Here is a 115,343-nt window from a genome sequence, read left to right on the forward strand (position 1 = left end):
TCGGATCGTTGACGAACACGATGCTGTCGACGGCGGTCCTGGCGGTCGTATCGGTCGACACCCAGCGCACGCCGGCGCTCGCGAACCATGCATCGCCCCGGAAGTTCGCATTCAAGTACAGCGCGATCGTTTCCTCTTCCACGTCGTACGACTGGACAGGATTGAACGCCGCCGCGGTACGCGAGGCATCGTAGACTTCGCCGGTCGGATCGCCGTGCTCATCGAGAATCGGCTGCCCGTCGAGCGCTCGCAGCGCATTCAGATAGGCGTTCGCGTCGAATGAAACGAAGCGACGTGGAAAGTTGCCACCGGCATTGCGCATGAAGTTCGGCAGCGACACGGGGCGAACCACGTTGGCGCCGAGGCTTTCGAAAGTCGTGTCGTACATGTTGCAGTACTGGCACGAGCCGCCGTTGGTGTCGTTCTCGAAAGTATTGCGCACCTTGGTGCGCTCGGTGCCGGCGGCGCCGAACTGCAGCGATTGCAGAGTCGCGAAGTCGAGCTGCATGTCACCGGCCACGGAGAAACCGGTGACTTCGTCGGTCACATCCGTACCCGACAGTCCGATGTAATGCAGACCGTAATCGGCGTTGCCGAGCGCGCCGGCGCCCAGGGCCGTCGCAAGGTCACGCCCGTCTTCGAGCGTGACGCTGATGTTCGGCATGCCGCCGCGATTCATATCGACGCGGCCGGTATGACTGCCCGCGATGCCCGAGACCATCCAGGTGTTCTTGCCGCCGGAATCCCGCTCCGCTTTCGAACGGTACGCATCGAACGTGAACTTCAAGCTGTCGGTCGTCTCCCAGACCGCATTCCAGCCGATCTGCGTGGTGTCCACCACACGATGCTCGCTGATCGTGGAAATCTCCGGCACCAGCTCCGCGATGCTCATGCCCGTAACCCAGTGATCGCGAATGCTTACGTCGCTCCAGCGATGCAACCCCGCATCCTCATCGAGGATGGAATCCTCGACGTAGTACGACTGGTGATAGCCGATCGTCGGCGCGTCGAGGCGCGTCAACATGCCGTCCACCGCCATCTGGAAGCTGTCGTTGACCTGCCATTGCCACACGGCGGTGACGCCGCTGCGCTTTCTGTCCTGGATGCGCGTGCCGAAACTGGTACAGCACAGTCCCAGCAGCTCGGTCTCGGTATCGGAAATCACGCCGTCGCCGTTGGCGTCGAACTCGCCCGGCGAGTCCGACGTGATATAGAACTCGTGCACGGCGTCCGAGCGCACCTCGGTGTCCTGATACACGGCGGTGAGCATGACGCCCATGGTGTCCTCGGCGAAGGTGTCGCTGAGAACGGCGCTGACTTTGTAGCCTGTATTTTCGGAAAGATCGTTGTAGTCGCCTTCGACGGACAGCGACGTGCGCAGGCCAGGCCGATCCAGCGGCCGCGCCGAGCTCAGATTGATCAAGCCGCCAATGCTGCCTTCGAGGTTCACGGCGTTGGCCGACTTGAAAACATCCGCGCCGGAGATCACCTCGGACGGCAACACGTCGAACGCAAACTCTCGTCCATCGCCATCGGTCGCGAGGATGCGGCCGTTCAACGTCACGATGCTGAACTCGGGACCGAGACCGCGGACGTTGACGTACTGCCCTTCACCACCGCGGGTTCGTTGCAGCGTGATGCCGGTGATGTGAGACAGAGAGTCGGCGACGTTGTCGTCCGGAAATCTTCCCAGATCCTCGGCGACGATCGAGTCCTGCACGACTTGTGCTTCACGCTTGCGACCGAGGGACTGAGCGAGCGCAGCTCGCGTTCCGGTCACCACGATCTCTTCGAGCTGCCCTGTCGAGGGCTCCTCGTTCGTATCTTGAGCCAGCGCCGAAGCGCCGAGCGTGACGCCGAGGACGGCAAGAGAGACGGCTTTATATGTGTAAGACATTGGACATCCCCGCAGGCTTTTTGGCCAGGCGCGGTCATCCTATGCGACGGAAATCGAAAGTACAAGAAACTTTCGTTTACTTTCGTTTTCGATTGGAACGCAAGAATAGATGGGTTATGCTTTCACTCGGATTGAAACGAAAGTAGAACCGCAACCATGGCCAAGCTCAAAAACAGCCCTCGCGCCGGCCACGGCGCAGTGTCGATGGAAGAGCGCCGGCGACGCATTCGCTCGCTCATCGAAACCAATACCCAAGGAACTGTGGCCGAGCTCGCCGAGAATTTCGGCGTTTCCGCTGTCACCATTCGTACGGATCTGTCGGCGCTCGAACAGATGGGCGTCGTCGTGCGCACGCATGGCGGCGCATTGCCACGGGGCGACAGCGACGAGCTGCCGATCAACGTCAAACAGACATTGCATCGCGCGGAGAAAGTGAGAATCGCCGCGGCGGCGGCTGAAATGATTCGCGATGGCGAAACCGTGATCCTGGACTCCGGCACCACCACCGCCGAAATCGCCAAGCAGATCCGGACGCTGAAACTCGCATCCATCAACGTCATCACGAACGCGCTCAACATCGCCGTGCTGCTCGCGAACTCATCGCACGTGAACGTGATCATTCCCGGCGGCGTACTGCGCCAGAAGTCTTTTTCTCTTTCGGGCCCGCAAGCCGAGCAGGCGCTGAGCACGTTGCACGCGGACGTATTGTTTCTAGGCGTGGACAGCCTCGATCCGCAGATCGGCTTGATGACGCCGTACGTGCTGGAAGCTCAGTTGAACGCGCAGATGATCCGCATCTCGCAGCGCGTCGTCGCCGTCACGGATTCGTCCAAGCTGTTGCGACGGAATCTGTCGGTGATTGCGCCGGTGGATCAGATGGATGTATTGATCACTGACAGCGCCGCGGATCCTGCGTGCATCGAGGCCATCCGAGCGCAAGGCGTCGACGTACGCCTGGTGTGATCGAATCAGGTCCGATCAAAACAGCTGCACGATCCCAAACACGATCAGCACTGGGATCGCGATCATCAGTGCCACCAGCAGCGCCAGCAGCAGGAAGAAGCCCACCACGAACAGGCGACTACCGCGTCGACTGCCGACCGGATCCAACTGATATCGCGCCAGCAGCGCCAGATTGCGGCTGTTCGCTTTGAAAGCGGCGTCGAACAGATCGCCCGCGAACGGAATGGCGCCGATGAGCGTCTCGATCATCACATTGCTCATCATGCGGATCAGGACGCTGCGCGGCGCGCCCATGCTCCGCGCTTCATTGATGATGTAAGCGGAGATCAGCGCACCCACCGCGTCACCGACGCCAGGCACGAGACCGATGAGCGCGTCGATGCCGATGCGAAACCCGCCGGGCAGCGGGATGGAGTTGTCCATCAGCCAGGCGATCGTGCGCAGACGGCGGGTACGCTCGGCGCTGTCGGCGCTGCCGTTGGGATGGATCACGGTGCCGGTGACGGTTCTCATCCCTGTTGGAACGCGCTCCGCTTGTCTTGGTTCCGAGCCCGGCTAAGCCGCCGCGGCATCATCCTTCGTTTCGGGCGCGGCCGGCGCGAGCGACAGCGCTTCGGTTGGCTGCACGCGGCCGTTGAGCTTGATGTTCAGGCGCAGCTCGTTCGCGGAATCGGCGTTCTTGATGGCTTCGTCGAAGGTGATCGCCCCTTCGTTGTACAGCTCGAACAGCGAGGCGTCGAAGGTGCGCATGCCCAGTTCCTGAGACTTGGCCATGATGGCTTTGATCTCGTGGAATTCGCCTTTGAGCAGTTTGTCCGAGACGATCGGCGTGTTCAGCAGAATCTCCACCGCCGCGCGACGCCCCTTGCCATCGGCGGTGCGCACCAGGCGCTGAGAAATGATCGCCCGCAGATTGCTGGAAAGATCCATCAGCAGTTGTTTGCGCCGGTCCTCGGAGAAGAAGTTGATGATGCGATCGAGCGTCTGATTGGCGCTGTTCGAGTGCAGCGTGCCGAGGCACAGATGCCCGGTCTCCGCGAACGTGATGGCGTGCTCCATCGTTTCCGTATCGCGGATTTCGCCGATCAGAATCACGTCCGGCGCCTGCCGCAGCGTGTTCTTGAGCGCGTTGTGCCAGGAGTGCGTATCGATGCCGACTTCGCGATGCGTAATCAGCGACTGCCGCGACTGATGCACGAACTCCACCGGATCTTCGACCGTGACGATGTGGCCGGCGGAGGTGCGATTGCGATGATCGATCATCGCCGCAAGCGACGTGGACTTGCCCGAGCCCGTCGCGCCCACCACCAGCACCAGGCCGCGCTTGGTCATGATGATGTCCTTGAGCGTGTCGGGCAGGCCGAGCTTGGCCAGATCAGGAATGTCGTTGGCGATGGTGCGGATCACCATGCCCACGTTCTGCTGTTGAACGAATACGTTGACGCGAAAGCGAGCCACGCCAGGCACGGAGATGGCGAAGTTGCATTCCAGATCGCGGGCGAACTCTTCGCGCTGGCGCTCGTTCATCAACGAGTGCGCCAGGGCCCGCGTCACTTCGCCGGTGAGCTTCTGCTGCGTCATGGGCTTCATCGCGCCCTGCAGCTTCATGGACGGCGGAAAGTCCTTGGAGACGAACAGATCCGAGCCGCCCGCCTGGCTCATGGCCGTCAACAGCTTGACGATGTACGACTTGGCTTGTTCTTCCGTCAGCGCGCCCATCGGTCTTTCCTGCCTGCATCCTTCGCAAACGCCGGATGCTAGCCAACTGGCGCGGAAAAAGATGACGGATGGTTCTCGTTATCCGGCCGCGAGGGGCGCCCTCGCGGCCGGCAATCTCGAATGAGATGCGACGGGACGATTACGACGGCTTGGCTTGCGAGGGCTGAGCGCCGCCGCGCGCGCGAGTCAGCGAGCCGAGCAGGCCCCAGTTGTGCAACGACTGCAGATGGAAATGCAGCAACGGCAGCCAGCCGCGTTTGTGCAGCTCGAGCACCTGCGAGTCTTCCAGCACGCGCAGGCGCTCCGGATTGATCAGCCGGAATCCACGCAAGGTGAACGTCTGACCGGCGCCGAGATCGGCGCGAGCCATGCGATCTTCCAGCATGTTGTTCTTGTCCAGCCACTCGCCGAAACGGCGCGTGTCCACATAGTGCTGCTGGAAGGTCTCGTTGAACTGCAGCGCGCGCTGCAAGGCTTCAGTCGGCTTGCCGTCGGCGAACAGCGGTCGCGAGGACGTGGCTTCGTAACAGTCCGCGCCCTCGTCGATGCACAACACCAGGCGCTGAGTCTCCGGCACCTCGGAGAAGATGAACGGATAACGACGAACATACGCCGGGATATAGCAGTCCTCACGCCAGGCGCCCTGCGCGTCCACGAACAGATTCTCGTGTTCACGCAAACCCACGACAGCGAACGGCACGGTCGGCGTGCTAGTCGAGAACACGATCGGATAGGTGCGCGCGGCATACGCCATCTCGGTCGACGTGAGCGGCAGCGCATTGGTGCCGGCGGCAAAAAGGAAATCGCTCTGCGGCTTCAGCCCGGCTGCCGCATGACGCTGCGGCTCGAGGGGCATCGGGTTCTTATAGAACATCGGCAGAGGAGCAGGCCCGGCGGCGGGCGCGGCAGCGGCGTCAGTCATGTGCGTTCCGTTTCGTTGAAGGCGCGCGATTTTGTCACCGCAACCCCGCGCGCGGCAACGCTAAATTGTTGACGGTGGCGTCGTCGTTCCAGCCACGCCGGAACTGTGCTCCACGTCATGGACACGCGCTTCTGAAGCGAGCCTCCGCCCATCGGGAGTCGCGAACTGCCGATATTCATAGTCTCGCGCTGTCATGGCCGAGAAATTGTCAGACATGAAACCCGGCTCGCGTCGAAGCCCGGTAAATTCAGGCTATGACAACGTTGCAATGAGGAGTTGCAAACTGCCGCGGACTGGATCATCTTATGGCGAAGAATGATAGCGTTATCAGGTGGGGGACCGATCGTGTCGTACAGGATGGAACGACTCAACAAGCACCGCGAATTGACAGCGATGTCAGGACTGGTCGTCGTCGTCTCCTGCCCTACCTCTTATCAGGGCCCATATCGGGGCCCATGCAATCGTGCCGATATTTTCCGGTCGACCGACGCGTTCGGTCGACCCGCAGCCAGCTGTCGCTTCCGCGCCAGTCCTCATCGCAGCCACTGAGGACAGGCATCGTGGGCGCAGCTACATACGGCGATGGTAGCGGTATCGGCCGCGCTCGCCCGCGTAGAACTTTGGAGCAGCTTTTAGCAGTGCATTGATCGACGTCCGCTAATCAGGGGGAATCGTGATGATGAGACAGAACAGGCTCGCGGTAGCTATTGCCGCGGCGCTGGCCTCGGTTGCGCCTTTGCAAGGGGCAAACGCTCAAGCCGCCGCCGCAGAGCAATCCTCCACCACGCCAGGACAGGCCGAACTGGAAGAAGTGGTGGTGACCGGCATGAGGGCCAGCTTGGAATCGGCCATGGACATCAAGCGCGACGCCATCGGCGTGGTCGACGCCATCAGCGCCGAAGACATCGGTAAGTTTCCAGACAGCAACCTTTCCGAATCGTTACAACGCATCACCGGCATTTCCATCGATCGCCGCAACGGTGAAGGCGCGCTGGTGACCGCGCGCGGCTTCGGCGCTCAATACAACATGGTGACCCTGAACGGTCGCACCATGCCGGCCGCGGATGCTTATGGCGGTGGCGGATCGGGCGACGGCGGCATCGCCGGCCAGACCCGCGCGTTCAACTTCGCGAACCTCGCGAGCGAAAGCATCAGCGCCATCGAGGTCTACAAGACCGGCCGCGCGGACATCACCACCGGCGGCATCGGCGCCACGCTGAACGTCAAGACCGCTCGTCCGCTGGACGGCAACGGCGAGCCTGTCGTGAACGTCGGCGTCAAGGCAGTCAACGACACGACCAATCGCACCGGCGACGATTTCACGCCGGAAGTCTCTGGCATCTTCAGCTGGGCCAACGACGACAAGAACTTCGGCGTCGGCCTGTCCGCAAGCTATCAGAAGCGCGACAGCGGCTCCTCCAGCTCGACCGTCAACGATTGGAACATTCGTCGGTGGACGCCTGGCGCACAGACCACCCAGTTCGCGGACAACGCCACCATCATCAATGCGCCGGCGGTCGGCTCGCTGTATGCGATCCCGAATGACATTCGATATCACTTCTCGGATCGAGAACGCGAGCGCACCAATGCGCAGCTGACGATGCAGTTCGCTCCTACCGATACGCTGACCCTGACCGCCGACTACACCTATGCGGAGATGGAGCTGATCGAAGACCGCGGCGACCAGACGCTGTGGATGAACGCGAACCGCTACCACTTCGTGGAATTCGACACCGGCCGCGCGGTGGCGACTCCGATGGTGCTGGCCGAAGACGAAGGCGTCACCAAGGATTTCGGCTTCGAGCAACAGCATCGCGAGCAGACCAACGAGCTGAATTCCATTGGCTTCAACGCCGAGTGGCAGGTCACCGACCGCTTCTCGCTGGCTCTGGACGTGCACGATTCCAAGGCCGAGAGCTTGCCGAGCGATCCGGTCACGGGTGGCGGCGAAACGCTGTTCAGCTTCGCGGCGCGCGTGCCCAGCACGTGCGATGCAGTGAACGAAAACCTTTGCACCAATCGTTTCCTGCAAACGTTCTATTTCAATGACGGCCTGCCGCGGGCGACGCGAACGTTGTTTACCGCGCCGACGACTGGAATCCCGGCCTCCGGCGGCGATCCGAACTTTGCTTTCACGCCGGATCACCTGGGCAGCCAGTACCTGCGTATCAACTATCAGGAACAGGTCAGCGACATCACCCAGGCGCGCCTCGACGGCAAGCTGGAGTTCAACGACGACAATCGCGTGCAGTTCGGCATCGAGACGCGCGCGATGGAGTCGCGTCAGCGCGCTTCGAACGCGCAGATGACTCTGGGCGACTGGGGCGTCTCCTCCCCCGGCGAATTGCCGCGGGATCTGCTGCAGCCGTTCAGCCTGATCAACCAGTTCGAGGATTTCAGCGCGCCAGGCGTGCCGGCTTCCGGCTGGAAAGGCGATGCGAACGCGCTCGCGCAGTGGGCGGTCGCAAACTACGGCACCTGGCGTGACGCGACCAACACCAACGGCGTGTTGTCCTATAACCCGGCCTTCGATCAGAACCACACCGTGTCCGAAGACACCGTGGCCGCCTACTTCCAGTACGGCTTGCGTACCGAACTGTTCTCCAGACCTACCAACGTGCTGCTGGGCCTGCGATATGAGAAGACGGATGTCGAAGCGGTCTCCAACCAACTCCTGCCTCGCGGCCTGATCTGGCAGGACAACAACGACTTCTCGGAATGGCAGGGGATCACCAACGTGACCCTGGAGGAGGAGACCGACTACGATCACTTCCTGCCCAACTTCGACATCGACATGGAGGTCGTGGAGAACGTCAAAGCGCGCTTCTCCTACAGCAAGACCATTGCTCGGGCGCAATACAATCAGCTGCGCGCGGCCATCGATGTCGGCGGCTCGCAGGGTTCGACCATCAACGGCCAGTTCCCCACCGCCAACGAGTCGAATACGGACCTGGAGCCGCTGGAGTCGAATAACTACGATCTGTCCGTGGAATGGTATTTCGCCGACGCCAGCTATCTGTCCGCCGGCTACTTCCGCAAGGACGTGAAGAACTTCATCGGCCAGGAAGTGAACCAGAGGGGCCTGTTCGGCATCACCGATCAGACGAGCGGCCCGCGCGCGCAGGCGGCCCTCGCCGCATTACAGGCGGGCGGCTGGCGCACGGACGACACGAATCTGTTCGTGATGATGGCGATGATGGAGCATCCGGATGAGGAGTTCGTGCACAACGGCGTGACCTGGAGAGGCGGCGCCGAGAACTTCAACCAGACCGAGGCCCAGCACCTGGCCTTCGCCACCCAGTACGACCTGTTGCCGACCCCGGAGGACCCCGAGTACCAGTTCAACGTCACGCGCCCGATCAACAACGCAGACGCGACCATCGACGGCTGGGAGCTCGGCGGTCAGCACTTCTTCGGCAGCACCGGGTTCGGCATCCAGGCCAACTACACCTTCGTGAACGGCGACGTAGGCTTCAACGACGCCGGCGACCCGAACATCAACCAGTTCGCGCTGCTGGGTCTGAGCGACTCGGCCAACGTGATCCTGATGTACGAGAACTACGGCTTCCAGGTGCGTCTCGCCTACAACTGGCGCGATGAGTTCCTGCAGAACACCAACCGCGGCAATTTCCGCAACCCCGAGTACGTGGAGGAGTACTACCAGGTCGATTTGAGCGTGGGCTACGACGTGAACGAGAACCTGTCGCTATCGCTGGAAGGCATCAACCTCACGGAAGAGGACGTGCGATGGCACGGGCGCTCGGTCATGCAACCCTGGTATGTTGAGGACCAGGGAGCGCGCTACGCTTTCGGAGCGCGTTACAAGTTCTAGCGGCATCTACAACGATCCCCGGGTACAGGGACGTACCCCGCCGACGCAGGCGGCGGGCGAGCAGCAAAAGTCACGCCTTTTGCTGCTCGCCCGAGGGTCGTGGCAGGATGCCCGATCCCGAGGTGAAAAATTGGCACGGCACGTGATGCTCAACAACATCGCCCACAAGGATTTGCGGGTGATCACTCGCCATGGCGCCGAATTCGGCGACAACGTCGGCACCGTACTCACCTTCCCCACCGAGTACGGCGACGTGCAACGCGAGTATCCGATTTTCTTCCGCAAGGACGCGCAAACCGGGGAGTTTCAATCCATCGCCCTGCTCGGCTTCCAGCAGGACGAAAACCTGTTCCTCGACGAGCACGGCTGGAATGCCGCCTACATCCCCGGCATCGTGGCCCGCGGACCGTTCCTGATCGGCTTTCAAAACCAAGACATAGACGGCGAGTTGCGCAGGGAACCCGTCATCCACGTCGATCTCGACAGTCCGCGGATCAGCCACACCGAAGGCGAGCCCGTGTTTCTTCCTCAAGGCGGCAACAGCCGTTATCTGGATCGCATCGGAACCATCCTGCAGGGCATCCATCAAGGGCTCGCGCTCAGCAAGGCCATGTTCGACGCCTTCACCGCGGCGAGCTTGATCGAGCCGGTGAACGTGGAAATCAAATTCAGCAACGAGGAGCAGTTCAATCTGCGCGGGCTGTACACCATCAGCGAGGAACGGCTGCGCGGACTCGACGGCGACACGCTGTACAAATTGAACAGCGCGGGCTTTTTACAAGGCGCCTTCCTCGTGATCGCCTCGCTAAACAACGTGAAAAAGCTCATCGACATGAAACATCGGCGGCGACGCCAGCACGCGGAGGTGGCAGCGGCATCATGACCGGCGTAACCAAGCGAACGCGCGAGCTCGAGGGCTACACCGTCGAGACCTTGCCGCTTCCGGAGCTGCTGGCGGGCGACGAGCCGGTCGTCCTCAAAGGCTTGGTTTCACAATGGCCGCTGGTGCAAGCCGGTTTGCGCTCGCGGCACGAGGCGATGAATTACCTGCGATCGTTCTATAACGGCAAGACGGTCGGCACGTCGCGGGGCGATCCGCACATCAAAGGTCGGCTGTTCTACAACGCCGACTATACGCAGCTGAATTTCCTCAGCCAGCGCGCGCCGCTCGATCACGTGCTGATGGACATCGAAAAGCACATCGAGGACGACCGCCCGCCGACCAACTACATCGGCTCCACCACCATCGACGCTTGTCTGCCGGGCTTTCGCCGCGACAACGATGTGCCGTTCGCCAGCCACGGCTTCGAGCCGCTCGCGAGCATCTGGATCGGCAATCGCACCATTGCGTCCTGTCATTACGACGCACCCAACAACCTCGCCTGCGTCGCCGTCGGCCAGCGACGCTTCACGATGTTTCCACCGGAGCAGATCGTCAATCTCTATCCGGGCCCGCTGGAGCCGACGCCCGGCGGTCAGGCCGTGAGCCTGGTGGATTTCTCGAACCCCGACTTCGAGCGCTTCCCGCGCTTTCGGGAAGCTCTCGCCGCCGGGCAAGTCGCGGAAGTCGAACCGGGCGACGCCGTTTTCATCCCGAGCTTGTGGTGGCATCACGTCGAGGCGTTGAGCCCGTTCAACACCTTGATCAACTATTGGTGGAGCACGTCGCCGAAGTTCATTCCCTCGCCGATGAACGCGTTGTATCACGCGCTTTGGACGTTGCGGGATCGTCCCGAGCGCGAGAAGCGCGCGTGGAAAGAAATATTCGAGTACTACGTGTTCGGTCCCGCCGACCGCGCCGGCGAGCATCTGCCCGAACAGGCGCGCGGCGCACTCGGGCCGATCGATGACAGCAGCGCACGCCGCATCCGCGCGATGCTGCTCAACAATTTGAATCGTTGATCCGCGGAGCAAGAATGAGCCCCACGCCCGTCAAGAGAGTCGTCATCGCCGGCGGCGGCACCGCCGGTTGGATCGCCGCCGCCGCCCTCGCCAAACAGCTCGGCCCGTTACTCGATATCACATTGGTCGAATCGGAGGAAATCGGCACGATCGGCGTGGGCGAGTCGACGGTGCCGCCCATCCGCGTGTTTCATCAACTGCTCGGCATCGACGAGCAGGAGTTCATGCGCAGTGTCTCTGCCTCGTTCAAGCTCGGCATCTGGTTCGAGAACTGGGGCCAGATCGGCGATCGTTACATCCACCCCTTCGGCCGGCATGGCAAACCCACGTGGCTGTGCGAGTTTCATCACTTCTGGCTGCACGGCCTGCGCCACGGGCTGAATTCGGAGCTCGGCGAATACTGCGTCGAATGGCTCGCGGCGAAGCAAGGCCGCTTCGGCACGTCGCCCCAATCCGATATCAATTACGCCTATCACGTCGACGCGACTGCCTACGCGCGCTTCCTGCGGCGCTTCGCCGAGAATCTTGGGGTCAAGCGCGTCGAAGGCAAGATCAAATCCGTCCAGCAGCACGCCACGACGGGTTTCGTCGAATCGCTCACGCTGGAGTCGGAGCGAGTCGTCCCCGGCGATCTGTTCATCGATTGCACCGGCTTCCGAGCCCTGCTGATCGAGCAGACGCTGCACACCGGTTTCGAAGATTGGTCGCACTGGCTGCCTTGTGACAGCGCGGTCGCCGTGCAGACCGAAATCACTGGCGCGCCCAATCCATACACCGTTGCTATCGCTCACGAGGCCGGCTGGCGCTGGTTGATTCCACTGCAACATCGCATGGGCAACGGCTTCGTGTTTTGCAGCCGCTATCTGTCCGATGACGACGCAAAACAGAAGCTCATGCAGGCGGTCAGCGGCAATCCCGTGCGGCCGCCGTTCGTACTGAAGTTCAAACCGGGGCGCCGGCGTCAGACCTGGAACAAGAACGTCGTGGCCATGGGGCTGGCCAGCGGCTTCGTCGAGCCTCTGGAGTCCACCGCCATCCACGTGATCATCACAGGCGTGACGCGGCTGATGCAGATGTTTCCTTTCAACGGCGTGCACCAGACGTTCATCGATCAATTCAACGACGAGTCGCGGGTCGAGATGGAGAAGATCCGCGACTTCATCATCCTGCACTATCACACCACCGAGCGGGACGACTCGCCGTTCTGGAGCTACTGCAGGAACATGGACATCCCGGCGTCGCTGTCCCGGCGCATCGAAATGTTCAAGGAAGGCGGCCACGCCTTCCAAGCCGACGGGGAACTGTTCCGCGTGGACTCATGGGTGCAGGTGCTGCTCGGTCAAGGCATCGTTCCCAAGCACTACCACCCCTCACCGCGCGGCATGCAGGAGCAGGATCTCGCGCGGGCTCTCAACAGCATGAAGGCCAGCGTCGCCCAGACGGTCGCCAAGCTTCCTCGGCATCAGGACTTCATCAACAGCTACTGCCGGACGACGGCGTAACCTTTAGCGCGGCTGCCGGGGTTGGTGCAAAATAGCGGCTTCCAACGAAGCCGTGTGCGCCCCAATGCCCGTCAAATCCGCCAAATCCAAGTCGCCTGCGAGCAAGAGCCGCCCCGCCCCCGAGCGTGACGTTGCGCCGGCCAAGGTCGTGAAGATCGGCAAGCGGCTCGAAGCGGTCGCCCGCGAGATCAAGGACGCCGACGAGTTCGTCGAGCACGTGGCTGGCCTCGCAAAGCGCTATCGTCGGGAGCAGGCACTTCGGGTGGGCGATGCTCAGGCTGAGCTGCGGCAGTCGCTGCGTACCTTCCAGAAGCACGCCAGCGCTCTCGCCGAGTGGCTGCAACAGGCCAACAGCGGCAAAGCGAATGCGATCGAGCGCAAGGCGTTCGATGCGCTGGGCACCAAGCTCTTCGGCTCTCCGGTGCTCGCCCGCCCGCAGAGCACCCAAACGCTCGACTGGCTCACCCGCGCCGCACAGGCGGCAGACGAAACAATTGGCGAAATGAAGCAAGGCGGTCCGGAGGACGCGCTTCGAATCGCTGCCGAGGGTCTGCGCGCAACGTTCGAGCACCACAAGCTGAAACTCGCCACCGGCAGCGACAAGAAGCCCGGCGACGCTGTGCGCCTGCTGTGTGCCATCGCTCGCGAAGCCGGCGAAACCATCGAACCGCCCGCCGCCAAAGCAGCGCTGCGCGATGGCCATCGTCCTGCTGCGGCAGCCTAAGTCGCGTCGTGGAAGATCACCCCGAGCGTGTGCCGCCGCCCTGATCGCAGGCGGCTCACGCCGTGGCGCATGTTCACTCGATAGATCCCTCGCGTTCCTTGCGCCGGCCGATGATGGACGGCGAATACCACCGCATCCCCCTGCTCCAGCGGCACCACCTCCGCCCGCGACTGCATTCGCGGCCGCTGCTCCGTCAGTACGAATTCTCCGCCTGTGAAATCACGGCCGGGTTGCGATAGCAGGACCGCTGTCTGTAACGGAAACACCTGCTCGCCGTACAGATCCTGATGGAGGCAGTTGTAATCGCCGGCTTCGTACTGAAGCAGCAGCGGCGTTGGCCTCAGCTGACCGGCTTCATGGCATCGCTGGATGAATTCCTTGTGCGTGTCCGGAAACCGCACGTCGCTTTTCATAAGCTCGTTCCATCGATTCGCGATGGGCGCAAGGTGCGGATACAGCGAGGTCCGCAGCGACGCCACCAACTCGGGCAGAGGATATTTGAAGTACTGATACTCGCCCTGCCCAAAGCCATGCCGCTTCATGACGACCCGGCTCCGAAACCGATCCTCATCCGCGTACAAGCCGACCAGCTCTGCGCACTGCTCGGGCTCGATCAAACCCCGGATGATGGCGTGGCCTTGCACACCCAACTCGTCGGAAATGCGCTGCCAATCGAGCGCGCCGATCCGATCAGAACTCTTCTTCGACACCGATACACCCCAACCAAAACGATGTGGTTAGGGTAAGCAGACTCCAGAGCGCTGACACTCCGGGTCTTGCGAGACTCAGAAGTTTTACAATGGAAAGACAAACGCAGCCTCAACTCACCAAACGACGTGTCGGCACGTCGCTGAGGTGGGGTACCTTCTTCCGGCAGCGTCGAAAAAGAGGGAACCTTTTCGTCACAGTGCGCCCAGGGACGGGACCCAGCGGCACGCGCGATAGCGCGGGCAAGGGGGAGCACGGTGCCGGAAGGAGGTACCCCACCTCGGCGGCGTGCGAGAGCCGACGCCTCTTGGCTTGTCAGGCCGAGTGAACCAAGCGCAGCTGGGGGTGCGTCCGAGTGATTCGGCTCAGGGACTCGACCGACTCCGGGGTCGCGATGTAGATGCCCTGCGCGTATTCCACGCCGATGTCGGCGAGGCATTTGAGGACCTCGGCGCTTTCGACGCGTTCGGCGATGGTTTTCAGGCCCATGGCGCGACCGATCTGGGTGATGGCTTCGACCATGCTGCGGTCGACGTGGTCGGTGGTGACGTTCTGGATGAACGAGCCGTCGATCTTCAGGAAATCGACGGGCAGGTTCTTCAAGTACATGAACGACGACAAGCCGCTGCCGAAGTCATCCAGCGAGAACAAACATCCTCGCGTGCGGAACTCGCGCATGAAGTGGACGACATTGGCGAGGTTGTAGATGGCCGCCGTCTCGGTGATTTCGAAACAGACCGCGCCCGGACTCAAATCGTAGGCCTGCAGCTCATTGATCAGGAACTCCAGGAACCGATCGTCGTTCAACGACGTGCCCGAGAGATTGATGGACAACGTGTAACCCAATCTCGGATCACCGTCGCCGCGATAGTGTGCGAGTGCGCCGAGGGCCTGGCTCACGACCCAACGATCGATCATCGGCATCACGTTGTAGCGCTCCGCCGCCGGAATGAACTCCGCCGGCTGCACCAGCTCGCCCTGCTCGTTACGCATGCGAAGGAGCAATTCGTAATGCCCGCGCGTATCGCGCGTAGCTCCGATGGGAACGATCGGCTGGTAATAAAGCTCGAGCCGATTCTCCTCGCAGGCTCGCGTCAGTCTCGACACCCACTGCATCTCGCGATGCCGCTCCGGCGCCGAGCTGTATTGATACATATGAACGCGATTGCGCCCCGAATCCTTGGCCGCATAACAGGCCACGTCGGCCGCCGCCATCACGCTCGCGATGCTCTCGCTGGCGCTATTGATCTCGACGATGCCGATGCTGACGCCGACGTTCATCGCGCCATCCTGCCACTCGAAGCGATACTCACGAATCGCCTGTCGCAAACTGTCGGCGATCTTGGCCGCGCGATCGGCCGTGCAATCCTGCAGCAGCACGCCAAACTCATCGCCACCCAAACGCGCGATCGTATCGCTCGTCCGGATGCGCGTCTGAAGCAGCCCCGTGATCTGCTTCAGCAGACGATCGCCCGCCTGATGCCCGCACGTGTCGTTCACGAGCTTGAACTGATCCAGGTCCAGATACATCAGCGCGTGCGTCGTGCCCTCGTCCGAGCGCGCCGTCAGCAGCGCTTCAGTCAAACGATTCTCGAACTCGCGTCGGTTGATGAGGCCCGTCAACGCATCGTGGCTGGCCTGATAGGCAAGCGCGCGTCGCAGACGACGTTCCTTGCTCACGTCATGGAACACCATGACCGCGCCGATGATCTTTCCAGAACGATCGCGAATCGGCGCCGCCGAATCCTGAATGGCGATCTCCTGACCGCGGCGATTCACCAGCACGGTGTGATCGGCCACCGCGATCACCCGCCCCTCGCGCAACGCTCGCGTCACTGGATCGTCCAGCCGCTCGCGCGTCGCTTCATTCAGGATATTGAAAACTTCGTGCAGCTTCTTGCCGCGCGCTTCGCTCGATTCCCAGCCGGTGAGATTCTCGGCCACGGGATTCAACGTTTCGATGCAACCGTTGGCATCGGTGGTAATGACGCCGTCACCGATGGACTGCAATGTGACCTGCGCTTTTTCCTTTTCCTCGAAGACCGCAGTCTCGGCGCGCTTGCGCTCGCTGATATCCGAGATCGTGCCCTCGTAGCCGATCATCTGCCCGTGTTTGTCTCGAACGGCGCGTGCGCTCTCGATCACCGTGAGGATGGTGCCGTCCACGCGTCGCATCTGGAACTCGGCATTGCGAACCTCGCCATCCTTCTCAATGGCGGCGATGATGGCCGCACGCTCGGCGGGATCGTGATACATGCTGGCGGGCGGGAGCGCCAAGAGTTCCGTCGGCGTCGAATAGCCAATCATTCGCGCCAACGCCGGATTCACGGACACGAAGCGACCATCGTAGGTGGAGCTGTACACGCCTTCCATCACGTTATCGAACAACCGACGATAGCGGGCCTCGCTATCGCGCAAGGCGTTCTCGGCGAAGCGTCGCTCGATCGCGATGCCGGCGAGCTGCGTCATGCGCGCCATCAACTCGAAATCCCGACGCAACGGACTCTTCGGCGTGCGGAAGTACAACGCCAACGTGCCTAAGATGCGGCCGTCGGATGAATGAATCAGTGTGGACCAGCAGCTGCGCAGTCCCGCGGCGAGCACGGCATCGCGCGTGTTCTCCCACAGCGCATCGCGAGCGATATCCGCCACGATCACCTGCCGCTGCAGATACACCGCCGCCGCGCACGAGCCGTTACGAGCAGCGACCGCGATGCCCTCCATCGCCTGCGCGTAGACCGCCGGCAACCGCGGGCCCGAGCACAACGTCAAATGTTTGCCTTCGTCATCGAGCATGCGGATCGCGCAGACGCAATCCGGTGCGACACGCTCGACCACATCGGTGATGGCCTGCAACGTTATGCGCAGATCGACGTTCGCCGCGAGGCGCTCGAACACGCGACGCTCGCCGGCAGCGAGCAACTCGGAGCGCTTACGTTCGGTGATGTCCGTGATGCTGCCGCGAACGAGCCGCTGGCCGTGAGACTGCAATCGCACCCAACGAACTTCACAAGGAATGTCGTTACCGAAGCTGTCCCGGAACACCCATTCGAGCACGGGCGCCTCGCCCGCCAGCGTGCGATCGAACTGAGTGCGATTGGCGTGCGAGGACAGCGAGCCATCCGGCTGATGCGGCGGACACAGGGTGTCCGGGCTGCTCTTGAGCAGAGACTCGCGATCCATCTTGAAAAAACGAACCGCGTTTTCGTTCACATCGACCAGGCGATTCTCGTCGAGGTCGACCACGACGATGATTTCCGGCGCATGCTCGACGAGCGTGCGATAGCGCGCCTCGCTGTCTTTTAGAGCAGCCTCGGCCATCTTTCGATCGCTGGTATCGCGCAGACAGACGACGAACACGTCGCGTCGATTCATGCGCGTCTTGCTGACCGCGATCTCGGCGGAGAACTGGGTGCCGTCGCTGCGCTGGCCGAGCGTCTCGTGCGGAGCCAGATCGACTTGCGTGTCGTCGAGCCGCGCGGCGAGTTGCTCCAATTCGGCGGTGATGGATTGTTTTGCCGTGACCTGCGGCAGCAGGAAGCTCAAGGGTCGACCGATCGCGTCAGCTTCGGCGTGACCGAACACGCGCTGACCGGTGGCGTTGATCGAGGCGATGTGGCCGGCGTCGTCGACAGTCATGATCACGTCCTTCACGTGATCGAGCACCGCCTGCAGCTGGCTCGCCGTGCTCTCCCGCAACTCGCGAGTGAGCTGCGTGGCCTCATCGGACATGAGCTGCATGGAACGCACGATGCCACGGCGTTCCTCGTCGGTTTTCGTATAACAATTGCCGACCGCGGCAAGCAGCTTGCCGAGGTCCAGCTCACCGCCGGATTGCGTCGCTTCCCTGATCTGCTGTTCTAGCAGTCGATGCATGTCGTCTTCCCGACGGGCACGGCGCGCGGTCAGCGCCGATATCGTCCCCACTCTGAGTTGTGAAGCAAATTACCGAGCATCGTAAGGTGTTGACGCTCAAGGAGGTGTGAAACAGCTCCCGGATTTATGTGAAAGCAAGGTAAACGACTAACGCAGAATTGCCGTTATGTCTGAGATTGCAGACAGCATTGCTGCCTTGCGGGCGGGTCCGGCATTGCACCGGACCGCCCGTTCGAATCGGCAAAAATTATTCGTCGGCGTCTTCCGAGGACGACTTGTAACCCGCCCGCTTACGGTCGTTTTCCTTCAGCAAACGCTTGCGAATGCGAATGTTCGACGGCGTCACTTCGACCAGCTCGTCGTCGGCGATGAATTCCATCGCCTGTTCCAACGTGTAGCGGATCGGCGGGACGAGGATGATGTTCTCGTCGCGGCCGGCGGCGCGCATGTTGGTGAGCTTCTTGGCCTTGAGCGGGTTCACGACCAGGTCGTTGTCGCGGCTGTGAATGCCGATGATCTGGCCTTCGTACACTTCGTCGCCGTGCGAGCTCATGAGTTTGCCGCGCTCTTGCAGGCTGAACAGCGCATAGGCGAGCGCCTTGCCCTGGCCGTTGGAGATCAGCACGCCGTTCTGGCGCTGGCCCACTTCCTTGTCCAGCACCGGACCGAAGTGATCGAAGATGTGATGCATCAGGCCGAGGCCCGAGGTCATGGTGCGGAACTCGGTCTGGAAGCCGATGAGACCGCGCGAAGGGATCTTGTAATCCAGACGCACGCGACCCTTGCCGTCCGGGACCATGTTGGTGAGCTGGCCGCCGCGCTCGCCGAGCGCCTGCATGACGGCGCCTTGTGAGCCTTCGTCCAGATCCACGGCCAAGGTTTCCCACGGCTCGCACATCACGCCATCGATTTCTTTCTGCACGACGCGGGGACGGGAAACCGCGAGCTCGTAGCCTTCGCGACGCATGTTTTCGAGCAACACGCCGAGGTGCAACTCGCCGCGGCCATAGACCTGGAATTTATCCGGATCGTTGGTGTCTTCCACGCGCAGCGCCACGTTATGGCGCACTTCACGCTGCAGACGTTCGCGAATCTGACGGCTGGTCACGAACTTGCCTTCGCGACCGCAGAACGGCGACGTATTCACTTCGAACGTCATGCTGATGGTCGGCTCATCGACGACCAGCGCCGGCAGCGCCTCGGGCTTGGCCGGATCGCAGACGGTATCGGAGATCTGCGGGTGCTCGATGCCGGCGAAGGCGACGATGTCGCCCGCGCTCGCCTCGTCCACTTCGACGCGATCCAGGCCCAGGAAGCCCAACACCTGCATGATGCGCTCGTTGCGCACCTTGCCGTCCTTGTCGACGACCGCGACCGGACTGTTCTTGCGGATCTTGCCGCGCTTGATCCGGCCGATGCCGATCGCGCCGACGTAGCTCGAATAATCGAGCTGGCTGACCTGCAGCTGCAGCGGACCCTGTTCGTTCACATCGGGCGGCGGGCAGTGCTTGACGATGGCTTCATAGAGCGCCGTCATGTCCGTGCCCATCTGGTCCGGCGCGTTGCCGGCGATGCCGCGCAACGCCGAGGCGTACACGACCGGGAAGTCGAGCTGCGATTCGGACGCGCCGAGCTTGTCGAACAGATCGAATGTTTGATCCAGCACCCAGCTCGGACGCGCCTCGTCGCGGTCGATCTTGTTGATCACGACGATGGGGTGCAGACCGTGCGAGAACGCCTTCTGCGTGACGAAGCGGGTCTGCGGCATCGGGCCGTCGACGGCGTCGACCAGCAGCAGCACCGAGTCGACCATCGACAGCACACGCTCCACCTCGCCGCCGAAGTCGGCGTGGCCCGGGGTGTCGACGATGTTGATGCGGTAGTCGCGCCAGCGGATCGCGGTGTTCTTGGCGAGAATGGTGATGCCACGCTCTTTTTCCAGCGCGTTGGAATCCATCACGCGCTCGGGCACGGCCTTGCGTGCATCGAGCGTACCCGATTGGGTCAGGAGCTTATCGACCAGGGTGGTCTTGCCATGATCGACGTGGGCGATGATGGCGATGTTACGAAGCTGTGAAGTGGACACGCGGGGACCGGTGGGGGGTGGGAGGGGCAAAAGAGCCGCGCATTGTAGAGGGACGGCGCAGTTCCGGCCACCTTCCGACTCGATTATTTGTGTGAATCCCGCCGCCTGGGCGGCCCCTACGCGATAACCGGAAGGCGTCTGCCTACGAAACCTGCGCTTTCTGTAAAGCTCCTGACACATCAGGGGCTTGGAGCCGATCCGGGGCGCACCAAGTCAGCGCAGATGGGCCGAGCGCTGGAACTCCGCGGGTGTTCGTCCGTAGGCCTGTCGGAAGGCCGCCGTGAAATGGCTGTGGCTGGAGAAGCCCAGTTCCAGGCCGAGCGACGAAAGATCGTCATAGGTGGCCAGCAGGTCGAGTGCGCGGGCGAGGCGCAACCGCAGTTGATATCTGTACAGAGGCACGCCTTCGACCTGCGCGAAGGTCTGTGTCAGATACACCGGTGACACGCCCACCTCCCCTGCGATGTCCACGAGCGTCCAACGTCGCGAAAGCTCCGAGGACAGCACCAGCTTGGCCCGATCTACGAGCTTCAGCCGACCGTGAGTCGCGCGCGTCAAATGTGAGGTCCGCTCGCCCAAGGCGCGCCGGATGAGCGTCAACGTCAGCGTCTCCGCTTCCAGCGGCTCGATCGATTTATTCGAGAGGCTGTGGCGCAATTGGGCCGCGAGCACCTGCGTCCGCGGATCGATGTTCATGCGCTGCCTGCGAAACATCACGGCCTCGCCTTCCTGGAAATGCTCTCGGGACACCAATTCCAGAAGCAAATCGTCGCGCACCCAGATCGACAGGCACGCATCGCCACCACGCAGCGGATGACTGATGCGATAACTTTCCGATCGGTTGAAGAACAGCACCTGATTGGCTTCGGCGACCGCATCGCTGCGGCCGAGGTGCCGCACATAGACGCCGCGATAGGGAAACACGAGATAGGTCGAGCCCGGACATTCCTCCGGGCTTTTGTGACGACAGCCGCCGTCGCAGTGGACGTTGCGAATCGCCACGGCCTGCGTGGTCAGCAAATCGTCGATGGCGAGCTCGGTCATGGCGCGTGTGCGGTCCGTTCGGAAACGAAGCCGAAGCTCAGACTCGAAAAAGTGGTTTCGAAGTCTACCTCGGCGGAGGCCGCCGCGGGTTTGGTCCACACGACATTGAGCAGCCAGGCTCCCCTGCCCCGCGCCGAAAAGCTGGCTCGGCCGGATGAATCCGTCCGACGCATCTCCACCGGCGCAGCGTCGTGTTCGAGCTGCGTGAGCTTGACGAGTGCGCCTGCCAGGGGCTGGCCTTCGAAGAAGACGCGCACGGGCAGCTCACCTGCCAGCGGCTCCGCATAAGGGCTGCGTTCCGGAACGATTTCCAAAGGTAATCCGAGCGGAGTCGTGACGTGGGCCTGGCGATTCATCTCCACGGCGCCCACCTGCACGATGGCCTTGCTCACACGGCGATAGCTTTCGGCCGCTTGCGATGACATCTGGCCAGTGCGCTCGCGCTGCTCGAGAGCACCCGTCAGCCCCTCCGCTCTCGCGTATTCATTGAAACGGTGCGCCGGCAACGCGCTGCGTCCGCGATCGTCCGTTTGCAGAACCACCAGGTAGGTGCCTGGCACGCTGAAGTGCAAATGACCGTCATCCTGCAGGCCACGCAAACGCAAGCTCGCTCGCATGTCTTCCATTGTTCCGTCGGGCGCGACCGCGAACAAACTCGCGATGCGATTCGAGCGAATCTGCGAGCGTTGCCGCTCCGAGCCGTGTCCGACTTGCAGCGTGATCGGGATCGCGGCGTCCGGCTGCGACCAGTATTGCTGTGGCTGGATCCAGAAATCATGCGCGGCCGCCGGCAAGGCACAGCCCATCGCCATCAGGAGCGCGAAAACCTTGTGCTTGTTCATGGCGCCGCCAGGAAGGGAAATTCACTGGAGGAGTGCTGACGTTCGTCGCGGTCGACGCCATCGTCGATGCCCTTCGCCTTGCCCATCGACAACAGCGACCGATACACATCGATGGCGTCGTCGTTTGGAGTTCTGCCGCCGCAGAAGATCATCATGGAATCATCATGCGCCACGGCCGCAAGCTCGACCGAGAAGAACTCGCCGCACAGCGACGCTTCGCTGTTGATCCACAGCCGGTCGTCAGCGAGCAAAGTGGCGAGTGCGCGATAGCGCGACGGCGACTGGGTCTTCCCATCGGCGAGCAGTTGATCGCCACAATGACCGTCGAACCCATCGTAGATGGCCAATGTTTTCTGCATCTCCGGAATGAACTCGGCGCCAGTCGCAGGCGTCGCGCTGTTATAGCGCTCCTTCAGCCGATCGCTCACCTCCTCGTCCGAGAACGAGCCCAGCAACGCATTGCCAGTCAGCGGACGACCCATGCGGTCGATCTGCGTTTGGCCGCGAGCGGTAGTCGCCCATACTGCAAGCATGGTTCCGCCTTTGTTGACGGCCTGCAGATCCACGGACACCACCAATGACGCTGGCGTCCAGCCGGCCAGAAAGTTTTTCGCCGGACCACCGTCGGTGTGACGCCACTTCTCCAGAATCGAGGCGACCTCCGAAGCGCCGAACGCGGGACATCCTGCGGCATCGACGGCGGAGCCGCTGATCATCGCCGCGGCCGCGACACCATAAGCGTCTCGCGTGCCCTTCACGTTGTTATAAAAGGGATCGTCGCGGAGCCCGGCGAAAACACGGAAGCGTTTGTCGCGACTCTCGAGACCCTTGGCGTTGCTGGCATCGCCCTTGGCGACGTCGATGTCACCCGCTTTGCAATCGACCGCTTGGGATTTATCCACCCGGCACACGATCGAAGTCGTGGCCACGGTCTGCCCGAAGCGCTTGCCGCTGTCGATGTGAAATGTGTATTCGAGCTGATCCGAGAAAGTGTGTCCGACCAGCGTCATCGCCAGGTGGAGCCTGCGACCGTCGTACGAGGTCCAGGCAAACAGGTCGCCGATGTCGGCGCGCGGATCTGCGATCACGCTGGGCGTGTCGAGATGATCTGCTGCGAACGTGGGATGGGTGGCGACCAGGATGGTTGCCGTCAACATCGCGGGCCGAAAGCTTCGGCCGCGATCTGTGAATTTCTGCATCATGCGTTACGTGTCCATCGTGTGTGACGATGGACGTAACGTTATGCGGGGATCCCCTCGCGGGCTGTCGAAATCTTTAGCGACTTGGAACAGCGGGTCGCCATCGAGGGCTGCTTCCCAATTATTTCTTCGGCTCGCTGTTCTCTTCCGCCTGCATCGACTCGATCGGCTCGCCCTTGTCATCTGTCGCGGGCGCGGCCTTCTGCTGTGCGACCGGCTGACCGACCACGAACGGAATAGAGAAGGTGCGACCCAAGCTCGAACCGGCGATCTGCGTGTTCACCGAGACGGTAATGTAGTACACGCCGGTGCGATCCGGCAGCACCGACAGCTTGTGGCGATACGCCTTGCCCGATTCAACCGAGTTGAAGCTCGCGGTCTGCGGACCGGCCAGGGTGATGCCGTCCATGCCGCTCAGGGTCGCTTCCAGCGAATCGACGCCGGCGCTCGGAATGAACGCCACGTCGAGCTCGGTGGGCGTGCCGATCGCGGGCTTGCCGCTGAACTCGTAGCGGATCGTCACCGCCGCGCCCGGCTTGCCATCGCCCACCGCTTTGGCGAACGATTTGGTTTCGTCCTCGGAGGTCTTCGCGACCACGGGCTTGGTTTGCGCCGGCGCCGGAGCAGGCGCCGCGGCGGCGGGCTCGGGCTCGGAACTGCAGGCCCCCAGCAACGCCAGAGTGGCCATCGGAACACAAAGCAGCAACTGCCGGAGTGAAAGCTTCATCCTGATCATGCCTCTATTATGACGCGCTTCGGGTGGTGACCCGCTATAGCCTCGTTACCTGCTCAATTGGTGCCGCTGATGCTCAGCGACATGCAACGAGGCGTCGTGACGCTCTGCCTCGGATCGATCACTTCCCAGGCGTACACCTCGAGCACGTACGTGCCGGCGGCCAGTTGCACCTGCGAAATCACTTCCGAGCCGGGGGCGCTGCTCTGGCCGATGGGCTCGTCGTCGACATTCGTGCCGAAATCCAGCACCTGCCCGCCCGAATGAACCAGGATGTCCGGATCGGCCGCCGCCTGCGAGCCCGACACGCCGGCCGAGGCGACCCCGTTCGCCGTGATCGTGACCAATCCCGACGTGTTCTTCACGAAACGCAGGAAGCGACGATTGCCGAGCTTGTTGCCGTCGATGTTGCCGCTGGCGTCGGAGGTGCTGCACAGGCCCGTGACCGGCGTTCCCACCGCAACGTTGGTGTAAACCGCCGTGAAGCCGGGGTCGGCGCCGTCGTTGTCCTCGCCCGCGCCGAACTCGTCGTTGCCGTTGATGTCCTCGTTGTTCAACAACGTGCCGATGCCGCCGGAGGAGCCGATCGCTTCGGCGAACGAGAAAATGCTGGTCAGCGCCGGCGTGTCGACCTGCTCGTCGGTCATCACTTGATAGATCGGCGCGAAGCCCAACCCAACGCTGTCGCCCGACTCGGCGGGCGTGTTGGTATCGAAAATGTCCCAAAGGATTTCGCCCACCGAGGCTTCCGAATACCAGCCGTCGTTGGCCGAGTCGGCCTCCAGATTGAAGCCGAAGTCCCGAGAGATGCCCTCGAACGAATCCCGATACTGCGGGTCACCCAGCGACATGGCGCCGAACGCGTTGCCCCAGCCTTCGCCGAAGGCGACGCGCAGATCGAGCTGATCGCCGCCGCCGTGCTCGCCGCCGATGGAATCTGAGCGGCTGAAACGATCCTCGAAGTAGTGGCCGAACTCGTGCGCGATCACGTGCGCGTCGAACTCGTCGGTGTCGCCGTCACCGCCCTGGAAATCGCCCAGGATGTAAATGCCGGCAGGCAACACCGAGGGTTGAGCGCAGTTATCGGTGGTGGTGTTGCTCGGGTCGCGGAAATAGAACGACGTGCCGATGTCGCCAGTGTCCGGACAGAACCCGTCGACCGTGGTTCGGTTGCTGGTGCTCCAATACAGATTCAGCGGTTCGAAACTCGCAGTGGAGTCCGCGCCGAGAATCATCTGCTTGGCGCGATAGACCGTATCGAGAATCGCGAACGGAGCCGCTGCCCGAGTGCCGGTGTAGCTGCTGCCGCTGAAGCCCGTAGTCGCGCGCAGATCGCGCGTCACATTGGCGGTGCCGCTATTGAAGCTGGCGCCGTCCAGCACGTACTCCGCATCGGAATTGGCGTTGTTACGAACGACGAAAGTCCATGTCGGCGCGCTACCCGACTTCTCCATGCGCGCTCGCGCACGAATGAACATGTTGGTGTTCGCCGCCACGGTGAGAGAGTAATTACCGTTGGCGTCCGTCGTCGTGGTGGCAAGCGCGTTGCTGCCGGACACGGCCTGAACCACCACTTCACGGGCCGGCATCTCGACCGGAGCGTTCCCAGCCAAACCGCCGGTGGATTGGAACATCAGTCGATCGAACGTGATCCGGCCGCTCACCGTGACGTTGCCGCTGCCGGGCGGAGGGTTGCCCCCGGGAGGAGGGTTGCCTCCAGGAGGAGGATCGCCGCCGCCGAGCGAGCCGCCACCGCCGCCACCGCAAGCGGCAAGCACCGTGAAGCCGGCCATGGCAATGAACAAGCGAGCGAAACGGGAGAATTCCTGCGGCATTTGTTCAGTACTCGAGCGCCCCACCCAGGGCGAATGTTTGCGTTGCTTCGATGTCCGTACCGGCGACTAGGTCAGTGTCCTTTAAACACACGCGCTGCCGATTGGCGCGGCACGCTATCACAGCGGCTACCGCGCAAAAAGTCGATGCGGTCGCATTCCCGATTGACGCCGCGTTGCGCCTGTGGCGGAAAACGCGGCATTCAGTATGCGTTCAGCGCAGCTCCAAAGGACCTTCCCCGATCGCGGCCAACTGTTCGCGTAACGACAGCACCTGGTTTTCCCAGTAGCGCGGCTCGACGAACCATGGGAATGCTGCCGGAAACGCCGGATCGGCCCAGCGGCGCGCCAGCCACGCCGAATAATGAATCATGCGCAGCGTGCGCAGGCTTTCCACCAGCGCCAGCTCGCGATAGTCGAAATCGGCGAATTGCGAATAGCCTTCCAGCAATTGTGACAACTGCTCGGCCATGTCGCGCCGGCTCCCCGACAGCAACATCCACAGGTCCTGAATCGCCGGGCCCGTCACGCAGTCGTCGAGATCGACGAAGTGCGGTCCCTCGTCGGTCCAAAGCACGTTGCCGCGGTGGCAATCGCCATGCAGGCGCAGCTCGGCCACGCCGCGCGCGCTGTCGAAAGTTTCGCGGATCGCATCGATCAGATCGCGCGTCAGCGACTCGTAAGCGGCCTCGAGATGCGCCGGGATCCAGCCCTCGGCGAGCAGAAACTCACGCGACTGTTCGCCCATGCGACCGATGTCGATGCGTTCGCGATAACGGAATCGCTGCCGGCGGCCGATCATATGAATGCGTCCGAGAAAGCGGCCCATCCACTCCCGCTCGGTGGCCGAGCCGAGCTCGGGCCAGCGACCGCCGCGACGCTCGAACAAGGCGAAGCGAAAGCCTTCGTATTCGAACAACGTGCGCCCGTCGCGCACCAGCGGCGGCACCACCGGGACTTCGGCCGCCGCGAGCTCCAGCGCAAAGCCGTGCTCCTCGTGGATGGCCGCATCGCTCCAGCGGCCGGGCCGATAGAACTTCACGATCAGCGGCGCGCCCTGCTCCATGCCGACCTGATACACGCGGTTCTCGTAACTGCTCAGGGCAAGAATGCGCCGATCGGAATCGCGGCCCAGCGATTCCACGGCGGCAATGATCACGTCGGGAGTCAAGCGGTCGTACGGATGGGGATCAGGGCGCGTCATCGATTTGGGCATGGACAATGAAAACTGGAACTGGCAACTGCTAATGGTGACCGGCGGGAACGATCCGCGTCTATCGCTGATTGTGTCGGCGGCGCCTGTCTGGATGCAGCGACGTGACGACGGCTTGCCCGTGGATGAACTACTCTGCGGACCGCAGCTGCTAGAATCGGGCGCAGCAATCTTTTCAACGGACCAGATCACAAACTATGACCATCCTCGTCACCGGCGGCGCCGGCTATATCGGCAGTCACGTTGTTCGGCAGCTCGGCGAGCGCCAGGAAAAGGTGGTGGTGCTGGACAATCTGTCCACCGGCTTCCGCTCGGCGGTGTTGCACGGTGAGCTGGTGGTCGGCGACACGGGCGATCGCGAGCTGGTGAGTCGCCTGCTCCGCGAGCATCGCATCGACACGGTGATGCACTTCGCCGCGAACACCATCGTTCCTGAATCGGTGTCGAACCCGCTCAAGTACTACAGCAACAACACCTGTTCGACCCGCAACCTGTTGCAGGGCTGCCAGGAAGCCGGCGTCAAACATTTCGTGTTCTCCTCCACCGCCGCGGTGTATGGCGTTCCCGAAGGCGGCGTGGCCGCCGAGGACAGCCCGACTCAGCCCATCAATCCGTATGGCACCTCGAAGTTGATGAGCGAGTGGATGCTGCGCGACCTCGCCGCCGCGAGCTCATTGCGCTACGTGGTGCTGCGTTACTTCAACGTCGCCGGTTGCGACCCGGGTCAGCGCATCGGTCAGTCGACTCTGAAAGCCACCCTGCTCACCAAGGTGGCGGCCGAGACGGCGGTGGGCAAACGTCCGCACATCTCGATTTTCGGCACCGACTATCCGACGCCCGACGGCACCGGTGTGCGCGATTACATCCACGTCGAAGATCTGGCGAGCGCGCATTTGAAGGCGCTCGACTACCTGCGCGCCAACGGCGTGTCGGTCACGTTGAACTGTGGTTACGGGCATGGTTACAGCGTGCGCGAGCTGATCTCGACCGTGAACCGCGTGAACGGCCAGCCGCTGAAGACGATCGAAGAACCCCGGCGCGCGGGCGATCCGCCCTCGCTCGTCGCCAAAGCCCAGCGCGTCCGCGAATTGCTGGGCTGGGTTCCGCAGCATGACGACCTCGAAGCCATCGTCCGCTCGCAGCTGGCGTGGGAGCGCCGCCTGCAGCAGGAACCCGGGTTGCAAAAGAACTAACCGTCCCAGGCCCCGCCAAGGACGGCACTGAATCCAGCATGAGACCGACTCGCAGTGGGTGCGTGAGGTTGTCCCTGGCTGCCCCGGCAGGCCAGCGCCCTTTAGAAGCTACGAGCGCGCAATGCAGCCACTCCGAGCGCTAGAATCCGCCCCCATGCGTTTGCCTCGCCCGAGCTCTCTGAACAGCCTGATGCTGACCGGTTTCGCGCTGGTTTCCATCCCGCTGCTGCTGGGCGTGGTGATTGCCGCAACCAAGGTCCGCAATCTTTCCGAAGAAAGCGCGACCCTGGTTCGCAGCGGCGTGCAGACCACGCATTACACCCAGCAGCTGTTTCAGCAGATCGCGCCCATCGAGCGCAGCGCCAAGCTCTATCAGGTGCTGAACGATCCCGGCCTGCTCGATGTCTATAGCGACAGCCGCGAGCGGCTGCTGGCGACGCTGGAAAGCATCGAAACGGTCGCCGTCGATCCGGAGCATGGCGCGCAGCTGCGAGCGCTGCGCAGCTCGCTGCGGCGGATCGACGCCGCCCTGCTCTCGCCCGCGCCGGCCTCGCCGGAAGTGATTCGCGACGCGGTCGAGGCCATCCAGCCCATGTGGCAGGCGGCATTCGCGCTGTCGGCGGTGACCGGCGAACAGGTCGAGACCGGATTGTCACGTCTGCAGCAATCGACGGCCGACACGCAGAAATATCTGTTCTGGCAGTCCTCGGTGCTGATCCTGCTCACGGCGATCCTGGTGGCGGTGTTTACGTTTCTGCTGATGCGGCCGATCCGGCAGATCGACATGGCGATCAGCCAGCTCGGCAAGGGCACGTTCTCGCGCTCGATCGCGGTGCGCGGCCCCACCGACCTGGTGAACCTGGGCCGGCAGCTCGAATGGCTGCGTGTGCGGCTGCTGGAGCTGGCGCAGGAGCGCAATCGATTCCTGCGACATATGTCGCATGAGTTGAAGACGCCGCTTGCCAGTATTCGCGAAGGCACGGAACTGCTGATGGACGGCGCGGTCGGTGAACTGGACAGCGCGCAGCGCGAGGTGACCACGATTCTGCGCGACAACGGCATCAAGCTGCAGCAGCTGATCGAGAACCTGCTGGAGTTCAGCGCCTGGCAGGCGCGGCACTCGGGCCTCGAGATCTCCGAGTTCCGGCTGCGGCCGCTGATCAAGTCGGCGCTGGAAACGCATCAGCTGACTTTGCTGGCGCAGCGGGTGCACCTGGATTTGAAAGTACAAGACATCGAGCTGCACGCCGACCGCGCCAAGCTCAAGTTGATTCTGGATAACCTGCTGTCGAACGCGCTCAAATACAGCCCCCGGGGCGGGACCATCTTCATTCATGCCAAAGCCGATAAGGATCACCTGGTGCTCGATGTCGCCGATACCGGCCCAGGCATCTCCAAGGACGAGCGCGAAGCGATCTTCGATGCGTTTTATTCCGGCCGTGCGCCGGTCTCCGGTCATCTCAAAGGCACGGGCATCGGCCTGTCGGTGGTCTCCGAATTCGTGCAGGCCCACGGCGGCTCGATCGAGATCCTCGACGGCATGTTTCCGGGCGCTCACTTCCGCCTGCGGCTGCCTCTGGCGCCCGCGCTCGAAAACGAGCCGGCATAGCAGTCAATGATGAAGCTCAACCGCACCATCGGCCTGCTGTCGGTCTGCCTCGTGGCGCTGCTGTCGCAGGGCTGCGCGCTCACCGAACGTCTGCGCAGAGAAGCGCAGGCGAACGCGGCTGCCGAGAACGCGCCGGCGGCTGTCACCCCTTCGGGAAGTGGCAATGCGCCCGCTTATCTGGACGTAATGAACAATCTGAGCACGCCCGATCCGGCGCGCCAGGCCGATTTGTTTTATGAGGTCGAGCGCGAATACACCCGCGCGCCGACCACGGCGAGCACGTTACGTTATGCCGTTGCGCTGGTAACTCCCGGCCATCCTGCGAGTAGTCCCTCGGAGGGCAAACGTTTGCTGGAAACGCTGCTGGCCACGCCGGAGCGGCTCACGCAGGATGAGCGAACGCTTGCCGCCGTATTGCTGCACGAAACCGATGTTAGATTGAAGCTCGAGGCTGAAAATCGTCGGTTGCTTGCGACACTCGACGACCGTAGTCGGACGCAGGCAAACTCGGACAAGCGCATTCAGGCGCAGATCGAAGAGAACGCACGTCTGCGCCGTGCCCTCGCCGAAGCCCAGCAGAAGCTGGACGCGATCAAAGAAATCGAGAGGTCTATCATTGAACGCAGTCCCACGCCCCCTGGCAATCGCGATGCCGCCCCAAGTGAAACGCAAAGCCCGTCTGCTAGTCGTTGATGACGATCCGGGGCTGCTCCGGCTGCTCACGATTCGTCTGCGTGCCGAAAATTACGAGGTCGACGCTGTCGAAAGCGCCGCCGCGGCACTGGCTGCCCTGGCCCGCGTCCGTCCGGATCTGGTGATCACCGATCTGCGCATGGACCAGATGGACGGCATCGGCTTGTTGAAAGAGATCCAGAGCCGTGCCCCCGGCCTGCGCGTCATCATCCTGACCGCTCACGGCACGATTCCGGACGCCGTCCAGGCGACCCAGAGCGGCGCTTTCGCGTTCCTCACCAAACCGGTCGACAAGCAGGAACTGCTCGACCAGGTGCAGAAGGCGCTCAAGGTCTCCGGCTTCGCCGACACCACCGAAGACTGGCGCAGCGAGATCATCACTCGCAGCGCGGTGATGGAAGAGCGCATGGCCCAGGCCCACATGGTGGCCGGCACCGACGCGCGCGTCATGATCACCGGCGAGAGCGGCACCGGCAAAGAGCTACTGGCTCGCGCCATCCACAAGGCCAGCCCGCGTCGCAATCGGCCGTTCGTGGCCATCAATTGCAGCGCCATGGCGGAGAATCTGCTCGAAAGCGAGCTGTTCGGTCACGTGAAGGGCGCGTTCACCGGCGCCATTCGCGAGCATCGCGGTCTGTTCCAGGCGGCCGACGGCGGCACCCTGCTGCTGGATGAGATCGGCGACATGCCGATGCGCCTGCAAGTGAAGCTGCTGCGCGTGCTGCAGGAAAATCAGGTGCGCCCGGTGGGCAGCACCGATGCGACCACGGTCAACGTCCGCATCATCTCGGCGACCCATCGCGATCTGAAGCAGCTCATCATGGGCGGCCATTTCCGCGAGGATCTGTATTACCGCCTGAACGTCGTGCACATCGAAATGCCTTCGCTCGCCAAGCGTCGCGAAGACGTGCCGCTGCTGGTGTCGCACTTCCTCGAGAAGGTCGCCCAGGAGACCGGCGAGCAACGTCACATCTACGCGCCCGAAGCGGTCGAGCTGCTGGTCAGCGCCGAATGGCCGGGCAACGTGCGGCAGCTGGAAAACGTGGTGCGTCAGAACGTGGCGCTCGCCACCAGCCCCATCATCAGCGCCGAGCTGGTGCAGGCGGCGCTGGGCGGTGGGCCGACCCGCCTGCCCTCGTTCGACGAGGCCCGCGATGAGTTCACCCGCAACTATCTGTCGCAGATCCTGCAGATCACCGGCGGCAACGTGAGTCAGGCGGCGCGCCTGGCCAAGCGCAACCGCACGGACTTCTACAAGCTGCTCGCGCGTCACCAGCTGACGCCGGAAGACTTCAAGCAGCGTTGATGCTCACGCCCGCGCCGCCGCGCGGGCGTCGCCCCCTCCTCCCGCCTGCACCGACGTGATCGGCGCGACCCGCACTCGCTTCTTCGGCGCGCCGATCAGCTTGTCGAAATATTCGACCGTCCGCGCCAGGCCCTCTTTCAACGGCACCTTGGGCGTCCAGCCGAGCAGCTGATGCGCCTTTTCGATGTCCGGCCGTCGCTGCCTCGGATCGTCGACCGGCAACGGCTGCATCACGATCTTCGATTTCGACCCGGTTATATCGAGCACCGCCTCGGCCAGCTCCAGCATGGTGAACTCGCCGGGATTGCCGATATTCATCGGACCGGTGACGTGATCGGGACTGTCCATGAGCAGCAGGAACGCCTCGATCATGTCGTCGACGTAACAAAACGCGCGCGTCTGACTGCCGTCGCCGTAGATGGTGATGGGCTGACCCTGCAGTGCCTGCACGATGAAGTTCGACACGACGCGCCCGTCGTTGGGATGCATGCGCGGACCGTACGTGTTGAAGATGCGCGCGACCTTGATGCGTAGCCGGTGCTGCCGGTAGTAATCGAAGAACAGCGTTTCGGCGCAGCGTTTGCCTTCGTCGTAACAGGAGCGCAGGCCGATCGGATTGACGTTCCCCCAATACTCTTCCACCTGCGGATGCACGGACGGATCGCCATACACTTCCGAGGTCGAGGCCTGCAGGATCTTGGCTCCGACGCGCTTGGCGAGCCCCAGCATATTGATCGCGCCGTGCACGCTGGTCTTGGTGGTCTGAACCGGATCGTGCTGGTAATGAATGGGAGAAGCCGGACAGGCCATGTTGTAGATCTCGTCCACCTCGACATACAGCGGAAAGGTCACATCGTGGCGCATCAACTCGAAGCCGGGGCGATCGATGAGCTGCTTGATATTGACCTTGGAGCCGGTGAAAAAGTTGTCGACGCACAGCACGTCGTGACCGTCCGCCACCAGCCGGTCGCATAAATGCGAGCCGAGAAATCCCGCCCCGCCGGTGACCAGAACACGTTTGTTGTCGAACTGTTTCATGACTTGGGTTCCCGCTGAAGACGGACGTGATGTACGTTCCGAGCACGGGCACAACCTTCCGCCGCGAAAAACGGTTCCTTCGAACAACGTTTGTACCCTGCTGCGCGCCCGAACGGGACTTCATTTCTTATCCTGTAGCAACTCTTGCAGACGCTGAGCGACGCCGCGCAGGCATCGTAAGTACTCTGCTGGCAGCGTCCGCACGAGCTCAAGAAGCGGCGCGGTCGATCCGCAGCAGCCGTCCCTTCGGACTGTCCGTCAGCACGTACAAACATCCATCCGGCCCCTGCCGCACGTCACGAATGCGTTCCTTGAGTTCCGTCAGCAAACGTTCCTCCCGCACGACTTTCTCGCCGCCGAGCTCGAGCCGGATCAGCATCCCGTAAAGCCCGCCCACAAATACGTTTCCCCGCCACGGCGCGAGGCGATCGCCGGTGTAGAACGTGAGACCGGTGGTTGCGATGGAAGGCACCCAGTATTTCACTGCTTTCGCGATGCCTTCGCGCTCGGTGGCTACGCCGAGCGGTTCTCCGGAATAAGCGATGCCGTGAGTCACGAGTGGCCAGCCGTAGTTCGCGCCGGCCCTGGCGACATTCAGTTCATCGCCCCCCTTGGGTCCGTGCTCCACCGTCCACAGCTCGCCGGTCCGCGGGTGCAAGGCGGCGCCCTGCACGTTGCGGTGACCGTACGACCAGATCTCAGGCTGCGCTCCGGGCACGCGCAGGAATGGATTGTCCGGTAATGCTCTGCCGTCACGATCCACCCGAACGATCTTGCCGAAGTGAGTTTCCAGATCCTGCGCACGTACGGCGAAGTGTCGCGCCTGCCGCTCGCCCAACGTGACGAACAGAGCGCCATCGCGCGCGAACACCAGGCGTGAGCCAAAGTGTCCATTGCTCTGCACCGCGGGCGACTGGCGAAATATCACTTTCACATCTTCGAAGCCGTCGCGGATCAGCCGACCGCGCGCGACGCTCGTGCCACTGCCATCCGCCCGCTGTTCTGCATACGACCAGAACACTTGCTGCGATTCGGCGAAATCTGGCGCGAGCACGACATCCAGCAATCCACCCTGCCCTCGCGCGGCAACCGGGGGCAATCCCTTCAACGGCGCGGATACTTCGCCCGCGCTAGTCACGAGGCGCATTCGTCCGGCACGCTCGGTGACGAGCATTCGGCCGTCGGGCAGAAAGGCGACGGACCAGGGATGCTCGAGGCCATCGGCCACCGTCTCGACCTGCAACGGAATGAGCTCGCTCGCAACGCGCTCCTGCGCGAGCGCTGCGCCTGCACGCATCAGCAAACATCCAAGCGCCGCCACTTCGATTATCCGCAGCAGCTGTCTCGCGATCCGTTTGTGTAGCATCGAAACTCCGCTATCGATTCACTAAATCATAGGGAGACTGCGTTGAGCGAGATAGTCCTGCCATCGGGCGCGGCGTATCTGTTATTCGTTCTGGGTCTGCTCGCAAGTATGTGGGGCAAGACACGACGCGCCTCCTGGTGGCTGCTCGCGGCCTCCGGGGCGCTGGCGTTCGTCTTCTCATCGGGCATGACGGCCTCCTCGCTGATGCGCCCGCTCGAATATGCCTATCCCACCGTGCATGACGGACGACAGTTTCCCGAGGCGCGGCACATCGTCGTGCTGACCGGATGGGCCGCCGAGGACCCGAACATGCCGCTGAGCGGCCGGCTCAGCGCGTCGGCCGCCTATCGCGTTCTGCTGGCGCTGGAGCTGTTCCACGATCGGCCCGATTGCAGAGTCATCGTGTCGGGCGACGCCCCGACGGCGCGCACCATGGGCGCCGTGCTGGCCAAGCTCGGCGTTCCTGCCGACCAGCTCGTGCTCGAAGAAGGCTCGCTCACCACCGCCGAGAGCGCCGTCAATCTGCGCCCGCTGGTGCGGGACGAACCGTTCTTCCTGGTCACCTCCGCGGGCCATCTGCCCCGCGCCATGGGCGCGATCGAACGACAGCAATTGCGAGCCATTCCAGCGCCGACCGATCATCAGTTGCCGAATCAAATATGGCGCGCCGAGCCCCGCCCCTCGCCCAACTCGCTGGCCGTGTCGGATCTGGCGATTCACGAATATCTGGGCCGCCTGTACTACCGACTTAGGGGCCGCGCATGAAGGCATTTCTCCCGCTAAGCTGCGCGGTTCGTAGCCTCGGTATCAACGTGTGGGTCAGGTCCCACCCGGGGGCCGGGCCCGGCGGGTAAACTCACCGCCCTTTTCGCATCGGCGAGGTGTCATGAGCAAGGAACTTCGGGTCGCAATTCTGGGTGGCGGCAAGATGGCCCAGAAGCACGGAACAGCCATCCGGCTCCAGCCGGGTGCCCGCTTCGTGGCCGTCGGCGACCCGTTCCTTACGCCCGCGGACATCAAGGAGCGCTTTGGCGCGGACATTTTGGCCTTTGCCGATCCTGCCCAGCTGCTGCAGGAGGTGAAGCCGGACATCGTCCACATCGTCACTCCGCCGCACACCCATTTCGAGCTCGCCAGGCAGTGCCTGCTGGCCGGCGCGAGTGTTTATGTCGAAAAGCCGTTTGCGCTGAACCGGCGCGAAGCGACTGAGATTCTGGATCTCGCCGAAAGCCGCGGCCTCCGCGCCTGCGCTGCCCACCAAGTGCTGTTTCAGCGCGCCGGGCAGCTGTATCAGCAGCACCTGCCGATGATCGGCGACATCATCCACGTCGAGAGTTATTTCTCTTTCAAGCCGGTGCGCCGGCGGCCCGATGGCGGCGCGCCGCTGTCGGCAGTCGATCAGTTGATCGACATCCTGCCGCATCCGGTCTATCTGCTGCTCAGCGCCCTGGAGCACGAGCCAGGCGCCGCGCCGCAGCTCGCCTCGTTTGAAGTTGCACCCGAAGGCGAAGTGCGCGCCGTGATCCGCAGCGGCAAAACGCTGGCCACGCTGATCGTCACGCTGCGCGGACGACCGGTGGAATCTTATCTGCGCGTCGTCGGCACGAACGGTTCGGTCACCGCCGACTTCATTCTCGGCGACATCGTCAAATCGTTCGGTCCCGGCGCCTCCGCTCCTGCAGTGGTGTTCAAGCCTTTCAGCACGTCGTCACAAAAGTTCTGGGGCAGTGTCGGCGGCGTCGGTCGCCTGCTGTTCCGTCGGCAGAAGAGCTATCCCGGCTTGGGCGAACTGTTGGAACGCTTGTACAACAGCGTGCGCTCGCCTTCGGCGCCGTTGCCGATGGAGCGCGCGTCGATCATGAACACGGTGCAGATCTGCGAGGAAATCTCACAGCGCCTGCATGCGGTGGACGCGCGAGCCGAGGAAGAAGCTCGTCGCAGCCTGGAAGAGCGCACCGCTCGCCTGCCCCGCGTCGATCATTCCCGCGGTGTGGTGCTGGTCACGGGTGGATCGGGCTTCCTGGGTCGTCCGACGCTGCGTGAGCTGCGGCAACGGGGCTGGCCCGTGCGCGCGCTGGTGCGACGGAAACCGTCGGCGCGGCAACAGGTCCCTGGCATCGAATATATCGAAGGCGATCTCGGCCGCGAAGTGCCGGCCGATGCGATGAAAGATGTTTCTGTCGTCGCCCACCTCGCCGCCGAAACAGCCGGCAATCAGGCGGCGCACGAGCGCAACTCCATCGTCGCCACTCGCAATCTGCTGGACGCCATGCAGCGCGCCGGCGTGCGTCGGCTGATCAACATCAGCAGCGTCGCCGTGATGAAGCCGGGCCCGAGTGTGTTGAAGGAAGATTCGCCGGTGGATCGCGGCAATCTGTCCCGCGGACCGTACGTGTGGGCCAAGGCCGAAGCGGAAGCCATCGCCATCGAGCGAGCCGCGACCGGGGTCGTCGATGTTCGTACGATTCGCCTCGGACCGCTGGTCGATTTCGAGGATTTCACGCCGCCGGGCCGGCTGGGTCGCGACGTGGTGCGTCTGTTCGTCGGCATGGGTGGGCCGTCCAAGCCGCTGAGCGTTTGTGACGTGCACACCGCCGCCAAGGTCATTCGCTCGTATGCCGAATCGTTCGACGCCGCCCCGGCGATGGTGAATCTGGTGGAAGTGCCGCCGACCACTCGCGGCGATCTGGCGAACCGCCTGCGCAAGACCCGGCCTGAGCTCAAATTCTTCTGGATGCCGTTCCCGGTGCTGAAGATGCTGAGCGGTCTGGCGGTGCTGCTGCAGAAGGCGCTGCGCCCCGGTAAGCCCGCGCTGAATCTGTACGCCGCGTTCAAATCGGAAAACTATCACCCGGCCATTTCTCAGCAGGTGATCGCCGCGGCCAACACCGCGCCGCCTGCCCCGATCGAGCAGCGATCGGAGAGCGCCGCCTAGGCGCTCTTTCCTTTACCCCAAAAGAAAAACGCCACCGCACGCGGTGGCGTTTTTTTATGAAGCGCCTGTCGAGGCTCAGGCTTTGCGACGGCGGGCCATGCCCATGCCGACCAGACCCAGACCGAGCAGCGCCAGCGTGGCCGGCTCCGGCACGTTGGTCGGATTAGTGCCGACGACGCCGGTCGCCACTTCGAGGTTGTCGATGGCGACGCCGCCGCTGTAGCCCAGGCCGTCACGCCAGGTCGTGCGCATGCCTTCGAACACGATCGACACCACGTTGGTGAAGATCGCGGGCAGCGTGAAGTGCTCGAAGTCCACCACGCCATTGGTGCCGTCGGCGGCGATGCCGTCGAGGAACAGATCGAGGCTCGCGGTGGTGCCGTCGAGCCAGGTGCCCACGATGCGCAGGAACTCCGCGTTCGGACGATCGCCGCCGCTGTTCGGGTAGAACTCGGACGCATCCAGCGACAACAGCGAGAACTCGCCGCCGTCCTGACGGGTCATGGTGATCGGCGCGCCGCGGCCGGACTCATAGCCCAGGTGCGTGGTGCCGTTGGAGGCGACCAGGTCCCAGTGACCGCAGCCGTAGGTGTGCATGTGGTTGGAGGTGAAGTGATAGCCCCCTGAATCCACGGCAGTGGTGATCGCCTCGGCGGACGGGACTTCGTCGAACGTGATCACGTCGGCGTTGGCCAGCCCGCAGACCGAAAGCAGCGAGGTGATGAACAGGGGCCGTAACATGTCTTCTCCTGATGTTGAACCTTGATTCGGAAGGGTTAACCCACGGGTCAACCTTGCTGCCCCATAGCAAAGCAAGTCGCATACCAAACCCTAAGCACTTGCCCTTTTGTCCGTGCAAATCGGGCAAAAACGGCAGAAATTTGCGGACTCCATCACGAAATACACCGGCAAAACGCCCGCTGCCTGGAGGTTTCGGCAGCCTGTCGTCCAGCAGTTGTAAAAATCCTCGACGGGATTATTGGCTGGCGGCGGGCGTGGCCACGACGCCGACTGACGAGGTGTACGCGATCGCATAGTTGCGAGCGATCGCGTCGTTGACGGGCTGTGGCAGGCGGAAAGAGCCCAGGGACTGCGGCCGGATGAACTGCAGGGCTGCGTAGTTGCGGCCATCGACCTGCTGAATGAAGCCCTCTCGGGCCTCGGTGTCGAGCGCAATCCGCTGTCCGAAGTTGAAGAAGTCGAACGGGACGTGTTTGTCGGCCCAGAAACACAACAGCAGCTGCTCGCAGGCCACCGGCCCTTTCACTTGCGAGAGCGCCTCGACCGCTTCGGCCGTGTCCCGGCGTCGCTGATCGAGTGCGCCCAGCTCTTCCAGAGCGACGCCGACGCGCTGATACGCTCCGAGACAGATAAACATTCCGACAGCCGCCAGCACGACGTGCGGCACGAACAGTGTGCCCAGCAATCGGGACTGCGAGCGCAGCATGCGCTCCAACGCCAGCCCGACCACGAGACACGACGCGATGATGGGCTCGAACAATGCATTGATGGAGATGCCGTCGCCAAACATCATCGCCGCCGTCCAGCCGATCGCCGCGAGCAGGTACCAGAGCGCAAACCTATCTTGCGGAATGCGGCGCTCGGCTCGAAAGAACTCCCACAACGCGAGGCCGATGAGCACCGCGAGCACGATCAGGATATTGCGCCAGCCGGTGAGATTCGCTGCCGCCACGGCCGTCGACCATACGCGCGGCGTTTTGAATACGCCTTCGACGAAACCATCGCCATACAGCCAGACGCAAAGCGCGAGCCCCATTACTCCGGTGACGATCGCGCCAGCCAACCAGGCCATCAGACCGCGTCGGTTGTAGATCATCAACCAGATGAAGGTCGCTGTCGGAACGGCGAGGACCACGGGCTTTGCAAACCCGGCGATCGCCATCACGGCAGCGGCTAATGCCAGCGCCTTCGGCGACTCGGAATGACGCCACACGATCCACGCGCCGAGCAGCGACAGCACCTGCGCGAGCCATTGCGGATCGTTCATCGCAATGTACACGCGAGCCCAGGTGCCCACGAAGCAATAGAACGCGAGCGCCACCGCTGCCGCGACCCATCGTCTTGTGCCCGCGGCAATGAGCATCGAATACAACAGCGCCACCGTACCCAGCAGCGCGGCGAGCGCGACGAACCGGCCAGCAACGACGATGTCCTGTCCTGGCATGAGGCTGGCGACGCCGGCCACGACTAGAAACGACAGCGGCGGATAGTTGTTGGCGATCTCGGTGGCGCTCACCGGATAAAGCGGCGTCCCTTCCAGCACGCGCAAGGCGTGATAGGCGTTCCAGCCCTCGTTATAAGCGCGGCTGAGCGGGATGTGCTGGACGGCTTCGATCAGGGGCTGGATCGACAGCACCAGGGCGACCAGAGCGAACAGCGCCACGGCGAGCATCGCCGGCCCGTCCTCGGCCAGAAAGATGCGCCCGAGCGTTCGCTGCAGGAATCCTGCTGACGGCGGCGAGCCGCTGGCCTTCATGTCTCGATGACTCCCGCGCTGAGCTCAGCGCCGTTCGAATCTTTGTTGTCAGCTGAGCGCCGGCACCGATTTACGCAGGCCCAGCTTGCGCAACACCAGTTGCCGTTCGGAGCCCGTCAGTCCGATCGCATAGACGCATGGAGCGTACAGCACCAACAACAGCGCGACCGCCAGCCCGAACTCGATCAGATTGCTCAGTTGCACGTTGTGCCTGACCCACCACGCGCCCAGCGCAAATGGCACGGCGGCGATCACCGGGCGCATGTACACCCCGGCGATGTAACTCCACACCGGCAGCCCGAGAATGGAGCGCAACAGGTACGGCAACACGATCACGACCAGAATCACGTGAGGTATGGCTTGGCCGAGCGCCACGCCCATGAGGCCATACGACCTCGCGAGCACGAGGCTCAGCGCGACCATGATCGCGGCCTCACCCAATCGCAGCCACGCGAGCGCCGCGTGACGACTGATGCCGTAGAGAATGTTTACTACCACGTTGTGTGGCGAAGACAGGATCTGCGTGACCGCCAGGATCGGCAGCACGATTTCGATCGGCGCCGTGAAGGACGGGCCCATCCACAAGCCGACGAACTGCGTGCCGAGAATGGCAAGCGTCAGCGCGATGGGCATGGCGATGAGCACGTTGAGCTTGGCGCCCGCGAGGAACAGTTTGCTGAGCTCGCCCGAGCGCCCGCTCGCCTGCATCTCGCTCGCGACGGGCAGGAAGACTTTGGCGCTGGTGCCGACCAGCGTCTTCAGATACTGCGTCAGCGTCGCGGCGATCGAATAGAACGTCACCGACTGCACTGCCATCATCATGCCGACGATCAGCACGTCCGAAGAGAACACGATCTTCTGCGCGATGCTGTGGACGAAGGAATAAAAGCCGTAGCCGACGATGCGCCGGGTCATCGCCGGCAGCCGCTTGCCCTTAGGTAACGATGGACGCAGCTTCACGCCGCGCTGCTTCAGCAAGCGGATGGCGATGACCATGACGATCATGCCCGTGAGCAACGCCGCGCCGAATTGAATCGCCGACAGCGCCACCAGCCCGAAGCCCATCGACAACAGCGCGACGATGGCGGCCACGCGAAACACCTGCATGCCCATTTCCAGGCCGTTCGCCAGATCGTAGCGACGCAGGCCTTGCAGCACGCCGAGGAAAATATTGAAGAAGAAAGATTGGGTGATCGTCAGGCCGGTGAACAGCACCGCCCAGCGAGTCTCCTCGTAGTACGCCGGCTCGATGTTGAACGGACCCGGCACCGCCCACACGGCTATGCCAGTGATCAACAAACAAAACAGGATGATGGGCAGATAAGTGAGCGCAGCGGTGGTCAGCACCGCGTTGAGCTGCCCCGGCTGATTGCGCGCGCAGTACTTCGCCGTGTAGCGAACCACCGATTCGCGCACGCCGAAATCCAGCAGGTGCAGGTAGCTGGTGAACTGCAGCGTCAACGCCCAGATGCCGTAATAGACACTGCCGAGCTTGTTGACGACGAACGGCGAGAGAAAGAACGAAATGACGATGCTCAGGCCGAGCGCCGCCCAGTTCGAGACTATCCCTCGGACAATACTTTGACCGCCACTCATGAGGAATCAGGGCGCGCGCCGGAGCGCGCGCGCTATTACTTCGGCTTGCCCCACGTGTAGATCTGGGTGATCGCGTAGTTCCACACCGCGCCGACCAGCACGCCGGACAGCGCGGCCAGCAGCCACTGCGTTTTGTTCTCGAACAGATAGGACGCGATGCCCACGTTCGCCAGCGCACCGACGCTACACGCCAGCATGAAGCTGACCAGGCCCTTCAGCCAGCGCCAGCCCTTCAGCTGACGATCGCGGTACGTGAGGAAGTTGTTGACCCAGAAGTTGAACACCATCGCACCGATGGTGGCGGACGCCTGGCTGGTCGTGAACGGCAGCCCGACGGCGTTGAGCAGTAGGGACAGGATGGCGACGTGCACACCCACGCCCGCGCCGCCGACGGCGGCGAACGACAAGAAACGAACCGGCACATACTTGCCCACCAGTTTGTCGGCGAGCAGCATGCCGAACTCCCACAGCACCGCGTTGTCCAGCTTGCTCTCGCCGGCAAAACGATTACGGAAGGTGTAAGGCACTTCGGCGATGCGCAGCTTGCCGCTGGAGGACGCGATCATGTCCAGCAGGATCTTGAAACCGAGGCTCGACAGCGAGCGCACGCTGTTATCCAGCACTTCCCGCTTGAGCATGAAGAAGCCGCTCATCGGATCGCTCACGTCCTGCTTGAACACCAGCCGGCTCAGGCGCGTGGCGAAGCGGCTCATGGAAGCGCGCATGGCGTTCCAGTCGCCGATACCGCCGCCGCCGACGTAACGCGAACCGACGACGAGCTCGGCCTGGTCGCTCTTCAGCAGTTCCAGCATGCGAGGCAGGATGGTCTCGTCGTGCTGCAGGTCGGCGTCCATCACCGCGAGGTATGGCGCAGGCGATGCCAGCATTCCTTCGACACAAGCGCTCGACAGGCCGCGGCGGCCGAGCCGCTGGATGCAACGAACGCGACGATCGCCGCGCGCGACCTGCCGGGCGCGGTCGGCCGTTTTGTCGGGCGAATCATCGTCAACGAAGATCATTTCCCAGCTGACGCCGACCAGCGTCTTGCGCACGCGCGAGACGAGCTCTTCGACGTTACCGATCTCGTTGAAGGTGGGAATGATGATGGACAGCTCGATGTCGCCGGCGGCGGCATCGGCGGGTCGCACGGGGCTGCGCTCCGGGGCGGGAGCCCGGTCGGCCAAGGCAGCCAGCGATACTGAACTCATGTCATTTGTCATAGCGTGTCCCGCGGAGCTTGATTGCCGGTTGCCCGATAGATCCGCCGCCCATCGACCTCATGGACCAGCCGGTAATGTTGTTGCAACGTCTGCTCGAGGATCTGTTCCTGCGCGGGCAGAAGATACCAGACCTTTTCTTGCTTCACGATGAAATCCGGATGTGTCCCTAGGACCGCGCGCATCTCCGCCTCGGGCGTCGGCGCGGCCCCGATCTCCGCTTGCAACAGCGAGGGCTTGGAGATGTTCGAGGGGTGGGTCACGATCTTTCGAGGTGGATAAACATTCAGCAGCGTGTAGGCCAGGTGATCTTCCAGCAGATAGAGCTTGCAGCTGCTGTTGGCGCACGACGCTTTGAGATAGTCCGCCACGTCGTAGGCCGGCCCGTGCATCAGGCCCTTGTCGCTGCCGACCCGCTGCCAGGCGGTTTTATATTCGGCCGCCACCGGCGCCAGCATCACCACCGCGCACACGGCGATGGTCGCGACCGCGGCGACGAGCAGGCGTCGCTCGGCAAGGTACGCGTAGGCGATGCCGGCCAACAATGTCATAAAGGGCAGCATGCCGATCAGGTAGTGCATCGGCGCCACGCCGCTCACCACGATCGACAGGCCCGTTGCAATCACGAAAGCGAGCACGCTGATCAATGTCATGCGCTGCTCGCGATCGCGGCCCATCGCCGCTTTGATAGCAAGGCCAGCGCCCGCCACGCCCACCACCCATGCGGCCACGCCGACCGCGAACTGCGGAGGATTGAATCCCCAGCGAACGCCCATGGCGTTGAAGGCGTGTTGCACGAAATTCGCGAGCGGCCCGCTCTGTGTGGTCGCGTATGCGAAGGGGGCCTCGAACACCGAATACCAGAACAACGGAAACGACCCGCTCAAAGCATACGGCGCCATGAACGCCAGCAGTACGGCGATGCCGCCGATGCCGTAAGCGATCAGCGCTTTGACGCATTCCTTTGCCCCGCGCTCCCACTGATAAACTGCGATCAGCGGCGCGCAGGCAATCACGACGAACGCAAGATTGAGCCTGACCAGCGTCGCAAACGAGAGCAGCGCGCCGATCGCGACATACCACAGCGCGTTGTCACGTCGTGCGACCAGGATCCACAGCGCCACGAGCACCGGCAGCGTCGAGATGAGCTCGGACGTCGTCGCCTGCCCCGACACGGTCGCGCTCATGCTGAGGATGTAGACGACCGCGCCAAACACGCCGGCACGATGCGAATGCAGGCGCTGCGCCAGCGCGTACACCACCGCAGCAGTTGCGAATACCAGCAACGCGCCGAAGATCCGCACCACCAGCACGTCGTTGCCGAGACTGATGATTCCAGCAAACAAAAAGAAAATCGCCGGGGGCTTGTTGTCCCAGATGTAGGTGTAAGGCAGGAAGCCGTTCAGCAGCGAGTGCCCCATCAGGATGAAGGTGCTTTCATCCCAATCGATCACGTCGACGAAAAAGAACGGCAGGCGCGTCACCAGAGTGAGCACCGCGAGCGAGATCCACAGCGCTGGCGATTTGGCGTTGAGCATTACGCGTGAGCGTCTGTCAGGTCGCGATAGATCTGCTCGTAACGAGCAGACAGAGCGCGCAGTGAATAGGATTTTTCGACGAACCGGCGCGCCTGTTCGCCGACGCGCTGGGCGAGCTCGGGATTGCGCAGCAGCTCGATCAGAGTGCTCGCGAAAGCAGGCTCGTCCTGCAGAGCAAACATGAAGCCATTGCTCCCCTGCTCGATCAGATCCTCGGTGCCGCTGATCTTCGAGGCCACGCTCGGCAGGCCCGAGGACATCGCTTCGAGCAACGCGTTCGGCATGCCTTCCTGCTTGGACGGAAACAAAAAGACATCCGAGGCGCGCAAATAGCTCGCCGCGGTCGGCTGCAGGCCCGTGAAGATCACGGAATCCTTCAATCCTTCGCGCTCCACATATTGGAGCAGCTCCTCGTAGTAGCGCCAGGCGCCTGCATCGCTGCGCTCGGGCAGCGGCCCGACGAGCACGAGCTGCGCATCGATCTGCGCTCGGCGCACCTCGCGAAAGGCGCGCACGGCGAGATCGACGTTCTTACGAGAAATGATGATGCCGACGAAACAAACCGTCGGACGGTCCGGCAAGCCCAACGACGCGCGCAGCTGGGATTTTTCGGCGCGAGACGCGCACGGCCGAAAGGTGTCGGTGTCCACGCCGTTCGGCATGAGGTGCACGCGGCCGTTGGCGAACGAGTGCTGGCGGAATTCCTCTTGAATGATGCGGCTGGTGGCGATGTAACGATCGAACCGGCTCACCAGGTAGCGATTCGCACGGCCCCACAGCCTGCCCTGCCCTTTGAAATCGATGTCACTGTGAGCCATCGCGACCTTCAGCAACGCGCCCTTGCCAAGCAGGCGCGCCACCAGCGAGGCGATGGTGTGCTGTAACGTGCCATGCGCATGGATCACGTCGTACGTGTTGCGACGGCGGATCAGAAACATCGCCAGCCGGAGCATGAACGACAGCACCTGCAGCGACGGCGTCTTCACCACCGGCAAGCGATACACGGGGATGCTCTCGACCAGCTCGTACTCGGCGCTGCCGGTCAGGTTGGCGCTGACCACGAACAGCTCCACACCGCGCGTTTGCAGATGATGGCTCAGATTTCGAGCCTGGATCGCCGAGCCGCTGTAATGAGGCGCGTAGTAGTAACTCAGCATGCAGACGCGGACCGGCCGGCCCGCGTCACGTCTGCTATCCGTTGTGTTGCCCGCAGTCATGCAGCATCACGTGCGCTTGGCCAGCACCATTTCCGGACGTCGCGTGAGCAGCGCGATGGCGCGGCGAATGAACACGTCAAAGTCCGCGCGCCGCGCCGGATCGAACACCTGCAACGGATCGAACGAGCAGCCGCGCATGTCGATGCCCTTACGGTGCACGTTGTTATAAAAATCGATATTGATCGGCGCGGGCCGATGCGCGGCGAGCAGCAGCCGGCCCCAGCGCGGCAGCGTCTCGAAAATGACATCGGTCACTTCGGCTTTGCCGCTCAGATCGATGGCCACCAGGCCGACGCTGTCGGCGAGACGACCTTTCAATTCATTCAGCAAGGTCTCGCCGACGGCGAGCACTTCCACTGCGCCGGGGGCTCGATAATTCGACACGGCGCCGAGCTGAATCACCGGCAGCGCGCCGCGCAGGATGGCGGTCTCGCCCAGGAAATGCTCGAACGGCGACTCCGCCGTGTACACGGCAGACTCGCCGATTTCGAGCTGCATCTGTTCCCAGGCCCACAGCGACAACGCCAGGGCTGGCACATGCAACGCCACTTCCGCGCTCAGAGTGCCGTCGATCGGAATGCACTGAGTGCTCTCGACCTCGAGCGTCCCGACATCGGGCGACGGCAGCAACGCGAGCACTCGTCCGGTCGCATTGTCCTCGGCAGTTGCCACACCATACGTCTGAAGCGTGCCGCGTGCGGCGACCGGCGGCTGCACGCGCTCCACCGTCAGTTTGAACTGCGCTGCGTCGTTGATCATTGCGGCCACGATGGATTACCTGACCGTTTCGAACTTCGGCACTTCGAGCGCCGCGCCGCGCTCGAGCGAGGCATAGGCGCTGCGGATGAAGGCCAGATTTTCCCAGCCCTCGCGGAACGAGACTTCGGGCTGGCCATCCGCCTTGCGCACGGCGGCGGCGAACTGCCGCACCCACTCCGCCGTCCAGCTGAACGTCGGGAATTTCTTGATGTGGTACAGCTGACCGGGCCGCTTGCCGTCGATGGGCCGCGTCGAATAGAACGAGATGCCCTCGCCGTTCAGGATCAGACTGCCATTAGTGCCCCAGATGCGCTCTTCGGATTGTTCCGTACCGCGCATGATGGAGCTGGCGCTGATCGAGCCGATCGCGCCGTTATCCAGTCGATAGGAGATCGAGATGATGTCTTCGACTTCGGCCGGGGAGCCGAGCGTGCCGTATTCGCTGTAGATGCGCGAGGCCTTCAGGCCGGTGAGAAAGTAGATGTAATCGATGATGTGGCAGACGTTCATGATCAGATAGCCGCCGCCGCACTTCTCACGCGATGCCCGCCAGTTGTCGGGCGAGTTGCTGCGCGCCCCGGTCCAGTAACCCGGATCCTTGAACTGATGGGAAACGATCTGCACGCCGGTGATGGTGCCGAGCAGACCCGAGTCGATCAGCTCCTTCGCTTTGCGGATCTTCGGCAGATAGCGAAAGCTGTAATTCACGCTGAGCTTGACGTTGTTCTCGCGGCAGGCGCGGATCATCTCCTCCGCTTCCTCGAGATTGTTGGCCATCGGCTTTTCCACCAGCACGTGCTTGCCGGCATTCGCGGCCTGCACGGTCTGCGGCCGGTGCAAGTGATGCGGGGTCGAGAGCAGCACCGCTTCCACTTCCTGGCTGCGCAGCAGATCTTCGTAGGTGGGAAAGAACGGAGCCTTGAGCGCGCTGGCCATGTCGCGCGCGACCTTCTGATTGACATCGAACACGCCGACGATCTTCGCAGCGCCGGAAGTCGCGGCCTCGCGCGCATTTCGTTGCGCGATCGCGCCAGCGCCTGCAATACCAATTCTCAACGGTTCCACCGATGTCACCTCTTCAAGAAACTTTTATTCGATTACGCGCGCGGCGCAGCTGAGTTAGTGGGCGGCCTGCCAGTTGAAACTGATGGCGACCTGGTCGGCGCCGCCCTTGGCCAGCACTTCGAATACGGCATTGCATTCGTTCGGCGCGGCGTGCCACGTGATCAGATCGGCGACCTGCAGGCGGCCGGCGTGCAGCAGGTCCAGGAACAGCTTGCCTTCCTGCCGATAGCTCCAGCGCGTGAGGCTCGCGTCGCGTTCGGGAATCGCGCTGATGTGCGCGCCGATGATCGTGAGATTACGTTGCTGGGTGGTGGACCAAACATCCACATCGCGGCTCAAGCCCCGGGAGCTGCCGAGCAGCACGACTTTGCCGCCGTCGCGGGCGCACTGCATCGCCGTGGTGACGGCGTCGGGCGTACCCACTGCCTCGATCACGACGTCGGCCTGGATCTCATCCAGCACCTGATTGCCCTTCTCCAGGGAAATGAACTCATCGGCGCCGGCGCCCGACAGCGCGGTCTTGGCTCGACGGCGGCTCGGCGCGACGGCGATGACGGTCGAAGCACCGACCGCGCGAGCCAGCCGGTTGGCCAGCTGACCGATCAGGCCCTGGCCCACGACCGCCACGCGATCGCCAGCGGAAATGCGAGCCTTGCGGATGCCCTGCAAGGTGATGATGCCGAGCTCGATGAAGCTCGCCGACTCCGGACCGACGCCCGGCGGCACCCGAAACAACAGCGCGGCAGGCACGGTCTCGTTGCTGGAATGATGCACGCGGCCCGCGACCTGATCGCCGACCGAAATGCCTTTCACGTTCTTACCGACAGCCACGACCTCGCCTGCGGCCGAGTAACCGGGAACATACGGAAACGGTCGACGCGCACCCGGCAGACCGCACAGCACGGCGCGCTCGGTGCCAGGGCTCACTGTTGTACGTGCAACGCGAACCTGCACTTCGTTCGGGGCAGGCGAGAGAAATTCGTACGGCTCGAGGTGAGCGATTTCGAAGTCGAGGAACTCGACGTGCTTGCCCTGCTGCACGCGGCGGCCCGAAGTCAGCCCCTGGATCCGGATCAGGCCCCACAGGAACACCCGCTTCAGCGGCGGACGGATCGCCACCGGCAGCTTGGAATAGACGGATCCGAGCAGGTTGATGAGCCAGGTAGGCATTCTTGATTCTCAAACGGGCCTTCGGCCCCAAATTCTCGAGGGTGACTTTGCAGCCCGCTAGTGGACACCACCGGGGCAGCGCCTGCACTAGGTCAAAGGGACAGGAGCGATGCTCGCGATCCGTGCATCATGGCGCATGCCGTCGGCGCGGGTCTGCGATGCAATGCTCACATTGCAGTGACGCATTTTTTAACGGGATTTGACGGCCTTTTTTACACCTATTGGCGAATTTGCGCCCGGGCATAATTCGTCAAGGCGGCGTAACCGTCGGCGCTGATGTGCGTGCCGTCCTCGCTCGAATATTCGAGCTTGCGGAAACCTTCGCCATCGTCGAACACCTTCTCGAAATCCCACAAGCGCAGCCTCTGCTCACGGGCATAAGTCCGTAACCAGGCGTTCACATCGCGGACGTGCTCGTTGACCCAGGCGTTGTAGTTCTGCTTGCCACGCAGGTTGTTGATGAAAGCCACGAGCCGATTCGCGAGGCCCACGGCCTCGCTGACGGTGACCTCGGTCGCGAGGATCACCTCGATGCCGTTTTCACGGCCCAGGCGCACCATTTCGCGGTAGTCCGCCTTGGCTTTTTCCTTGGCGGCCTCGATGCCGCCGGGCGGGGCCCGGTGCACGTTGTTGATGTGGCCCCAGATCAGCACCGCCTGCGGTTTAGCGGCAATCACGTCCCGCTCGAAGCGTGCCAGCACCTGATGGGTCTCCTCGCCGCCAGCGCCGCGATTGATCACGCGATAGCCCGGCAGCTCCGGCTCTTTCCAGCCGCCTACATACGATGCGCCGGCCAGCACAAGGGTGGCCGTGGACGAGACCTGCTTCACTGGGTCCATAACTGGGGGGGAATCTCCGACCTGCGAGGACTGCGAACCTGCGGCGCCGGCATATAGCAGCAGCCATGGCAGCAGCCAATAGAACTGTCGTCTGTACATGGAACCGTCCGCGGCGAGCGATGATAAGACCTGTCGGCAAGGACAACACTTGCGCCCCACCGACCGCCAACTAAGTCACACGGATCCCGCTACTCTGCAGATATCATTCGCGGTTCCTGACCTGCTGACCGGTACCCGCGTGACCGAGCTGCCAAGAATACACGACAATCGAGTGACTACCGACGCTTCCCCAGCACACGGGGCGCTCGCCGCGAGCCGCTCGAAGGCCGCCGCCGCACGCAAGCGCCGCGTCTTGATCGTGGCTTCGACGCTGCACGTCGGCGGCGCCGAGCGCGTCATGGCTTGTCTGGCAAAGAACATCGACCGGCGACGTTTCGATGTCAGCGTCTGTTACCTGAAAGAAAACGGCGTGGTCGGCCACGAAATGCAGCGCGAGGGCGTCGAGCTGCTGCCGCTGCCCGGCCGGGAATATGGCAAGCTGGATCGGCTCACCTTCATCAAGCTGCGCCGGCTGATCCGGCAGCGTGATTTCCACCTCATCCATACGCACGACATGCACGGCTTCATGGACGGCTCGGCGTGCCGGCTGCTGACGCCAGGAATCCGGCACATTCATACCTTTCATTTCGGCAACTACCCGCATCGCGAGCCGCATTTCAAACGGATCGAGCGATTGCTCTGGCGGGTGCCCGATACGCTGGTCGCGGTGGGTCACGCACAGGCCCATTCCATCCGCACGCTGTATGGCATTCCCGAACAGCGGATGCGCGTTCTGTGGAACGGAGTGAATGCGCCGTCGCCGCGCATTTCGCCCAGCGTGCAGGCGGCGATCGAAGGCTGCACCGATCCCATCATCGCGAGCATCAGCACGCTGATTCCCCAGAAGGGTCTGCATCATCTGCTCGAAGCCGCGGTGAAACTGAAAAACGGCGGCGCCCGTTTCCGCTTGCTGATCGTGGGCGGCGGACCGCTGCAAACCCAGTTGCAGGAATTGGCCGTGCAACTCGGGCTCGACCAGCAGCACGTGCGTTTTCTCGGCTGGATTCCGGAAGCCTCCGATTGCGCGCTGCCGGTGTGCGATATCTTCGTGCAATCTTCGCTTTGGGAGGCGATGTCGGTGGTCGTGCTCGAAGCGATGGCTGACGCACGCCCCATGGTAGTGACCAGCGTCGGTGAAAATCCCCACGTGATCGAGCACGGCAAAACCGGCTTGATCGTGCCGCCCGGCGACCCGAGCGCACTGGCCGACGCCTTGCACCGCCTGCTGCAAGATCCGGCCCTCGGCAAACGTCTCGGCGAAGCCGCCCGCGCCCGCCATGCGGAGCGATTCCAGGTTCGCAACATGGTCGCGGATTACGAAGCGTTGTACGACGAAATTCTCGGCAATCCGCCGACCGGCACTCACTGATGCGCATTACCTTCGTCACGCAGATCGTTCCGTATCCGCCGCATGGAGGCGTGTTGCAGCGTGGCTTCAATTTGCTACGCGAGCTCGGGCGCAAGCACGAGGTGCAACTGCTCGCGTTCCATCATCCCGATGAATTGCCGCACGGCGAGCCGCTGGCTCGCAGTCGTGAAGAGCTTGGAAAGTTCTGCGCCGAGCTGGAGTATTTTCCGTTGTGGCCCAAGCAGTCCCCGCTGCACAAGCTCGTCGCCTTCGCCGCGGGCGCGGTCTATCCCAAGCCTTTCAGCGTGCTTGCTCACAAGAGCACCGCGCTGGCCGAGCGTATCGAGGAGATCTGTAAGAGCCGCAAGCCCGATATCCTGCATCTGGATACGATCGCGCTTGCGCCGTTCCGGCATTACAGCGCGAACGTGCCCACTGTGCTCGCTCATCACAACATCGAATCGCAGCTGATGAAGCGACGCGCCGATCATGAAGCGGGCGCGGCCGCTCGCATGTATGTACGCGCCCAGACTGAGCGTCTGATCCGCTTCGAGCAGGAGCAGGCCGACAAGTTCGCGCTCAACATCACTGTTTCCAATGCCGATGCGAAGATGTTGAAACAAATCTGCCCCGGCGCGAAAACGGCAGTCGTACCCAACGGCGTCGACACTGATTACTTCGCACCTCGCCCGGGCGAGGAAACTCCCGCGCTCATCTATACCGGCGGCATGAACATGTTCGCCAACCGGGACGCGGTGGAATGGTTCATCGAGTCGATCTGGCCGCGGATCAAGGCCGCTGTACCGGAAGTTCGTTTCTATGCCATCGGTCAACGACCGAGCGCTCGCATCCTCGCGGCAGCAGCCAGCGATCCTGCGATCCAAGCGCCGGGCTTCGTCGATGACGTGCGACCGTGGGTCGCAAAATCCGCCGTGTATGTCGTGCCTCTGCGCGTCGGCGGCGGCACGCGGCTCAAGATGGTCGATGCAATGGCGCAGGGCAAGCCGATCGTCGCCACCACCGTCGGCGCCGAAGGTATCGATGGCGAGAACGGCAAGCACTTCCTGCTCGCCGATGACGCCGAAGCCTTCGCACGCACCGTGATCGATCTGTTGCGCGATCAGACTCGTCGCCAGCAACTCGGCGCATCGGCCCGCGAGCGAGCCGAGCAACGCTACGCCTGGCCCATGCTCAGCGAAGACCTCGCTCGTCACTACGCCCGCGTCGTCGAGGAGGCGAAGCGATGAATCCGCTGCTCAAGCGCATCTATGATCTCGCGCCCGCCTCGGTGCAGAGCGCGCTGGTCAGCGCGTTCAGCGCACGACTCGAGCGTCAGCGCTACGGCGGACGTTTCGAAGAGTTCCGCGCGCTGCTCGAAGAGAGCCAGTGGTGGGATGCGCAGAAGATGCGCGAATGGCAGGACGAGAGGCTGCGCGCCGTGGTTCGTCACGCCGACGAGCATGTGCCCTACTACCATGAGCTCTTTCGTCATCACGGCATCGATGCGAACAAGTTTCGCGGCCAGGAAGATCTGCCGCGCATTCCGGTGCTCACGCGCGAAACGATCAAGCGCCGCACCGAGGATTTGAAGTCCAAGCGCCCCGAGGATCGTCGCCTGACCGAAGGTCACACCAGCGGCACGACCGGATCGCCGCTGCAGATCTACTACAGCGAAGAGATGATCACGATGAACTATGCCGTGATGGATCGTCAGTATCGCTGGGCCGGCGCCCGTCTGCAGCGAGATGGCGACCGCGCCGCCGTGGTTCGCGGCAATGTGATCGTGCCGCTCTCGCAGAAGCGCCCTCCTTTCTGGCGCCACAACCACAGCCTGAATCAGCTGCTGATGTCGAGTTTCCATCTGACGCCGGAGAATCTCGTCAGCTATTTCGAAGTGTTGCGCGAGTTCAAGCCGACGGTGATGGACGGCTATCCCTCCTCGCTGTACGTGCTTGCGAAAGTGCTGCTCAACCGCGGCGAGCGGCTGCCGGTGAAAGCAGTGATCACTTCTTCCGAAACGCTGTATGACTTCCAGCGCGAGGCCATCGAAGCTGCGTTCCAGTGTCGCGTGTTCGATTACTACGCGGCTGCCGAGCGCGTGGTGTTCGCCGTCGAATGCGACAAGCACGAAGGGCATCACTTGTGCGAGGAATATGGCATCACCGAGATCTGCGATGACGACGGCCAGCCATTGCGCGCCGGGCAGGAAGGGATCATGGTAGGCACGTCGTTGCACAACATCGGCATGCCCATGCTGCGTTATCGCACCACGGACCGTACTGCACTCAAAACCCACGTGTGCAGCTGCGGCCGTCCCCTGCGATTGATGGAAGATGTGACCACCAAGGCCGAGGATCTGCTGCGGCTGAAGGACGGGCGACTGATTCCACCGTCCGTGCTCACCCATCCGTTCAAGCCGCTGGATTCGATCGAAGCCTCACAGTTGGTGCAAACTGATCTGGACCGGCTGGTGGTGCGCTTGATTCCCCGGCCGGAATACAGTCAGAAGGATGCCGACCACCTGGTGCGGGAGCTCAAGGCGCGCCTCGGTGCGGACATGCGCGTCGACATCGAGCAGGTCGAGCGCCTCGAGCGCACCTCCCGCGGCAAGTTCAAGTGGGTTATTTCTAAAGTGGATCTGGGTCTGTAACCATGTGCGGTCTGGTCGGTGTGTTTTATCGGGATCAGGCTTGCGATCCCGCCCGTCTCAAGGCGATGCGCGACATCATCTCGCATCGAGGACCGGACGATGCCGGCGATTTCATCGAGGGCCCGCTCGGTCTCGGTCATCGACGGTTGAGCATCATCGACCTGAGCCCCGCCGGGCATCAGCCGATGTTCACGGCCGACGGTCGCTACGTGATCGTTTATAACGGCGAGATCTACAACTACAACGAACTGAAGCAGGAGCTCGCGGCGCAGGGAGCGCAGTTCCGCAGCACCTCGGATACCGAAGTCATCCTGGCGCTGCATGCGCGCCTGGGCGATGCCGCCGTCGCCAAGTTGAATGGCATCTTCGCGTACGCGCTATGGGACAAGGTCGAAAAGCGTCTGTTGCTGGCGCGCGATCGGGCTGGCATCAAGCCGCTTTACTACGCAGCCACCCCTCGTGGCGTCGTGTTCGGCTCGGAAATCAAGACTCTGTTCCAGTCGGAGCTGGTGACGCCGCGTCTGAACGAAAAGCGCGTGGCGGAATATTTGCTGTTCCGGCAAGTGGCCGGCTCGGAGAATTTGTTCGCCGACGTGCACGTGGTCCCGCCCGGGCACACCATGGAAATCGTCGCTGGCGTCGCCTCGCCGCCGCGCGAGTATTGGTCGGTGCGCACTCCTCCCGCGCCCTTCAAGGGCAGCTACAACGAGGCCGTTGACGAGCTCGATCACGTGCTGAATCGCTCGGTCGCGCGACAGCTGATGTCGGATGTGCCGCTCGGCACCTTCTGCAGCGGTGGTATCGATTCGAGTCTCACGACCGCGATTGCCGCACGCCACGCTGGACGCGCGATCAACACATTCTCGGTCGGCTTTCATGAAGCCGCTTATGACGAAAGCGAGTATGCGCGCATGGCCGCCCAAGCCTGCGGCACGAATCATCACGAGCTACGCATCGACGAGCGTGACTTCGCCGGCCTGTTGCCGAAGCTGGTCTGGCACCATGACCTGCCGCTCAACTATGCCAACTCCGTGCACATCTACGCGATCAGCGAGCTGGCGCGTAAGCACGTGACGGTGGTGCTGACGGGCGAAGGGGCCGATGAGTTGTTTGGCGGCTATCCGCGTTATTACATTCCGCGCCTGTTGCAGACCATCAATCGCGTTCCCGCGCTGTTGCGCACGCCGGCCGTCGCGATGCTCGCCCGCTCCGGGGATCATCGGTTGCGCAAGCTCGCGGATTTCGCTCGCCGTCCGGTGCACGACGCGATGATTTATAACACCACCGGCACCGATCCTTCGATGGTTCGCAAGGTCGCACGCGCCAACGGCGCGATACCGCTCGAATTCAGAGAAGAGCGGCTGGCGGACGCTCATACGCGTGGCCTGGACGTGGTAACCGCGCTCGCCACGCTCGACTTCCAGACCTATCTGGTGTCCATCTTGAACCGGCAGGACAAGATGAGCATGGCGACCAGCATCGAGTCACGCGTGCCGTTTCTCGACAACGAGATGATCGATTTCGCGCGCAGCCTGCCGCTGCCCTACAAACAAACATTGAAACATCGCAAGCGCGTGCTGAAGGACGTGGCGCTTCGCTACCTGCCCGGGCCGATTATCCATCGACGCAAGTCGGGCTTCGGCGTGCCGCTGCAACCGTGGTTCGCGAGCAATGGACCGGTGGGCAAGCTGCTGGAAGAGGCGCTGCACAGCCCGGCCATTGAGTCCGCGCTCGATGCGCGCCTGCTCACCGATCTGCTGAGCCAGCATCGCAGCGGCGCTGCCGACCACAGCGAGCTGCTGTGGGGCGTGCTCAACCTGTCGCTGTGGCGAGAGGCTTATCGGGTCTAGTGGACGTCTGCGGCGGCGATTCGCAGCGGTACAGCTCGTGAAACACCACATCGCCGATGGTTGCGATCGGCCGATGGCAGAAGCCCGATAGCAACTGCTGAATCTTCTGCCGCGGCCAGCCCATTTCCGCGAGCGCATACCACGGCATCAGGTCGTGATCCTTGTCGTACACCCGCGCCACGAGCACGCGACCGCCGCTATTCAATTGCGCCTCGATCAATTCCGGCACGCGCGAGATGTGCTGGGGCGCATCTTCCTTGGCAAGCGCCATGTTCATCAGCACGAGCTTGCGCACGCCCGGCGCATCTTCACTGAGCTGCATCCACTTGCGCTGATCCCAACCCGGAATGATCTCGAGATCGCCGGCGCGCACCAGCGAATCGTGTTGTTGGCGCTTGACCAGGAATGCGCGATCCGACATCGGCTCGACGACGGTGACGGTATTGACGATCAGCAGCGCTGGCACGAAGGCCATCAGCGCGTACCGCCGCCAATCCCTGCTTCCCCACGACGGCGCGGCCAGATCGTTCGCGAATGTCACCTGTGGCATCACGCCCTGCCCCATCATCGCGAGCAGCCACACGGCCGGCAGGATCTGGCCCCAGAAGATGTCATCGCCCGCCACCCACAGGAAATTGAAGGCCAGGTACATCACGATCCACGCGAGCAGAAAGCGCGCCAGAGGCTCACTGACCACCCGACGCAACGCGAACCACGCGACGCCGACGACGAACACGATCACCGCCGGCGCGAGCACTAGGCTCAGTCCGATCGTGCCGAAATTGGGAATGAACTCGAATGGCTCGGAGAACGCCAGCACTTTGAGCACCGTGCCGAGCCCCGCGGTGGCAAGCGTCGCGCCGAGCAGCGTATTGAAGCCGACCAAGGCGGTGGCCTCCGTTACTCCCGCCACGGTCCAGTCGAGTCCATACAATTCATTCAAGCGGCTCGATGAGTCGCCCTGGTAGGCCGTGAGCCAGGTAAGAAAGGAAGCCTCGGTGCCGGATAAGAGATAGCCCGCGACGAACAGCGGAAATCCCAGCGCCGCGGCGGCCGCCCACAACTTGAGGGTGTAGCGAGGCTGCCATCGACCCAATCCGGGGCCGCTGAATCCCACGACCACGCCGGCGATGATGGCGAGCGGCAGATTGTTGAACATCACGGCCGCCGCACCGGCGAGCAGCAGCCCCATGTAGTACAGATTGCGTTCCTCGGCGCGACCGGCGCGCATGGACGCCAGGAAGTCGATATAGCAATAGATCACGCCCATCAGCAGCGGCATCTGCACCATCACGTAGTACTGATTCACCGCGAGCGTGAGGAATGTGTGCGAGGCGAACAGCCCGGCAACGCACAGCAGACGAGTTGCCGGGCTCGCGACACCCGCGCGCAGCAGCGCCGCATGAAAGATCAGCAGCGCAATTACCGTCGCCACGCCGCTCAGGATTTCGAACGCGGTGAGCGGGTCGATCGTCACGCCCAGCTGCGTCAGCAACACCGAGAAGTAATAACCGAAAGGATCGAGCAGCAGATGATTGGGATTCCAGATCAGATCCGACGCGGCGATCTGCTGCACGATGCGCTGCGCATCGCCATGCGGCCAGGTGCGGTTGAACAAAATGACGTACGCCGCGACGAACGCGACGAGGGCAATGCGCTCTCCGATGGTCCGGGGAGCGGAAGACGCCGTAGTGGACATGGTCTGTGAACGAACCTTATGTCTGCACGCGTGGGCGGTAGGTCCACAGTCGATGCAGCGTATACGTTACCGGCGTAACGAATACGGGTACGCAAATGATCCCGACGATGTAGTGCCCGCCGAGCCAGTCGACGGTCCCGGACACAGCGGCGGCCAGCACCACCCCCAGTAGTTGTACTGTGACGAAGCGGGCCAGGGTCCGCCCGTCGATGGAGCTGCCAAAGCTCCATAGCGTATTGATCACATATGAGAAGGCCGTGGCAACCGTAAAAGCCACCGCGTTGGCGATGGCCGGCTCGGCATGCGCCGTTTCGATCATGGCCAGTGCGACCGCAAAATGCACAGCCGTTGCGAGCACGCCGGACAGCAGGAACCGGCGCACCTGGACACTCAACACCACAACTCGCCTCGCTTACTTACTCAGTGCCCTGTCGATGACATTTGCGCACCAGGTAGGTCGGGCGCTGCTTGCTTTCGAGATACATGCGACCGATGTACTCGCCGAGCAGTCCGATGCTGATGAGCTGCAGACTGCCGAAGAACAGGATCGCCACCAGCACGGACGCGTAGCCGGGGACGTCGATACCGTAAATCAAGGTTCGGATCACGATGTACGCGGCATAGGTCAGCGTCAGCAGCGCGCAGATCGTGCCCACATAGGTCCAGACCTTCAGCGGCGCGGTGCTGAAGCTCGTGATGCCTTCCAGTGCGAAATTCCAGAGCTTCCAGCCGGAGAACTTGGTCTTGCCGGCGGCGCGGGGCTGACGGGCGTAATCCACCGTCACCGCTTTGAACCCGACCCAGGCGAACAAGCCCTTCATGAAGCGCTGGCGCTCCGGAAGCCGCTTCAACGCCGCGACCACCACTTTGTCCATCAGCCGGAAGTCGCCGACGTTAGCGGGAATCGCCACCGTGGACAGCTTGTTGTGCAGCCGATAGAAGCCTTCGGCCGTCTTGCGCTTGAGGAACGTATCGGTGCTGCGATCGGTGCGCCGGGCGAGCACGACTTCGGCGCCCTTGCGCCATTCCTCGATCATCTTCGGGATGAGCGTCGGGGGGTCCTGCAAATCGGCGTCGATGGGCACCACGGCGTCGCCGCACGCGGTGTCGATGCCGGCCGTCAACGCGGCCTCTTTGCCGAAGTTGCGCGACAGCTCGACCACCACGAAACGAGGGTCGAGGCGATTGGCGGCCAACAGATGCACCAGCGTGTCGTCGCGACTGCCGTCGTCGACACAGATGAATTCGAAGCGGACGTCGGGGACCGTGCTGGCCATGGCGCGCAGCGCTTCGTAGAAGATCCAGACGCCTTCGCTCTCGTTGTAAAACGGAGCGACGATCGAGACGAGCTTGCCCCCGACGCCGATCGCCGTCGGCGCCAAATTCTCGTTCGATGCCACCGTCCCGCTCGCCACGGGACTGGCTGACTCAGACGTCACGGACAAGTTTTTCCCTCATCGGCGGCGGTGGGATGACCGCGTCCAGCTGCCTATCTAATCACGAAAGCAGCGCCTACGGGAAAAACCAGCACTTTTGGGCGGATGCGCCAGGACAGCGATCCAGGAGGGACTGCAGCGCGCCGGGTATCCGGGTGGGGCCCGGCGCGCTGCCGATGCTAAGCGTGTCTGATGACACGCCTGTTACTCAGGACCGAGCGATTACTGGGGCAATGCGGACTGCGAGCTCGCGATTGCAAAGTCATCGATGTACACGGTCGAGCTGCCAAAGCCGTTGACCGTCGTCGGCGCGCGGAACATGGTGTGGCCGCGGCGCTGATCCGTCGGGATCGGCCAGTAGAAGTTCGCGGTCTGACCGCCACGCCAGTCGGAGTACTTGGTCCAGGTCGACTGGCCGCGCTGACGCACCCACGCCTCATACGTGCCCTGCGCACCGCTGGTGTCGAAGTGCAGACGGACCTGATACCACTGCCCGCCGGCCAGCGGCGTCGAGACCAGGTTCTGCTTCAGCTTGGCCTTGTTGGCCGGATACTCGGTGTCGCCGCGGAAATCCGCATTCTGAGCTTCGACCGCCAGGAAGCGACGCGAGGAGCCATCGCCGCTGGTGTTGAAGCCGCCCGAGCCCCACATGAAGAGCCAGCCGAGGTTCGGACCCCAGTTACAGGGATAGATGCCGCTGCACGGATAGAGCGTCTTGTCGCGGGTGCTGAAGCGGCTTTCCGGCGTCGCATAGGTCCAGAACTGGATCCACACGTTGGCCGGCAGGGTCTGCGTCGTGCTGCCTTCGCGGCCGAGCTGCAAGTAGTAGTCGGTCTGCGAGTACGGCATGCCTTCCATCGCGGTCGAGCCCGGGATGGACTCGAGCACCAGCACGCGCGAGCCCAAAGTGCTGTCGGCGCGGGTGTAGATCCAGCCGTTGCCGCTGGCCTCGTTGGAGTTCTCCGCCTTCACGTGGGTCCAGCCATGCGCCGGGAAGACCGACGACACGCCGCCGCTGCGGCTCGCCTCATAGTCGAAATTGTCGAAGAACAGCGTGCTGCCGGGAGTGGTCGGCACGCTCGAACCGCCTTCGACGGAAAGATCTGTCGGCGGATTCGGCACCTGCGCGAGCGCGGTGCCTGCCAGGCCGAGCCACAGGCCGGCGGCGGCGGTCAGCGATGCAAACTTTCGATTCATAGATGTCGACTCCGATTCCTCATGCCGCCGGACGCCACGGCATTTCTTGGAGGCGAAGAATATAGACGTTGAACGATGGGCGATAATGTCTCGTATAGCCGACATGAAACGAAGTTTCATCAGGTATGCCCCTAAGATTTTTGCGACTTGCACGCGTGCCGCCGACGATGCGGACACGCGCAAACACTGTGGAAAGCGCTGGTTGGAGCGTTGCGTGGCCGCCGATGTGAGACTGCGTGCACTGCGCCTTGGGAACGTCGCGGACGCAGCTCACAAACCGCGCACCGTACCGTGTCGGGAGGTGACGATGCTGCGATTCCGGCATTGTCGTAGGCCTGCCCGGGTCCATCGCCGACAGCTCCTTTGATATTTCGTAACATCGAGCGCCTCACGATCCCGAGGTCGACGCCCAAGCTAGACTTTGCGGCATGACCCCGACGGCTCCATCCACCTCGACCGCCGGCCCGACGCGGCCTTTTAGCGTGTTCTTCGGCCATCAGTCGGTCGGCGCCAATATCGTGACTGGTCTCGCCGAATTGCCGGATACGGAGCGGCTCGCCGGACCTCGAATCTGTGATGCCCATCACACGAGCCACCGTGATGAGCCATCCGACACCCGCTGGCTGCTGATTCATTGCCCCGTCGGCCGCAATCGCGAGCCCCTCTCGAAGCTCGAAGAATTCGAGCGCCTGACGCGTGAGAAGTTCGCATGCGACGTCGATCTGGCGCTATTGAAATTCTGTTACGTCGATGTGACATCCGCGACGCCGGTCGAGGATTTGTTCCGTACTTACATAACTCGCATGAGCGCGCTTGCCCAGGCATTGCCGCAAATGCGCTTTGCGCATGTCACCGTTCCCCTGCGCGCCGTGCAACCGCGCTGGCGTGCAACGCTCGGTCGCGTCCTCGGAAGGTCGGATCCCGAGGTCGAGCACAACCGCGCACGTGAAGATTTCAATCGCAGGCTGCGCGAAACGGTGCCCCCACAAATGCTGTTCGACCTGGCCGCCATCGAATCGGGTCCGCAGTCCGGCTTCGACACCGCCCGGCCCCGCGCGCTGCATGCCCATTGGACCAATGACGGTGGTCACTTGAACGCCCCAGGCCGTAGAATCGCCGCGCGTGCTTTTGTGCAATTTCTCGAATCCCTGCGCTCCCCTGTATCAGTGTCCTGAGCTCCTATGTCCTCAGCGTTGACCCATCCCGAGTCGTCCCTGTCGCACTTGCCTGCGCCCGTCGTGAGCGAGGCTTCAGAACGCGCCGAATGGGATGGCTATCTCGCCCGCTGCCCCAGCGCGTCCTTCTATCACTTGTACGACTGGAAGGAAGTGAACTCGGCGGCGCTGGGGCATCGCTCGTTCTATCTGGTCGCCCGTCGCGGCGACGTCGTCACCGGCGTGTTGCCGCTGACGCTGGTGAGCAGTCGGCTGTTCGGCAAGATTCTGTGCTCCCTGCCCTTCGTGAATTTCGGCGGTCCGTGCGCCGACGATACCGACAGCCAGCGTGCGCTGCTCGATGCCGCGGTTGCTAAAGCCGAGGCGCTGCAAGTGGACTATCTGGAGCTGCGCAGTACGCAGACTCTGCCGGGCGAGTTGCCGGTTTCGCTGCGCAAGATCAGCATGACCATCGCTCTGAACGCCGATCCGGACGTGCTGTGGAACGGCTACACCAGCAAGCATCGCAAGAACGTGAAGCGCGCCTACAAGCACGGCCTGGAAGTGCGCAAAGGCGGTCTGGACCTGCTGCCGGTGTTCTATCAGATGATGGAGCAGTCCTGGCGCAACCTCGGCACGCCGCTGTACGGGCGCGACTATTTCGAGCGCGTGCTGCGTACTTTTCCCGAGCACAGCTCCGTATTTCTTTGTCATCGCAACAACGAGCCCGTCGCCGTGGCGCTCACCGGCTATTTCAACGGCGTGGTCGAGGGCCTGTGGGCCGGCGGCGGCCTGCTCGCCCGGCAGCTCGATGCGAACTTCGTGTTGTATTGGGAAATGATCCGCGACGCCTGCCTGCGCGGCTGCCACAGCTTTCACCTGGGCCGCTCCACGGCGGACTCGGGCGGTGAAGATTTCAAACGGCGCTGGAATGCGGAATCCCAGCAGCTGTATTGGTACTACCATCGGCCGGGGCAGCCCGGCGCCGCCATGCCGGCGCTCAACGTGGACAATCCGAAGTATCGACTGGCGATCGCCACCTGGCGCCGCCTGCCGCTGCCGGTGACGCGTCTGATCGGCCCGCCGGTCGCACGCCTCATTCCCTGATCTTCAAGCGACGGATCTTGCCTTGGGCTACATAGCACCTGCCGGCACGCGCGTTTCGCTCACCGATGTCCTCGTGGGACTCGGCGCTGGCATCGCTCCCACGAATGCCTTCGATCGTCTGCAGGGCGAGTTGGCTACGCGCGCGCGAAAACCTTTGTGCCGTCTGGTCGCATCCGGTCGCGCGGCCATGACGACCATCCTGCAGGTGATGCACGAGACCTCCGCGGATCGAGGCCGCAACGAAGTCATCGTGCCTGGCTACACGTGCTATTCGGTGCCGGCGTCGATTGCTCGCGCCGGGCTCAAGCCACGCCTGTGCGACATCGATCCTGGGACGCTCAGCTACGATCTGGCGGCTCTGGAACGTTTCGATTTCAGCCGCGTGCTGGCCATCGTCAGCGCCAACCTGTATGGCATCCCGAACGCCTTGCAAGACATCGAAGCGCTCGCCGCGCGGCATGGCGTATTCATGTTGGACGATGCAGCCCAGTCACTCGGCGCGAGGCTCGATGGCCGCGCGGTCGGCGGCTTCGGCGATGCCGGCCTGTACAGTTTCGACAAAGGCAAGAACATCACCACCATCCAGGGCGGCGCGATCGTTGCCGGACAGCCCCTTGCAGCCGCCATGGAGCGGCGCTGGCAGGCGCTCGACGCCGCGTCCACTGTCGAGACGCTGTCGCTGTCGGCCAAGATGCTGGTGTACGCAACGTTGCTGAGGCCCTCGCTCTACGGCTTCGTCCATCGCCTGCCCTTTCTGGGCCTCGGGCGCACGGCGTACGAGACGCGCTATCCCATCGCACGCTACAGTCGCGCCCTGGCGAGCCTGGCCGAGCGGCAGTATCGCCGTCTCGACTCGCTCAATGCGGTCCGAGTCTCCAACGCGGCCCGTCTGCGTGAGGCGCTCGGCGCAACACGCGGCGTGAGAACGGCGCAACTGCTGCCCGGAGCGGAGCCTGTGTACGCACGCTTTCCAATCTTCGTAAGCGATCCGGCGCGCCGTCCCGGCGTGGTCACCGCGCTCGATCGTGCGGGCATTGGAGCGACGACGTCCTATCCGAATGCGCTGGCGGACGTTCCGGAAGTGGCGGCGATGGTTCCTGCGCAGGACCTGCACACCCCCGGCGCGAGAGCCGTGGCGAACACCATCGTCACATTGCCCACCCATGGCTATTGCCCGCCGGATCTGGCCGCTCGTGCGGCTCGACTGGTGAGCGAACAACTCGACCGATGAGTTTCATCGACGCTGCTGCCCTGGTCTCTCCGCACACAAACGACAACCGCCTGGTCAGGGTAGACAATTGAAAGCGACTGTCCGACGGCTCATCGCGAGCGTCCTCTACTACTCCGGCGCCCTCTGGCTGCTGGCCGCGCGCAACTTGCGCGGACGCATCGTCGTGCTGATGTATCACCGCGTGCTGCCGAAGAACGTCGATTCTCATTCGGCGCGCGCCATCGTGGTGAGTGTCGAAACGTTCAAGCGGCAGATGCGCTTTCTGCGCCGGTTCTTCAATCCGCTCACGCTCGAAGAGTTCAACGAAGTTCTGCAGGGGCGCCGTCCGTTGCCACGCAACGCCTGCCTGGTGACATTCGACGATGGCTGGTTCGACAATCACGCCTATGCGCTCCCGTTGCTTCGCGAGCACAACGTGCCTGCCGTAATCTTCGCGGCGACGGGCTACGTGGGCACGGAACATTGCTTCTGGCAGGAGCGACTGACCCGAGCGTTGTTTCTGTTGCGCAAGCAAGCAAAGGCTGCGGCGCTGTTGAGCGAGATCGGCGGTGAACACCTCGCCCGAGTGGACGATGTCTCGGCACGCGATGCCGTGCGCTCGTTGGTCACGCAGATCAAATCGCGGCCGGCAGCAGAGATCGAATCGGTGACGGCGCGCGCCTTCGAACTCCTGCGCGAGTGCTCGTTGCCTACCGATCATGGCGACGATCGTTTCCTGACGTGGCAAGAGGCCGAAGAGCTCGCGCACAGTGAGGTGGTGCGGATCGGTTCGCATGCGCACTCCCACACCCCCCTGCCGCGACTCACGCAGATCGATTTGCAGAAAGAACTGATCGAATCGCGCAACGAGCTGATGCAGCGTCTGCGATCGCCCATCGAGAGCTTCGCTTATCCCAATGGCGACTACAGCCCGGAAAGCGTGAGCTCGGTGCGCCAGGCCGGATATTCGCTCGCCTTCACCACCGATGTGGGCTATGCGCACCCCGGCAGCGATCCCTTGCGTATTCCGCGCGTCAACATTCACGAGGGCGGCACGGCCACTTCGGCGGAGTTCCTGTGCCGGATCCTGCGCCTGCTATGACGACGCTGCGCGTACTGATCACTGACGCCGACAATCGTTCGGCCCTCGCCGCGACCCGCTCCCTCGGTGCGCGCGGCCATAAAGTCATCATTGCAGCGGAACGTCACCCCGCCCTGGCGTCGGTGTCGCGTTACGCCTCCGCCGTCGAGAGTTGTCCGAGTCCTTCGGCGGACCCGCAGGGCTTCGTAGCCGCCATCGTGCAGATCGCCGCGCGCCAGCGCATCGATGTGCTGCTGCCGATGACGGAGATCACGACGCTGTTGCTCACCGAACATCAGCATCTGCTGCCGGAACATTGCCGTCTGCCGTTCCCGCCGATGGAGTGCGTGGCGCGTGCTTCGAACAAAGCCTACGTCGTGCAGACGGCACATGAGCTGGGCGTTCCCATTCCAGCAACTCACATCGTGGATTCGGGCGCAGAAGCTGTGTCGCTCGCGGAAACGCTCACGTTTCCGGCCGTGATCAAGCCGGCTCGCTCGCGCGTGCGGACGGCGAGTGGTTGGATCTCAACTGCGGTCAGCTACGCCGCCACTCGCGAGATCTACGAACACAAGGTGCAAAATTTGCGCCCGGAGGAATATCCGGTCTTGATCCAGGAGCGGATCCAGGGTCCTGGCGTGGGCGTGTTTGCTTGTTTCGATCGAGGCAAACCCGTCGCGTGGTTCACGCATCGTCGAATTCGCGAGAAGCCACCTTCGGGCGGTGTCAGCGTGCTGCGTGAGAGCGCCCCGCTCGATCCGGCAGCTGTCGAGCACGCGACCAAACTGCTGACGCATCTCGGCTGGCACGGCGTCGCGATGGTGGAATTCAAACGCGACGATCGCGATGGCTCGCTGCGACTGATGGAAATCAACGGCCGTTTCTGGGGCTCGTTGCAATTGGCCATCGACGCCGGCGTGGACTTCCCCTCGCTACTCGTGGAGCTCGCGGCTGGCAGACATCCCGCGCCCATCCAGTCATATCGCGTCGGCGTGCGCAGCCGTTGGTTCTGGGGTGACGTGGATTCGTTGCTGACCGTCATGCTACGCAGCCGCGCATCGCTCAACCTGCCGCCGAATCATCCCGGGCGCCTGCGCACGCTGTGGAATTTTCTGAAGTTCGGCGGCAAGCATCAGCGCGATGAAATCCTGCGTTTGAACGATGCGCGTCCGTGGCTGCTCGAGACGCGTCGCTGGTTCATCGGCCGCTGAGCTTCACCGGCGAATCTTTTCCATCAAACCGCGGCCCGAGCGTAACAAACGTTCGGTGATGGCGGCTGCCGACTGGTCGGTCAGCTGATACGGATCGACCACTTCGACCGGACCCTCGCACAGCGCGCCCGCCCAGACATATTTGCGCGGATCCGCGCCCGCCTCCTGCAAGGCCGCCCAGTTGTGACGATCCATCAGCAGGATGGTGTCGGCCCATTCCAGATCTTCCTTTCGCACCACCGACGAACGATGCTGTTGGAGATCCACGCCGAGCCGTGCCGCCGCGGCGACGTGACGTTCGGGGCAAGGCCGGCCGCCTTTCGGATGAAAGCCTGCCGAGCGAACTTCGGCGACGCCCTGTAGAGCGTCGCTGAGATAGCAACCGAGAAATGCGCTTCGATAGATATTGCCGTAGCAAATGACGAGGATGCGGTTGACCGGCGCAGCCGCGAGGCGCGCTTGTGTATCGACGCGAGCGCGCCGGACCGCGCGTAGCGCCCCTACGCGACGTCGAATTTTGTTACAGATCGTCCGCAACGAAGTAGATACATTCATTACCAAGCGCCCGTTTTCCGCCCGCTATTATGCGGTGCGCATGGCTCACCGGCCATGGTCTTCGTGCCGTATCCGCACTTCCCCTCGTACGCTGGACATCCTCTCGCCGATAAGCGAAAACCTCGGGGAGGCTGATGCTCGACTTGTTCCGATCCGATCCCTTGGTCACCGAGTGGATGTGCGTTATGACAGTCGATGTACGGACCCGTGAAGAGCCCAAGCAAGTGCTCCAGCAAATGGAAGTGCACAGCAAATGGGTCGACCATTTCCGTGGTAAGGAAAACGAGCCCTTTTACGACCTCGCCTTCGATTTCATCGCCCGCCAGTTCGGACCGGCGACAGCCGATCCCGTGATCGACGCCGGTTGCGGCTCGGGCACGAAGTCCATGCATCTGGCCAGGCGCGGCTATAAGGTCCTCGGACTCGACATCTCCGAGTCCATTCTCGAGGAAGCGCGCAAGGCGGCCGCACAGGCCGGCGTCGCCTCACAGATCGAACTGCGACGCACCGATCTGACCAACATCGACCTCCCCGCTCAAAGCGTCAAGCGCGCCATCTGCTGGGGCGTGCTGATGCATGTGCCCGCGATCGACAAAGCCGTGGCGGAGCTGGCTCGCATCCTGGCGCCGGGCGGCACGCTCATCGTGAGCGAAGGCAATCGGCGCTCGCTGCAGGCGGTCGGTCTGCGGACGCTGAAGCGGCTGCTCGGTCGCGAGCGCGGCGAGCTCATCGATACTCCAGCCGGCCTCGAACATTGGGAAGAAACATCCTCGGGCCGCTTCATGACCCGGCAGGCCGACATCCCCTGGCTGATCCGCGAGTTCGAGCGGCATGGCCTGAAACTGGAGCGGCGTCAGTCCGGCCAGTTCTCCGAAATTTTCATGCTGCTGCCCTGGAAATTCGCCCGTCAGCTGGTGCACGGCTTCAACAACACCTGGTTCCGGGCGATGCCCTGGGCGGGTCCCGCTTATGGGAATCTTCTGGTGTTCCGTCGCCCGACCTCCTGACGGTGAGTTTGCGACGTATTCGCTGTATTGCGCCTCAACTCCCTGTATCGTTCCCGGATTGAACAGCGCGACCGCTTAAGCTGCGCCCGGGATGACGTTACTGCATCACCTCTTGGACCGCTCTGCCCGCCAATCGCCCCGCAAGGAAGCGGTGCGTTATCGAGGTGAAGCGGTTTCGTACGTGGCGCTGCAGGACCTGAGCATGCGCACGGCCGCAGGCCTGCAGGCTCTGGACGTCATCCGCGGCGATCGCGTGGTGATCTTTCTTCCCAATCGCCCTGAAGTGGTGGAAATCGCGCTGGCCTGCAGCCGCATCGGCGCGATCTTCATTCCCGTGAGCCCGATGCTACGCAGCCGCCAGCTCACGCACATCCTGCGCGACAGCGGCGCCACGACGCTCGTGGTCTCCGATTCCCTGCTGCCTTACGCCTTGCCGAGCATCGAGGACAGCCCCGCGCTGCTGAATGTCGTGCTGGTCGAGGCCAAACAAGCCCCGAGGAATATTCGCTCTCAGATTCGGCATCTGCGGATCGAGGAGCTGCGTTCGTACCAGCCGTTGCCTTCGAAGGCGATTGCGATCGATCGCGACCTCGCCGCCATTCTGTACACCTCCGGCAGCACCGGGCCCGCCAAAGGCGTGATGATTTCACATCACAATCTGGTCTCGGGCGCGGTCTGCGTATCAGAGTACTTGGAGAACACAGCCGAGGATCGCCTGCTCGCGGCCTTGCCCCTGAGTTTCGACTACGGGCTGAGCCAGATCACGACGGCATTTCACGTCGGCGCCTGCGCGACGCTCACGAATTACTCGATGCCTGCCGCCATCGTGCAGGAAGCCGCAGCCGAAAAGATCACGGGCCTGGCGGGCGTCCCCACCATGTGGGCGTATCTGGCGGCGGCCGAATGGCCTGCCGTGGCTCGCGATAGTCTCAGGTACATCACGAACTCGGGCGGCGCGCTGACTCAGACGCTCATTCGCTCGCTACGCACCCGCCTGCCCTCGGCCCGTCTGTATTGCATGTATGGACTGACCGAAGCCTTCCGCTCGACTTATCTCGATCCCGAGGAAATCGATCGCCGCCGCGGCTCCATCGGCAAGGCCATTCCCAACCAGGAAATCCTGCTGGTGCGTCCGGACGGCAGCCGCTGCGAGCCGGGCGAGACCGGCGAGCTGGTCCATCGCGGCTCATTGGTTGCTCGGGGCTACTGGAACAACGCCGAGGCCACCGCCAAACGCTTTCGTCCGGTGCCCGCGTGGGTGTCGACGGCCACTGCCGGCGAGATGGCGGTGTGGTCGGGCGATCTGGCCCGCACCGATGCCGACGGCTATCTGTATTTCGTGGCCCGCGCCGATCAGCTCATCAAGACGTCGGGTTATCGGGTGAGCTCCACGGAGATCGAAGACATCGTGAGCGAAGTCGACGGAGTGATCGAGAACGTGGCGCTCGGCGTCGCGGACGAGCTGCTGGGTCAGAAGATCGTGGTCGCCGTCGCCGGCAGCGTGAGTGGCGCCGAAGCTTTGATCGAGCGAATCCGCCGCCATTGCCGTCTGCATCTGCCGCCCTACATGGCCCCGGCCGACATCCACGTGCTGGAAGAGTTGCCCCGCAACGCCAACGGCAAGCCGGACCGCCCCGCCCTGGCGAAATGGATCGAGTCCTCCCGGACCGATTACGTCAGCCGCCAGGCTTGAGCGGCGCGGCTCCAGCCATGCCTCGACGCGGCTTGCGCGCCGGCACATTGCGTCCCAGCGCCTCTTCGAGGCTCACATTCATCGACTTGGCCACCATATTGCGCATCGAAAGCAGCAAGCCGGTGAGCACGAACACGTGCGGGTAATACGCCGCGGATAGGAAAGCGCCGGCGGTCGCGAAGCCCAGCGCCGCGCCACTGCTGAGCACCAGTGCTCGATTGGCGAACGCGAGCTTCGCCGGGTCCATATCGGGTCCGGCTCGCTTGCGCACGAAGCGTCGCATCTTGCCGTTCGCGCGGATGTTGCCCCAGGTCAGCACCAGGAACGTGATGATGCCCGGCAAGCCCAGCTCGCCGAGCACCAGGAAGTAGCTCGAGTGCGCCGTGAGCCAGGGCATGCCTTGAGCTTCGGGCGGCCGATACTTGGTGCCGAATGACACGGCATAGTGCCCCGCGCCGACTCCGGTGAGCGGATTGTCGAGGGCCATGCGCATGCCGGCTTTCCAGGCGGTGATGCGGCCCATCGCGGAGCCTTCGGTCTGGTAATTGGTGATGGTGCCGAGGCGCTGAAAATAGACCGGCGGCGCATAGATCATCACGACGATGGCGACCACCGCCACGCCGCCCAACACCGCCATCTTGCGCGGGCTGATCAGCCACAGATAGATCAGCACCGAACCCAATCCCAGCGCCGCACCTCGGGACTGCGAGGCGATGATCGCCAGCAACCCTACACCGACGCCCAACCACGCAAACCATCGTCCCCAGCGCGTGGTTGCCCCGATGGCCATGGAAATGGCGAACGGAATCAGAATACACAGCGACATCGAGAAGTCGTTACCGTCGCCGAGGAAGGTCGCGCCGATGATGTAATTGCGCTCGTCGGGATTCATCACGACGTTCGGATTCATCGCGAGCAGGAACAGGTGCGCCAGCAACAACGACGCGATCACGCCACGAAACCGCGCCTCGGTGGTGACGATGCGCGCGATCATGATGAATATGATCGCGTAGCCCACCACCAGCTTGAAAATGTTGAACACATACAAGCTCACGTCGGCGTGGAAAAACGAGAACGCGATCAGCGTGATGAAAATCGGGATCCACTTGGTGAAGGGATCCGCGAGGATCTCGCGCATCGGCCGCATGCCTGGCACGAAACAAGTGGCGAGGAACAGCGACAATGGGATCGCGCTGTACAGGAACGGCACTTGCAGAAACGAGAAATAACTTGCCGGGCGCGCGTATTCCAGGAACAGCGACAGCAGCAGCCAATAGTAGTAGATGCGAGTACTGCGCTCGCTGTCTTCGGGCGTGGCTTGCGCTTGCCGGCGCCGGTTCATGTGCTCACGCTGCAAAGTCTTTCGTAGACGTCCATGAGCCTGCGGGTCCGCACATCGAAGGAGAACTCCGCACACACGCGCGCATGCGCGGCGTCGCCCATCCTGGCGAACCCGTCCGAATCCCGCAAGTAGCGCTCGATTCCGGCGGTGAGCGCCTCGAGCGAGTGCGGCGGAATCAGCCACGCTCCCTTGCCATGCTCGACCACTTCGGCCGTGCCGCCCACCGCTGTTGCGACGATGGGCACGCGCAAATAGGCCGCTTCCAGGATCACGTTCGGCATGCCTTCCGTGAACGAGCTCTGCACCACCAGATCGATGTCGGCATAGAGTTTGGGCATGTTGTCGATGTAGCCCAGAAACTCGACGCGATCGGCGATGCCGAGCGATGCAGCCAGAGCCCGCAGTTCTGTCTCGAGCGGGCCGATGCCTGCGAACTTGAGCTTGAGCTGCGGATAGCGTGGCGCGAGCGCCGCCACGGCGCGAAGCAGAAGATCCTGGCCCTTCTCTGGCGACAGGCGCCCGACGTTCAACAAAGTCGCGCCGGCGCTGGTATCGCGCCGGGCGCGTTGCGTGTCGACGATCTCCCGCCCGTAGACGCCGAGCACCAGCGCGTTGGGCAGCACCTGCACCCGTCGGTCAGGCAGCCACCATCGGGGCACCAGATTGCGGGTGGCTTTCGAGACCAGAAAGACCACGTCGAATCGCGGCAGCACCAGTTTGTCGACCGCACGAAATATCTTTCCGCGCAGGTCGTTGGCGATCCAGCCGTGCGCCGTGCAGGCGAGCTTGATCGGGCGGCGCCGACGCACCAGCAGCGCGAGCACATTGGAACGAAACTCGCTCGTGTGGAGGATATCGATCTGGAGCCGATCGATGAGCTCGACGATACGATCGACCAGCGCGGAGGCAATGCCTCGCTGGTCCTGAATCACGTGAACATTGAGGCCGCGCGCCTGCGCGCCTTCCACCAGCGGATGTTTTCCGCCCGAGACAAACGCGCCGATGTGATATTCGACGCGCTGGGAATCGATGTGACTGCCGGTCTCGAGAATCGTGCGACCCGGACCGTCGACCCACGGCGAATCGCGAAGATGCAGGACGCGCAGCGGTCGTCTCGCCGGCATCATGTTGGCGGCGGCGTTCATTTGAATCGCTCGTCGAGCCAGCGGCCGGTGAGCGCCTTCGCCTGCGCCATCCAGGACGGATCGCCCAGCACGTGGTTCGCCTGCGGAATGACCTCGACGGTCAGCAGCGATGCGAATTTTTCCAGCGCGGCGCGCCACGGCGCGACGAACTTCTCCTGATATTCGAATTGCAGGCGGTCCGCGCCGCTGAAGATCAGCAACGCCGGACGGTTCCGCTGCAGCAGTCCAAACATCGCAGGCGGATATTTCGGATTGAGATTGGCGGCGGTCGCGGTCTCCGGCGGGGGCACGCGCGTGTCGGCGATCGCCTTGCCCTTGGAACCCGCGCCGGGCAGGTTCGGAAACAGCGAACGCAGGATGGAGCGGAAGTCGCTCTTGAAGCTCAACAGCCGGAGCCACGCGGCAGGATTCAACAGCTTGGAAAGATACGTTCCACGCATGTCCCGCAGCTGGCCCTGCGTCATGTTCTGCGATTCGTGCTGACCGGAGGCATCCAGCACGACGGGAATGCCAATGGCGTACAACGCCGCCACCGACTCATCGACCTCGGAAGCGAGCAGCCCCGTCAACGCGCCACCGCACAGGCCGCCAATGACGAAACGTTTCTTGCCGTGCTCACTCTGGAGCCACCGCAAGGCACTGCGCGCATCGTCGATGTGACGGCCGAGTTGCACCTGCCGATACAACTGATCCAACTGTTGCTCTTGCAGGTCACCTTCGGAATCGCCGAGGCCATAGAAATCGACACGCATGACCGCGATGCCGCGCTGGAGAAACTCACCCGCGAGCTTGCGGTACAGGCGGTGCGGAGCGACGCGCATCTTCACGCCGGGGGACAACAGCACACAGGCGAGATCCGTCTTGGGCGCTTCCGGCGGCGGCAACTCGAACATGCAGTGCAGCGCATGCCCCGCGCTGTTTCGTATCGAAACGATCTGCTCGCTCATGTCATCAGCCCATTGAGCCATTCGAGCGTGTCGGCGGTGAACCCGCCGGCCCGCTTGTGAAATTGCTTGGTCTCGCGCCAGAACGGCGGCTCGCTCTCCAGGGCGAGCTGCAACTGCGGGCGAGTCGATGCCAGTTCCATCAGCGGCTGCGACGGCGCGGTCTGCTCGCCTTTGGGCACTTCGATGAGCAGCGCCGGGCCCTGTAACAGCTCCGGCTGCTGCGCCCAACGCAGCGCCGCGATGCCTCGATACATATCGGCCGTCAGGCCATAGCCGTCGACGACGACAGTCTCGCCATCGAGGATCGCCTTGACCAGCGCATCGCGCATGCGTGTGACCTTACCCTGCGTCGCCATCTGAGTGGTCATGTTCGAGCGCAGGAGCTGACCGAAGTAATCCTCGCCATCCAGGATGGGATCCCAGATAGCAACGCCTCGCACGCTGCTCGCCGCTCGCGTCTGCGCGACGGCTGCGATCGAGCCGCCCAGGCGATGTCCGAGGAGCACGACGTCACGATCCCACCAACGCTCGTGTGCGGCAGTGATCGCACGCAAGGTGTCTTCGATGCGCGTCTCGATCGATGACTGCTCGAAATCGAGCGCACTGTCGCCTTCCCCACGCATATCGAAGCGAAGGACGTTGTAACCTGCCTGTGCTGCCTCACGCGCAAAGGTCACGTAGACGCGATGCGACCACAGCTTCTCCTCGGCGAAGGCATGGCACATCACTATCGTTGCGCGCGCCGACTGTGCCGCCGGATGCAGGAACGCGAACAGCCGCTCATCGCCCGAGCCTAGAAAGACCGGCTCTTCCACCAAACTCCGCACCGCGTTCACCCCGGTCTCCTCGTCGGCTCCCAAATCTCGACCCGGGACCCGGACAGCCACAACGCGAGCGCCTTGAGCGCCGCTGCATTCACCAGGACGAAGAACGCGCCGAGACGCACCAGCGACACTTTCGCTGCGAACGAGGGCCACTTCAAACCGGCAATCGCGGCGACGTACATCGCCGCCTGACCAATGAACATCACGAGATACAACGGGTCCGAACGCAGCGTCCATGCTGCCACCAAACATCCGATCATCGGCAATGGCGCGAGCCATCGCATCAACTTGTGCGACCAGAGAATGAAGCTGAACGCGGGATAGCCGAAAGGATTGAGCAGGCTGGCGTTACCGAACAGCGCCGTGAGTCCGCGCTGAAACGTGCGCACCTTGCGGGTGAACTCGGCGCTTTGACTGGAGGTCGCAGTCATCGAGCCGCGCGCCAACGGCTCCGCCAGCGCGCGCTTGCCCGCTTTCACGGTCACGAGCACAGACAAAAAGTCCGGCGCCATGCCGGCGACGAATGGCTTGCACAACTCGCGGCGCTGAGCATAGAAGCAGCCGCTTGCGCCGGCGATCGAGTGCAGCTTGGCTTCTTCCCGGCGCAGCAGCAGTTCGAGGCGTCCATACAGACCTTCGGTCTGCGTGCCCTCGATGTAGTCCTCGCCGGAAACACAACCGATCGCAGGATCCGTGAAATGCGCGAGCAGCGCACGCAGCGACTGTCGCTCCAGAATGATGGCGGCGTCGGTGAACACGATGATCTCACCGGTCGCGCGATCGAGTCCCGCGTTGAGTCCCGCGGCCTTGCCCGAGCGTGTCGGCAGATTGAACGTGGTGACGGAATCGAAGCGCGCTGCGCGCTCCAGAGTGTCATCCGTGCAGGCATCCCCGATGACCAGGATCTGGATCTTGTCTTTGGGATAGTCCAGCTCCGCGAGATTGCGCAGCCTCGCCTCGATCCGCCGTGCCTCGTTGTGCACGGGCAGGATCACCGTGATGGTGGGCTCGTAACGATCGGCCGCCGCATGAGTCTTGCGGCCCGCGAGCCGGTTGATCGCAACCAGCAGCGCGGGATAGATCGCGTACGGATACGCGATCGCCCCCAGGCACACCCAGAAAAACGTCTCCACTTGCATCGCTCCGAAGCGAGCCTCGCTTAGACCTTGATTTCGTCGACCGGCTCGACCAGCTGCGGCTTCAGGTGCATGTAACGGGTCGCGCGTCGCTTGGCTTCGATGTCGCGATACACGTTGGCCGCCTGCGCCGGCGTGATCTTGATCGCTGCCGCCAGCTCCTCGGCGGTGTAGCCGTGGTTGAGCGCGTACAGCGCGATATCCATCTGCTGATAAGGCAGTGCGAAGTAGAACTCGTCCTGACCCTGCGCGAGGCTGTAGGTGTCGGTGGTCGGGATGGCGTTGCAGATCTCATCCGGCAGCTTCATGTGCCGGGCGAGCGCATACACCTGAGTCTTGTACAGGTGCGCGATCGGCTTCACGTCGGCGCTGCCGTCGCCGTTCTTCACGAAAAAGCCCTGGTCGTATTCGAGCCGGTTCGGCGTGCCGATGACCGCGTAGTTCAGCCGATCGGCGTGGAAATATTCCACCGTTTTACGGATGCGCTGCTTGTGATTGGTCGCCGCGACAATCTGCAGATATTCCGGCAGCGGCAGGCGCGCCTGCTTGGTCTCCCCCTTGGGGGATTGCACGACCAGCTGGAAATGATTGATCTGCCCTTCCAGGCCGCCGCTGATGACGATCTTGTTCTTCCAGCCCTCGCCGTACTCCGGGAACACTTTGCGGATGGCGTCGTCGCGCCACTTGTAACAACCGATGCCTTCCAGCGCCGGCGCGATATCGAACACTTCGTAGCGGATGCCGAGATGCTCGGCGAGCTGGCGGCCGCGAGCCGTGCTGAAGCCGGACGAATCGCGCTCGGGCAGCATCAGGCCGTACACCTTGTCCTTGCCGAGCGCCTTGACACACAACGCCGAGCTCACCGAGCTGTCGATACCGCCGGACATGGCGCACACGAAGCCGCGGCGGCCCACATCCTTGGCAAGAATCGAGCGCAAGCGCGTGGCGATCGTCTCGATGACACGATCGTTGTCCATCTCCAGCACCGATGCATCGAGCGGCTTGCGTGCGGCCATGAATACCTCTAAAGACTTATTAGTTGAGCGACTGATTAGTTGAGCTGGGCGAGCTTGAAACGTTGAACCTTGCCGGAAGCGGTGCGCGGCAGCGCCGCGGCGAACTCGACGGTCTTCGGCACTTTGTAGTTCGCAAGATGCTGACGGCAGTGCGCCTTCACGCCCATCAGATCGGCGGGCACGCCTTCACGCAGCACGATGACAGCCTTGATCGCCTGGCCCAGCACGGGATCCGGAATGCCCGCGACGGCGACTTCCTGCACGCCGGGGAACGTGGCGAGCACTTCCTCGACTTCCTGAGGACTCACGCGGAACGCGCCGACTTTGATCATGTCGACGGCGCGGCCGTCGATGTATAGAAAACCTTCGTCATCGAAGTGACCGAGATCGCCCGTGTGCAGCCATCCCTCCTGCAACACCTGCGCGCTCAATTCGGGCTGACGCCAATAGCCGAGCATGACATTCGGGCCACGTGCGCAGATCTCGCCCACCTCGCCCGCCGGCAGCACGCGGCCTTCGGCGCGTACTTGGATTTCAACGCCCGCAAGCGGCTTGCCCACCGAGCCTAGCTTGCGTTCGAGCTCGGTCGGATCGAGATAGCTCAGACGCGCCGTCGCCTCGGTCTGGCCATACATGATGAACACTTGTGTGTGCGGCAACTGCTGCCGCAGCTTTTCGATCTGAGCGCGGGGCATGGAGCCGCCAGCCTGCGTGATGTAACGCAGATGAGAAAGATCGAAGTCGCTCAGCTGACAGCGGCCGAGCAGCAACGCAAACGTCGAGGGCACGCCCGGAAAACCCGTGACGCGTTCATCCTGCATCCGTCGCAGCGTCTGCTGAGGAAATGCAAAATTATCTTCCAGCAACAGTTGCGCGCCCGCGATCAGATTGCTGTTCAACACCGAGCTGCCATAGGAGAAATGAAATGGCAGCCCGCACAGAACCTTGTCGGAGCGATCGATCTTCAGATAGGCGGCGATGGTGCGGGCATTCGCGACCAGATTGCCGTTGCTCAACACCACACCCTTGGGGCGCGCCGTGGTGCCCGAGGTGTAAATCATCATGGCGGGCGCGGCAGTCGCCAGATCTCGCAGCTCGGGCTGCGCCTCGCCCATGGCCGAACAAAACTGATCGCACCCCGCACTGCCCGGCTGCAAATCCACGGTCACGATCAGCGACACGATGTTCGAAATCGCCGCCGACAACGCGCCCCACTCCGGATGTTGAGGATCCGCGATCACGACGCGGCAATCGGCGTGCTCGATCTGTCGTGACAAGACGGTGGCACGCTCCTGCACGTTCAGCGGCACAGCCACGCAACCTGCGGCCATGACGCCGAAGTAGCTGGCGACATACTGAGGAGAATTGCGCACGAACAGGGCGACTCGCGAGCCTGGCGTGATGCCGCTGCGAACGAGCATTCCCTGCGCACAGCCGACGGCACGACGCAGCTCGGCATACGTCCACACACCGCCATGCCACGACAACGCTGGCGCGTCCGGCGTTTGCCGGGCGCATGCGTCGAAGTCGTGAACCAGCGAGGTAGTCATGAGACGTGGTGGCGCAGACGATCGGTTATGCCGCCTGACGCTTGGACTGCACGAAGGCGGCGATTTTGTTCACGCCGTCCAGATTGTCCGGAATCATTTCCTCGTCCTTGACCTTCACGCCGAGCTGCTCTTCGATGAAAAAAATGATTTCCAGCATGCCGGTGGAATCGACGATGCCGCGCTCGAGCAGCGAGTCGTCCAGGCCCAGCGCCGACTTGTCATCGGTGAACAGGTAGTTTTCCAGGATGAAGGCGCGGACTTGTTCACGCAGCGCGTCGGTCATGTCGATTCCTCGGTTATCACTAATGGCTGACACGCGAGCGGCGATGCCCGCGCACGAATTTGTTACTCGAACTTCCGGCCCGCGACGAACTGCGCGTGCCACAACTGGGTGGACAGGATGCCGACGAAGGCCATGTTGTCGCGAGCGGCCGGCACCTTGGCCCGCTGCAGCTTGGCGACCAGGCGCGCGACCTTATCGGCGTCGAAGTAGCCGTAGCGCGCGATACCCTGTGGGCTCATCAATTCTGTCACATATTCGGGCGGCTGTGAGCCGACGAAGGCCGCGGCGTCCGGCGCCCGGTACGGCTGCTTGTGTCGCTGCAGAATCGCCGCAGGCAAGCGCTCGCGCATCGCCTGTTTCAGCAGGTGCTTCTCCTTCAGCACGCGCATCTTATAGCGGGGGTGCAAGCGGTTGGCGAACTCGATCAGGCGATGGTCGAGGAACGGGAAACGCCCTTCCACCGAGCTCGCCATCAGCATGCGGTCGCCCTGCGCGGATAACAGATAGCTCGGCAGCAAGGTCTTGGCTTCGAGGTATTCGCCACGATTGAAACGATGCCACGAGCGCACCTGCGCGGGCAGCGAATCGCGCAATCGTTCCACCGCCGAGCCTTCCACCCGGCCGCGCAGATCGTCGGACCAGAACAATTTGCATTGAGCCGTGGTCGCCCAGCGCGGCAGATGCGAAAAGCAGGGATCGTTCGGGTTCTGCAAGCCGACGCCGAAGAATTCCTTCAGATACGCCGCGCTCTGCGCCGATGTGAGATTCAGATACGGATACAGCCGCTTCAGCAGTCCCGGACGCCAGCTCGATTCGGGCTGCTGCGCCCAGAAGTGCCGCACCTTGGCTTCCTTGAAAATATCGTAGCCGCCGAGCACCTCGTCGGCGCCCTCGCCGGTCAGTACGACTTTCACATCCGAGCGACGCACCAGGCCCGAGAGCATCTGCATCGGCGCCGGCGCCGTGCGCAGCACTGGCATCTCGCTGTGATAAATGGTCCGGGGAAACGCCCGGGCGATGTCGGCCGTCGAACACTGCACGTGATTGTGCGAGGTTCGCAGATAGTCGACGACTGTACGTTGGTGCACCGACTCGTCGAGCCCGGCGTCGTCGAAGCCGATCGAGAACGTGCGCAGCGTCTGCGGTACGCGTTCCTGTAACAGCGCGACCAGCGTCGAAGAATCGAGACCGCCCGACAAGTACGCGCCGACCGGTACGTCCGCTCGCAAGCGCAATCGGGTGGCGTCGGACAGAATCTCGCGCAGCTCGTGTTCGAGATCGGCCTGGGAGCCGCGGCGATGCTCGCCCGGTTCGGGGAAGCTCCACTCCCAATACTTCTTGTGGGCGATCCTGCCGTTCTCGACGATCAACATCTCGCCGGGGCCGAGTTGGTTGATGCCCTGGAACATGGTTCGCGGCGCCTGGGGCGCCCAGAACGTCATCAGCTCATCGATGCCGTGCGGATCGAGCGCTGCCGGCACTGCGCCGCTGGCGAGAATGGACTTGACTTCCGAGGCGAACACCAGCTCGTCGGCCGTCTTCGCGTAATACAAGGGCAAGATGCCGGCGCGGTCGCGGACCAGCAGCATGCGGCGCTTGAGCTGATCCCAGATCGCGAACGAGAACTGGCCGTTCAACTCATCCACGAAACGATCGCCCAGCTCCTCGTAGAGATGCACGATCACTTCGGTATCGGTGTGGGTGTAGAAGCGGTGACCGCGCCCTTCGAGGAACTGGCGCAGCTCGATGTAATTGAAGATCTCACCGTTGTAGGTGATCCACACCGTGCGCCGGCCGTTGTGGATGGGCTGCGCGCCGCCGCCGATGTCGATGATGCTCAGGCGCGCGTGGCCGAGGCCGACGCCGGGTTCGATGTGATAGCCGTCGCCATCGGGGCCGCGATGGGCGATCGCCTGCACCATGCGCTCGAGCCGGGATTGCTCAGGCAGCCGCTGCGCATCGAAATATAGGGTGCCTGCTATGCCACACATGCTGTGAAATCGAGGTGAAAACCGCTGGCGCCGACGCCGCGGCGATTGTCCGGGATTTTGCCATTTGCGCGCGTGACCGGGGTCACGGGCGAGGACCGTCAGGTGTCAACCCCAGCGACAGTCGCTGCCTTCCGCTCGCCCGCGCGGCTGGATGTTTACCCAGACGCCGGACCACGGCGCCCATTATGTCAGCGCTGAGCGCAATCATGCCCCGTATGTTGTACGGGTAGAAAGCCAACGTGCCATAGTCCCGTTGGTCACGCGCCCATATTGTCAGCCAGGGCTCCGCGCTGCCCAACATCTCGAAGGTCTTAAGGCCCAGGCCGAAGGCCTCGCGCAGCGCCTCCCACATCAGCTGGATCCCGGGCGAATGCTCGGCCCAGCGCTCGTCGTAGCCGATCTTCAGCACCCACCAGCGCTGGGCGTACACGGCGGCAATCTGCATGGCGACGGGCACGCCGTCCAGCCGCAGGAAGCAGAGGCGCAGCTCGCCTTCCTTCGCGAGCCGCTGCGCCAGCAGGCGATAGAAGCCGCCCAGACGTGCATTGGTCAGCATGGCGCTGCCATTGCGCCCCTTCCAGCTCGATGCTTCGACCTGCATGGCTTCCGTGAAACTCGCGTCCACGGTGGCCACGGTCGGCGTTTGGATCTCGACAGTCACCTTCCCCGATTTCTCGAGGCCTCGTCGGGCGCGGCGGTAGTCCTGCCGTCGACGCGACGAAAGGGTCTCGATGTACTGATCCCACGACCCGGCAATGCGCACGAACGGTGCGCCGGATGCACCGAACTGCAGTAGCCGCCCTCGCCCGCGCGCTGCCGTTTTGAATGTCGCCAGCAAAGGATCGTGGACTGGGATGCGTTGGAGGTGGACCGGGCGGCCGGCATCGATGACGGCGCGGCACAGCTCCGTCAAAGAGGCAGAATCGCGATATCCAAAACCGCAGGGCTCGAACAGCACCGCCGCACCGGCGATTTCGCTGCGCTCTAGCACTGAGCTCGAGGCGAGGGCCAGCGGGGCCGAGGCGACGACTTCGCCGTCGCGAAACAACTGGATCCAGCGGAGCGCGCCCGGCTCGTAGAGAGTTTCCGCCGCGGTCGCGAGCCACTGCGGCGACAGGCACAGCTCCTGTGCTGGCTGCGGCAGTCTCCCCCAACACGAGAGCCACGAGTCGAGCGACTCAACTCGCCGCAGGGTCTCGACGGTGTCGCGCGTCGAGACCATCGAGATCACTCACGAACGGCGAGTCGTCGCATGCCATGCACGCTCGCTCGCAGAGCCATCAGGAGCAAGCCGCTGCCGGGAATACCGGCCACGGTGCGTAGCAGAGATTCCTTGATCGAGGACTCGACGCGAAGCGTCCTGGCCCGTTTCAAACTGGCGCGCGCCTGCTCGCCCCTGCCGGAAAGCAAATGCTGTTTGGCCGCCTGCAGCAGCAACCGATACTGGACCTCGTCGACCTCGTCGCCCTGCTTGGAATAGAACGGACGATCGGCCCGCCACAGCCGATCGATCATCGCGATCCGCCGGCCGAGTTGAACGCTGGAGTCGACGCGCGTCAGTCGCACGGCGTCTTCGTGACTACGATTGAAGGTCGTTTCCAGGTCGGCGTACACGCAGCCGCGCTCCTTCGACAAGCGCGAGAAGAACTCCCAGTCGCCGCAGGTCGAATCGAACTCGTGCAATCGCAGTCCCGCCGCTAGCGCCGAGGAGCGGATCAGCGCGGTGCTTGGCAAGACATAGGGATTGAACAGCGATGCGCCGTAGATATCGCCGCCGCTGACGCTGAAATCCCTGGAAGGCTGCGAGGAGAGCGCGATTCCGAGCGAAGAAAACTGCTGCCGCCATTGAAACGGATCGGGCCGCTCGGACTCGTGCTCGAACCAGGTGCCGAGTCCGTCGATGCGCCGCTCGCCGATCTCGGGCGTGGGGCCTTTGAAAATGTAAAAGTTCGAGAACGTGAAGCCCACGTCGCTGAACTTCTTCAGCAACGCCACTTGCAGCTCGATCTTGTACGGCTCCCACAGATCGTCGCTGTCGAGCAGCGCGAGATATTGCCCCTTCGCTTGTTTGATGCCGACATTGCGAGCGGCGTTGACGCCCGCATTCGGCCGGCGCGAGTAGCGGATCCGACTGCCATAAGACTGCATGACCGCGGCCGTGTCGTCCGTCGAACCATCGTCGACCACGACGATCTCGATCTCGCGATAGGTCTGTTTCAATACGCTCTCGACCGTCTCGCGCAGCAGCGCCGCGCGGTTGTAGGTCGGAATGATGACGCTGACCAGAGGATGGTTGTTCATCGCGCCGCGTTCGTCTTGGTCATCGTCATGGCCATCGAACGCAGCCCGCGCACGCCTCGACGTGCACGGCCCATGCCTCGCCGGATCCAGCGCCAGGCGCGAGCGCGCCACGCATTCGGCAGGCTGTGGTACATCCTTAGTGTCTCGTTGAAGCGGGACATGTTGGCGAAACGATCCTTGAACGGCTCATCCCCGATGGTGAAATCCACCTCGCGTCGCGAGCGCGCCATGCCGTCCTCGATCAGCTTACGAGTCAGCAGCAGGCCGGGCGAATGCTCCGCGTAGCGTACCTCGAACGAGGGTTTGTACCAGGTGATGCTGCCGAAATAATCGAAGCCGAAATGAAACGCAATGGGCTGACCGTTGAACTCCACCACCGAGAACAGCAGCCAGCCGGCGGAGTTCAACGCAGCCGCGAGCGCCACATAGAACGCGCGCTGATGTGCGGATTCGAACAGGCTCGCCCGCCCTGCCGCGTGATAACGCCGGGCGTGCTGATCGAAGAACACGGGCAGCTGGCTTTGAATCTCCGCGGGCGACGACAAGTGCCGAAACTGCACTTCGCCGCGCGAGGCAAACCAGTTCAGCGGCCGCTTCATGCTGTATTTTTTCAGCAGGCGCTCGGCCTCGTGCTGCTCGGATTGCAGCTGCAAGGACGGACAGCGCAGCACGGCCTCGTTCACCAGATACAACTGGTGCGCGGCGCCGATGCGGCGCAAGTGGATCAGTGTGCTGGATTGACTGGGGATATTGCACAACCACGCAGAGCGCCAATGAGCAGCGTGCGCGTGCAGGAAATCGCAGATCGCCACCATGGCGGCGGCCTTGTGCTCGGGCAGCACCACGACATCCTGATAGTCGGCGTTGCCCGTACCCACAAATTCCAGGCGCGCCCCGACCAGCAGCCGTCGGCGCAGCATCAGCGGGACAAAGCCGATGACCTGGTCGTGAGCTCGTAGCAGCAGAAAAAACAGCTGATGCGCGGCTCCGAAGGTTTGCCACCAGGCATCGAACCATTCGTAGGTCTGAAAAATGGAATTGGTTTCGTTGCGAGCGACCAGCGCGTTCCACGCAGCGGCCTGCAACGGAACGTCGGCGCGATTTCGAATGAGCTCGATGGAGATCTGGCCGGCCGAGATTATGGTATCGGAGTCACGCGTTACGAGGGATCCCGTGGCCGCCGATATATCCAACGGGGCGCGGGATGCCGGGTAGGGAAACGCGTGCGCACGCATGGTGCCGATGAAACCAACCGCCGAGTCCTTGCTGTCGAGTATAAGTTACAACAAGGAACAGAAATCAACTGCTGACTACGTCACACGGACACTGCAGCTATCGTGCCGACGGGCGCGGCTTCCAGATGTGAACGCAGCACGTCTCTGACGGTGGTGAATTTAAATTCGCCGATCAAGCGCGTGAGCCGCGCTTCGCACACATGCAGGTTGGTGTAATGTCGGAATCGCGACAGCCAGCTGGCGTTGAAGCGCGGCTGGTCGGCGTCGATTTCCCATGGGTGCAAATAGAAAATGAACGGCTGGTCTTGATTCTCGTTGATGGAGCGCAGGCCCCAGCGCGTGAACCAGTACGGCAGCAGGCGGAAATATCCACCGCCGGCCACGGGAACGCGCCGCCCGAGCAACTGCGCGGTGGACAGCGGAAATTCCACGATCGAGGCGCCACTCTTGCCGTGCATCAAACCTGGACGCGTCGACGCGCCCGGAATGCCATAGCGATCGTGCGCGATGGGAAAGATGCTCGAGTCGTAGCGGAAGCCCAACTCGCACAGGATGTCGATGGCCCACAGCGACTGCGCCGTGATCGAGTAGCTCGCCGCTCGATAGCCGAGCACCGGCGCGCCGATCAGATCCTCCAGCAGCGCTTTGGATTCGTTCGTTTCCTGGCGAAAGACTTCGGGGGTCTGGCGATACACCAGCTCATGGGTCAAACCGTGACAGGCGACTTCATGACCGGCCGCGTGAATGCGTTTGATCAGCTCCGGCGAACGCTTGGCCACCCAGCCGAGCACGAAAAACGTGGCGCGTATGCCCTGCTTGCCGAACAGATCGAGCAGCCGATTGGTGCTCTGTTCGGCGCGATATTCCATGCGATCCCAATCGTCGCGACGAATGACTTCGGCCAGCGCCGACACATGGAAGTAATCTTCCACGTCCACGGTCATCGCGTTGTAGTGAGGCTGCCGCATACGAAAGTCAGCGCTGCGCCGGGGCGTCTCCGGCTCCCCAGTAATACGCCAGGGTCAGAAACACCCGATTCTCCTGATACTCGCCCGAGGCGTCGTTCGTGTCGCGATCGTAACGCTCCGCGAGCAGCCGCCAGCCGAGCGTCCGGAATGCGCGCCAGCTGAGCGCAGCGCCGTAGCGCAGCTCGTCGGATTGCAGTCCGGTGCTCTGGAACTCCTCGTCATAGAGCGCGGCCGTGAGCTCGAAATCGAGCGTCCGAGCCATCCGCCGCGTGAACGAAGCGCTGTACACCTTGCCCTTGCGGTCGAGCTGCGATTGCGTTTCGTAGTCGTCGTCGGTCAACGAGGCGCCGAGCGTGAAGCCGGTACGATTACGGAAGAATCGATATTCCAACGACGCCACGCGATTCTCGAACGGATCGGAAGTGGCGGTGATCTGACTGCCTGCACCCACTATGCCGCCAGCGAGCCCGCCGCGCAGCGCGTCGCCGGCATCGCCGAGTTGCGAGCTCAGCGTCAGCTGCAACGTCGAGGATGCGGACAGATCGCGGGCCACGGAAACATTCACCAGCGCGCTGCCCGACGTATCGTCGCTGCCATCCAGCTCCAGCCAGGTGTAACCGACGTTGGCCGTGATCAAGGTCCGGGCGGCGTCGAGTTGGTAGCCGACGAAGGCGCTCTTGCGTTCGTAATCGGTGTTCACGTCCGAGTCGAAGTCGATTTCCTCGGCGACGCCGTTCAAGGTGAGCTCGGTGCGCTCGGATGCCCGGCGACCCAGCGTCAGGCCGGCCGTGGTCCGCTCGGCGTCGAGCGGGCTGGTCTCGTACGTGGTCTGCGACCAGCGTCCGAACAACTGGGCAAAGCCGGTCGCGCCCAAACGCACCATCAGATTCGGGCCGGTGGAAAAGAAATTCAGATCTTCGCGGGTTTCGGGCGTCGTGGGCGCGAACGGATCGTCCTGCGCCTGGCCGAAACTGTCCTCAAACACCCACTGCAAACGATCCGCGAGCAGGTCGACGGCGAGCGAGCCATTCGCCGTGCCGACCACCTCGCTTTCGAAGGTGTTATCCAGATATTCGAAATAGCTCAGGTCGACGGTGGCTTCGCCGTCGATGCGACGGGTGCGTTGGTCCCAATCCAGCTGCAACCCGGCAGTGCCGATGGTTTCTTCGACCTTGTTGGCGTTGTTGCGCCGAATGTTGTCAGAGTAGCCGACACCGACCTCGGCGACCGCCTGCAACTCCGCGCGCGCCGCGCTGCTCAAGAGCACTGCCATGACGCCGGCGGCAAGGCCTGCGGCCCGCGTTGCACCCAGCTTCCCCATGAATGCCTCTTGCTCGTTGCTGCGTTCAGCCCGTTTGGCCGCGCTGGCCAGCGGGCGGGATGTCGTCGGTAAGATCGCCCTCGCCTTCGGCACGGCCCTGCTCTGCGTAGCTGTACCGATAGTAGTAGCCTGGACGGACGGGTTCATCCGTCTGATTCAACACCAATCCGATGGACTTGCCTTCGCCCAAGAGGTCAATGGCGTCGAGCACCGCGCTTTGCGGAGTCACGCCGGCGCGCACCACCAGGACGATCTGCCCGACCATGCCGGCCAGGGAAATGGCTTCGCTGGTGACCAACAGCGGCGATGAATCGAACAGCACGATGCGATTGGGATCGCGCGCCGTGATCTGACTTGCGATCGTTTCCATGCGTGAGCTGGCGAGCAGCTCGGCGGCGGTGTCGCTCGCCTTGCCCGCCGGCAGCAGGCTCAGGCCCGGCACGTCGGTCGGCAGAATCGTCGACTCGACGTCGAGGCTTTCATCGCGCAGCAGATCCATCAAACCCGGGTTATTGTGGACGCGGAAGGTCCGGCTGAGGTGCGCCTTCGCGACGTCGGCGTCGACCAGCACCACGGACACGTCCTTTTCCAAGGCGAACGACATGGCCAGGTTGATGCTCGTGAACGTCTTGCCATCGCCGGGCATGGCGCTTGCGATCATGATGCGATGGCCGTTGGGAAGTTTCGGCACGCCGCGGCCCAACGCATTGGTGATCAGCGGGCGCTTGATCTGACGATATTCGCCGGCGAGCTGACGCTCCTGGCTCAGCGGCGGCAGCAGCTCGGCGCGACGCAGCTCTTCGCGATCGATGCGCACGACCTGCGAAGGACGCGGCGGCTCGGCCGGACGCGGAGCCACGCGCGTCACATTCACCGCCTGCGTAACAACCGGCGGCGGAACGGCTGCCGGGCGCGGTGTGATGTCCAGCGTGATGGTGTTAGAGCTCGCCTGCGACGCCGAGCCCGGCGTCTGCGCCCGCGATTCCTGGATCTTCTTCAGTGCTCGTTCGACGAGACTCATCGTAACCTCGATCAGCTCAGCACTTGGCGCAACAGTCGCGAAGCAGGCTGCTGCGCGACCACGACCACGACGAACACGACGAACAGCAGCGCCGAGGCGGCCGCATAGCGCACCAGCCCTTGACGCAATTGAGCGCGATATTTCTCGACCCAGCTGCGAGTCACGGTGCCAAGCACCGGCAAACCCGTCACTTCGCCGAGCGTTCGGCCGGTAGCGAACACCGGTCGCAACATGTGCATGAGATAAGCCACACCGCAGCCGAGGCCGACACCGACCACCAGGACCGCGAACAAGAACAACGGACGATTCGGGAAGATCGGCTGGAAGCCGGCGCTCGGCGGATCGACGATGTTGAACTTCACCACGCCCGTCTGCTCGGCATCGCCCGACAGGCGAGCCTTCTCCAGGCGCTCGAGCAGCGTGTTGTACTGAGCCTTGGTGACGTCGTAGTCACGCGTCAGACGCGCATATTCGGCTTCGACCTCGGGCGCCGTGTCCACCAGCCGTCGCAGCTCCGACTCGTTGCGCTGACGGTCGCCGAGCTGACTGCGCAGCGCCGCGATCTCCACGTCGACCTGATTCAACTGGGTCTGGATGTTTTGATAAATCGGATTGGTGGACGCATTGGCCAGCGCCGCCGCACCAGGGTCGCCTCGACGCAGGGCCGCGAGCTCCTGCTGTTGACGCGCCTTCAACTCATCCAGGGTCTCGCGAGTCGCGATGACTTCAGGATGCTTCTCGGTATAGCGAAGTAACAGATCGTCGAGCCGCGACTGCGTCTCCTGGATTCGCGTCGCCGTGTCCCGAGGACCATTGTTGTTCGATCCGTTGCTTCGAGGCGCGGCGCCCATGCCCTCGGCTGGCGGCACGAACGGCGATTCTCCGCGCAGCTGACGTTGCAACTCGGCGCGGCGGCTGTTGGCCACGACCAATGCCGCCTGCAAGCGCTTCACTTCCTGCATTTCGGTCGTCAGGCGGTTGAAATAGCCGCCCTCGTCGCCCGGCACCAGACCGACGTTCTTTTTCTTGAATTCGGCCAACCGATTTTCGGATTCGGCCAGCCGGCGGCCGTAGTCCGCGAGCTGGTCTCGCAGGAAGCGCTCGGCCGACGCCGTGCCCGTGCGATCCGAACCGATGGTGTCCTCGACGAACGAATTCAACAGCACGTCCACCACTTTCAACGCGGTGTCGCGGTTGCTGTCCGAGAAACTGATGCGGAACAACGTATTCGGAATGCGCGGATCGCGAACCATGGGCGGCTCGAGTGCGATCTCGATGCGCGAGATGATGCTGTTCAGCAGAGCCTGGCGTTCCGCAGCAGTGCGCGCCGTCACATCGAGACCGACCTGCTGCGCGACCTTCTCGAGGTTGGCGCGACCGAGCAACGTCTGCCGCACCAGGTTCAATTGCGCCTCGACGTCCGGGCGGACCACCAGACCGTCGACGACGATGCTGAGCGCGGTGCGCGTATCGACGTTCACGCGGGCGCTCGACTGATAGGTGTCCGGAATGGTGTACACCACGAACCACCCGATCAGGCACACGCCCCAGGCGGTCAGCAATGCATAGCGACGGAAGCGCCACGCGCCCCGTCCCTCGTTCAGAATCTTTTCGATCAGTGCCTGCATGACTGCCTAGAAGAACGACTGCGGCACCACTACAACGTCGCCCGGTTTGAGCTCGAGGTTGTACTTCATGGCGCCCTTGTTGACCAGGTCGTCGACCTTGACACGCAGCTCGGTGTCCTTGCCATCGACTTTACGGACAATCTTGCCGCGATTGCCGGCGGCGAATTCGGTCAGCCCGCCCGCGGCCAGAATCACATCCAGTACACGCATGCCTTCTCGATACGGCACGGATTGTGGATTCACCACCTGCCCGATCACCTTCACCTGACTGAAGGCGCTGAGCGGATTGCTGACGATGACGTTCACCTGCGGCGAACGGATGTACTCGGCGAGCACGCCTTCGATGTCACGAGCCAGCTGCGAGGGTGTTTTGCCGACCGCCACCATGTCCTCGACCAGCGGCGTGGAGATCTTTCCATCCGGGCGCACCGGCACACTCTGTGTGAGCTCGGGATTACGCCACACGAAAATTTGTAACGTATCGCCTGGGCCGATGCGATAGTCGGGCGCAACCGAGCTGGACGCCATCGGCGGCATCGCAGTGTCGGCAGGCTTGACAGTTTCGGGAGCGGGTTGTGATTTTGCGGGGCCGGGGGCGGGTTGCGGCTGTTGTGCCCAGAGGTTCGCTGCCCAGAAAAACAGTGCAAGGGCCGCGACGCTCAACAACGAAAGTGGCTTCGGCATCCGGTTAGTCACTATGAATGGTGGCGGATCGTGATTACAGCTAATGCAGCAACCACCATTGGAGCAGCATTAGCCTAGCAGAAAAGTAGCGAAAGCCGCGGAAAGACCCCGCAAACCGTGACGTAGCGCGCGGTTGGCGATGCTCCGGGCGTCGTTACGGTCTACAGCTCGCCCAACAATCTTTGCGCAGCCTCGCGGCTGGCGAAAGTCGTCTCATTGCCGAGGAGTGCCGACAATTGCTCTTTGGCGCGTTCCTTCGCGCCCGAGCGAGCCAGGGCCGCGGCAAAGTGATAGCGGATCTCGGGCGACGCTTTCGGCGTGGCGGCACGCTCCAGCAACGCGAGACCTTCGGTCACATTGCCGGTCTCCACCAGAATCCAACCCAGCGTGTCCATGATGGCAGGAGATTGCGGGGCGAGTGCATATGCCTGACGGGCAGTAGCCACGGCGCGTTCGTCGTGCAGTTCGTAGTACAGCCAGGCGAGATTGTTGAGCGCCGGCACGTTCTTGGGTTGCCGTGCCAGGATCTGCTGATACAGCGCCACCGCCTTCTGGCGTTCGCCGGTTTTGATGTAGGCGTCGGCGAGCACGGTGCTGAAACCCGTGTTGTCCGGATTGTCACGCGCCCAGCGCTCGAGCGGCGTCACCGCATCCGGCAGCTTGCCCGTCAGACGGGCTTGATAGCTCTTGATGGCGAGCTCACCCGATGGACGGAGCGCGGCCGCTGCATCGAAGGACTTCGCAGCGTCTTCGTAACGTCGCAGGACCGAATAAACTTCGCCTTCGAGCGCGAGCACCGCGGGGTCCTTGGGTTGGATCCTTTTCAGGGCCTCGATGCGCTCCAACGCCGCGGCCTCCCGCCCCTCCTGCACTTCCAGAAACGCGAGCGCACCCACCGCCGGCAGCCAGTTCGGCTGCAGGCTCAACGCCTTCTCCAGCGATTCGCGCGCGGGGCCTTTTTGTTCCAATCCCAACTGGGCGCGGCCCAGGTTCAACCACAGCAGCGGATTGGCGCTGTTGGCCTTGGCGCCGTCCTGGAACACCGCCGCGGCCTGATCGAAACGACCCGACTCCAGATACAACAGGCCCGCCGTATTCAACACGTCCGCGCGATTCGATGCGGCTTGCAAGGCGGCGGCGATGAGCTCATCGGCGCGCTTGGCTTCATTCCGGCGCAGCGCCAGGCGAGCGAGCAGCAGCGTCGGCTCGACGGCTTTGGGATCGGTCTTGCGCATGGCTTCCAGGCGCGCGACTGCCGCGTCCTCCGCGCCCTGCGCGATATCCATCTCGACCAGCATCATTTGCGCCGGATTGTTTGCTGGGTCTGCATCGAGGACTCGTTGCAGCGCCTGGCGTGCGGCGTCGAGCTTGCGCGCACTCCATTCCACACGCGCGAGCGTGAACAACAGGTCGGGCTGCTTCGGATCCTTCGCCAACGCTCCATTCAACAGCGCTCGGCTCTTATCGAAGTCGCCTTCGCGCGCGTGGAAGCCCGCGGCCAGGCTCACCATTGCCGGGCTCGAATCACGCGCCAGCAAGGCGTCGATGTGCGCATTGGCCGCTGCCTTGCCTTGAGACTGGGCGATGCCTTGTAACAACACGGATTCGCGGCGTGGATCGAGCGCCCCGCTCGCCGGATTGCGACGAAGCAGTGCGACCGCCTTATCGGGCGCGCCTGCGCGTAAGTAGAGATTGGCCAGCTGCAATTGCAGATTGGCGTTGTCCGGCGCCTTACGCAGCGCCTCCTCCAATGTATCTATGGTGCCGGCATCCGCGCCGGCCTGAGTGCGCACTTCATCGAACATGGCCGCGAGCCGGGAGTTGTCGGCGTTTGCTTGAATCGCCGGCACCAGCACGCGCAGCGCCCCGTCGGGATCGTGCAGACGCATGCGAACCTGCGCGAGCAGCTGGCGCGCTTCGAGATTCTGCGGGGCCTGCTCGACGACTCGGCTCAGCTCCTGACTCGCCTGCTCCAAGTTGCCTTGCGCCACCAGGGCCACGCCGAGCAGATAACGCGCAGCCGTGAATTGCGGAGCTGCATTGACCAGACGACGCAGCTCGCCAGCCGCTGCGATGTAATCGTTGCCAGCCATCGCGATTCGTGCGGCGGTGAGCGACGCGAGCGACGAGCCGCCCACGATGCGATTCAAATCCTCGAGGTTCTTTTTCGCGCCTTCGATGTCACGGCCCGCGAGCTGCAGTTCGATCAGCGTCGAGAGCAAGGCCGCCTGGCGAGAAACTTCGATCTGCTTGCCAGCAAGGTCGCGCGCCTTCAACAATGCCGTCCTTGCTTCGTCGGTCTTGCCAGTTCGAGCCAACAGCGAGCCTTGCGCATACCAGGCGATGGCCGCCTGCGGATGTTCCTCGGTGAGCTTGGTCGCAAGCTGCAATGCCGTGGCTGTGTCGCCTTGCGCGGCCGTCGTTTCGATGACGCCAACCTGCGCATCGAGCAGCGATGGATCGCTCTGCACTGCCCTCCGATATTCCTGCTGAGCTTCGGCAAATCGACCCGACGCTTCCAGAGCCGCGCCTCGATAGAGCGACAATTTCGCCGGCGCGACGCCGGCCACGCTGCCCGACGCGGATTTCTCCAGCACCGCCTTCTGCCGACCGGAGGCCAGATCGATGCGCAGTCGCAGGTCCGCATGCGGATCCTGTTCCGAGGTTTTGGGCAGCCGGTTCAACTCGGCCTCGGCGGAGACCGGATCGCCCAACCACAGCGCCACCTCGGCGAGCAGCGCCCTCGCCTCGTGCAGGTCCGGCTGCTTCTTGAGTGCATTCTTCAGTTCGACCAGCGCACTCCGATACTCGCCCTTCTCTACATACGATTGGGCCCGCTCGTAGCGCTGCTGTGGGCTGACCAGGAAGTCACAGCCGCACAGAGCCAGCAACGTCGTCGCTACGAACACGGCCATGGCCGTGGTTCGCAGGCGTCCACCCTGAATGCGAGGAGATCGCATCATTCTAGCTATGCTCCGACTATTGTTTGTCGCTGGCCCGGACAGCCGCAGCGAAGTTCTGCAGCGTCGCGCGCGCCTCGGCACAGTCCGTGCCGTTACATGCGGTTCTGAACGCGATGATGGATGACACCGGCGCGCCCACCAATGCCCCGACGCCATATTGAAGTTGCAGGGACAGCGGCCGGTCGAACCAGCGCTCGTCGAGGCGATACGAATGCCACAGCAGCCAGCTCGCGCCGCCGGAGTCGAGCGCTTCCGTTTCCAGCCAGGGATGTTCGACGCTGCTGCGCTGACGAACGCGCAAGCTCTCGCCTTCCAGCGAGTTGCCGAAGCCCATCAGCTCTTTGCCTTGATGCTGATCTTTGTATGTGGCCGCGTAGGCTTCGATCACCGTGCCGGCGCTCGTGAACATCGCACGTTCCGTGACATCCGCTCCATTGAACACAGGCTGCCAATCGCTGTGCGCGTCGCGAGTAACGGTCCAGCCCGCAACGTCGTTCGGCAGAACATGCGCCAGAGCGGCGCTGGTCGGAATGTTGTCATCGACGTGCTGCCAGAGCGGAGCAAACAACAATCCGACAGCAGCGAGCGCCGCCCCCCGCCAGGAAATCGGGGCGCCCGCCGTGGCTGCCGCTTGCGGCTCCGGCGCGGCCGGCCAGCGCCGCACGATCAGAAAAAAGATCACCAGCGCGACGGCGAACAACACCCAGCCGAAGCTGTAATGTTCCTCGCGCACCAGGTAGTGCTGCATGTCCGTCGCCTGGGCGACCACCGCGATGATGAAAATGCGCACCCAGTTGGTCACCATCGCGAGGATCACCGCGAGCGCCATGAGCTTGAGGCGCGTCGCGAGCGAGTCATGATTGATCTCACCGTAGAGCGCGGCGATGGTGAGCCCGACGACAAAGAAATGCAGACCCGCGCAACCGTCGGCAACTTCCAGCGCTCCCGCAGGAAGCGTGAAAACATTGCCGGACACGTACGCCGGAATGCTCACCACGCGCAACAGGAATTGCACGGCCATGACCGAAGCCGACTGCAACAGCGGCGTGAATGCATCCCACACCGGCACGGCGAAATACAACAGCGCGAATGTGAGACTCAAACGGCGGCCGGCCTTCCAGCCGTAGCAGCTGACGAACGCGCCGAAGATGATGAGCGGCAACAGTAGCTGATGCACGATCTGCACGGCCGCGCGCAAGGAGATCAGCCATACGACGCTCGCCCCGATCACTCCTGCAAAGGCGAGCAAGCTCGGACGAAGCGGCACCTCCGCCCAAAGAACTCGGTTACGCCATAACAGCCACAAAACGATGCCGACCAGGAGATAGCCGTGGGTGTAAGTGCGCCGGACCGTGTCTTCCCAATGCTCGATCAGCGACGCCGTGGTCGGCCAGAACAGCAGCAAGCCGAGCACCACGATCGCGATCGAACCTGCCGCACGCAGGTTCAGCGAGCGCGCGGATGCAGTCGGATCGTTGGCGACACCCGCCAACGGCGCCGACGGCAGTCGCGGGCTGCTCATCTCAGTGGGCAATGCCGTATTTGTCCATCAGATCGTACAACGTCGGCCGGCTCACTCCGAGCAGTTCGGAGGTGCGCGAGATATTGCCTTCGGTGATGGACAACGCCTGGCGAATCGCCTGCCGCTCGGCGCGGGTGCGCACTTCCTTGAGATTGAACAGCAGCTCGCCGTCGACGCTTTCTTTCAGATGCAGATCTTCGGCGGTGAGCAGCGAGCCCTCGCCCATGATCATCGCGGTCTTGACCCGGTTCTCCAACTCGCGGACGTTGCCCGGCCAGGAATAAGCTTCGAGCGCCGCCGCTGCCTCTTCGGTGAACCCACGCTTGGGCCGGCCGTGCATGCCACCGAACTTGCGCAGCATCGCGTGCGCGAGCACGGTCGGTGCGCCACGGCGCTCCCGCAGCGGCGGCACTTCGATGGTCACTTCGCCGATTCGGAAATACAGGTCCTCGCGGAAGCGCTGTTCCGTGATGAGTTGTTTCAGATTCTTGTTGGTCGCGCACACGACGCGCACATCGACCGGAATTTCCTGCCGGCCGCCGACGCGCTCGATCACGTGGTTCTGCAGGAAGCGCAGCAGCTTCGCCTGCAGAGCCAGCGGCATGTCGCCGATCTCGTCGAGGAACAGCGTGCCGCCGCTCGACAGCTCCACCTTGCCGATGGTCTGCTTCACGGCGCCGGTGAACGCGCCCTTCTCGTAACCGAACAGCTCGCTCTCCAGCAGCTGCTCCGGAATCGCCGCGCAGTTGATGGCTACGAACTTACCGTCGCGTCGCCCGCTTTGTTTGTGAATGGCGCGGGCGATCAATTCCTTGCCCGTGCCGCTCTCGCCCAGAATCAACACCGACACCGCGGCCGGTGCGACCTTCTCGATCATGCGGCGGACTTTGAGCATGGCGTCGTCGGTGGCGATCATGCCCTCGAACGGCGCAGTGAACTGCGACTCCTGCAGCTGACGGTTCTGCTGCTCCAGCGCATGAATGTGAAATGCGCGGCTGACGATCAGGCGCAGGACGTCGGTGTCCACCGGCTTCTGATAGAAGTCGTACGCCCCAAGGGATACGGCGCGAACGGCGTTGTCGCGGTCGTTGTTGCCGGTGACGACGATCACCTTGGTGGCCGGCGCGAGGCTCAACGTCTCGCGCAGCGTCTGCATGCCTTCGTTGACGCCTTCCGGATCCGGCGGCAGGCCGAGATCCTGCAGCACCACCGGCGGCTCGAAGCGGCGCAGCTGCGCCAGCGCTTCGGCGCGGGTTCCGGCGATCAGCACCTCGTGCTCGTCGAAACACCACTTCAGCTGCTTTTGCAGACCGAGGTCGTCCTCGACGATCAGGAGTTTGGGTTTTTCTTCGCTCACGATCTGGTTTCTCCTGTGGAACCCGTCAGTGGCTCACGGCGGCGTTCGCCGTGGCGACGGGCGCATCCTGGCTCCGGGAAAGCGGCAGGCTAACCGCAAAGCGGGTGCCCTGTCCGGGACTGCTCTGCACTTCCACGTCACCCCCCAGCAAACGAATGTATTCACGCACCTGGTAAGCCCCGATGCCCATGCCTTTGGCGCCCTTGGTGCTGTCGAAGGGACGGAACAGGCGGTTGCGGATGAAATCCGCATCCATGCCGGCGCCGGTATCTTCCACCAGGAGCTGGGCCTCGCGGCCATTTTGTCCGACGCTCACTGACACCGATCCAGTCTCGCTGGTTGCGTCCTGGGCGTTGCGGATGATGTGCTCGATGACCACCGACAGGCGCTCGGCATTGGCCAGCACCATCACCGGCGACCCACCCTGCAACTGCGGCTTCGGAGCCCGATAGCTGCAACGTGATACGGCCTGCTGGGCAAGCTCGCGCAGATCCGCCGGCACGTGCCGATCGGCCGAGGTCGAGCCGCGCAGCTGTTCGATCAGCTTGGTCATGCGCTCGGCGGTATTGGCGATGGTCGCGACGGCGTCGTCGACGAATTCGGGATTGTGCTTGTGACGCGGGGCGTTGGCGACGATCAGCTTGAGCTGCGCCACCGAGTTTTTCAGGTCGTGCATCATGAACGCCGTCAGCCGGTTGTACGCCTCGAACTGGCGGCTCTCGGCGAGGCGGCGGTCGGCGTCCTGTTGCGCGATGTGAGTGGCCACGTGGCGGCCCAGCGTCTTCAGCAAGTCACGATCTTCGTAAGTGAGCTCGAACGGCGGCGGCGGATCGTACAACACCACGAAGCCGACCAGGCGGTCCAGTTGCAACATGGGCGAGACGATGCGCAGCTGCCGATGCTCGAGCAACCATTGCGGAACGGCGATGTTGCCGTAGAAATCCGGCGAGCGGCGGAATTCCTCGGTATCGATGATCCACTGCTTGCGAGCCAGGAACTGCGTCAGGTCGTCATCGGCGGAGAGGCTCGCGGGCAAGCCGAGCGAGTCGACGCTCATGGGCCAGGCGGCGTACGGCAGGAATTTCTTGCCAGTCTCGTCGCTCAGGAACAGAAAGCCGCCGGGGCTCGCGAAGATCTGCGCCATGGCGCGGAGCGCCGTGCGCCCGACGTCGTCGTCCTCGGTCGACGAGAGCGTGCCGATGAAGCGCAGCCATTCGACGCGATAATCGTACTTGTTCCGATAGAAGTGCTTGCTGAGAAACACCCGGGTGTGTCGCCGCAGCGAGGCCGATGTCACGAGACTCGCCAGCACCACCACCGCGCCGGCGAAGAACACGATCTGCCCGACATTGCCCCAGGCGCCGCCGATCTCGCGCACATAGAAGCCGCCCAGCGCCATGACGGTGAGATACGAGCCGACCACCAGCACGGACGTCGTATAGAAAACGATCTGCCGCGAGACGAACACGTCCAGCGACCATTCAGGATTGCGCCGCGCGGCGATCGCGATCAACGGCATCGCGAAGGCGTTGAGAATGCCCCGCGATGTCCAGGCATCTATGGACACCGCGCGCAGCAGCTCGGTCTGCGAGTACAGAAACAGGTCGTAGGCAAACAAAGTGCCGACGCCGATGATGAAAAACTTCAGCGAGCGGCGCGCCACCTGCGATGAGTTGCGATAGATCTGCTCGAGCAGGATCAACGCCAGTAACGACAGCGCCAAGCCGGCGCGCGACAGCAGCAGCGTCGGATTGATCAAGGCGATGCCGAAGTGCTCGAGCAGCGGCAAAACGACAGCCGCCGCAAGCAGCAACACACATAGGGCGCGCGCCGCTGTCTTCAACATCGAAGGCGCCGCGATTCCGGCAACCGCGACCAACGTGAGCAACCAGGCTCCGCCGCGAACCGCTTCGGCAAGATAGATGACAAGGACGGGAACCTGGCCGGTGTAGCTCTGCAGGACCAGAACCGCGGCCCAGAGGGCGGTCACCGCACTGGCCACGATCAGGTGCCCACCCTGCTGCCGACCGCGCCATGCGGTGATCAGCAGTAGGGTCAGCACCAGGAAGCTCAGCGCCGCGATGCCATAGCTGGCAATGCCGAACGCATTCATTTAGCGGGTCTCGAAGCGGGACTCAACGCGCGCCTTTTCTCCACACGATGACCTCCACCGTCTGCACGAGGATGGCCAGATAAAACAGCAGGCTGTGATTCTTGACGTAAAAAAGATCGTATTGCAGTTTCTCGATGGCGTCCTGCTCGGAGGAGCCGTACGGATAACACAGCTGCGCCCAACCGGTGATGCCGGGCTTGATGGTGTGACGCTCGCGATAATACGGGATCCGCTCTTCGAGCTGGCCGACGAATTCCGGGCGCTCCGGCCGCGGCCCGACGAAGCTCATCTCCCCTCGCAATACATTCAGGATCTGCGGCAGCTCGTCGATTCGCGTCAGGCGGGTGAAGGCGCCGATCGCAGTCACGCGCGAGTCGTTCTTGCTCGCCCACTGCGCGCCGTCCTTTTCAGCGTCCTCGCGCATGCTGCGGAACTTCAACAATCGGAACGGCCGACCGTACTGGCCGACGCGCACCTGGCGATAAAAAATCGTCGCCTTCGGTCCCTCGGTGATTTTGATGGCGAGCGCAGTCAACACCATGATCGGCGCCGCCACGACCAGCAGCACCAGGCTCGCGACGATGTCGAACGCGCGCTCCAGCGTGTCGTGGATGCGCCCGCGCCCGAAGCCCTGGGAAAAAATCATCCAGCTCGGATTGAGCAGATCCAGGCGCACCTTGCCGGTCTCGCGTTCGAGGAACGTGACCAGCTCCAGGATCTCCACGCCTTCCAGGCGGCACTCCAGCAGCTGATCCATGGGGAAGTGACGACGGCGATCGTCCATCGCGACCACGATCTCGTCGACCCGGTGCCGTTCGCACAAGGTCAGCAGATCGACGTTGGTGGGCAGCTTTTCGTTGCTCGGAACATCGATGCCTTCGTCGCCTTCGGCGGGGACATAGCCGATGACCACGAAGCCACGGCGATCCGAACGACGCCGCAGTCGCGCGATGCTGGCGGCGCGGTGACCGGAGCCATAAACGAGCACGCGACGCTTGAACAGATCCTCATCGACCAGGGTGTCGAACACGATGCGCGCGATCACCGACCCGCCGAAGGCGATCACCAGGCTGATCAGCAACGCGCCGCGGCCGATGTGTAGCTGCTGCGGAAAAATGTAGAACAGGATGGTGATGAACATGCCGCCGCCGATGATGCTGGCAGCGACTCGCGCGATCAGCCCGACCAGCCGCGAGCGCTGGCGGGAGTTGTACAAGCCCATCGCGGCCATGCTGACGAACAGCACACCGGCAAACACAACGCCCCGCGGCAGCATGGGGCCGAGCATCTCGTCCACCCAGGGAGCGCGTTCGAACAGCAGGAACGCCGCCGCGTACGGCGAGAAAAAGAAGATCACACCCTCGATGACCGCCAGCACGGCGAGGTGCAGATGCCAGTAATGTTGGAAGATTCGAATGGCCACGGGTCGTTTTTTGCCCAGCTCTCAACTTGTTCGCTTCTGATCGGTCCCGCTTGCGGCCGGCTATTGAGCGCGAATTGCGCGCCGCGCACCAGCGGTCGTAAGTCTAGTCGCCCCACCCTCACAGCCGCGTGAAGGCAGTCACAGGGGTCTACTGTCAAATCCACGACCCCGTCCCAGCCCCCGGCAAGCTTCACCGACTCCCTGTCAGTCCCATCGTCAATTGACAATCATTCGCATTTCTATTTAGGATGGCCCCACTGTCGCGGCTCATGCAAGGGCCGCCCGGATCGAGAGCCGACCACCATGTACATTTGCGTGTGCCAAGCCATCAGCGACCGCCAGATCCGCGAGGCCGTCGATCAGGGGGCTGGCTCGCTTTTCGAAGTACAGATGCGCCTGCCGGTCGCCAGCTGCTGCGGCCGATGCGAGGAATCTGCGCGAGAAGTGATTGAGTCTCATATCGAATCCGCGAATCGGCCCGTCGCCGCCTGACCAAGCCCGCGTATTCTCGCGATAATTCGCGCTCCCGTCTCCCTATTCCTTCGCTGCGCCGTGGCGCAGTTGCCTCGCTCGGTGTGGCTCCGCCAACATTCGCGGCTGGGTCGATAACGCTCAGGAGCGCACATGCAGGGCCACGCAACGGTATTGCGTCATCTCAACAACGTACTGAAAAACGAGCTGACCGCCATCAACCAGTATTTTCTGCACGCCCGGATGTTCGAGCACTGGGGTCTGAAGAAGCTGGGCGAACGGACCTACAAAGAGTCCATCGACGAGATGAAGCATGCGGACAAGCTCATCAAGCGCATCCTGTTCCTGGACGGTCTGCCGAACCTGCAGGACCTGGGCAAGCTGCTGATTGGCGAGAACGTCGAGGAAGCGCTCAACTGCGATCTGAAGCTGGAGATGCAGGCGCATCCGGATCTGCGCCAGGCCATCGCCGATTGCGAGCAGGTCTCGGATTACGTCTCACGCGAGCTGTTCGAAGACATCCTCGAGTCCGAGGAAGAGCACATCGACTGGCTGGAGACGCAGCTCGATCTGATCAAGCGCGTGGGCATTCAGAACTACTGCCAGTCGCAGATGGAGACGGACGAGGACTGAGGGTTCGATCCCATCCTGGGGAAAGAGGCCTCGGCGATCCAGCACATCCTGGGGCCGAGGCCGTCGCTCCGAAAATATTAGCTAACGGTCTTGCTCGCCGTGTTCGACAGCCGGCTGGTGTCGCCGCGCGAATTCACCGCGACCACCGCGAAATACCACGTGCCCGAGCTCAGATTTTCCACCACGTAGCGATTGATGGACGGATTGTCCACGTTGATGGTCTGGTCGAGATTGCTGGCGTCACGGCCGTAGCGCACCTGAAAGCCCGAGAGATTGCTCAACGCGCTGCCATCGGCGTTCTGCGTCGGCGGCGTCCACGACAGCGTCGCGCTGTTGCCGCTCGTCTCGGTCACGTTGATAGCGAACGGTGCGAGGCTCGCGGTGGCCGTGCCGTCCGACACCGTGATCGTGATGTTTTCATAGGCGCCCACCTGGGCGGCGGTCGGCGTGCCGGAGATGCGGCCGGTCTCGTTGCTGAAGCTGGCCCAGCTGGGAAGATTGGCCACGGTGAACGACAAGCGGTCACCGTCGGCGTCGCTCGCGGCAGGCTGGAAGCTGTAGGCCTGACCGGCCACGGCGGTCGAGCCAGGGGAGCCGCTCACGGTCGGCGCGGCATTGGTCGAACCATCCGGTGGGTTGGCGTTGCCCGTGGAAGAGCCACCATCGCCTCCGCCGCAGGCGCTCAGCAGGACGGAGGTCAGGATGAAGCAGCCGGTCAGAAAACCCGGGAAATAATTAGAACGCATGATTCTCCACTATTGCGGCCGCCCCGTGGCTGACTCCGCCACTCGGTTGCCGCTGTATGTCTTTGATATCGCCGTTGATATCTGGGAGCTGAGATCTCGCGCTGGTCACACTGGCGAGAGCACGGGTATAGAGATAACAAGAGTTGTGCCAGAGCCTGGAACCGCCAGAACAATCAGCGCGTTAGATCGTATTGGCCGTTCGTCCGAGGGGCCGCAGGCTGGCCGCGCGTCGCGGTTTACTGACAATTTTTGTCGGTCGCACCTGAAGGGCGACCGTTAACTCGCTGATTCTGAAGATGAATGAGCCTTGTTTCCGATAGGAGACAGGGTGACGAGCCGCGCCGTGAGATCGGACCTCAAAACGCGCCTAAGGCATGGCCGGTCCTGGAAGCGCCCTCCACCCCATCAGCGCATCCCCACTGCCCCTGCTCGTCCAAGCCTGCCGCGACCGACACCTGCCGCCGGCAACACAAAATCCCCTGCGATCAAACAGTTCGCGCCTTCTCCGGCCCGACGCCGGCAAAACCGCATCCGCTCACTGCACCCTGCGGCCATCCACAGGAGCGCCTTGCCACGGAGCGGAAGCTATGTACCGACAAATCTCCGAGTGCCGGATTTGCAAGAACACTGAGCTGGTCGAAGTGCTCGACCTCGGCGTGCAGGCACTCACGGGCGTGTTTCCGAAAAGCAAAACGCAGGCGGTCACGGCCGGTCCTCTCAAGCTGGTGAAGTGCACCGGGGAAGGCGACGTCTGCGGGCTGCTGCAACTCCAGCACACCTATGACCTGGGCGAGCTGTACGGCGATAACTATGGTTACCGCTCGGGACTGAACGCGAGCATGGTTGCGCACTTACAGGCCAAGGTGCGCAGGATCCTCAATCGAGTGAGCCTTCCGAAGGACGCGCTGATCGTCGACATCGGCTCCAACGACAGCACTACCCTCCAGGCCTATCCCGCGACCGGCTGCAATCTGGTCGGCATCGATCCGACCGCGGCGAAATTCAAGGAGTTCTATCCCTCGCACATTCAATTGATTCCGGACTTCTTCTCCGCCGCGACTCTGCAGAGACATTTTCCCAACCGCAAGGCGACGGTGGTGACGTCGTTCTCGATGTTCTACGACCTCGAAGCGCCGCTCGCCTTCATGCAGGAGGTCGCTGAGATCCTCGACGACGAGGGCGTGTGGGTGCTCGAACAAAGTTACATGCCCACCATGCTGCTCCGGAACTCTTACGACACCGTGTGCCACGAGCACCTCGAGTATTACGGCTTGCAGCAGATCAAATGGATGACGGACCGAGCCGACCTGAAAATCATCGACGTGGAGTTCAACGACATCAACGGCGGGAGCTTCTCCCTGATGCTGGCCAAGCGCGACTCGCACTACCGCGAGTCGCCGGAACTCGAACAGATCCTCCACGAGGAAGCTAGAACCGGCCTGCACACGCTCCAGCCATTCCAGGATTTCGCCCAGCGTGTCGCCGCGAGCAGAACTGCGCTGCGCGCTTTCCTGGACGAGGCCAGGCGCTTCGGCAAGTCCATCTGCGCCCTGGGCGCATCCACGAAAGGCAACGTTCTGCTGCAGTACTGCGACATCACGACCGCCGACATAGCCCGGGTCGGCGAGGTCAATCCCGACAAATTCGAGGCGTTCACCCCGGGCACCCTGCTACCGATCATCTCGGAACAAGAAGTCCTCGCACTGAAGCCGGATTACCTGCTGGTGCTGCCCTGGCACTTCCGCAATTTCTTCATGGAGCACGAGAGATTTGTCGATCGCAATCTGGTATTCCCCCTGCCGCAACTCGAACTGGTTCGCATGACCAGCGCGACGCGCGGTGTATCCGAACCGCTACTGATCGAGTCGGGCGCGAACCGGCCGGTTGCCAGTCCCCAGTCGCAGATTCATTGATTAGAACGCCGCCGCCCTGTGCTTGCGAGTTGCTCGATCGGCTGCGTTGGCAGGTGATCGGTTACTCGACCTGTTGAGCGAGGGCTGCGATGTCCGCGTCCACCATCATACGAACGAGCGTTTCGAACGGAACGATCGGCTGCCATTCCAGCACCCTTCTCGCTTTGCTCGCATCGCCAATCAGCGGCACGGCTTCCGGCGCCCTTCGAGCGCCCGGGTCCACTCGCACATAGTCTCGATAATCGAGACCGACGTGCGCGAAGGCGACGCTGCAAAACTCGCGGACGGAATGACTCTGGCCAGTGGCCACCACATAGTCATCCGCCGACTCCGCCTGCAGCATCTTCCACATCGCATCGACGTAGTCCGCGGCATAGCCCCAATCGCGCACGGCGTCCAGGTTGCCCAGTTCCAGCGATGTCTGCAGCCCGCGTTTGATTCGTGCAACCCCCATGGTGATCTTGCGAGTGACAAACTCCGAGCCGCGCCGGGGGCTTTCATGGTTGAACAGGATGCTCGAGCAGGCGAACACGCCGAAGTGCTCCCGATAGGTTCGAACCATGCCGTGAGCAAACAGCTTGGCCACTCCATAGGGATTTCGCGGCCGAAACGGCGTCGACTCGCTTTGGGGCGCTTGCCTCGCGTCACCGAACATTTCGCTGCTGGAGGCCTGGCAGAAACGCGTGCGCGGATGGACGGTGCGGATCGCTTCCAGAATGCGCGCCACCGCCAGCCCGTTGAAGTCGCCGGTGAGCACCGGATCGACGAACAACTGGCGGCTCGAAGCGCGGGCAGCGAAGTTATAGATTTCGTCGGGCCGGTGCTCAGCGATTATCTTTCGGAGGAGGTCTTCGCTCAGCAGACTGCCCGTGACGACTTCGATCTGTGACCTCAGATGGCCGATTCGCTGCGCGCGAGCATCGGCTCCTTCACGCATCAGTCCGATGACGCGATAACCGCGGTCGAGCAGCAATTCGGCAAGGTAAGACCCGTCCTGACCGTTGATGCCCGTAATGAGCGCCCGCGGCATGCAGGCTCAAGAGGCGATGCGCGAGCCGAACACCGTCGGGAATCCGTGAGGCCTTAGCATCTCTTCGCACTCTGCTTCTTTGAGATCCTCGCTCACCATCTCTGCGACGAGATCGGTGAAGCTGGTCCGGGGCTTCCATCCCAACATCTCACGTGCGCGACTCGAGTCGCCGAGCAGCGTTTCCACTTCGGTGGGACGGAAGTAGCGTGGGTCGACGGCAACCACGCAGTTGCCGGCGCGGTCGTAGCCCTTCTCCTCGACGCCCTCGCCCGCCCAGCGCAGTTTGATACCGAGCTTGTCGGCGGCCACCTCGACGAACTCACGCACGCTTCGCTGCTCGCCGGTCGCAACCACGAAGTCCTCGGGCGTCTCACGTTGCAACATCATCCAGGCGGCCTCGACGTAGTCCCTCGCGTGCCCCCAGTCTCTCATCGCGTTCAAGTTGCCCAGATATAGACAGTCCTGCAGTCCGCATTTGATCCTCGCCAGTCCGCGCGTGATCTTTCTGGTCACAAACGTCTCGCCGCGGATGGGCGACTCGTGATTGAACAAGATGCCGTTGCAGGCGTACATCTCGTAAGCCTCGCGGTAATTGACCGTGATCCAATACGCGTACAGCTTGGCCGCCGCATAGGGGGAGCGAGGATAGAAAGGCGTGGTCTCCTTCTGCGGAATCTCCTGCACCAGGCCGTACAGCTCCGACGTCGACGCCTGGTAAAACCGCACCTTCTTTTCCATGCCGAGGATGCGCACCGCTTCCAGAATGCGCAGCGTGCCCAGAGCATCGGAATTGGCGGTGTACTCGGGCTCCTCGAACGACACCGCGACGTGACTTTGCGCGGCGAGGTTGTAGATTTCGTCCGGCTGCGTCTTCTGGATGATGCGCGTCAGGCTGCTGCTGTCGGTCATGTCTCCGTAGTGGAGAAACAGCTTCGCATTGGGCTCGTGAGCATCGAGGTACAAATGATCGATTCGATGCGTGTTGAATAGCGAAGTGCGGCGGCGCATGCCGTGGACGATGTAGTTCTTCTTGAGAAGAAACTCCGCCAGGTAAGCTCCATCCTGGCCGGTGATTCCAGTGATGAGGGCAGCTTTTTGCTTCATACGGATCGACCACGCTTCCTTACGACCATGCCGCAGTCTTGCTGCTCACGCGGCCGAGTCAACCCGATTCTCTGGCGCGCACCTCCACGCGTCGCCCGCTGCCCTCTTTGGGCGAATTCCTCAAGGCGTGTCGATCATTCGAAACTCACCCAATCTACACGGAAGAAATCACGTCCAACTCGACCACGCGCAGCTCGCATCGTAACTGAGCATACGCGCGAGCAATCTCTCGTCGCACGATGCGCGGCGTGAGTTTGAGCTGGGTCGCGATTTGCTTGTAGGTCAGGTCCTGGTTGATGTGCAGTAACAGCACATCACGCTGCCGCGGCGGCAACTTGCTCACTGCCGTCCTGAGCTGCTCGTTGACGAGCGAGTGTTCCACATACCCAGCCATCGGATAGTCCGGTTCGCGCCGGAGCACTTTGAGCCACGCGTCTTCCTGCGGCCGGCTGTTACCAGCGCGCTCGTGCCACTCGTCGACGACGTTGGCGGCGATATGAAACAAATAGCTCTGCGGATATTCCGCCAACGTCTGATCGCTGTAACGCGTGAGACGCTCGAACACTTCTTGAGCCACCGCGTCGAGATCGGCCGAGGGCACCGACGAACGGCCCGACAACCAGCGACGCAGCGACACGCGCCAGGTTTCAAACCAAGATGAGAGACGGCGCTTCCCGTGCAGAGAAGCAGCATTCGCAACCTTGACTTCGTCGCAACCCAAGGCGGGGACCGAGGCCGCGGAGATGCATGAAGTTGATGATTCGCTTGCCACCCTAGATCTCCTGAGGCGAGATGCATCGAGGCCGAACGCTGCGCTCCTTGCTTGCACTCCGACGTCGCTGCAACGCTGTCGAGCCACTTGGACTACCTCGGCGTCAGTCTCGAGGCCTCTATGTCATCCCGAAGGTCCGCCTCTCCCGTGCCGAGTACCAGCGGCGTTCGGAACCGTATCGCTGCCGCCATTCGAGCTGGTCGGGGCGGTCATGTGAACGATGTTCATTGTTATACTCTCGTTAATGAACATTGGTCAACCGCTAGGCACAGCTACTGAGGGCTATCTGGGCTTTCTCGTGAGTAGTTGCCATCGACACGAACAAAAGGCGCATAGCACCATCGCGCTGCGTGGGGCGCGACTGCGCAGCTCGATCCAGGCTGGGTCAGAGAGGAAGATTCAAAGTGGAGATGATGACGGGGCGGTGCTCCGCGCCGTCATCAGGTGCAAATCCCGACCAGCTTCGAAAGCGCGCGACCGGCGAAGCCGACGCGAGTCAGACACGCGAACCTCCAGTGGCGCCAGGGCGAACGGCGTCGCTCTTCGGATGGAGACTCTTCCCGAACGTGCCGGGGAATCAGCTCGACGACGGTGGACTCCGGCTCATGCGGGCCCGATTGCCCCTGACTCGGCGGAATGCCGCCCAGGTCGGACCGTCGCAACAGACCTTCGAGGGACGCGAGCTCCAGCATCGCGCCTACGTGAGCGGGCGACTGCTTGAGCCACCGCACGTACTCCAGCCGATCGCCGCTGGTCATGTTGCCCGCTCGCAGGCACACCAGCCATTCGGCGGCCTCTTCGCTGATGAGCTTCGACATTCGATTGTGGGGACGGTCAGCCATCCGTCTTCCTAGTCATGCGCGATGGTTCCGAGTACGCGGAACTTCAGCAGTTCCGGCCGGCAACCGTTGTTGCTTTCGGTGCTCGGATCTCCTGCCCCCGCAGTGCTAGACCGGACCATGAAACTGAATGGCCCGGAAGATCCGCAGCACAACCCTTCATTCGCGCGACTGTTTCCGAACTTTCTTGCGCGAGGCAAACGCCACATCCGTGGCGCTCAAGTCGCATCGCAGCTCGGCATACGCCCGAGCGATATCCCGGCGCACCACGCGAGGAGTCAATTTGAGCTGGATGGCAATCTGCTTGTAAGTCAGGTCCTCTCTTATGTGCAACAGGAGCACCTGCCGCTGCCGCGGCGGCAGCCGGCTGACCGCACGACGCACATATTCATTGACCAAATCGTGCTCGACCGAGCTTTCCGGCTCCGCGTCGGGCTCGATCTGCAGATCGGCGAGCCACACATCGTCGTGCGGCAGGCTGTTACGAGCCCGCTCTCGCCATTCGTTGACGACGTTGGTGGCGATCCGGAACAGATAGCTCTGCGGATACTCCACTACGGCATCGTCACTGTAGCGCAGCAAACGCAGGAACACTTCCTGCGCCACATCGTCGAGATCCGCGGCCTGGATCGATGAGCGGCTCGAAAGCCATCGCTTCATCGCGCCCCGCCATACTTCGAACCATTTGGTCAGCCGCTCGTTGCGGCTGGCCATTCGTTTGGCCTCGGATTCTTCGGTGACGGGAAGTTCGTCCGTGTCCTCGGAGATTGGCGCGCCAGGCTCCGCCTCGCAGCGACGCCGTGCCGCGGCGCTCACGTGCGCCACACCAAGTTGCGCCCGCAAACGAGTCGACTCTTCAACCAGCGCGCGTTCATTGACATTTTCCCATCCCCCGTTAATTCACTTAGTTATCTGCAGGGCTGTCCTTGCCGTTTGATGCAGTCCCACTCAATGAGGGCAGCTGTCTTAGTCTGCTTGTCGGAATTCGCGGCAAAAAGTCGGTACTGCATTTGTCACATTCTCGCCAACTCACATTGAGATGTTCCTTGCAGCAAAGCGTGGGCGCGCGGCGTCTCGTTTTGTTGAGTCAACGGTTTGCTAGCGCGCGCTTCGCCTCGGCGAAGGTGATGCAGAATGGCAACGAATCAGAATGATCTCGCCCTGCCAGGGCACGGCATCGATTTCGGCGCCTCGTCATTCCGGGACTATGACAAGCACCTCCACCGCTATCTGGCGCACCGCTTACCGCGGCCGCAGGATGCGGAGGATCTGGCGCAAGAGGTGTACTTGAGGCTGCTTCGGATCGACGGCGAGAAGTGCGTGGAGAAGCCGCTCGCTTATATCTATGGAATCGCTTCTCATCTGGTCGCCGACTACCGCAGCGAGACGCGACGCGAGCACGAGCGGCTTCGCGACGATGACGACGAGGTTCTGGAGGATGGCTGGGAAGCGTCGACCGATAACCTGGCCGATCGTTTGAATCTGCAACAACAACTCGAGCGCGCGCTCGCGCAACTCCCGCGAACGCAGGCTTTGGTACTACTCGCGCACAAGCACCGCGGTCTCTCTTATGAGGAGGTTGCCGCGGAGCTCGGCCTCAGCGTTCACACCGTCGAGAAGTACATCACCCAAGCCAAGGCCCGGATCCGGACCATGACTTGGGAGCGGTAGGACTTCTCGAGACATCGTCCTCAATACATCGCATCCTGGTCATGACTGCCGGCATGAGCGGCATGCTGAGCCGCGTCGCCGAAGTCTTCGTCGTCCGACATGTCGTAGCCCGAGGGCGTGAGTGGCAACAAGTGCGTGAACGCATCGAGCTTGAACAGATCGGGCTGCCGCTTGCGATAGCTCGTGATGGTCTTGGACAGCGTCGAGGAGACGCGCCCCAGATACCGCGATATCTCCGCGAGCGTCGCAATTCCCCGCACCGTTGCGTGCCAGGCAATGACGGCACGGGCCAGCGCGAGCTTTCGCAGCCGTGACTTCGAGAGCACATCTTCTCGCGAGACGTCCAGCATGCGGCAGACATGACGCGTGATCTGATCCGATGTCATGCGAGCTGCGCGCTTCGGTCGATGTCCCGCGAGCTCCGCCAGTTCCGGACCGCCGAGAATGCCCGGCGTCTTCGGCATGCCGCGTTCAACCAGACTGATCACCTGCGGCGTCGGCGGCTCCGCCATTAACGTTTGGTAAGCCTGCGCCTGCTCTTCTCGCTTACCGAGCATCCGTCGTGCAGCGCCGCAATGAACCCACGGTATTTCACGAGCATTCGAATACGCATGATGACTCGAATAAGGAAACTCATCCGGTGTCGCCGCGAGCCCTTTCAGCACAGGAACGTAGTGAATGTAATGAACGACGTTCGTCAAATACGCCTTGGGATCGACGATCACCGCGTCATAACGAACTTGAAACAAATGACCGCGCTCGCCGAGCCGGCGTTGAATGCCGCGGGCGTAACGACTCTTCAGCCACTGCATAAAATGTCCCAGCGAAATCTCATCGATCTGCACGCACAGATATACGGCTTCCGTCGTCCAGCAATATGCATGCACCCTTGCACCGGTACTGCGCAAAGCCGCCTGCAACACCGACTCGAACAACTCGTAATCCTCGGGCTGCGAGAAGATGGGCCGCTGTTTGGTGCCCCGCTGAACGACATGATACGTTCCACCAGGAACGTGAATGCGTCGGCGATATGACATTGTTAACTCTCCATATAGGAAACATCCAAGCAACCGTGGTTAGCGGTTGGACCTATCGGTGCCAGCAATGCGTTGTGTTTGTTTGTGCAGGCTCGAGGCGAGCATCCACTACTGCCGCGGCTATTGATATGGCATCGGCTCAGCCCCGCGATTCTTGGGCATAGTCACAGTAGGTCACAGCAAGTTTATTTGTTTGTTTGATTCGCGGCGCGTGACCGCGCGCGAATTCGTCGTCGGGAATATGACGATCGTTCATCGCGAGATGAAATCGCGCCTGCGCAGAAGTGATCTATGTTTGTTCTGGCGCGGGTGAATGTCGTGCAGCGACACGCACGGCGCGTGGCAACGTCGGCTCGAGATCATCGAGAGCGATGCCCGATTGCGTGGAATGCAGCGACTGACACTTGCGCTGGACTTACCGAGGCCTGTGGAAGAGACGACTCCCCCACGGGGCTCATCAGTGAAGCTATAAGTTCCGTGTGGGCCTTCGAGAGTAGAATCAAGAACCTAAGCGCACCGGATTCAGAAGGGTGCGCGACCCTTGATGAGGTCGCGCGTCGCGTCGGTTGACTGCCGATCGCCACCGGGTTGCCGGCCACATCGTCATAGACCAGGCGTCGGCGACCTTCATGCAGCAGCAGTTGGTCGACTGTCCCGTTGCGCGCCTGTCATGAGTGGCTCCCCTGTGCATTGGAATGCTAACCTCATGCCTCACCGCCCTGGAAGCTCTCCGAAAATGAAGGCAATGCCATTGATCCGCGGCCTCGCAACGTTTGTCCCGGGAGTTTCATATCTGCAAAAACGCTTGACCCGCACCGGTGGCACTGACTCGGCTGAGTACTGCTATGCCGTGTGGATGCGCCACCTAGCATCCGCACACTCGTCCGGGCTATGTCAAACAATGCCAAAAAGAGTTGCCGAACTTGGCCCGGGCGATTCCATCGGCGCGGGCATCGCTGCCCTTCTCTGCGGAGCAGAGACCTACTACGGATTGGATGCGCTGCCCCTTGCCAATCTCGCTCGGAACATCGCGGTACTCGATGGCTTGGTTGAACTGTTCAAACGGCGCGCGCCGATCTCAGCAAGCGCCAGCGATCCGCCATTGCCGACCGAACTCATCCAGTTCGATGAAGGACGTATTCCCCAAATCCGCGAATCGATCCTCAACCCGACCGCAGAGCATTCCCTGATTCGTTACGTCGCTCCGTGGTGGAGTTCGGACCAGATTGAGCGCGGAAGCATCGACTTGATTTTCTCGACCGCCGTTCTGGAGCATGTGGAGGATCTGCCGCACACCTACAGAGCGATGCGTGAATGGCTGGGGCCGGGCGGATGGACCTCTCATCAGATCGACTATCGATGTCATGGCATCGCTCCTGAATGGAACGAGCATTGGACTTACCCAGATTGGTTATGGCGACTGGTCAAAGGCCGGCGCTCGTTCTTTTTGAACAGACGGCCACACTCGACGCATCTGAAGCTGCATAGTGACAGCGGATTCAGAGTGATCGTCGATCGCAGACAGCAAGGACCCGCCCTCGCGAGAAATCGCCTCGCCAAACCGTTCAGAAACCTGACCGACTTCGACCTGACGACGCTCGGTGCGTTGATACAGGCTCAGACGAGCTGACATCACTTGCCTTTCGCCGTCGAGACCACGGTGGCTGAACCAGCCGTGCTGGCATAGCCAAGATTGCAGCGAAGGAAGTTGGAGCAAGAGACAGAGTGCGCGGCTAAGTTCGCGCTGGAAACGGCCCGCGCCGTGAAGCGCGTGGCCCGAGTGGTGCTCGGGCCTGATCTTCACCTGCCGAATCGACGACCTGCCACAGCTAGGTCGTAGCCTAGTGATGGCGTCCCCACGGGGATTCGAACCCCGGTTACTACCGTGAAAGGGTAATGTCCTAGGCCTCTAGACGATGGGGACGCGGTAAGACGTCGGGGCTTGGTGGAGCTAGCCGGGATCGAACCGGCGACCTCTTGCATGCCATGCAAGCGCTCTCCCAGCTGAGCTATAGCCCCACGCGAGAGGCGCGCAATGTAGGGAAGCGGCGCGGGCCTGTCAAGGATGCTGATTAATTATTTGTTTCTCGGCCCGTTTTCGGCCCGATTTCGGGTCGCGAATCAGCCGCCCTGCCCGCGTGCGTAGGCCAGCGCCCGCTCCAGTCGCGCCAGCGTGACCTCGCGGCCGAGCACTTCGAGCGTCACGTCGATCGGCGGTGACACCGTTCCGCCGGACACGGCCACGCGAATCGGCTGCGCGATCTTGCCCATACCCACACCCAGCTCCGTCGCCGTCTGATTCACTACATCGTGCAACGAGGTGGCCACCCACTCGCGCAGCTCCGACAGCTTCTTGAGCACCGCGCTGAGCGGACCGACAGCTTCGGCGGTGAGGTTCTTCTTCGCCGCCTTCTCGTCGTACGCCGTCACGTCCTGGAAGAAGAACTGACTGTTCTGCGCCATCTCCTTCAGGGTCTTGGCGCGCTCCTGCTGGGCCTTGGCCACGGCGGCGAGCTTGCCATCGTCAGTGACGTGCACGCCGAGCGCAGCGAGCTGCGGCTTCAGATACTGCGCGAGCCGCTCCGGAGTGGCGCGCATGATGTGCTGCTGATTCAGCCACAGCAGCTTGTCGGGATTGAACGCGGACGCCGACTTGTTCACATCCTTGATGTCGAACAGCTGCGTCATCTCCTGCATCGAGAACACTTCCTGATCGCCGTGCGACCAGCCGAGGCGCACCAGGTAGTTCAACAACGCTTCGGGCAGGAAGCCCTCCTCGCGATACTGAAGCACGCTCACGGCGCCGTGACGCTTCGAGAGCTTCGCGCCATCCTGACCCAGGATCATCGGCACGTGCCCGTACACTGGAATGGCCGCGCCTAGCGCTTTGAGCATGTTGATCTGGCGCGGCGTGTTGTTGAGATGATCGTCGCCGCGGATGACGTGCGTGCACTTCATGTCGCTGTCGTCGACGACCACGCAGAAGTTGTAGGTGGGCGTGCCGTCGGAGCGCGCGATGATCAGATCGTCGAGCTCCATGTTGTCGAACACCACGTTGCCGTGAATGACGTCTTCGACGACCACGCTGCCTTCGATGGGATTCTTGAAACGCACCACCGGCGAGACGCCGGGACGCGGCTCGGTGCGATTTCGGCACGTGCCGTCATAGCGCGGCTTCTGCTTGGCCGCGATCTGCCGGTTGCGCATCTCCTCCAGCTCTTCTTTCGAGCAGTAGCAGTGATACGCGTGCCCGGCCTTCATGAACTGGCCGATCACCTCACGATATCGATCCATCCGGCGGGTCTGATAGAACGGCCCCTCGTCGGCGTTCAGGCCGAGCCATTCCATGCCGTCCAGGATGACCTGCGTGGCCTCGTCGGTGGAGCGCTCCCGATCGGTGTCTTCGATGCGCAGGATGAAGACGCCGCCGTGACGGCGCGCATACAACCACGAGAACAGCGCCGTGCGGACGCCGCCGATATGAAGCATGCCCGTCGGGCTGGGAGCGAAACGGGTGCGAACGACCATGAGATCCGCCTGCTGGCAACCAGCAGACCGGAGTCCCTGACCTAAAGTCGATGGAGGGAGATGGTGGGCGGTACAGGGATTGAACCTGTGACCCCTGCCGTGTGAAAGCAGTGCTCTACCGCTGAGCTAACCGCCCGGAAAGCCGGCCCGACGAATCGCCATACGATTTGAAGGGGCGCGTAGTTTAGGGATGACGACGGGCGCGGTCAAACTTCTTGCCACGCTTTTTCGGGCGTCAGGTCACATGAAAGGGCGGCGGCCGGTTCAGCATGACCCAATACAGCCCCAGGCTGCTGACCGCCTCGACGAAGGCGCCGAATTCGACCGGCTTGCGGACGTAGCTGTTGGCGCCGAGATTGTAGCTGGCGATGACGTCGGCGTCCTGACTGGAGGAAGTCAGCACCACCACCGGCAGATGGCGCGTCCGCTCGTCGGCGCGCAGCCGCTTCAGCACGCCGAGCCCGTCGAGCTTGGGCAACTTCAGGTCGAGCAGGATCACGGTGGGCGCGTTCATCACGTCGCGATTGGCGTACTGGCCGGTGCCGAACAAGTACTCGATCGCTTCCACGCCATCGCGCACCACCACGATATCGTGCGCCAGATTGTTCTTGCGCAGGCTGAGCAGCGTCAGTTCTTCGTCGTCCGGGTTGTCCTCGACCAGCAGGATGTAGCGCTCGCTCATTGCCGCCCCATGATTTGCACCCGCTCATTCGGCCCGGTTTCCAGCCGAACCATCGATCGTGTCGACGTTCTTAGCGTACCGGCCGTACGCGATCGATTGATCGTCTCGTAATGCTGGCCGGGCAGCAAGCCGGTAAACCCCGCTATCTCGCGCCAGCCATGGCGTGAATTCGCCTACCCTCGGGCCGCAACGCACAGCGCATGCACGGCTGCCGGTAGCAAGCCATGCATCGTTACAAACGCGCACGACATCTCACGTTCGTGAGGCACGAACGTGAGATGCATTGTGGGGATCGGGCAACGCCGATCAGTGGGCTTCTTCGCCGCCGATCATCTGCAGCAGCTCGGCGGTGCGCGACTTCATCAGCGCCTCGTTGCCGCGGCTTTCCACGTTCAAGCGGATCAACGGCTCGGTGTTGGAAGAGCGCAGATTGAAGCGCCAGTCGTCGAACTCGATGGAGAGCCCGTCGGTGAAGTCCACCGACTTCGCACCGGGCTGATAACGTTCCTGCACGCGGGCGATGGTGGCTTTGGCGTCGGCCACCTTGCGGTTGATCTCGCCGCTGGCGGGATACTTGGCGATGCGCTCGCCCACCAGCTGCGACAGAGATTTGCCGCTATCACTGATGATCTGCGCGACCAGCAGCCAGGGAATCTGGCCGGTGTCGCAGTAGCCGAAGCGACGGAAATAATGATGCGCGCTCATCTCGCCGCCATACACGGCGTCGGCCTGACGCATCACATCTTTCATGAAGGCATGACCGGACTTGGACATCACGGCCTTGCCGCCCAGCGAGGACACCATGTCCGTGGTAGCCCAGGTCAGCCGCGGATCGTGCACGATGCGCGCGCCCTGCTCCTGCTTCAGGAACACCGAGGCAAGCAGGCCCACGATGTAATAACCCTCGATGAAGCTGCCGTGCTCGTCGAACAGGAAACAACGGTCGTAGTCGCCGTCCCAGGCCACGCCGCAATCGGCCTTGTGCTGCTTGATGGCCTCGATGGTGGCGACGCGGTTCGCCTCCAGCATCGGATTCGGCACGCCGTTCGGGAAGCTGCCGTCGGGCTGGTGGTTGATCTTGACGAACTTGAACGGCAGGTGCGGCTCGAGCTGATCGACGATCTGGCCGGCGCCGCCGTTGCCGGCGTTGACCACGATCTTGAGCGGCTTGAGCTTGGACTTGTCGAGATACGACAGCAGGTGCTCGATATATTTCTTGCTCACGTCGAGCACGTGGCGCGTGCCCTGCTTCGCAGGCTGCGTATAAGAGTTCGCTTCGGCGATGCGCTGGATGTCCTTCAAGCCGGTGTCGCCGCTGATCGGCCGCGACTGCTCGCGTACGAACTTCATGCCGTTGTAGTCCGGCGGATTGTGGCTGGCGGTCACCATCACGCCGCCGTCCATGCCTTCGCTGAAGGTCGCGAAGTACACGACCTCCGTGCCGCACAGACCGATGTCGTAAACATCGACGCCCGAATCGAGCAGACCGCGCGTCAACGCGGCGCACAGTTCCTCGCTGGATTTGCGAATGTCGCGCCCCACGACCACGCGCTTGGGTTTGAGGAACTCCGCGTACGCCCGGCCGATGCGATATGCAACGTCGGGATTGAGCTCGGTCGGAATTCGGGCTCGATAGTCATAGGCCTTGAAGCCGACGATGGCGGAGGAAGAACTTGCGGACATGCGCGTTCCTTGATCTTTTGCGTGAATGTGTGGCGGATCGATTCGGACGTCGATGGGGTCAGCTATTTCTCGCCTTCACGGCCATAGCGATCTTCGAAACGCACGATGTCGTCTTCACCCAGGTAGCCGCCCGACTGCACCTCGATGATGTGCAGCGGAATCTTGCCCGGGTTCTCGATGCGGTGCTTGGTGCCCAGCGGAATGTAGGTCGACTGATTTTCCTCGAGCAGAAAAACCTCCTCGCCCCGCGTGATCCGCGCCGTGCCCGACACCACGATCCAATGCTCGGCCCGATGATGATGCAGCTGCAGCGACATGGACGCGCCCGGTTTCACCGACAGGCGCTTCACCTGGAAGCGCTGACCGTGATCGATGCTGTCGTAGCTGCCCCAGGGCCGAAACACTTCCCGGTGCAAGGAAGTTTCGTAACGGCCCTGCTTCTTCAACTGATTGACCAATTCCTTCACGTCCTGCACGCGGCTCTTGGGCGCCACCAGCACCGCGTCCTTGGTCTCGACCACCACGTGATCTTCCAGGCCGACCGCCGCCACCAGCCGGCTGGTGGAGTGCAGATAGTTGCCGTGCGAATCGGCGGTGAGCACGTCGCCCAGAGCGACGTTGCCTTCGCCATCGGCCGGGATCGCCTCGTGCAGCGCCGACCACGAGCCCACGTCGCTCCAGCCCGCATCCAGCGGCACCACCACGCCGTGCTTGGTTTTTTCCATGACGGCGTAGTCGAACGAATCGCTCGGGCACGCGCCGAATTCCTTGGTCGGAAGACGCGTGAAATCCAGATCGCGCTTCGCGGCGGTCACGGCCTGCGCGCACGCTTCATAGATTTTGGGCGCCAGCTCGCGCAGCTCGTTGAGCACGGTCGAGGCGCGGAACAGGAACATGCCGCTGTTCCAGAAATATTCCTTCGACTCCACGTAGGTCTTGGCGGTCGCGAGATCCGGCTTCTCGACGAAGCGATCGATGGCGTATGCGGGCCCTGCGCCCGCGACGCGCTTGATGTAGCCGTAGCCGGTCTCGGGTTTGTTGGGCACCACGCCGAATGTGACGAGCTTGCCTTCGGCCGCCGCCTTGCGGCCGATTTCCAGGGCAGCGCGAAATGCCTTCACGTCGCGAATCACATGATCGGCCGGCAGGATCAACAGCAGAGGATCGCTCTCGGGCGTCTTGGCCCCGCTCGGCGCATCCGACACCGCGACCATCGCCGCCACCGCCACGGCCGGCGCGGTATTGCGGCCCACCGGCTCGAGCACGATGGCCTGTGGCTTGATGCCGGCTTCGAGCACCTGCTCGGCGACCAGGAAGCGGTGACTCTCGTTGCACACCACGACGGGTGCGCTGAGGCCTTCCACTCCGGAGACCCGCGCCAGCGTCTCTTGCAGCATGGTGCCCTTGGCGACCAGGGGTAGCAGCTGCTTCGGATACAGCTCGCGCGACAGCGGCCACAGGCGAGTGCCCGAGCCGCCGGAAAGAATCACGGGAATCAACATACGCTGTCACCTCGCCCGATGGCGTAGTACTTCAATCCATACCGCTTGACGAAGGCCGGATCGTACAGATTACGGCCGTCGAAAATGACTTTCTTGTTCAGCTGTGAGGCGATCAGATCGAAATCGGGGCTGCGGAATTCCTGCCACTCGGTGGCGATGGCCAGAGCATCGGCGCCTTGCAGCGCCTCGTTGGCCGACTTCACCAGCTGCAGGTCGGGGCGCTCGCCGTAAATGCGATGCACCTCCTCCTGCGCGACCGGATCGTAGGCGCGCACTTTCGCGCCGGCGGCCCACAAGGCTTCCAACAGCGTGCGACTCGGAGCCTCACGCATATCGTCCGTATTAGGTTTGAACGCCAGACCCCACAACGCAATCGTCTTTCCGGACAGGTCGTCGTTGAAGAACGTGCGCAGCTTCTGGAACAGCACCGCCTTCTGTCGCTTGTTGACCGCTTCGACGGCGTTCAACAGCTCGGCATTGAACTTATGATCCGAAGCGCTGCGCGACAGCGCCTGCACGTCCTTGGGGAAACACGAGCCACCATACCCCATGCCGGGATAGATGAAGTGATAACCGATGCGCGGATCCGAGCCGATGCCCTGACGCACCTTCTCGATATCGGCGCCCATGCGC

At 62.7% G+C, this 115,343-nt stretch carries 92 protein-coding genes and 3 tRNA genes (2 of these 95 cut by a window edge); 28 read left to right on the forward strand and 67 right to left on the reverse strand.

The features are described from left to right. Nucleotides 1-1,897 carry the 5' portion of a TonB-dependent receptor gene (locus VGD45_RS32095; protein WP_331159500.1) on the reverse strand. The gene continues 914 nt to the left of window position 1, outside the view, so 1,897 of the gene's 2,811 nt are visible here — the first part of the coding sequence; the start codon lies at nucleotides 1,895-1,897; its stop codon lies off the left edge, out of view. 156 nt (nucleotides 1,898-2,053) lie between these two features. On the opposite strand from VGD45_RS32095, the gene VGD45_RS32100 reads away from it, so the two are divergent. Further along, nucleotides 2,054-2,860, forward strand: a complete 807-nt coding sequence (locus VGD45_RS32100) for a DeoR/GlpR family DNA-binding transcription regulator (protein WP_331159501.1) — start codon at nucleotides 2,054-2,056, stop codon at nucleotides 2,858-2,860. A gap of 15 nt (nucleotides 2,861-2,875) precedes the next feature. On the opposite strand, the gene VGD45_RS32105 is transcribed toward VGD45_RS32100, so the two are convergent. The 3 genes from VGD45_RS32105 to VGD45_RS32115 form a co-directional block, all read right to left on the reverse strand. Beyond that, nucleotides 2,876-3,373: a DUF4112 domain-containing protein gene (locus VGD45_RS32105; RefSeq protein WP_331159502.1), complete on the reverse strand. Its 498-nt coding sequence runs from the start codon at nucleotides 3,371-3,373 to the stop codon at nucleotides 2,876-2,878. Nucleotides 3,374-3,415: 42 nt separating this feature from the next. Continuing rightward, nucleotides 3,416-4,579: a PilT/PilU family type 4a pilus ATPase gene (locus VGD45_RS32110; RefSeq protein ID WP_331159503.1), complete on the reverse strand. Its 1,164-nt coding sequence runs from the start codon at nucleotides 4,577-4,579 to the stop codon at nucleotides 3,416-3,418. A 139-nt stretch (nucleotides 4,580-4,718) separates the two neighbouring features. After that, complete coding sequence (locus VGD45_RS32115; protein ID WP_331159504.1) at nucleotides 4,719-5,501, reverse strand: SapC family protein; 783 nt, start codon at nucleotides 5,499-5,501, stop codon at nucleotides 4,719-4,721. Between the two features lie 676 nt (nucleotides 5,502-6,177). On the opposite strand from VGD45_RS32115, the gene VGD45_RS32120 reads away from it, so the two are divergent. From VGD45_RS32120 to VGD45_RS32140, 5 genes are all read left to right on the forward strand, one after another. Next, nucleotides 6,178-9,333, forward strand: a complete 3,156-nt coding sequence (locus VGD45_RS32120; protein ID WP_331159505.1) for a TonB-dependent receptor — start codon at nucleotides 6,178-6,180, stop codon at nucleotides 9,331-9,333. A 130-nt stretch (nucleotides 9,334-9,463) separates the two neighbouring features. After that, the gene (locus tag VGD45_RS32125) at nucleotides 9,464-10,216 is read left to right on the forward strand and encodes a SapC family protein (RefSeq protein ID WP_331159506.1); all 753 of its coding nucleotides are present in this window, start codon (nucleotides 9,464-9,466) and stop codon (nucleotides 10,214-10,216) included. Further along, the gene (locus VGD45_RS32130; protein WP_331159507.1) at nucleotides 10,213-11,235 is read left to right on the forward strand and encodes a cupin-like domain-containing protein; all 1,023 of its coding nucleotides are present in this window, start codon (nucleotides 10,213-10,215) and stop codon (nucleotides 11,233-11,235) included. Before VGD45_RS32125 ends, VGD45_RS32130 begins: the two co-directional genes overlap by 4 nt. A gap of 14 nt (nucleotides 11,236-11,249) precedes the next feature. Next, nucleotides 11,250-12,737, forward strand: coding sequence for a tryptophan halogenase family protein (locus VGD45_RS32135; protein WP_331159508.1), 1,488 nt, complete (start codon nucleotides 11,250-11,252; stop codon nucleotides 12,735-12,737). A gap of 64 nt (nucleotides 12,738-12,801) precedes the next feature. Further along, nucleotides 12,802-13,461, forward strand: a complete 660-nt coding sequence (locus tag VGD45_RS32140) for a hypothetical protein (protein WP_331159509.1) — start codon at nucleotides 12,802-12,804, stop codon at nucleotides 13,459-13,461. Here the strand turns inward: VGD45_RS32140 and VGD45_RS32145 are convergent. From VGD45_RS32145 to VGD45_RS32185, 9 genes are all read right to left on the reverse strand, one after another. Continuing rightward, entirely contained in the window at nucleotides 13,458-14,171 is a 714-nt protein-coding gene (locus VGD45_RS32145; protein ID WP_331159510.1) for a 2OG-Fe(II) oxygenase, read from the reverse strand. The genes VGD45_RS32140 and VGD45_RS32145 overlap by 4 nt on opposite strands. A 313-nt stretch (nucleotides 14,172-14,484) precedes the next feature. Beyond that, nucleotides 14,485-18,045 carry a PAS domain S-box protein gene (locus VGD45_RS32150; RefSeq protein WP_331159511.1) on the reverse strand — a complete coding sequence of 1,187 codons (3,561 nt, stop codon included), beginning with the start codon at nucleotides 18,043-18,045 and terminating at the stop codon, nucleotides 14,485-14,487. A 247-nt stretch (nucleotides 18,046-18,292) separates the two neighbouring features. Then, nucleotides 18,293-20,131: a translational GTPase TypA gene (typA, locus tag VGD45_RS32155; protein WP_331159512.1), complete on the reverse strand. Its 1,839-nt coding sequence runs from the start codon at nucleotides 20,129-20,131 to the stop codon at nucleotides 18,293-18,295. A gap of 213 nt (nucleotides 20,132-20,344) precedes the next feature. Next, a complete protein-coding gene (locus VGD45_RS32160) occupies nucleotides 20,345-21,175 on the reverse strand; it encodes an AraC family transcriptional regulator (protein WP_331159513.1) in 831 nt (276 codons plus the stop codon). Continuing rightward, the gene (locus VGD45_RS32165; RefSeq protein ID WP_331159514.1) at nucleotides 21,172-22,017 is read right to left on the reverse strand and encodes a DUF4198 domain-containing protein; all 846 of its coding nucleotides are present in this window, start codon (nucleotides 22,015-22,017) and stop codon (nucleotides 21,172-21,174) included. Before VGD45_RS32165 ends, VGD45_RS32160 begins: the two co-directional genes overlap by 4 nt. Next, complete coding sequence (locus VGD45_RS32170) at nucleotides 22,014-23,219, reverse strand: DUF4331 family protein (protein ID WP_331159515.1); 1,206 nt, start codon at nucleotides 23,217-23,219, stop codon at nucleotides 22,014-22,016. The genes VGD45_RS32165 and VGD45_RS32170 overlap by 4 nt, the downstream gene beginning before the upstream one ends. Before the next feature lie 118 nt (nucleotides 23,220-23,337). Then, nucleotides 23,338-23,943 (reverse strand): hypothetical protein, encoded by a 606-nt coding sequence (locus VGD45_RS32175; RefSeq protein ID WP_331159516.1) that lies wholly within the window; start codon nucleotides 23,941-23,943, stop codon nucleotides 23,338-23,340. Nucleotides 23,944-24,005: 62 nt separating this feature from the next. Next, a complete protein-coding gene (locus tag VGD45_RS32180; RefSeq protein WP_331159517.1) occupies nucleotides 24,006-25,784 on the reverse strand; it encodes a hypothetical protein in 1,779 nt (592 codons plus the stop codon). Between the two features lie 211 nt (nucleotides 25,785-25,995). Further along, nucleotides 25,996-26,985 (reverse strand): serine/threonine protein kinase, encoded by a 990-nt coding sequence (locus VGD45_RS32185; protein ID WP_331159518.1) that lies wholly within the window; start codon nucleotides 26,983-26,985, stop codon nucleotides 25,996-25,998. A 206-nt stretch (nucleotides 26,986-27,191) separates the two neighbouring features. On the opposite strand from VGD45_RS32185, the gene galE reads away from it, so the two are divergent. The 4 genes from galE (at nucleotide 27,192) to VGD45_RS32205 (ending at nucleotide 31,795) form a co-directional block, all read left to right on the forward strand. Continuing rightward, nucleotides 27,192-28,187 (forward strand): UDP-glucose 4-epimerase GalE, encoded by a 996-nt coding sequence (galE, locus tag VGD45_RS32190; protein ID WP_331159519.1) that lies wholly within the window; start codon nucleotides 27,192-27,194, stop codon nucleotides 28,185-28,187. 154 nt (nucleotides 28,188-28,341) lie between these two features. Then, on the forward strand, nucleotides 28,342-29,796 hold the full coding sequence (locus VGD45_RS32195) for a HAMP domain-containing sensor histidine kinase (RefSeq protein WP_331159520.1): 1,455 nt from the start codon (nucleotides 28,342-28,344) through the stop codon (nucleotides 29,794-29,796). Between the two features lie 6 nt (nucleotides 29,797-29,802). Then, nucleotides 29,803-30,489 (forward strand): hypothetical protein, encoded by a 687-nt coding sequence (locus VGD45_RS32200; RefSeq protein WP_331159521.1) that lies wholly within the window; start codon nucleotides 29,803-29,805, stop codon nucleotides 30,487-30,489. Next, nucleotides 30,458-31,795 (forward strand): sigma 54-interacting transcriptional regulator, encoded by a 1,338-nt coding sequence (locus VGD45_RS32205; RefSeq protein ID WP_322110941.1) that lies wholly within the window; start codon nucleotides 30,458-30,460, stop codon nucleotides 31,793-31,795. The genes VGD45_RS32200 and VGD45_RS32205 overlap by 32 nt, the downstream gene beginning before the upstream one ends. Before the next feature lie 3 nt (nucleotides 31,796-31,798). On the opposite strand, the gene VGD45_RS32210 is transcribed toward VGD45_RS32205, so the two are convergent. Both VGD45_RS32210 and VGD45_RS32215 read right to left on the reverse strand, forming a co-directional pair. Continuing rightward, nucleotides 31,799-32,833, reverse strand: a complete 1,035-nt coding sequence (locus tag VGD45_RS32210; protein ID WP_331159522.1) for a UDP-glucuronic acid decarboxylase family protein — start codon at nucleotides 32,831-32,833, stop codon at nucleotides 31,799-31,801. Nucleotides 32,834-33,041: 208 nt separating this feature from the next. Further along, the gene (locus VGD45_RS32215; protein ID WP_331159523.1) at nucleotides 33,042-34,199 is read right to left on the reverse strand and encodes a PQQ-dependent sugar dehydrogenase; all 1,158 of its coding nucleotides are present in this window, start codon (nucleotides 34,197-34,199) and stop codon (nucleotides 33,042-33,044) included. 42 nt (nucleotides 34,200-34,241) lie between these two features. Here VGD45_RS32215 and VGD45_RS32220 point away from each other — a divergent pair, with 42 nt between their 5' ends. Together VGD45_RS32220 and VGD45_RS32225 are read left to right on the forward strand one after the other, a co-directional pair. Then, the gene (locus tag VGD45_RS32220; RefSeq protein ID WP_331159524.1) at nucleotides 34,242-34,964 is read left to right on the forward strand and encodes a YdcF family protein; all 723 of its coding nucleotides are present in this window, start codon (nucleotides 34,242-34,244) and stop codon (nucleotides 34,962-34,964) included. A 121-nt stretch (nucleotides 34,965-35,085) separates the two neighbouring features. Continuing rightward, nucleotides 35,086-37,134: a Gfo/Idh/MocA family oxidoreductase gene (locus tag VGD45_RS32225; protein WP_331159525.1), complete on the forward strand. Its 2,049-nt coding sequence runs from the start codon at nucleotides 35,086-35,088 to the stop codon at nucleotides 37,132-37,134. A 75-nt stretch (nucleotides 37,135-37,209) separates the two neighbouring features. Here VGD45_RS32225 and VGD45_RS32230 read toward each other — a convergent pair whose 3' ends face one another. The 10 genes from VGD45_RS32230 to VGD45_RS32275 form a co-directional block, all read right to left on the reverse strand. Next, nucleotides 37,210-37,875 (reverse strand): PEP-CTERM sorting domain-containing protein, encoded by a 666-nt coding sequence (locus VGD45_RS32230; RefSeq protein ID WP_331159526.1) that lies wholly within the window; start codon nucleotides 37,873-37,875, stop codon nucleotides 37,210-37,212. A 235-nt stretch (nucleotides 37,876-38,110) separates the two neighbouring features. Continuing rightward, nucleotides 38,111-39,631: a hypothetical protein gene (locus tag VGD45_RS32235; protein ID WP_331159527.1), complete on the reverse strand. Its 1,521-nt coding sequence runs from the start codon at nucleotides 39,629-39,631 to the stop codon at nucleotides 38,111-38,113. A gap of 48 nt (nucleotides 39,632-39,679) precedes the next feature. Then, nucleotides 39,680-41,227, reverse strand: coding sequence for an oligosaccharide flippase family protein (locus VGD45_RS32240; RefSeq protein WP_331159528.1), 1,548 nt, complete (start codon nucleotides 41,225-41,227; stop codon nucleotides 39,680-39,682). Nucleotides 41,228-41,262: 35 nt separating this feature from the next. Then, nucleotides 41,263-42,435: a glycosyltransferase family 2 protein gene (locus VGD45_RS32245; RefSeq protein WP_331159529.1), complete on the reverse strand. Its 1,173-nt coding sequence runs from the start codon at nucleotides 42,433-42,435 to the stop codon at nucleotides 41,263-41,265. Nucleotides 42,436-42,443: 8 nt separating this feature from the next. Further along, nucleotides 42,444-43,982 carry an ArnT family glycosyltransferase gene (locus tag VGD45_RS32250; RefSeq protein WP_331159530.1) on the reverse strand — a complete coding sequence of 513 codons (1,539 nt, stop codon included), beginning with the start codon at nucleotides 43,980-43,982 and terminating at the stop codon, nucleotides 42,444-42,446. Continuing rightward, entirely contained in the window at nucleotides 43,982-45,199 is a 1,218-nt protein-coding gene (locus tag VGD45_RS32255; RefSeq protein ID WP_331159531.1) for a glycosyltransferase family 4 protein, read from the reverse strand. Before VGD45_RS32255 ends, VGD45_RS32250 begins: the two co-directional genes overlap by 1 nt. A 6-nt stretch (nucleotides 45,200-45,205) precedes the next feature. Further along, on the reverse strand, nucleotides 45,206-45,967 hold the full coding sequence (locus VGD45_RS32260) for a hypothetical protein (RefSeq protein ID WP_331159532.1): 762 nt from the start codon (nucleotides 45,965-45,967) through the stop codon (nucleotides 45,206-45,208). Between the two features lie 6 nt (nucleotides 45,968-45,973). Next, nucleotides 45,974-47,023, reverse strand: a complete 1,050-nt coding sequence (locus tag VGD45_RS32265) for a Gfo/Idh/MocA family oxidoreductase (protein ID WP_331159533.1) — start codon at nucleotides 47,021-47,023, stop codon at nucleotides 45,974-45,976. A gap of 54 nt (nucleotides 47,024-47,077) precedes the next feature. Then, nucleotides 47,078-48,193 (reverse strand): zinc-binding alcohol dehydrogenase, encoded by a 1,116-nt coding sequence (locus VGD45_RS32270; RefSeq protein WP_331159534.1) that lies wholly within the window; start codon nucleotides 48,191-48,193, stop codon nucleotides 47,078-47,080. 218 nt (nucleotides 48,194-48,411) lie between these two features. Further along, nucleotides 48,412-49,032, reverse strand: a complete 621-nt coding sequence (locus VGD45_RS32275; protein WP_331159535.1) for a GDSL-type esterase/lipase family protein — start codon at nucleotides 49,030-49,032, stop codon at nucleotides 48,412-48,414. 271 nt (nucleotides 49,033-49,303) lie between these two features. On the opposite strand from VGD45_RS32275, the gene VGD45_RS32280 reads away from it, so the two are divergent. Genes VGD45_RS32280 through asnB (VGD45_RS32295) form a run of 4 tightly spaced genes read left to right on the forward strand, consistent with a single transcriptional unit; the run spans nucleotide 49,304 to nucleotide 54,979 of the window. Beyond that, the gene (locus tag VGD45_RS32280; RefSeq protein ID WP_331159536.1) at nucleotides 49,304-50,500 is read left to right on the forward strand and encodes a glycosyltransferase family 4 protein; all 1,197 of its coding nucleotides are present in this window, start codon (nucleotides 49,304-49,306) and stop codon (nucleotides 50,498-50,500) included. After that, nucleotides 50,500-51,726 (forward strand): glycosyltransferase, encoded by a 1,227-nt coding sequence (locus tag VGD45_RS32285; protein ID WP_331159537.1) that lies wholly within the window; start codon nucleotides 50,500-50,502, stop codon nucleotides 51,724-51,726. Before VGD45_RS32280 ends, VGD45_RS32285 begins: the two co-directional genes overlap by 1 nt. After that, nucleotides 51,723-53,129: a hypothetical protein gene (locus tag VGD45_RS32290; protein WP_331159538.1), complete on the forward strand. Its 1,407-nt coding sequence runs from the start codon at nucleotides 51,723-51,725 to the stop codon at nucleotides 53,127-53,129. Before VGD45_RS32285 ends, VGD45_RS32290 begins: the two co-directional genes overlap by 4 nt. Nucleotides 53,130-53,131: 2 nt before the next feature. Further along, entirely contained in the window at nucleotides 53,132-54,979 is a 1,848-nt protein-coding gene (asnB, locus tag VGD45_RS32295) for an asparagine synthase (glutamine-hydrolyzing) (RefSeq protein ID WP_331159539.1), read from the forward strand. On the opposite strand, the gene VGD45_RS32300 is transcribed toward asnB (VGD45_RS32295), so the two are convergent. From VGD45_RS32300 to VGD45_RS32315, 4 genes are all read right to left on the reverse strand, one after another. Next, nucleotides 54,942-56,678 (reverse strand): hypothetical protein, encoded by a 1,737-nt coding sequence (locus tag VGD45_RS32300; protein WP_331159540.1) that lies wholly within the window; start codon nucleotides 56,676-56,678, stop codon nucleotides 54,942-54,944. The two genes, asnB (VGD45_RS32295) and VGD45_RS32300, sit on opposite strands and share 38 nt — an antisense overlap. Nucleotides 56,679-56,694: 16 nt before the next feature. Then, nucleotides 56,695-57,078 (reverse strand): GtrA family protein, encoded by a 384-nt coding sequence (locus VGD45_RS32305; protein ID WP_331159541.1) that lies wholly within the window; start codon nucleotides 57,076-57,078, stop codon nucleotides 56,695-56,697. A gap of 16 nt (nucleotides 57,079-57,094) precedes the next feature. Further along, on the reverse strand, nucleotides 57,095-58,045 hold the full coding sequence (locus tag VGD45_RS32310) for a glycosyltransferase family 2 protein (RefSeq protein ID WP_349263407.1): 951 nt from the start codon (nucleotides 58,043-58,045) through the stop codon (nucleotides 57,095-57,097). Between the two features lie 291 nt (nucleotides 58,046-58,336). Further along, entirely contained in the window at nucleotides 58,337-59,311 is a 975-nt protein-coding gene (locus VGD45_RS32315; RefSeq protein WP_331159543.1) for a hypothetical protein, read from the reverse strand. Between the two features lie 428 nt (nucleotides 59,312-59,739). Between VGD45_RS32315 and VGD45_RS32320 the strand changes: the two genes are divergently transcribed. The 5 genes from VGD45_RS32320 to VGD45_RS32340 all read left to right on the forward strand — a co-directional run bounded on the left by VGD45_RS32320 (nucleotide 59,740) and on the right by VGD45_RS32340 (nucleotide 65,074). Beyond that, nucleotides 59,740-60,486, forward strand: coding sequence for a hypothetical protein (locus tag VGD45_RS32320; protein ID WP_331159544.1), 747 nt, complete (start codon nucleotides 59,740-59,742; stop codon nucleotides 60,484-60,486). A gap of 6 nt (nucleotides 60,487-60,492) precedes the next feature. Next, entirely contained in the window at nucleotides 60,493-61,572 is a 1,080-nt protein-coding gene (locus VGD45_RS32325; RefSeq protein WP_331159545.1) for a FemAB family XrtA/PEP-CTERM system-associated protein, read from the forward strand. A gap of 22 nt (nucleotides 61,573-61,594) precedes the next feature. Next, on the forward strand, nucleotides 61,595-62,803 hold the full coding sequence (locus tag VGD45_RS32330) for a DegT/DnrJ/EryC1/StrS family aminotransferase (protein ID WP_331159546.1): 1,209 nt from the start codon (nucleotides 61,595-61,597) through the stop codon (nucleotides 62,801-62,803). 67 nt (nucleotides 62,804-62,870) lie between these two features. Then, on the forward strand, nucleotides 62,871-63,884 hold the full coding sequence (locus tag VGD45_RS32335) for a polysaccharide deacetylase family protein (RefSeq protein ID WP_331159547.1): 1,014 nt from the start codon (nucleotides 62,871-62,873) through the stop codon (nucleotides 63,882-63,884). Continuing rightward, entirely contained in the window at nucleotides 63,881-65,074 is a 1,194-nt protein-coding gene (locus tag VGD45_RS32340; RefSeq protein WP_331159548.1) for an ATP-grasp domain-containing protein, read from the forward strand. The genes VGD45_RS32335 and VGD45_RS32340 overlap by 4 nt, the downstream gene beginning before the upstream one ends. A gap of 3 nt (nucleotides 65,075-65,077) precedes the next feature. Here the strand turns inward: VGD45_RS32340 and VGD45_RS32345 are convergent, their stop codons facing one another. Beyond that, nucleotides 65,078-65,629, reverse strand: coding sequence for a hypothetical protein (locus VGD45_RS32345; RefSeq protein WP_331159549.1), 552 nt, complete (start codon nucleotides 65,627-65,629; stop codon nucleotides 65,078-65,080). Between the two features lie 185 nt (nucleotides 65,630-65,814). Between VGD45_RS32345 and VGD45_RS32350 the strand changes: the two genes are divergently transcribed. Continuing rightward, nucleotides 65,815-66,636, forward strand: a complete 822-nt coding sequence (locus VGD45_RS32350; RefSeq protein ID WP_331159550.1) for a class I SAM-dependent methyltransferase — start codon at nucleotides 65,815-65,817, stop codon at nucleotides 66,634-66,636. Nucleotides 66,637-66,727: 91 nt separating this feature from the next. Beyond that, on the forward strand, nucleotides 66,728-68,329 hold the full coding sequence (locus VGD45_RS32355; RefSeq protein ID WP_331159551.1) for an acyl-CoA ligase (AMP-forming), exosortase A system-associated: 1,602 nt from the start codon (nucleotides 66,728-66,730) through the stop codon (nucleotides 68,327-68,329). Here VGD45_RS32355 and VGD45_RS32360 read toward each other — a convergent pair. The 22 genes from VGD45_RS32360 to VGD45_RS32465 all read right to left on the reverse strand — a co-directional run bounded on the left by VGD45_RS32360 (nucleotide 68,313) and on the right by VGD45_RS32465 (nucleotide 97,099). Further along, entirely contained in the window at nucleotides 68,313-69,671 is a 1,359-nt protein-coding gene (locus VGD45_RS32360; RefSeq protein ID WP_331159552.1) for an O-antigen ligase family protein, read from the reverse strand. The two genes, VGD45_RS32355 and VGD45_RS32360, sit on opposite strands and share 17 nt — an antisense overlap. Continuing rightward, nucleotides 69,668-70,816: a glycosyltransferase family 4 protein gene (locus tag VGD45_RS32365; protein ID WP_331159553.1), complete on the reverse strand. Its 1,149-nt coding sequence runs from the start codon at nucleotides 70,814-70,816 to the stop codon at nucleotides 69,668-69,670. Before VGD45_RS32365 ends, VGD45_RS32360 begins: the two co-directional genes overlap by 4 nt. Then, complete coding sequence (locus VGD45_RS32370; protein WP_331159554.1) at nucleotides 70,813-71,763, reverse strand: alpha/beta hydrolase; 951 nt, start codon at nucleotides 71,761-71,763, stop codon at nucleotides 70,813-70,815. The genes VGD45_RS32365 and VGD45_RS32370 overlap by 4 nt, the downstream gene beginning before the upstream one ends. Continuing rightward, a complete protein-coding gene (locus VGD45_RS32375) occupies nucleotides 71,760-72,599 on the reverse strand; it encodes an alpha/beta fold hydrolase (protein ID WP_331159555.1) in 840 nt (279 codons plus the stop codon). Before VGD45_RS32375 ends, VGD45_RS32370 begins: the two co-directional genes overlap by 4 nt. After that, nucleotides 72,596-73,720 (reverse strand): glycosyltransferase, encoded by a 1,125-nt coding sequence (locus tag VGD45_RS32380; protein ID WP_331159556.1) that lies wholly within the window; start codon nucleotides 73,718-73,720, stop codon nucleotides 72,596-72,598. The genes VGD45_RS32375 and VGD45_RS32380 overlap by 4 nt, the downstream gene beginning before the upstream one ends. Before the next feature lie 26 nt (nucleotides 73,721-73,746). After that, nucleotides 73,747-74,739, reverse strand: a complete 993-nt coding sequence (nadE, locus tag VGD45_RS32385; protein ID WP_331159557.1) for an NAD(+) synthase — start codon at nucleotides 74,737-74,739, stop codon at nucleotides 73,747-73,749. A gap of 35 nt (nucleotides 74,740-74,774) precedes the next feature. Beyond that, a complete protein-coding gene (locus tag VGD45_RS32390) occupies nucleotides 74,775-76,289 on the reverse strand; it encodes a class I adenylate-forming enzyme family protein (protein WP_331159558.1) in 1,515 nt (504 codons plus the stop codon). A gap of 25 nt (nucleotides 76,290-76,314) precedes the next feature. Continuing rightward, nucleotides 76,315-76,572, reverse strand: a complete 258-nt coding sequence (locus VGD45_RS32395) for an acyl carrier protein (RefSeq protein WP_331159559.1) — start codon at nucleotides 76,570-76,572, stop codon at nucleotides 76,315-76,317. Nucleotides 76,573-76,634: 62 nt separating this feature from the next. Continuing rightward, nucleotides 76,635-78,563: an asparagine synthase (glutamine-hydrolyzing) gene (asnB, locus tag VGD45_RS32400; RefSeq protein WP_331159560.1), complete on the reverse strand. Its 1,929-nt coding sequence runs from the start codon at nucleotides 78,561-78,563 to the stop codon at nucleotides 76,635-76,637. Nucleotides 78,564-78,645: 82 nt separating this feature from the next. Further along, nucleotides 78,646-79,785 (reverse strand): GNAT family N-acetyltransferase, encoded by a 1,140-nt coding sequence (locus tag VGD45_RS32405; RefSeq protein WP_331159561.1) that lies wholly within the window; start codon nucleotides 79,783-79,785, stop codon nucleotides 78,646-78,648. A gap of 5 nt (nucleotides 79,786-79,790) precedes the next feature. After that, a complete protein-coding gene (locus VGD45_RS32410) occupies nucleotides 79,791-80,864 on the reverse strand; it encodes a glycosyltransferase family A protein (protein ID WP_331159562.1) in 1,074 nt (357 codons plus the stop codon). Beyond that, a complete protein-coding gene (locus VGD45_RS32415) occupies nucleotides 80,861-82,099 on the reverse strand; it encodes a GNAT family N-acetyltransferase (protein ID WP_331159563.1) in 1,239 nt (412 codons plus the stop codon). Before VGD45_RS32415 ends, VGD45_RS32410 begins: the two co-directional genes overlap by 4 nt. Before the next feature lie 80 nt (nucleotides 82,100-82,179). Then, nucleotides 82,180-83,067, reverse strand: a complete 888-nt coding sequence (locus VGD45_RS32420; RefSeq protein ID WP_331159564.1) for an XrtA system polysaccharide deacetylase — start codon at nucleotides 83,065-83,067, stop codon at nucleotides 82,180-82,182. Nucleotides 83,068-83,074: 7 nt separating this feature from the next. After that, entirely contained in the window at nucleotides 83,075-84,388 is a 1,314-nt protein-coding gene (locus VGD45_RS32425) for a hypothetical protein (RefSeq protein ID WP_331159565.1), read from the reverse strand. 25 nt (nucleotides 84,389-84,413) lie between these two features. Then, a complete protein-coding gene (locus tag VGD45_RS32430; RefSeq protein ID WP_331159566.1) occupies nucleotides 84,414-85,409 on the reverse strand; it encodes an AAA family ATPase in 996 nt (331 codons plus the stop codon). Nucleotides 85,410-85,420: 11 nt separating this feature from the next. After that, a complete protein-coding gene (locus VGD45_RS32435) occupies nucleotides 85,421-87,037 on the reverse strand; it encodes an XrtA system polysaccharide chain length determinant (protein ID WP_331159567.1) in 1,617 nt (538 codons plus the stop codon). Nucleotides 87,038-87,043: 6 nt separating this feature from the next. After that, nucleotides 87,044-87,565: an XrtA/PEP-CTERM system exopolysaccharide export protein gene (locus VGD45_RS32440; protein WP_331159568.1), complete on the reverse strand. Its 522-nt coding sequence runs from the start codon at nucleotides 87,563-87,565 to the stop codon at nucleotides 87,044-87,046. A gap of 317 nt (nucleotides 87,566-87,882) precedes the next feature. Continuing rightward, nucleotides 87,883-90,684 (reverse strand): XrtA/PEP-CTERM system TPR-repeat protein PrsT, encoded by a 2,802-nt coding sequence (gene prsT, locus VGD45_RS32445; RefSeq protein WP_331159569.1) that lies wholly within the window; start codon nucleotides 90,682-90,684, stop codon nucleotides 87,883-87,885. A gap of 16 nt (nucleotides 90,685-90,700) precedes the next feature. Next, nucleotides 90,701-92,206 carry an exosortase A gene (xrtA, locus tag VGD45_RS32450; RefSeq protein ID WP_331159570.1) on the reverse strand — a complete coding sequence of 502 codons (1,506 nt, stop codon included), beginning with the start codon at nucleotides 92,204-92,206 and terminating at the stop codon, nucleotides 90,701-90,703. 1 nt (nucleotide 92,207) lies between these two features. Continuing rightward, entirely contained in the window at nucleotides 92,208-93,566 is a 1,359-nt protein-coding gene (prsR, locus tag VGD45_RS32455; protein ID WP_414717621.1) for a PEP-CTERM-box response regulator transcription factor, read from the reverse strand. Nucleotides 93,567-93,588: 22 nt separating this feature from the next. Next, complete coding sequence (gene prsK, locus VGD45_RS32460) at nucleotides 93,589-95,676, reverse strand: XrtA/PEP-CTERM system histidine kinase PrsK (RefSeq protein ID WP_331159572.1); 2,088 nt, start codon at nucleotides 95,674-95,676, stop codon at nucleotides 93,589-93,591. Between the two features lie 22 nt (nucleotides 95,677-95,698). Further along, a complete protein-coding gene (locus VGD45_RS32465; protein ID WP_331159573.1) occupies nucleotides 95,699-97,099 on the reverse strand; it encodes a TIGR03013 family XrtA/PEP-CTERM system glycosyltransferase in 1,401 nt (466 codons plus the stop codon). Between the two features lie 303 nt (nucleotides 97,100-97,402). On the opposite strand from VGD45_RS32465, the gene VGD45_RS32470 reads away from it, so the two are divergent. Beyond that, the gene (locus VGD45_RS32470; RefSeq protein WP_331159574.1) at nucleotides 97,403-97,591 is read left to right on the forward strand and encodes a (2Fe-2S)-binding protein; all 189 of its coding nucleotides are present in this window, start codon (nucleotides 97,403-97,405) and stop codon (nucleotides 97,589-97,591) included. Nucleotides 97,592-97,723: 132 nt separating this feature from the next. Further along, nucleotides 97,724-98,203: a bacterioferritin gene (gene bfr, locus VGD45_RS32475; protein WP_331159575.1), complete on the forward strand. Its 480-nt coding sequence runs from the start codon at nucleotides 97,724-97,726 to the stop codon at nucleotides 98,201-98,203. 77 nt (nucleotides 98,204-98,280) lie between these two features. Here the strand turns inward: bfr and VGD45_RS32480 are convergent, their stop codons facing one another. Continuing rightward, nucleotides 98,281-98,949, reverse strand: a complete 669-nt coding sequence (locus VGD45_RS32480; protein WP_331159576.1) for a putative Ig domain-containing protein — start codon at nucleotides 98,947-98,949, stop codon at nucleotides 98,281-98,283. A 587-nt stretch (nucleotides 98,950-99,536) separates the two neighbouring features. Here VGD45_RS32480 and VGD45_RS32485 point away from each other — a divergent pair. Continuing rightward, complete coding sequence (locus VGD45_RS32485; protein ID WP_331159577.1) at nucleotides 99,537-100,862, forward strand: class I SAM-dependent methyltransferase; 1,326 nt, start codon at nucleotides 99,537-99,539, stop codon at nucleotides 100,860-100,862. Nucleotides 100,863-100,923: 61 nt separating this feature from the next. Here the strand turns inward: VGD45_RS32485 and VGD45_RS32490 are convergent, their stop codons facing one another. The 5 genes from VGD45_RS32490 to VGD45_RS32510 all read right to left on the reverse strand — a co-directional run bounded on the left by VGD45_RS32490 (nucleotide 100,924) and on the right by VGD45_RS32510 (nucleotide 105,423). After that, nucleotides 100,924-101,892: a GDP-mannose 4,6-dehydratase gene (locus VGD45_RS32490; RefSeq protein WP_331159578.1), complete on the reverse strand. Its 969-nt coding sequence runs from the start codon at nucleotides 101,890-101,892 to the stop codon at nucleotides 100,924-100,926. A gap of 6 nt (nucleotides 101,893-101,898) precedes the next feature. Continuing rightward, nucleotides 101,899-102,996 carry a GDP-mannose 4,6-dehydratase gene (gene gmd / locus VGD45_RS32495; protein ID WP_331159579.1) on the reverse strand — a complete coding sequence of 366 codons (1,098 nt, stop codon included), beginning with the start codon at nucleotides 102,994-102,996 and terminating at the stop codon, nucleotides 101,899-101,901. Nucleotides 102,997-103,150: 154 nt separating this feature from the next. Beyond that, nucleotides 103,151-103,633 carry a sigma-70 family RNA polymerase sigma factor gene (locus VGD45_RS32500; protein WP_331159580.1) on the reverse strand — a complete coding sequence of 161 codons (483 nt, stop codon included), beginning with the start codon at nucleotides 103,631-103,633 and terminating at the stop codon, nucleotides 103,151-103,153. A gap of 575 nt (nucleotides 103,634-104,208) precedes the next feature. Continuing rightward, a complete protein-coding gene (locus tag VGD45_RS32505) occupies nucleotides 104,209-104,610 on the reverse strand; it encodes a FecR/PupR family sigma factor regulator (protein ID WP_331159581.1) in 402 nt (133 codons plus the stop codon). A 156-nt stretch (nucleotides 104,611-104,766) separates the two neighbouring features. Continuing rightward, the gene (locus VGD45_RS32510; protein WP_331159582.1) at nucleotides 104,767-105,423 is read right to left on the reverse strand and encodes a sigma-70 family RNA polymerase sigma factor; all 657 of its coding nucleotides are present in this window, start codon (nucleotides 105,421-105,423) and stop codon (nucleotides 104,767-104,769) included. Nucleotides 105,424-105,741: 318 nt separating this feature from the next. On the opposite strand from VGD45_RS32510, the gene VGD45_RS32515 reads away from it, so the two are divergent. Then, the gene (locus VGD45_RS32515) at nucleotides 105,742-106,278 is read left to right on the forward strand and encodes an RNA polymerase sigma factor (RefSeq protein WP_331159583.1); all 537 of its coding nucleotides are present in this window, start codon (nucleotides 105,742-105,744) and stop codon (nucleotides 106,276-106,278) included. A gap of 20 nt (nucleotides 106,279-106,298) precedes the next feature. Here VGD45_RS32515 and VGD45_RS32520 read toward each other — a convergent pair whose 3' ends face one another. Beyond that, a complete protein-coding gene (locus VGD45_RS32520) occupies nucleotides 106,299-107,315 on the reverse strand; it encodes a transposase (RefSeq protein ID WP_331159584.1) in 1,017 nt (338 codons plus the stop codon). A gap of 901 nt (nucleotides 107,316-108,216) precedes the next feature. Between VGD45_RS32520 and VGD45_RS32525 the strand changes: the two genes are divergently transcribed. Next, nucleotides 108,217-108,945 (forward strand): methyltransferase domain-containing protein, encoded by a 729-nt coding sequence (locus tag VGD45_RS32525; RefSeq protein ID WP_331159585.1) that lies wholly within the window; start codon nucleotides 108,217-108,219, stop codon nucleotides 108,943-108,945. 218 nt (nucleotides 108,946-109,163) lie between these two features. Here the strand turns inward: VGD45_RS32525 and VGD45_RS32530 are convergent. The 8 genes from VGD45_RS32530 to VGD45_RS32565 form a co-directional block, all read right to left on the reverse strand. Next, nucleotides 109,164-109,239 (reverse strand) — tRNA-Glu (locus VGD45_RS32530). 19 nt (nucleotides 109,240-109,258) lie between these two features. Further along, nucleotides 109,259-109,334 (reverse strand) — tRNA-Ala (locus VGD45_RS32535). Between the two features lie 102 nt (nucleotides 109,335-109,436). After that, nucleotides 109,437-110,843, reverse strand: coding sequence for a glutamate--tRNA ligase (gene gltX / locus VGD45_RS32540; RefSeq protein WP_331159586.1), 1,407 nt, complete (start codon nucleotides 110,841-110,843; stop codon nucleotides 109,437-109,439). A gap of 61 nt (nucleotides 110,844-110,904) precedes the next feature. Further along, nucleotides 110,905-110,979, reverse strand: a tRNA-Val gene (locus VGD45_RS32545). Nucleotides 110,980-111,078: 99 nt separating this feature from the next. Further along, the gene (locus tag VGD45_RS32550) at nucleotides 111,079-111,525 is read right to left on the reverse strand and encodes a response regulator (protein ID WP_331159587.1); all 447 of its coding nucleotides are present in this window, start codon (nucleotides 111,523-111,525) and stop codon (nucleotides 111,079-111,081) included. A 306-nt stretch (nucleotides 111,526-111,831) separates the two neighbouring features. Further along, entirely contained in the window at nucleotides 111,832-113,208 is a 1,377-nt protein-coding gene (locus VGD45_RS32555) for a phosphomannomutase CpsG (protein ID WP_331159588.1), read from the reverse strand. Between the two features lie 62 nt (nucleotides 113,209-113,270). Then, nucleotides 113,271-114,710 (reverse strand): mannose-1-phosphate guanylyltransferase/mannose-6-phosphate isomerase, encoded by a 1,440-nt coding sequence (locus VGD45_RS32560; RefSeq protein ID WP_331159589.1) that lies wholly within the window; start codon nucleotides 114,708-114,710, stop codon nucleotides 113,271-113,273. Beyond that, nucleotides 114,704-115,343, reverse strand: the 3' end of a protein-coding gene (locus tag VGD45_RS32565) for a UDP-glucose/GDP-mannose dehydrogenase family protein (protein ID WP_331159590.1). 695 nt of this gene lie beyond the right edge of the window; only the last 640 of its 1,335 coding nucleotides appear in the window; its start codon lies off the right edge, out of view; it ends in the stop codon at nucleotides 114,704-114,706. The genes VGD45_RS32560 and VGD45_RS32565 overlap by 7 nt, the downstream gene beginning before the upstream one ends.

The organism is Steroidobacter sp., from assembly GCF_036402275.1.
Classification (GTDB): domain Bacteria; phylum Pseudomonadota; class Gammaproteobacteria; order Steroidobacterales; family Steroidobacteraceae; genus Steroidobacter.

What these genes read in the sequence shown, in the direction of transcription:
- VGD45_RS32215 (WP_331159523.1), bottom strand. Translation starts at nt 34,199, where the DNA reads ATGCTACACAAACGGATCGCGAGACAGCTGCTGCGGATAATCGAAGTG.
- VGD45_RS32410 (WP_331159562.1), bottom strand. Translation starts at nt 80,864, where the DNA reads ATGAACAACCATCCTCTGGTCAGCGTCATCATTCCGACCTACAACCGC.
- VGD45_RS32355 (WP_331159551.1), top strand. Translation starts at nt 66,728, where the DNA reads ATGACGTTACTGCATCACCTCTTGGACCGCTCTGCCCGCCAATCGCCC.
- VGD45_RS32315 (WP_331159543.1), bottom strand. Translation starts at nt 59,311, where the DNA reads ATGAATCGAAAGTTTGCATCGCTGACCGCCGCCGCCGGCCTGTGGCTC.
- asnB (WP_331159560.1), bottom strand. Translation starts at nt 78,563, where the DNA reads ATGTGTGGCATAGCAGGCACCCTATATTTCGATGCGCAGCGGCTGCCT.
- VGD45_RS32365 (WP_331159553.1), bottom strand. Translation starts at nt 70,816, where the DNA reads ATGAACGCCGCCGCCAACATGATGCCGGCGAGACGACCGCTGCGCGTC.
- VGD45_RS32430 (WP_331159566.1), bottom strand. Translation starts at nt 85,409, where the DNA reads ATGAGTCTCGTCGAACGAGCACTGAAGAAGATCCAGGAATCGCGGGCG.
- VGD45_RS32505 (WP_331159581.1), bottom strand. Translation starts at nt 104,610, where the DNA reads ATGGCTGACCGTCCCCACAATCGAATGTCGAAGCTCATCAGCGAAGAG.
- VGD45_RS32485 (WP_331159577.1), top strand. Translation starts at nt 99,537, where the DNA reads ATGTACCGACAAATCTCCGAGTGCCGGATTTGCAAGAACACTGAGCTG.
- VGD45_RS32105 (WP_331159502.1), bottom strand. Translation starts at nt 3,373, where the DNA reads ATGAGAACCGTCACCGGCACCGTGATCCATCCCAACGGCAGCGCCGAC.
- bfr (WP_331159575.1), top strand. Translation starts at nt 97,724, where the DNA reads ATGCAGGGCCACGCAACGGTATTGCGTCATCTCAACAACGTACTGAAA.
- VGD45_RS32525 (WP_331159585.1), top strand. Translation starts at nt 108,217, where the DNA reads ATGCCAAAAAGAGTTGCCGAACTTGGCCCGGGCGATTCCATCGGCGCG.
- VGD45_RS32150 (WP_331159511.1), bottom strand. Translation starts at nt 18,045, where the DNA reads ATGCATCGACTGCTAGAACAGCAGATCAGGGAAGCGACGCAATCCGGC.
- VGD45_RS32440 (WP_331159568.1), bottom strand. Translation starts at nt 87,565, where the DNA reads ATGGCGTCCAGCTCGGTTGCGCCCGACTATCGCATCGGCCCAGGCGAT.
- VGD45_RS32300 (WP_331159540.1), bottom strand. Translation starts at nt 56,678, where the DNA reads ATGTCCACTACGGCGTCTTCCGCTCCCCGGACCATCGGAGAGCGCATT.
- VGD45_RS32200 (WP_331159521.1), top strand. Translation starts at nt 29,803, where the DNA reads ATGATGAAGCTCAACCGCACCATCGGCCTGCTGTCGGTCTGCCTCGTG.
- xrtA (WP_331159570.1), bottom strand. Translation starts at nt 92,206, where the DNA reads ATGAGCAGCCCGCGACTGCCGTCGGCGCCGTTGGCGGGTGTCGCCAAC.
- VGD45_RS32100 (WP_331159501.1), top strand. Translation starts at nt 2,054, where the DNA reads ATGGCCAAGCTCAAAAACAGCCCTCGCGCCGGCCACGGCGCAGTGTCG.
- nadE (WP_331159557.1), bottom strand. Translation starts at nt 74,739, where the DNA reads ATGGCCGCACGCAAGCCGCTCGATGCATCGGTGCTGGAGATGGACAAC.
- VGD45_RS32470 (WP_331159574.1), top strand. Translation starts at nt 97,403, where the DNA reads ATGTACATTTGCGTGTGCCAAGCCATCAGCGACCGCCAGATCCGCGAG.
- VGD45_RS32250 (WP_331159530.1), bottom strand. Translation starts at nt 43,982, where the DNA reads ATGCTCAACGCCAAATCGCCAGCGCTGTGGATCTCGCTCGCGGTGCTC.
- VGD45_RS32370 (WP_331159554.1), bottom strand. Translation starts at nt 71,763, where the DNA reads ATGAGCGAGCAGATCGTTTCGATACGAAACAGCGCGGGGCATGCGCTG.
- VGD45_RS32345 (WP_331159549.1), bottom strand. Translation starts at nt 65,629, where the DNA reads ATGAATGTATCTACTTCGTTGCGGACGATCTGTAACAAAATTCGACGT.
- VGD45_RS32285 (WP_331159537.1), top strand. Translation starts at nt 50,500, where the DNA reads ATGCGCATTACCTTCGTCACGCAGATCGTTCCGTATCCGCCGCATGGA.
- VGD45_RS32405 (WP_331159561.1), bottom strand. Translation starts at nt 79,785, where the DNA reads ATGGTCTCGACGCGCGACACCGTCGAGACCCTGCGGCGAGTTGAGTCG.
- VGD45_RS32290 (WP_331159538.1), top strand. Translation starts at nt 51,723, where the DNA reads ATGAATCCGCTGCTCAAGCGCATCTATGATCTCGCGCCCGCCTCGGTG.
- prsK (WP_331159572.1), bottom strand. Translation starts at nt 95,676, where the DNA reads ATGAATGCGTTCGGCATTGCCAGCTATGGCATCGCGGCGCTGAGCTTC.
- VGD45_RS32275 (WP_331159535.1), bottom strand. Translation starts at nt 49,032, where the DNA reads ATGGACCCAGTGAAGCAGGTCTCGTCCACGGCCACCCTTGTGCTGGCC.
- VGD45_RS32170 (WP_331159515.1), bottom strand. Translation starts at nt 23,219, where the DNA reads ATGATGCAGAAATTCACAGATCGCGGCCGAAGCTTTCGGCCCGCGATG.
- VGD45_RS32180 (WP_331159517.1), bottom strand. Translation starts at nt 25,784, where the DNA reads ATGCCGCAGGAATTCTCCCGTTTCGCTCGCTTGTTCATTGCCATGGCC.
- VGD45_RS32120 (WP_331159505.1), top strand. Translation starts at nt 6,178, where the DNA reads ATGATGAGACAGAACAGGCTCGCGGTAGCTATTGCCGCGGCGCTGGCC.
- gmd (WP_331159579.1), bottom strand. Translation starts at nt 102,996, where the DNA reads ATGAAGCAAAAAGCTGCCCTCATCACTGGAATCACCGGCCAGGATGGA.
- VGD45_RS32160 (WP_331159513.1), bottom strand. Translation starts at nt 21,175, where the DNA reads ATGACCGAGCTCGCCATCGACGATTTGCTGACCACGCAGGCCGTGGCG.
- VGD45_RS32235 (WP_331159527.1), bottom strand. Translation starts at nt 39,631, where the DNA reads ATGAAGGCCAGCGGCTCGCCGCCGTCAGCAGGATTCCTGCAGCGAACG.
- VGD45_RS32425 (WP_331159565.1), bottom strand. Translation starts at nt 84,388, where the DNA reads ATGGGGAAGCTGGGTGCAACGCGGGCCGCAGGCCTTGCCGCCGGCGTC.
- VGD45_RS32325 (WP_331159545.1), top strand. Translation starts at nt 60,493, where the DNA reads ATGTCCTCAGCGTTGACCCATCCCGAGTCGTCCCTGTCGCACTTGCCT.
- VGD45_RS32230 (WP_331159526.1), bottom strand. Translation starts at nt 37,875, where the DNA reads ATGTTACGGCCCCTGTTCATCACCTCGCTGCTTTCGGTCTGCGGGCTG.
- VGD45_RS32240 (WP_331159528.1), bottom strand. Translation starts at nt 41,227, where the DNA reads ATGAGTGGCGGTCAAAGTATTGTCCGAGGGATAGTCTCGAACTGGGCG.
- VGD45_RS32115 (WP_331159504.1), bottom strand. Translation starts at nt 5,501, where the DNA reads ATGACTGACGCCGCTGCCGCGCCCGCCGCCGGGCCTGCTCCTCTGCCG.
- VGD45_RS32520 (WP_331159584.1), bottom strand. Translation starts at nt 107,315, where the DNA reads ATGTCATATCGCCGACGCATTCACGTTCCTGGTGGAACGTATCATGTC.
- VGD45_RS32360 (WP_331159552.1), bottom strand. Translation starts at nt 69,671, where the DNA reads ATGAACCGGCGCCGGCAAGCGCAAGCCACGCCCGAAGACAGCGAGCGC.
- VGD45_RS32320 (WP_331159544.1), top strand. Translation starts at nt 59,740, where the DNA reads ATGACCCCGACGGCTCCATCCACCTCGACCGCCGGCCCGACGCGGCCT.
- VGD45_RS32480 (WP_331159576.1), bottom strand. Translation starts at nt 98,949, where the DNA reads ATGCGTTCTAATTATTTCCCGGGTTTTCTGACCGGCTGCTTCATCCTG.
- VGD45_RS32110 (WP_331159503.1), bottom strand. Translation starts at nt 4,579, where the DNA reads ATGGGCGCGCTGACGGAAGAACAAGCCAAGTCGTACATCGTCAAGCTG.
- VGD45_RS32550 (WP_331159587.1), bottom strand. Translation starts at nt 111,525, where the DNA reads ATGAGCGAGCGCTACATCCTGCTGGTCGAGGACAACCCGGACGACGAA.
- VGD45_RS32195 (WP_331159520.1), top strand. Translation starts at nt 28,342, where the DNA reads ATGCGTTTGCCTCGCCCGAGCTCTCTGAACAGCCTGATGCTGACCGGT.
- VGD45_RS32135 (WP_331159508.1), top strand. Translation starts at nt 11,250, where the DNA reads ATGAGCCCCACGCCCGTCAAGAGAGTCGTCATCGCCGGCGGCGGCACC.
- VGD45_RS32390 (WP_331159558.1), bottom strand. Translation starts at nt 76,289, where the DNA reads ATGACTACCTCGCTGGTTCACGACTTCGACGCATGCGCCCGGCAAACG.
- prsT (WP_331159569.1), bottom strand. Translation starts at nt 90,684, where the DNA reads ATGATGCGATCTCCTCGCATTCAGGGTGGACGCCTGCGAACCACGGCC.
- VGD45_RS32420 (WP_331159564.1), bottom strand. Translation starts at nt 83,067, where the DNA reads ATGCGGCAGCCTCACTACAACGCGATGACCGTGGACGTGGAAGATTAC.
- VGD45_RS32270 (WP_331159534.1), bottom strand. Translation starts at nt 48,193, where the DNA reads ATGCCTACCTGGCTCATCAACCTGCTCGGATCCGTCTATTCCAAGCTG.
- VGD45_RS32350 (WP_331159550.1), top strand. Translation starts at nt 65,815, where the DNA reads ATGACAGTCGATGTACGGACCCGTGAAGAGCCCAAGCAAGTGCTCCAG.
- VGD45_RS32555 (WP_331159588.1), bottom strand. Translation starts at nt 113,208, where the DNA reads ATGTCCGCAAGTTCTTCCTCCGCCATCGTCGGCTTCAAGGCCTATGAC.
- VGD45_RS32185 (WP_331159518.1), bottom strand. Translation starts at nt 26,985, where the DNA reads ATGACGCGCCCTGATCCCCATCCGTACGACCGCTTGACTCCCGACGTG.
- VGD45_RS32560 (WP_331159589.1), bottom strand. Translation starts at nt 114,710, where the DNA reads ATGTTGATTCCCGTGATTCTTTCCGGCGGCTCGGGCACTCGCCTGTGG.
- gltX (WP_331159586.1), bottom strand. Translation starts at nt 110,843, where the DNA reads ATGGTCGTTCGCACCCGTTTCGCTCCCAGCCCGACGGGCATGCTTCAT.
- VGD45_RS32395 (WP_331159559.1), bottom strand. Translation starts at nt 76,572, where the DNA reads ATGACCGACGCGCTGCGTGAACAAGTCCGCGCCTTCATCCTGGAAAAC.
- VGD45_RS32515 (WP_331159583.1), top strand. Translation starts at nt 105,742, where the DNA reads ATGGCAACGAATCAGAATGATCTCGCCCTGCCAGGGCACGGCATCGAT.
- VGD45_RS32130 (WP_331159507.1), top strand. Translation starts at nt 10,213, where the DNA reads ATGACCGGCGTAACCAAGCGAACGCGCGAGCTCGAGGGCTACACCGTC.
- VGD45_RS32490 (WP_331159578.1), bottom strand. Translation starts at nt 101,892, where the DNA reads ATGCCGCGGGCGCTCATTACGGGCATCAACGGTCAGGACGGGTCTTAC.
- VGD45_RS32165 (WP_331159514.1), bottom strand. Translation starts at nt 22,017, where the DNA reads ATGAACAAGCACAAGGTTTTCGCGCTCCTGATGGCGATGGGCTGTGCC.
- VGD45_RS32255 (WP_331159531.1), bottom strand. Translation starts at nt 45,199, where the DNA reads ATGACTGCGGGCAACACAACGGATAGCAGACGTGACGCGGGCCGGCCG.
- asnB (WP_331159539.1), top strand. Translation starts at nt 53,132, where the DNA reads ATGTGCGGTCTGGTCGGTGTGTTTTATCGGGATCAGGCTTGCGATCCC.
- VGD45_RS32415 (WP_331159563.1), bottom strand. Translation starts at nt 82,099, where the DNA reads ATGCGTGCGCACGCGTTTCCCTACCCGGCATCCCGCGCCCCGTTGGAT.
- VGD45_RS32435 (WP_331159567.1), bottom strand. Translation starts at nt 87,037, where the DNA reads ATGCAGGCACTGATCGAAAAGATTCTGAACGAGGGACGGGGCGCGTGG.
- VGD45_RS32140 (WP_331159509.1), top strand. Translation starts at nt 12,802, where the DNA reads ATGCCCGTCAAATCCGCCAAATCCAAGTCGCCTGCGAGCAAGAGCCGC.
- VGD45_RS32210 (WP_331159522.1), bottom strand. Translation starts at nt 32,833, where the DNA reads ATGAAACAGTTCGACAACAAACGTGTTCTGGTCACCGGCGGGGCGGGA.
- VGD45_RS32175 (WP_331159516.1), bottom strand. Translation starts at nt 23,943, where the DNA reads ATGAAGCTTTCACTCCGGCAGTTGCTGCTTTGTGTTCCGATGGCCACT.
- galE (WP_331159519.1), top strand. Translation starts at nt 27,192, where the DNA reads ATGACCATCCTCGTCACCGGCGGCGCCGGCTATATCGGCAGTCACGTT.
- VGD45_RS32225 (WP_331159525.1), top strand. Translation starts at nt 35,086, where the DNA reads ATGAGCAAGGAACTTCGGGTCGCAATTCTGGGTGGCGGCAAGATGGCC.
- VGD45_RS32245 (WP_331159529.1), bottom strand. Translation starts at nt 42,435, where the DNA reads ATGAGTTCAGTATCGCTGGCTGCCTTGGCCGACCGGGCTCCCGCCCCG.
- VGD45_RS32340 (WP_331159548.1), top strand. Translation starts at nt 63,881, where the DNA reads ATGACGACGCTGCGCGTACTGATCACTGACGCCGACAATCGTTCGGCC.